Source organism: Ruegeria sp. AM9 (assembly GCF_056540565.1).
This window is the reverse complement of the sequence record NZ_JBQFWY010000004.1, coordinates 1-111,962: the sequence shown is the minus strand read 5'-3', so window position 1 is coordinate 111,962 and position 111,962 is coordinate 1. Positions and strand designations below refer to the sequence as shown.

The window sequence follows — 111,962 nt, the reverse complement described above, 5'->3', positions numbered from 1 at the left end:
GCCGGGTCTTCGGGTAGTTCGCCGGGATAAAAGGCCGCCTGCTTGCCGTCCAGCAAAGTGCCACGCACACAAGGCAGATCAGCCCCGTTATGAGTGCGAATTTCCTCGGTCGTCGCCCGCAGCGCCGCCAGCGACAGCGCTGCCGTTTCCGCCCCGGCAAAGCTTGCGCGATCGCGGGCGTCGCGGGTCAGGGCCTCCATGATATGGGTCAGGCGGGGGTGCTGCGAGTGGTGAAGGTGATCAGCCTTGGTGGCGGCGAACAGGATGCGTTCGACCCGTTTGCCCAAAAGCAACTGAGCAAGCCACGCGTTGCGCCCGGGGCGGAAGGCCGCAAGGATGTCGGCCATCGCGCGGCGCATATCCTCGACCGCCTGCGGGCCTTTGTGGATTGCGCCCAGCGCATCGACCAGAACCACCTGCCGGTCGATCCGGGCAAAATGATCGCGGAAGAAGGGTTTTACCACCTGCGCTTTATAGGCTTCATACCGGCGCGCCATTTCCCGATGCAGGCTGCGCCGGGGTGCGTGGCCCTCGACAGGCAGAGGCGCAAAGGTCAGCACCGGGGACCCCGCCAGATCGCCCGGCAACAGGAACCGCCCCGGCGTGCAGTCATAGAACCCGGCCTCCCGCGCGGCGCTCAGATACGCGGCGAAGGTTTTCGCCAGCGTCTGCGCCGTGGGTTCGTCATGTTTTTCCGCTGGTTCAGCCGCCTTGGCCTGCGCCAGATATGGCTCTGCTTCGCCGCGTCCGGCGATACGCTCCAAGGTTTCTGCCGACCAGACCTCATAGGATTTGTCCAGCAAGGCCAGATCCAGCAGCCACTCTCCCGGGTAATCCACGATATCCAGATGAACGGTGCGCGGCCCCTGCAGGCCGGAAAGCAAACCCGAGGGGCGGGCCTTGAACGACAGGCGCAGTTCTGACACGGCGCGGGTGCTGTCGGGCCAGTGCGGTTGTGGGCCGGTCAGCGCGGCCAGATGGTTTTCGAAGTCGAACCGGGGCACGGTATCGTCGGGTTGCGGCTGCAGATAAGCGGTGTTGATCCGACCCTCTTGCTGCGCCACCAGTCCGGGCATCCGCCCCCGATCCAGCAGGTTCGCGACCAGTGAGGTGATGAACACCGTCTTGCCCGACCGCGCCAGACCGGTGACGCCCAGACGTATGACCGGCTCGAACAATGTCTCGGACACGCGGTCGCCCACGGTTTCAACGCCGCGCACAAGACTGTCTGCCAGGGATGAGATGACCAAACTGTCGCCCCGCTTTTTTCGTTTCGCTCAAGATAGGTAGAGCACGCGGCACTTGCCAGAGCTTTCCCGCTCTTGCCCCTTTTCGCGCAGCACGTTACCAGCGGCCCATGCCCAGATACGCGCTGAAAGTCGAATACCAAGGGGAACCGTTTGCCGGGTGGCAGCGGCAGAAGGAATTGCCGTCCGTGCAGGGGGCAATCGAACAGGCACTGTCGCGCATTCAACCCGGAGAGCATACCATCGCCGCCGCAGGCCGCACCGACGCAGGCGTGCACGCGCTGGGTCAGGTGGCCCATTGCGATCTGGTCAAGGACTGGGACCCGTTCCGCCTGTCCGAGGCGCTGAATTACCACCTCAAGCCGCAGCCTGTGGCAATCGTAAAGGCCGCGCGGGTGGATGACGACTGGCACGCAAGGTTCTCGGCGCTGGAGCGTCAGTATCTGTTCCGTATCCTGATGCGCCGTGCACCTGCAACCCACGACGCCGGACAGGTCTGGCAAATCAACCATCGGCTTGATGTCGATGCGATGCAGGCCGGGGCGGATATGCTGATCGGGCGGCATGATTTCACCACCTTCCGGTCTTCGATCTGTCAGGCGGCAAGCCCGGTCAAAACGCTGGATGAGCTGCGGGTCGAACAGGTTCAGGGGTTTTCCGGTCCAGAAGTTCATTTCCACGTCCGCGCGCGGTCGTTCCTGCACAATCAGGTCCGCAGCTTTGTCGGAACGATGGAACGTGTCGGCGCAGGGGCATGGACGCCCGAAGATGTGCGCGACGCATTGGAAGCTGCGGATCGGGCCGCCTGCGGGCCGGTATGCCCGCCGCAGGGCCTGTACCTGGCGCGGGTCGGATATCCGGAACCGGTGTTCGACTAGATCGCGCGCATCAGCAACCCACTGGCGATCACAACGATGATCAGCCCCGCCACCAGTTCGATGGTCGGGGCCAGCACCGAGGCAAACCGCGTGGCCGAGGCAGAGGCCAGCAACCCTCCGCGCAGTCCGAACGAGGTCCAGCCGACCAGAGTCGTGACCGTCGCCGTGCCCAACGCCATCGCAAAGGCGCCCGCGATGCCGACCAATGCGATGCCCATCTGCCACGTCAGGATCAGCACGAACAGAGCACCCGTACAGGGCCGCGCCGCAATGCCCGCGATCAGCATCATGGCCTCGCGCAGGCTGCCGACCTGAGCGACTTCCTCGGCCGTTGGCCCGTGGCGGTGGCCGCAATCGGAACAGACGCCATCATCGTGGTCATGATGGTGGTGATGCTCATGCTGATGCGCGGTTTCGGTCCGATGACGACGTGCAAAACTGCGAACAGACCGGACCACCAGCCAAAGACCAATCGCCGCAATGGCCGCATAGCTGATCGGGGCCATGACCTGCTCGGTCGTACCCACTAGGCTTTCGCGTGACATCTGAAAGATCAGGACCCCGGCGTAAACCAGCACAACAGCCGTCACCGCCTGACCCAGACTGGACAGCACACTGATCGCAGACAGGCGCCAGAACGCGACGCGGCGCCCCAGCCCGTAGCCTCCGATCAGCACCTTGCCGTGGCCGGGACCGATAGCGTGAAAGAAGCCATAGGCGAAACAGACCGTCAGCAGGGTCGCGACCGCCTCGGGCTGTTCAGCGCGGGCGGCACGCAAGGCGCGGGCAATCTGGTTCTGAAACTCGCGCTGCTCACCTGCGGCCCAGGCGGCCAAGCTGTCAAAGCCGCCGCTGCCCCAGAACCACAGCAGCAAGGCAATGGAGATGGCAACCGGAACAATCAGGTATTTGGACATGAAACGAAAATCTCGGTCGCAAAGCTCTCCCCGACCAGCGGGATATCGTTTTCCTCAAGATCGTAATCCGCGTCGAGCGTCAACAAAAACGCCTGCATCTGCGCCAGCTGACCGTCGATGTCGGGATCAATCCGGCTGATCTGGCAAGACGCGGGACCTGTCACCGTCACCGGACGGGTCACCTCGTAGGCGGTATAATAGGATTCGTCATAGGCTTTTGCCGTCAGCGCCGAAGCCGGCACGGCACCGCCTTCGACCGCGCGCAGATGGGACGAGACGATGCGCCCGTCCTCGGTGGTGGCCTGCGGCTCCAACGGTCCGGACAGGGTCACCGGAGCACCGTCCGCGAACAGGACCAGATCGCCGTTATACCCCTCCATCCATTGCGCATCGAAACCGGCCAGAAAACCCTGTTCGCTGTCCGTCAGAACACCGTCCGCATCCTGATCCAGCTTCATGTCTTCAAGGACCAGCAACGAGTAGAACTCATCATAGGCCCAGGTCACGCGCACATGGGTCAGCTGGCCGGAGTCGTCCACGATGAATTCCAACCCGGTGTCGATGAAGACATGCGGATGCGCCATTGCCGAAAACGGCAGGCAGCAGGTCAAAAAGGGTACGATCCAGCGCATGGGCGAAAGATAGGGGTTCGGCCCACGCCCGGCAATGCGTTTCACGGAAGGCATGCAGAAACCAGCCAAGGGATCAGGTTGGTGGAAACAGAATAATCGTTTGCAGGGCGGTGCCCACCGGTCCTTCGGTGTCATACAGCACCGATTGCGACATTCCGATCCCCGAGGGCTGCCAATGGCTGATCGACTCCGAGGCCAGCCAGTCCGACACCGGCTCACGATGAATCTGGACAGTCAGATCAGTGTTCATGAATCCCATCTCGGTCGTAGGTGCATTCCACGAAATGCCATTGCCGCAATCGGCCAGCGGGCATAGCGCCTGGATCGGTGACGGCGCCTCGCCCTGCAACAGGGCCGGGACCCGCATCCATACCGTCTTGGGACCCGCACCCTGATTGCCGCCTTTCGGATACAACACATCCGAGTGATTGGCGAAGCCGGGTAGATCATGGCGCACCTCGCCGATCGGGAACGGGCCGGTCACCGCGTCTTCCAACCGGGGCGGAGTCACCGTCACATTCGGAACCGGACCCAAATCGCGTCGCGCCAGATGCATGGTCGTGGCGGTGGCGCAGAGCCTGTCGTCCAGATCGTGCACCGTAACCCGCGTGGTTGCCAGCGTCTTGGTGTGGCGCGTGGTTTCCGCTGCCACACGCAGTCCCGCCAACGGTTGCGGCCGCAGCAGGTCGACCGTCAGACGAGTCAGCATCTTCTCGGGGCCGACCTCGGTTTCCGCTGCCCGCACGATCAGGCCGCTGACCGGACCCGCATGGCAATGATCGGCAGACCAAGGCCCACGCGCCGGATCGTTGCCGACAAAGGCACCGTCGTCGCGCAAATGGAAATAGGCCGGACGGCTCTGCTCTGATGTCCCGCTCATGAACTGCCTCAACGTTTTCTGCTCACCCGGTGCCAAGACCGGGCTTTACCTTCGGCCCGAGAATGACTTAGCTGCGGGGAAAATGTCCAGTTCGCTAACCGGGCATAGCGAAAATTGAAGCAGTGGGAGGTGCATCATGGCGTTGCTGATCGAAACCGGGGTGTCTGACTGGATCAGCGATCGCGATATTGCCCGCGATATCCAGCGGCTTTACCCCGGCGCGGATGTAAGGACACCGGACACCTTGGGCGATCCTGCCGACATCACCGTGGTTGCGGTGGTCAGGTTAAGCGACGACCACCCCAAACGCCTGCCCAACCTGCAACTGGTGCAAAAGCTGGGCGCCGGGGTCGAGACCATCGTCAGCAACCCCAACCTGCCGGACCATGTGCGGGTGGCGCGTTTGAAACCGGACGCGCCCGCACAGGAAATCGCCGAATGGTTCGTGGCCTATGTCCTGCGCCGCCAACGCCATATGGTCTTTCACCAAGCCGCCCAGCGCCGCGCGGAATGGCTGCCCAAGGCCCCACTTTATGCACCCGAAACGGTGGTTGGAGTTCTTGGGCTGGGCCATATCGGTGCGCGCAGCGCCCGGATGCTGCGGGCAGTCGGGTTTCAGGTCATGGGCTGGAGCCGGTCCCCCAAGCAGATCGACGGCGTGACCTGCCTGCATGGCGATGCCTCTCTGCCGGAATTGCTGGGGCAATGCGATCATGTCTGCGCGATCCTGCCCTCGACCCCCCAGACCGTCGGGCTGTTCGATGCCCGGCAACTGGCCGCGATGAAACCCGGCAGCCAGCTACTGAACGCCGGCCGGGGCGATTTGATCGACGAAACCGCGCTGATCTCTGCGCTGGACAATGGCGCACCCGGCCATGCGGTACTGGATGTGACATCAACGGAACCCCTGCCCTCGGACAGCCCGCTCTGGGCGCATCCGGGTGTCACCATCACGCCACATGTGTCCGGCTGGCATCTGGGCGAGGCTCTGACGGATGTGGGCGAGAACTTTCAGCGGCTGACCACCGGGCAAGCCTTGCTGCACGAGGTCGATAGGGCGCGCGGCTACTGATCGCGGATCAGGGTGTCAGGATCCAGTTGCCGCCCGCATCGCGGCAGCGGCGGGTCCTGACCTCTCGGGTTTGCTCCGCGCCTTCGGGCTGAATAAAGTGTTGCAGGTGAACGCAGTTATCCCGCACATCACGGACAAGGATCGTGCCTTTCGACCCGGTTGCGTCGTTTACCCAGGTGCTTTCTTCGCCGACGCGGGGTGTCGATCCGGTCAACATCGCATCCGCGGTCGCACTCACCACTTCGAAATCCGCAGGCGTCAGCCCCATTTCCGAGATAATTCGGGAAATCGGCTTGGCTTGGACGACCGTCGCCGCGCCAAGAATAACAACCGCTGTCAGAGTAGAAGAAATCCAGGCTTTCATGATCGCCTCGCCTTGCTGAAAAAGATTTGCATTCAAGACTATACCGCCCGTGAACCGGGGCCAAGCCCTGTTGGGCGACCTTCAAATTATCCCGAACAAACCTATCGCAACTCTGCCGCTAGGACCGGCGGGGCAATCCCCCCATAGTGCCCCAATCACCAAGCAGAGGCACCCGATGGCACACCCCACCTACTACGCGCCCACAGGCGGCCACCCCGGTCAGGATCAGCTTTTGACCGACCGCGCCATGTTCACCGAGGCCTATGCGGTGATCCCCAAAGGCACGATGCGCGACATCGTCACCAGCGCGCTGCCGTTCTGGGAAAAGACCCGGCTCTGGGTGCTGTCCCGCCCCCTCAGCGGATTTGCCGAGACCTTCTCGCAGTACATCATGGAGGTGCAGCCCGACGGCGGCAGTAACCGCCCCGAGACCGACCCTCAGGCGCAGGGCGTGCTGTTCGTTGTCGAAGGTGCGGTGACGCTGACACTGGCCGGTGAGGTGCACCAGCTGGACACAGGCGGGTATGCTTATATTCCAGCCGGTTCCGAATGGACCTTGCACAACAGCACCGATGAAACCGCCCGCTTCCACTGGATCCGCAAGGCCTATGAGACGGTCCCCGGCCTGCCAGCCCCCGATCCGATCATCACCAATGAACGCGACGTCACCCCTGTTGAGATGCCGGGAACCGAGGGCCGCTGGTCCACCACCCGCTTCGCAGACCCGCAGGATCTGCGCCACGACATGCATGTGAACATCGTCAACTTCGAACCTGGCGGCGTGATCCCTTTTGCCGAAACGCATGTGATGGAGCATGGCCTCTATGTGCTTGAAGGCAAAGCCGTCTACCGGCTCAACCAGGATTGGGTCGAGGTCGAGGCCGGCGACTACATGTGGCTGCGCGCCTTCTGCCCGCAGGCCTGTTACGCGGGCGGTCCGGGGCGATTCCGTTATCTGCTCTACAAGGATGTGAACCGGCACATGCCGCTGTCATTGCCCAACCGCTGACGCCAAACCGGCTTTTTCCGGCGCGGGGGTTCACAGAAGCGCCTTAATCTGGTGAAATAACACCGGTTTTTAGCACTGGAGATTGTTCAATGGTACTGCGCGGATCGATGCTGGCACTAGCAGCTGTAGTTGGCCTGACGGCCTTGGAGGCAACCCCCGTTGCCGCCAAAGAAGAAACCAAATCGGTATTCGTCATGAGCCGTACATGGGCCGTTACACAGGTCTCGGACGCTCCGGTCATGTATCGCGCAACCCGAGACAACAACAATCTGAACCCGTTTGGCCCGCCGCCGCGCCTGCGCACTATTCAGGCCATGGCGGCCATCCAGGCGGCGACCGGCTGCAAGCCGCTCCGGGCCAGCATGTATCAGAACATCTCGGGTCAGTTCTTTTCGCAGGTCAACTGCAACTGACCTCGGGTCGAAACGGGCATTGAGGTCGACGCAACCCGCTGCCATAGCTTGCGCATGAAACTCGCGATCAACGGATTCGGCCGGATTGGCCGCACGATCCTGCGGCAGCTGCTGGCTTTGCCGCCGGATAGTGATGTCGAGCTTTTGCTGATCAACGACATCGCACCGCTCGAAACCTGTGCTTACCTGTTCAAATACGACAGCACTTTTGGACCCTACCCCGGATCGGTCGAGGCCGGTGACGAGGCCTTGCAGGTTGACGGCCGTACCATCCCGGTCACCCACAGTCCGGACCTGTCCCGTGTCGATCTGACCGGGGTCGACGTTCTGATGGATTGCACCGGCGTCGCGCGCACCTCGGACGTGGCCGGTCAGGGGCTGACCGCAGGGGCGGGCAAAGTGCTGATCTCCGGCCCCTCACCCGCCACCGAGGTGACCATCGTTCTGGGTGCCAACGAGGACCAGTTGGGCAACGCCCGGATCGTATCGAACTCGTCCTGCACCACAAACGGGCTGGCCCCTCTGGTCAAGGTGCTGGACGGGATCGGAGGCATCGCCTCAGCCCATATGACGACGATCCACTGCTACACCAACAGCCAGCCCATGGTGGATGCCCCGCGCGGCGATCTGGCCCGGTCGCGCGCCGGGGCACTGTCCATGGTCCCCACGACCACCAGTGCAACGGAACTGATTGACGAGGTCATGCCCCACCTCGCAGGCCGCTTTTCAGGCGCAGCGGTACGCGTCCCAACCGCAAGCGTGTCCGCGGTCGATCTGGTCGCAACCCTGAACCGCGGCATGTCCGCGTCTGCTTTTGAGGCCGAATTGCGAACTGCCGTTGCGCAATCCGCTGTTCTGGGCTGGACCGATCACCCGCTGGTATCGTCAGACCTGCGGACCAGACCTGAATCGCTGGTCATCGCAGGCCCCGAAACGCGCATGGTCGGCGAAAATCAGGTTCGCATCTTTGGCTGGTATGACAACGAATGGGGCTTTTCGGCACGGATGCTCGACGTCGCCCGGCTGATGGCACAACCCTGACATCTGCACTACCGCAGCGGGCGGGCTTGCCCGCACGCTGCCCGGCCCAACGGGTCCCAAGCATCTCTGATGCGCCAGGGACCGGGCGGGAGGACCCGCCTCTAACCCGCCACAACCTCATAAGGTTCGTCGAACCAGACCTCTTCCAGATTGGCCCCCTCTCCTACCCGATCGACAACGGCAAACAGGCCCGGAGCATGCAACGGCGTCAGAACGCCGTGCCACGTCCCCCGGTGATAATTCACTGCCTGCCCGGGTGCCGTGACAAATGCCAGGGGCTCACCCGGCCGCCCGTCCACATTCGGCGCGACGATGACCAGAAACGGGTGCTGCGTCATCGGAACGAAGGCCTGACTGCCGTCGGGGTGCCGCTCGACCATATCCAGCCGATATGGCAAACTTCGCGGATTGGCATTGAACAGGCTGATCCCTGCGCGACCATCGGAAAAATCCAGCCCAGCGCGGTCATGGTATCGGCCACACTGCCCCTGATTGATGATCCTGTCCGGCTCACCCGCAACTTCCAGCACATCGCCAAAGGGCGCAAAGGCTTCGGCGGTCAGCGGCGCAGCGACGATCCGGCGGCTCATAAGGGCAACACGTCCCGCAAACGGAACTCGGCGATGCGTTCGACCTGACGGCAGGCTTCGGCAAACTCCGTATCCCGGTCCTGTTCGATCCGCCGCTGAAACGCCTGCAGGATCGACGCCTTGTCGTGGTCACGTACGGCAATGATGAACGGGAACCCGAATTTATCAGTATAGCGCTGGTTCAGCTCGGTGAAAGCGGCGCGCTCCTCATCCGTCAAAGCATCCAACCCGGCCGAGGCCTGCTCGGATGTGCTTTCCTGCGTCAACCGCTTGGCCTGTGCCAGCTTGCCCGCCAGATCCGGGTGCGCCGTCAACACGCCCAGCCGCTCCTGCTCAGAGGCTGCGCGAAACATGCGGGACAGTGCGTTGTGCATGCCTCCCGCCGTGTCATGGGCCGGGCCAAGCTCCAGATCAAAGGCACGTTCCGCAATCCAGACAGAGTGTTCGAAGATGCCACCATAAGCTGCGACAAACTCATCCCGCTGCATCTGCGATGGTTTCGGATGCGCCATCGGGGGATGTTGCGCCGCCCAATGCTCGGCAATTTGCAACCGCGTTGCGAACCAGACATCCGAAAACCCGCGCGCATAGTCCAGGAACCGCTTCAATGCCATCACGCGTCCGGGCCGCCCGATCAGGCGGCAATGCAATCCAATCGACAGCATCTTGGGTGCGCCCGCCTCCCCCTCGGCATAAAGCGCATCGAAGCTGTCCTTGAGATACGTGTAGAACTGATCCCCCGAGTTGAACCCCTGCGCCGTGGCAAAACGCATGTCATTGCAATCCAGCGTATACGGCACGATCAACTGATCCCGCCCGCCCGTCCGCATCCAATAGGGCAGATCATCGGCATACGTGTCGGCCACATATGCAAAGCCGCCCTCTTCAGCCACCAGCCGGACGGTGTTTTCGGAACAACGGCCGGTATACCAACCGCGCGGGCGCTCACCCACGACCTCGGAATGCAGGCGGATGGCCTCGGCGATCTGCGCGCGCTCTTCATCCTCGGACATGTCCTTGTGTTCGATCCATTTCAGACCGTGGCTGGCAACCTCCCAACCCGCCGCCTTCATCGCGGCCACCTGATCCGGCGACCGAGCCAGCGCCGTCGCCACGCCATAGACCGTGATCGGCACGTCCCGCATCAACCGGTGCAAACGCCAGAACCCCGCCCGCGATCCGTATTCATAGATCGATTCCATATTCCAGTGGCGCTGCCCGGGCCAAGGGGCCACGCCGACAACCTCGGACAGAAACGCCTCGGACGCGGCATCACCATGCAGGATATTGTTCTCACCCCCCTCTTCGTAGTTCAACACGATCTGCACCGCCAGCTTGGCCCCGCCGGGCCACTTGGCGTCGGGCGGGGTGGCTCCGTAACCGATCATGTCACGAGGGTATCGAGGCGGCTGCATGGCATCTTCCGTTCTGGTGCGTTTCATCAGCCTTAGACCAGAAACGCGCGGTTGATTATCAAACTAATCCGAACGCTGTTTCCGGTTCTTTCGGCATTTCCACTATTTAGAACTTTGCGCCAGACTGCGACAAAGCTAAAGGCAAATCAAAGGAGACCCCCGTGGCAGGTTACCTGACAACCCACGTTCTGGACACCGCACGCGGCTGCCCGGCCCAAGGACTGCGGATCGCCCTGTATGAAATCACCGGGGAAACCCGCCGCAAACTGGCCGAAACCGAGACCAATTCCGACGGCCGCACCAACAGCCCGATTCTTCCGCAAGAAGACTTCAAAACAGGCTCTTATGAGCTGGTTTTCTTTGCCGGAGACTACCTGCGCGCCACAGGCCAGGTCGCCGAAGACCCTCTGTTTCTGGATCAGGTACCGATCCGGTTCGGCATGTCTGACGCGGATGCGCACTACCACGTGCCCTTGTTATTGTCGCCCTATGGCTACTCAACCTATCGAGGCAGCTGAAGAAAACCCGCAAGGCTCCCGCCCGTCGGCTGCCCCTGCCGTGGCGCCTCCCGTTGGGCCGGGCGCCACGCCTTTCAGGCGTGTCGCAGTCCCGAGTTCCATTTCCTTTTTCGCGTCCTCCAGCGCGACCGCACCGCGGCTTTGCCGCGGTGCCCGGCCCAACGCTGTGTAGCGCCAGCAGGGCGCAAACAGGGGCGGGAGCCTTTGCTACCCCGAAGTTTCAGAACTCCGCACGACCTTGCCAATACGCGCGATCATGAAATCCATGAAAAGACGCGCCTTGGGATCCTGATGGCGACGATGGGTATAAAGACAGGCCATCTGCACCGGAACCGGAGGTGTTTCCGCCGCCACAGGCACCAGTCGCCCGGCCCTTAGATGTTCGGACACTTCGAATACCGGCTTCATTGCGATCCCCTGCCCCGACAGCGCCCAATCGGTCAGTACGTCCCCATCATCGCATTCGAACCGGCCCGACACTGCAAAGCGTTTGGGGCCCTCGGGTGTCTCCAACTGCCATTGGAACTCTGTCGCGCCCGGAAAGCGCAGGTTCAGACATTCATGGTTCCCCGCGATCAGGTCTGCCCCCGTCTGTGGCATCCCCCTTCGCTGCACATAATCGGGCGCCGCGCAAAGCACCCTTTGGCAGTCGGCAATCTTGCGGATGCGCAGGGTGCTGTCTTCGGGCTGACCAATGAAAAACGCCAAATCCAGCCCCTCGGTCGTCAGGTCTACCGACCGGTCCGTCAGGCGCAAACGCACATCAATCTCGGGATATTCCTCTAGAAAATCAGGCACATGCGGCGCCAACAACCTGCGCCCCACACCCAATGGCGCTGCAACAAACAGAGACCCGCGCGGCGCTTCGGTCAGGTGGACCACCTGTGCCTCGGCCTCATCCACGGCGTCCAGCACCGCGACCGCACCGGGATAGAACGCCCGGCCTTGCTCGGTCGGGCTGAGGTTGCGCGTGGTGCGCTGGAACAGGCGCACGCCCAGATGATCTTCCAACTGAGAAATCCGTGCCGAAGTCACAGCAGGTGAAATCCGCAAATCGCGGCCAGCAGCGGACATGCTGCCCAGATCGTAGACACGAACAAAAGTACGGATATTGTCGAGATAGGACATCTTATCGTTTTTTTTGATACAGTTTGACAATATACGGGAATACCGAAGAAAAGCCCGTTTGCCTAGTGTGGCGGTAACTTACCGGAGAGACCTCTCATGTTCGAATTCGCCGTGTTCTGGGATTGGATGGGTTTTGCCGTGCGCTGGCTGCACGTCATCACCGCGATCGCCTGGATCGGATCGTCTTTCTACTTCATCGCGCTGGACCTTGGCCTGAACCGCAACATCCCCGGCCCGGCGGATGGCGAGGAATGGCAGGTCCATGGCGGCGGCTTCTATCACATCCAGAAATATCTGGTCGCCCCCGAACGGATGCCGGATCACCTGACCTGGTTCAAATGGGAAAGCTATGCCACCTGGCTGAGCGGTGCCGCGCTGCTGATGATCGTCTATTGGGTCGGTGGAGAGTTGTATCTGATTGACGCGGAAAAGGCCGATCTGGCGCTTTGGCAGGGGATTCTGATCTCGGCCGCCTCGCTGACCGTGGGCTGGCTGATCTATGACTTCCTGTGCAAATCCGGACTGGGGGAACGCCCGACCCTGCTGATGGTGCTGCTGTTCGGACTGCTGGTGGTGATGGGCTGGGGCTATAACCAGATCTTCACCGGCCGTGCGATGATGCTGCATCTGGGGGCTTTCACCGCCACGATCATGACCGCCAACGTGTTCTTCATCATCATGCCGAACCAGCGGATCGTGGTGGATGACCTAAAGAACGGCCGCACGCCGGACCCGAAATACGGCAAGATCGCCAAGCTGCGATCAACCCATAACAACTACCTGACGTTGCCGGTCGTATTCCTGATGCTGTCGAACCATTACCCGCTGGCCTTTGCGACGGAATATAACTGGATCATTGCGGCGCTGGTGTTCCTGATGGGCGTCACCATCCGGCATTACTTCAACACCCGCCACGCCCGCGCCGGGAACCCGACCTGGACCTGGGCCGTCACCGCCATCCTGTTCATCGCCATCATGTGGCTGTCCACTGCGCCAATGTACAAACCGTTGGAAGAGGCCGAGGCGCAACCACTGACGCCCTATGAACAAAAATTCGCCGCCGCGGACGGGTTTGAAGACGCGCATGACGTCGTGCTGGGCCGCTGTTCCATGTGCCATGCCCGCGAACCGGTGTGGGAGGGTATTCAGTGGCCCCCCAAAGGGGTCCTGCTGGAAACCGAAGGCGACATTGCCCGTAATGCCAGACAAATCTACCTGCAGGCGGGCGTCAGCCACGCCATGCCGCCCGCCAACGTGACTTATATGGAACCCGAAGACCGCGAAACGATCATTCGCTGGTTCCGCAACGCCGGGTCCTGACCACAACAGGGCCGGAAATTCGGCGTTGTTTTCGATAAGTTCTTTCCCTGCGTGGAAACTGATGCTCTAACATGAATGCAATGAGCCGTCGCATTGCATAAAACGGCGAAATTGATTTCGACTTGGGGCAGTTGGAGCCATTCGATGCAGGGAAGCAGGCCAAAGGGCTTTGTGAAATATTGCCTTCTTGGCGTGATCACCGCCCTGCCTTCGTCTCTGGCCGCGCTTGAAACGACGCTGTCCGCACCCGGTGCTCCGAAAGCGCTGGTCGAACGCATCGAGGAAACGTCCTCGGTCGCGACCGCCGAAGACAGGGGGCTGGACACACCGCTGGAAATCCTCTCTGCCGCGTTGTCCGATTACCGCACCATCGTTCAGATCCTGTATGACGAGGGCTATTTCAGCCCGGTCGTCAGCATCAAGCTGGACGGGCAGGAAGCAGCGGACATGAGCTCGCTCACCGTGCCCAATGCGATCAACCGCGCCGTCATCACGGTAAATACCGGCCCGACCTTCAAGTTCGGCACCGCCATCGTTGAACCGGTTGCGCCGGGCACTGTCCTGCCCGAAGAGTTCGCCCCCGGCAAGCTGGCCACGACCGGAGCCATTCAGCAGGCGGCCTCGGCCGGGGTACAGGGCTGGCGCGACACCGGACACGCCAAGGCCGAGGTCGAAGGCCAAAAGGTCATCGCCCGCCATGCGCAGAAACGGCTGGACGCCGAGATCGATCTTGAACCCGGCCCGCGTCTGGTCTTTGGCAAAATGATCATCAAGGGCGACACGGATGTGCGTTACCGGTCGATTGAAAAAATCGCCGGGTTCCCCTCGGGCGAAGTGTATTCACCGGCGAAAATCCAGAGGGTCGGCACGCGGTTGCGCCGAACCGGTACATTCAGCGTCGTGTCGATCGAAGAGCACAAAACCCCTAACCCCGACGGCACGCTGGATTTCGACGCCACGTTCGAAGACATGCCCAAGCGCCGCCTGACCTTTGGGGTCGAGTTGGCCTCGAACGCCGGGCTGGACGTAACCGCGACCTGGACCCACCGCAACGTATTCCGCCGCGCCGAACGGCTGCGGTTCGAAGCCGCGCTGCGCAACATCGGCGGGTCCGAGGACCTGGACGGCCGGATCGGCCTGCGTCTGGATCAGCCCGACCGGCTGGGCCCGGATGACAACACTTTCTGGAGCGCCCTGCTGGAGCGGCGCAACACCGAGAACTACAACGTCTCGGTCGCGTCGCTGGCTTATGGTGCCCGGCGCACCTTTTCCGACCGGCTCTATGCCGAAGCCTCGGCCGGTTTCCAATGGTCGGATGCGGATGATGCCTATGGCAGCGGCCGAAAGTTCCGATATTTTATCATCCCGCTCCGATCGGAATGGGATGAACGTGACAGCAAGGTCAGCGCGACCCGTGGATTCTATCTGGACGCGCAAGCCATGCCGTTCGTCGGGTTTTCGGGTACGGACACAGGCATTCGGCTTTTCGCCGACGCACGCGCCTATACCAGCCTGAGAACGGGTGGGCGTATCGTTCTGGCCGGTCGCGCTCAGATCGGCTCGGTGATCGGGCCTTCGCCCAGCAATGTGACACCGGATTTCCTGTTCTTCTCGGGCGGTGCGGGAACCGTGCGCGGGCAACCCTTTGAAAGCCTGGGTATCCCGGTCAACGGAGGCGTGGCCGGGGGCAAATCCTTCGTCGGGCTGTCCGGAGAAGTTCGCGGAAAGATCACCGACGCGATATCGCTTGTCGGGTTTTACGATTTCGGTACCGTGGACACGTCATCTTTTATCGGCAGCGGTGCCGAGTACCATTCGGGCGCCGGACTGGGCGTCCGGTATGATCTGGGCGGGTTCGGCCCACTGCGTCTGGATCTGGCCTTGCCCATGCAGGGCGATACCGGCAGCGGTCTGCAATTCTATATCGGGATCGGACAGGCATTTTGATACGGCGCTACGCATATCCTGTTGTCACCTCGGTTCTGATCGTGACTGCCCCGCCTGTGATCGCGCAGGAGGATGAAGGCGGCGGCAGTATGCTGGAACGGTTCCTGCAGGACACGCTGTCGGGCGACGATCAAAACGTCACCGTCAAGGGCCTGCAGGGCGCGCTGAGCGCGCGCGCGACGATTCAAGAGATCATCGTCTCGGACGATGAAGGTGTCTGGCTGACCATCAAGGATGCCGAGCTGGACTGGAACCGGCTGGCCCTGATCCGGGGGCGGTTTTCCGTCAATGCCCTGACGGCGCAAGAGATTGACATCGCCCGCGCACCCGGCACGACCACCAAGGACACCCCGCCCCCCTCGGCCGAGACCAAACCCTTTCAACTGCCTGAACTGCCGGTTTCCATTGAAATTGGCGAGATCCGGGTAGATGAGTTGTTGCTGGGCAAACCTCTGATCGGGGTCTCTGCCGCATTGTCCGTCACCGGCAACCTGTCCCTTGCCGATGGCGCGCTGGACACCAACCTGGACATCACCCGGCTGGACCGTGCCGGGGACAGGATCAAGCTGACCGCCGGGTTCCAGAACGCGTCACGCGAAATCAATCTGGATCTGGACGTGAACGAGGCCGAGGGTGGCCTGATCTCGACCGCCCTGAAGATCCCCGACAGCCCGCCGATCGGCTTTACCGCCAAAGGCGCGGGCCCCCTGACCGAATTCACCGCCGACATCGCCCTGAGCAGTGACAAGCAGCCGCAGGTGACAGGACAGGTCGAACTGCGCGCCGCGGAAACCGGCGCGGCAGACGGGATCGCCTTTACCGCCGATCTGGGCGGCGACCTGACCCCCTTCATGGCCGAGGATCTGGACCCCTTCTTTGGCCCCAGGACGCGGCTTTTCGTGGACGGCCAGACCAAACCCCAGGGCGCGCTGGATATCTCTGATCTGGAACTCACGACCCAGGCGCTGAACCTGAAGGGTGAGTTGCAACTGGCCGAAGGCGGCACCCTGCAGCTTGCGGCCTTGCAGGGCCGGATCACGCCGCCGGACGGCAATTCTGTGGTGCTGCCGGTTGCGGGTGGGGATACGTCGATCGAGGCGGCACAGATTTCCGCCCTGTTCGATCAGAAAAACGGTAATCTATGGGACCTGAGCCTGACCACAGACGCGTTTCAGTCACCGCAGACGAAACTGGACAACGCCCGGATCACCGCGCAAGGCGTTTTGGAACAGGGCGAAGCGTTTACCGTCACCGGTGATCTGCAGGCCATCGTCGACGGGATCGACCTGAACGATCAGGCGCTGAACACCGCTTTGGGCGAGCGCATCACGCTGGATGGTCAGTTCGACTATGGCTCTGATCAGTCCCTGAACCTTTCGGGGTTCGAACTGGTCGGAACCGACTATACGCTGGCGCTGGATGCGCTGATCGACGGGCTGACCAGCGGGTTGACGGTAGATGGATCAGCCACGCTCGACGCATCGGACCTGTCGCGGTTTTCGGGCCTCGCACAGCTTGATCTGGGCGGCGAGGCTTCGGTGCGCGTCGAAGGCAAGGGCTCGCCGCTGGAACGCAGCTTTGACGGCAAGGTGGTGGTCGAGGGCCGCGATCTGGTCACCGGACGCGACGATATCGACCCGGTCATCAAGGGCGAGACCACGATCACGCTGGATGCCAGCCGTGGCAGCGACGGCATCACCATCCGCGAATTCGACCTGAACAGCGAGGCCGCGCAGGCGCAGGCCAGCGGCGAGGTCACGACACCCGACGGCAACCTGACCATCGACGGAAAAGCCCGCGTGAATGCAACTGACCTGTCGGTCTTCTCCGGGCTGGCCAAGCGCGAATTGGGCGGAGCCTTACAGGCCGAATTCGATGGCAAGGGCACGGTGCAGACGCTGGAATTTGATGGCACGGCCAGCGTGATCGGACAGGATATCAAGACCGGCATGTCCGACCTTGACCCCTTGCTGACCGGCAAAACCGCTATCACCTGGGACGGAGCTCGGACAACAGACCGGATCGAAATCCGAGAGGCGACAGTGAATGGCGCCGCCCTGACCGCGCAGGTCGCCGCAACGGTCGACGACCCCACCGGCGATCTGTCGGTGAACGGCACGGCGCAGGTGAAGGCCCCGGATCTATCCCTGTTTTCCGGGCTGGCCCAACGCGATCTGGCCGGGTCGATCTCGGCCAATCTGGAGGGCAACGCTACCCTGGCCAGCAAGGTTTTCAATATTCAGGGCAATGTGAATGCGGACGACCTGCAAACCGGCATCGAACTGGTCGACAAGCTGATCCAGGGCCGCACGACCCTGAATGTCGATGCCGAAAAGGGCGAGGAAGGAGTCGATATCCGCACCTTCCGCCTGCAGGGTACCGCTTTGTCCGCCACCGCATCGGGCCAGCTGGACCGCGACGCCGGCGGGCTGAGCTTTACCGCACAGCTTGACGATCTGTCCCGTATCCTGACCACAATGTCCGGGCCGCTAACGCTGGACGGCAACGTCGCCCCGAACAGATCCGGGCTTGAAGGCACCATGCGGTTAAGCGGGCCGGACAGTTCTTACGCCGCACTGACCGGAACCGTGGACACGGATGGCACAGCCGATTTGGATTTCGACGCCAAGCTAAACAAGATCGAACGTTTCGCACCCGAGTTTCCCGGCACCGTCGCGGCAACCGGCAATGCGAAACGCAACAACGGCGTCTGGACCATCGATGGCTCGGCCAATGGTCCCGCCGAAATCAACAGCACGATCGCGGGCACTTTCGATGAAACCAGCGGCGAGGCTGATCTACAGGCACAGGGCGGCGTCAATCTGGGCGTTATCAACCTGTTTATCTCGCCCAACAAGATCGACGGAACCGCCCGGCACAATCTGCGCCTGAAAGGCAAACCCGCGCTCAGTTCGCTCAGCGGTACGATCACCACCTCGGGGACGTCGCTGGCGATCCCTGAAATCGGGCAGACGGTCACCGGCATCAACGGCTCGGTCGAACTGGCACAAAGCCGCGCCAATATCTCGTTGAATGGCGGGATGCGGGCCGGAGGCAACTTCACTATCTCGGGCCCGCTGGATCTGACGCCGCCGCTGAATGCCAACATTGTCGCCAGGCTCAACCAACTCGTGCTGACCGACAAGCTGCTTTATGAAACCACGCTGAACGGTGAGATCGCCATGACCGGAGCGTTGGCCGGCAACAGCGCCATTTCCGGGCAGATCACGTTTGAAGAGACCAACATCAACCTCGCCGCCGCAGCCGGGGCCGTAGGGGCCGCGCCGATCCCCGAGATCGAACATTTCAACGAAAGCCGGGCCAGTTACATCACCCGCGAACGGGCGCGGCTGATCGTCGAGGAAGGGGCCTCCAAAAGCGACTCCCGCATTGCGCTGGATGTCAGCCTGCGGGCACCCAAAGCGGTTTTCGTGCGCGGTCGTGGTGTCAATGCCGAACTGGGTGGAAACCTGTTCATCGGCGGCACGACGGCGTCGGTCATCCCCTCCGGCCAGATTGAGCTGATCCGGGGCAATTTCGACATTCTGGGCCGCAGGCTGGCCCTGACCAAAGGCATCGTGACCCTGCAGGGGGATCTGACGCCGTATATCGAGTTCGCCTCGTCCACCAGTACCTCGGAGGGTACAGCCACGATCGAAATCGCCGGTCCGCTGGATGCGCCCGAGGTTGACGTCTATTCCGATCCCGAACGCCCGGCGGAAGAGGCGCTGGCGATGCTGCTGTTCGGCAACCGTTTCTCAGAACTTTCACCCTTTATCATTGCCCAGATGGCCGCGTCTTTGGCGCAACTCAGTGGCGCGGGGGGCGATACGACCAAAGGGCTGCGCGACTCGACCGGCGTTGACACGGTGGATATCGGGGCAACCGAGGGCGGCGCCGGTCGTCTGGGGGCCGGAGCTTATCTGAGCGACAACCTCTACACCGATTTCACTGTCAACACCGAGGGCGACACCGAGGTGAACCTGAACCTGGACGTCACCGACAGTTTCACCGTACGCGGCACCGTCGACGGGCGCGGCGAAACCGGGCTGGGCCTGTTTTTCGAACGGGATTATTAAGGTCGCTATTTCCGCCGGATACCAATCGCCTGCCCGACCTGCGGTGCGGCCTCCAACCCGGCGTGATCGCGGACCATGCGGGCCAGCCGTGCGGCCGCCCAATCCGGATAGGGCTCAGACCGCCCGGTGGTATGGCTGACATTCATGAACAGCGCTTCCTGCGTGGCGCAGATGGCATTGTCTTTTTCTGACAGCATCTGCGCAAAGTAATGACCGCGTTTCCGGTCTGAATCCAACATCCGAAAGCGGAAATAGAACGGCTCATCCGGCTGGACCTCGCGCAGGAAGTTCATGTGGGATTGCAGGACATACGGCCCCTGCCCCAGCGCCTTGACCTGCACCTCACCCAGCCCAAGGTGATCCGCCATCAGCTTTTCCAGCGCCATGTCGAAGGCCACGCCGTAATAGCCCACGTTCATGTGGCCGTTGTAGTCGACCCATTCCGGCAGAACCGAGAATCCCCGGATTTCGACCGGTGCATCATAAGGGCCGTCATGACCACTGAGCGGTCTAGTCATCGCCGCTCTCCTCAAAGATCGCGACAGCCCGCACAAAGCCCGCCGACGCCCCTTTGATCTTGAACGGAAAGCACGAGATTTCGAATCCGGTCGGCGGCAGGTTTTCGAGGTTGGTCAGCTTTTCGATATGACAATAACCGATCTCCATCGAGGCGCGGTGGCCCTCCCAGATGATTGAGGCATCCTTGGTCTCGGCATATTCCTGTGCGGTCAGGGGAAAGGGCGCGTCCCAGCTCCAGGCGTCTGTGCCGGTTACCCGCACACCGCGCTTGGTCAGGTACAAGGTCGCCTCGCGTCCCATACCGCAGCCTTTCATCAGATAGTCCGGCTGGCCGTACTGCGTGCCTGCCGAGGTATTTACGATCACGATGTCCAGCGGCTGAAGATCGTGGCCGATGCGTTTCAACTCTGCCTCGACATCGGCCGCAGTGGCGACATAACCATCGTCGAAATGGCGGAAATCCAGTTTCACGCCGGGGTTCATGCACCATTCCAGCGGAACCTCGTCGATCGTGATTGCCCGTTCGCCGTTATTCATGGTCGAGTGGTGGTGATACGGCGCGTCCAGATGGGTGCCGTTATGGGTTGCGATCTGAAGCCGTTCGATGGCCCACCCCTCGCCGCCCGGCAGATCGTCTTTCTGAAGACCCGGAAAGAACGCCATCACCTGCTCTGCGGTCTGCTCATGCGTCAGATATTCGATCTCGGGCAGCATGATCGGCGGATCGGATACGATCCCGGTCTCCAGAGGAACGGACAGATCAACGAAACGGCGGGCCATATGCTCCTCCATCACCAAAGTGACGACAGGTTTGGCCGCAAGCAACACTCTGTCAAGGAAAGAAAAAAGGCGACCCAAAGGGCCGCCTTTCCTGGATGTGTGAGTGGAGGTCTTATTCCGCCGCGACGGCGTCTTCGATCTTTTCGACCCGGATCGCCGAGAACTTGAACTCGGGGATTTTGCCATAGGGGTCGATGGCCGAGTTGGTCAGGATGTTCGCCGCTGCCTCGACATAGGCGAATGGGATGAACACCATGTCTTCGGCAATCGCCCGGTCGGCCCGTGCCATGATCTCGATCGAGCCGCGACGGGTAGTCAGACGGATCACCTCGCCCGGTTCGATCCCCATCAGCTTGAGCGTACGGGGGTTCAGCGAACAGTTCGCCTCGGGCTCCACGGCGTCCAGAACATTGGACCGGCGGGTCATCGAACCGGTGTGCCAATGCTCCAGCTGACGGCCGGTGGTGGCGATCATCGGGTATTCCTCATCCGGGGCCTCATCCGGCGGGATGACGCTGGCCGGGGTGAACCGGGCGCGACCATCCGCACGCGGGAAGCCATCGCCGAACACGATCGCCTGCCCCGGGTCTGTCTCGGACAGCGACGGATAGGTGATGGTCTCGGTCTCCAGACGCTCCCACGTGATGTTGTTGAGCGAGTTCATCGTCAACTTCATCTCGGCAAAGACCTGGGACACATCGGAGTAATCCCAGTTCAGCCCAATGCGCTGCGCCAGTTCGACGGTGATTTTCCAATCCTCTCGCGCCTCACCCGGAGGGGTCACCGCCGGACGCACACGCTGGACCTGACGGTTGGTGTTCGACACGGTGCCGTTCTTCTCATAAAGCGCCGAGGCGGGCAGGATGATGTCGGCATAGTTCGCCGTTTCGGTCAGGAAAATGTCCTGCACGATCATCAGGTCCAGCTTGGCCAGCGCGTCGCGCGCGTGGTTCACATCAGGGTCGGACATGGCCGGGTTCTCACCCATGATGTACATGCCCTTGATGTTGCCCGCATAGGCCTGGTCGATGATCTCGGTGACGGTCAAACCTTTCTCGTTCGAAAAGTCGTCCGAATTCCAGACCTCGTTGAACTTGGCGCGGATGCCGTCGTCGGTCACAGTCTGATAGTCCGGCAGGAACATCGGGATCAGGCCCGCGTCCGATGCACCCTGCACGTTGTTCTGACCGCGCAGCGGGTGCAGACCCGCGCCGGGTTTGCCAACGTTGCCTGTCATCAGAGCCAGCGAGATCAGGCAACGCGAGTTATCCGTGCCGTGGATGTGCTGGCTGACGCCCATCCCCCAGAAGATCAGACCGGCCTTGGCCTGCGCGAAGGTGCGCGCGACACGGCGCAGCTGATCCGGTTCGATGCCGCAGATCGGCGCCATCGCCTCGGGCGTGAACTGGCGCAGATGCTCTTTCTCGGCTTCCCAGTTCTCGGTCCAGCGGTGGATGTACTGGCTGTCATAGAGCTCTTCCTCGACGATCACGTTCATGATCGCGTTGAGCATCGAGACATCCGCACCCGGACGGAACTGCAGCATCTCATCGGCAAACTTGCGCATCCCAACACCGCGCGGGTCCATCACGATCAGCTTGCCGCCACGCTTGGCGAACTGCTTGAAGTAGGTCGCCGCGACGGGGTGGTTCTCGATCGGGTTCGAGCCGATGATGATCGCCACATCCGCGTTTTCGATCTCGTTGAAGGTCGCGGTCACAGCGCCAGACCCGACGTTCTCGATCAGCGCCGCAACGGACGACGCGTGGCACAGACGGGTGCAATGGTCGACGTTGTTGTGCTTGAAGCCCTGACGGATGAACTTCTGGAACAGGTACGCTTCTTCGTTGGTGCACTTGGCCGAACCAAAGCCCGCAACGCTGCGCGGGTCTTCTTCGCGCAGGGTTTTCAGCTTGGTCGCGGCCAGATCCATCGCCTCTTCCCACGTTGCTTCGCGGAAATGAGTCGACAGGTTGCCCGGATCGACGTTCAGACCTTTGGCAGGTGCGTCTTCACGGCGGATCAGCGGCTTGGTCAGACGGTGTGGGTGGTGGATGTAGTCAAAGCCGAACCGACCTTTGACGCACAGGCGCCCTTCGTTTGCGGGGCCGTTGATACCCTCGACGTATTTGACCTTGCCGTCCTTGACCTTCAGCGAGACCTTGCAGCCCACGCCGCAGAACGGGCAGACGCTTTCGGTCTCAGAGTCATAATCCTTGCTGTCGCCCTTCTGCTGATCGTCCAGCACCGTCGCGGGCATCAGGGCGCCAGTCGGGCAGGCCTGAACGCATTCGCCACAGGCGACACAGGTTGAATCACCCATCGGGTCGTTCTGGTCGAACACCACCTGCGCGGTGTGCCCACGACCGGCCATGCCGATCACATCATTCACCTGCACTTCACGGCAGGCGCGGACGCAAAGGTTGCAGTTGATGCAGGCGTCCAGATTGACGCGCATCGCAACGTGGCTGTCATCCAGCAGCGGGATTTTCTCGGCCTCTTTCGCCGGGAAACGGCTGTCGCTGACATCGTTCAGCTTGGCCATGTCCCAGAAATGGCTGGAGGTGTCGTGTGCTTCCTCGGGCTGGTCGGCGACCAGTAGTTCCATGACCATTGCGCGCGATTTCTCGGCGCGGTCCGAGTCAGTTTTAACCACCATACCGTCCGCTGCGGGGCGGATGCACGAGGCGACCAGAGTACGCTCGCCTTCCACCTCAACCATACAGGCGCGGCAGTTGCCGTCGGGGCGATAGCCCGGCTGCGGCTTGTGGCAAAGGTGCGGAATGGTGAACCCCTGCCCCTTGGCGGCTTCCCAGATGGTCCAGCCCTCGGGCACGGTGACGTCTTCGCCGTTCAGGTTGAAGGTGACGGTTTTGTTCGGGCTTGCATCAAGCATGGCTCTGTCTCCCTTCAGATTTCGTCAGCGAAATGCTTCATGACAAGGCGGATCGGGTTCGGGGCCGCCTGCCCCAGACCACAAATCGATGCGTCGCCCATGACCTGGCACAGATCTTCCAGCAGATCGGTGTCCCACTTGTCGGCCTGCATCAGCTTGACCGCCTTTTCGCAGCCTGCCCGGCAGGGCGTACACTGGCCGCAGCTTTCGTCTTCGAAGAACCGCAGCATGTTCAGCGCCGCATCGCGCGCTGTGTCCTGATCGGACAGAACCACCACGGCGGCCGACCCGATGAAAGTGCCATGCGGTTGCAGCGTGTCGAAGTCCAGCGGGATGTCATCCATCGACGCAGGCAACAGACCCGAGGACGGACCGCCTGGCTGATACGCCTTGAAGGTCTGGCCTTCGGCCATACCGCCGGCAGCATCAATCACATCCAGAATGGTCGAACCCGCAGGCAGCAGGTAAACGCCCGGCTTCGCCACGCGGCCCGAGACCGAATAGCTGCGCAGGCCCTTACGGCCATTCTTTTCGGTGCTGTTGAGGCATTCCGGCCCCTCGCGGCAAACCTTCGAGACCCAATAGAGCGTCTCGACGTTGTGCACCAAGGTCGGGCGGTTAAAGACCCCAACCTGCGCCACGAACGGAGGACGGTGGCGCGGCAGGCCCTTTTTACCTTCGATCGACTCGATCATCGCGGATTCTTCTCCGCAGATATACGCACCGGCACCGCGGCGCAGGTCGATATAGCCGGATGCAACAATCCCCGCCTGTTCCAGCGCCGAAATCTCACGGCGCAAAATCTCCAGCACCGCTGGATATTCATCACGCATGTAGATAAAGCAGGTCTCGGCCTCGACCGCCCAGGCGGCAATCAACATGCCCTCAAGAAAGACATGCGGCGTGCGTTCCAGATAATAGCGATCCTTGAACGTACCCGGCTCGCCCTCATCGCCGTTTACGGCCAGATAACGGGTGCCTTCGTTCATGCGAACAAAGCCCCATTTCTTGCCCGATGGGAAGCCAGCGCCGCCCAGACCGCGCAGGCCCGAGGACAGGATGTCTTCCTGCACCTTCTCCCAATCGCCGCTGTCGCGCAGCTCTTTCAGCTTCGCGTAGCCGCCATTGGCCTCATAAGCGGCAAAGGCTTCGTAATCGGGCAGATGCGCGTGGGTGTCACCGGCAGCAATCGCAGCCTGCACCTTTTCGGGGGTCGCGTGGTCGATATGGTTGTGACCGATCTCAAGCACCGGAGCGGTGTCACAACGGCCCATGCATGGCGCGCGGACAACGCGAACCTCAGCCGGGTCCAGACCATCTTCCAGCGCCTTCTGCAGCTGCTCGGCACCAGCCATTTCGCAGGACAGGGAATCACAGACCCGGATGGTCAGCGCGGGCGGAGGCGTCTCGCCTTCTTTCACCACATCGAAATGGGCATAGAAGGTCGCTGTCTCATAAATCTCGGCCTGACCGATCCGCATCTCAACCGCCAGAGCAGCGATGTGGTCGGCGCTGATATGGCCGTGTTCGTCCTGAATCAAATGCAGAAATTCGATCAGCAGATCGCGGCGACGCGGACGGTCGCCCAGCAGGCGATGAATTTCGGCCTGTGCCTCGTCCGAGAATTGACGGCCTTTGGGCGTGTGCCGCCCCTTGCCTTTACCTGACTTCCAGACGCCCTTGGGTGCGCCTGATGGCTTGGTGTCTAATGGTGCCATGATGCCCTCCGATTGAGGCTCCGTGTCTCATCAGAATAACATATCGTCAAATCGCTTATCGCAATCGCACGATAACGACACCTTATCACCGCAAAGACGTCACCACTGCCCGCAACGCCTCGACCGTGGGCAGTTCGGGATCACGAGACAAAGTCGCCAGACAAATCGGTTTGCTGACAACGGGATCGACCAGGGGTAACACCTTCGTACCCTTCAGATCGCCCAACGCGCGGACCAGCACGCGCGGGACCACGGTGGCCGCCAACCCCTCGCGTGCCATGACCATCGAGGCGGTAAAGCCGCTGGTCTCTGCAACAACCTGCGGGTGCAGCCCCTGTTCGGCAAAAATGCGGTCCAAAATGCGCCGGTTTTGCATCTGTGGCTCCAACAGGCTGAGCGGGAAGTCGGCCACCCGCACCCAGGGGATCGGGCCGGTCTCGCTGGTCATGTGCGACGGGACCAGCAACACGTAGGTTTCTTCGTACAAAGGTTGCACCTGCCGCAGATCGGTGCCGATACTATCACCATAGGTGATGCCTGCATCCAGACTGCCTTCGTCCAACCTGTGCTGGATGGCCGTCGCGGACATGGTCTCGATCCGCGACAGGATGCGTGGGTGCGCCAGTTGCAAGCGTTTGATCAACCGCCCGGTGAAGGCGATCGCCGTAGGGATCACGCCAAGGATCAGGGTTCCGGTGATCTCGCCCTTCGAGGCCAGCACCTGCTGCTCCAGCGCTTTGGTGTCATCCAGAATGCGCCGCGCCCGCAGGACGATCATCTCGCCTTCTTCGGTCAAACCCTGAAACCGATTGGCGCGCCGCACGATTGAGACGCCCAGCCGTTCCTCAAGGTTACGGATGCGCATAGAAAACGCAGGCTGAGAAATCCCGCACTCTTCAGCCGCCTTGGCAAAATGCCGGTGCCGCGCCAGAGCGCTGAGCAGTTGCAGGTCGCGGATTTCGATCATTTGTCAGTTGTCTCAAATGGCGGATCAAACCCAAGACTAGATTGGTCTTCGACGCACAGGAACTCGCCTCAAGACTGGCAATCTGGTGAACAAAAACCTATCAATCCTTGTATTCGACGTGCGCATTGAAACAGCGAAAGGTTGCGTCTGCAATCTTGTGTGAAAAATGGACATGGGTCTCGTTGTTTCCAGAATCCACATATTGCATATCTCTGCTCGTCGTACGGTGATTAATTGTTATGCCCTCTGAGCCTTCCGCAAAGAGTGCAGCGAGACCTGGAGTTCTTGGCAAGCTCGTGTTTTCGTCGCCGCTACCTTGGTAGATACGGCAAGCAATCACCTGGCCCAGCGAAGTGTTTGGGATCACTATCTGGTACGGGTGTGCCATCATAAGGGGAAATTCTCTTACTTCGAAATCGTAAATTTCGTCATAGGTCACCACCGCCCGCGGATTATAGGGGCTTTTGCTTTTAGACTCGGCCGACGATGCGAAAGACAACGCTGCGAACAAGATTACAGGTAGAAGCCGGTGTGCCGTTAACTTTGATTGTGTCATTTTGAACGTGCTTAATTCGGGCCGTGGTCAAAGAATATCAGGGTCACAAATTGTGGAGATTAAGTGTTCCTTTCGATAGGCTTCGGCTCGTGCTTCGGATCCTAATCCCCAAACTAGCTCTAGAATCTGTTGCAACTCCGCTCGGTCTTTGGCTCGAAGTGACCGTTGGTCTCGAGACAATACTCACCGAACCGCTAGTCAGCGAGGCTGCGGGATCAGGTGTTGAACAAAAAGTGCATCACATCGCCGTCCTTGACGATGTAGCCCTTTCCCTCGGCCCGCATCTTGCCTGCTTCTTTGGCGCCCTGCTCGCCATTGGCCGAGACATAGTCGTCATAGGCGATGGTCTCAGCCCGGATGAAGCCTTTCTCAAAGTCACCGTGGATCACACCGGCAGCCTGAGGTGCGGCAGTGCCGGTGCGGATGGTCCACGCGCGGGCCTCTTTCGGGCCGACGGTGAAATAGGTTTCCAGTTTCAGCAGGTCATAGCCGGCGCAGATCAGACGGTCGAGGCCGGGCTCTTCCAGCCCCATCTCTTCCAGGAACATCTGGGCTTCTTCGTCTTCCAGCAGGCTGATCTCTTCTTCGATCTTGGCGCTGATGATGACATGCGCGTTTCCTTGCGCCGCTGCCATCTCGGCAACCTTGGCTGAATACTCGTTGCCCTCGGCGGCTTCTTCCTCGGACACGTTGCAGACATAGAGCACCGGCTTGGTTGTCAGCAGTTGCAGCATCTTCCACGCTTTGGCGTCCTCGCCCGACACCTCAACCAGACGCGCGGGTTTGCCGTTTTCCAGCACCGCTTGCGCTTCGGCCAACAGACGATCCTGCTGTTGCGCTTCCTTGTCGTTGCCCTTGAGCTTGCGCACCAGATTGGCGCGGCGCTTTTCGATGCTTTCCAGATCGGCCAGCATCAGCTCGGTCTCGATCGTGTCGGCATCGGCCACCGGATCAACGCGGCCATCCACATGGGTCACGTCACCGTCTTCGAAACAGCGCAGCACATGGGCGATGGCGTCGGTCTCGCGAATGTTGGCCAGAAATTGGTTGCCCAAGCCTTCGCCCTTCGAGGCCCCCTTCACCAGACCGGCAATATCCACGAAGGTCATCCGTGTTGGGATAATCTGTTTCGAGCTGGCAATCGCCGCCAGTTTATCCAGACGATCATCAGGCACGGCTACGTCACCCACGTTGGGCTCGATCGTGCAGAACGGGAAATTCGCCGCCTGTGCGGCCGCGGTTTTGGTCAGCGCGTTGAAGAGGGTCGACTTGCCCACATTCGGCAAACCCACGATTCCCATTTTAAAGCCCATGACGGTCTCCTGATGCCATTCGAGGGGTGCTTCTATGCAGGTCCGGGTCGATGCGCAAGCCGGACTGCAGGCAACCCGGCCAAGTCCAATCTGCAACATCACGAAAATGTTCACCCCTTACCGGCTTGCCCGGATCTGAATCTGCGCTCTAAGATCGACGTATAGAACCTTAAGAACAAACAAAAAGTGAATAGTAGGAATGAAGAAAACTGTCATAACCCTTGCGATGCTGCTGGCCGCCCAGACAGCGCAGGCCCAATCCCTTGTCTTTGGCGCCGGCTATTCCGATTTTTCCGATAGCGCGGCTGAGGACGAAGCCGTATTCGCGCTTGAATACCAGCACCGCCCGTTTCATGAGGCCACACGCTTTTCCGCCACCTGGGGCAGCGCGCTGACCGTAGATACGGCAAGCAATATCCATATCGGCATTGGGCTGATCGGCTTTTATACCTTCGCGGATCGATGGTTTGTCGAAGGCAGCGTCATGCCGGGGTACTTTTCCGAGGACGACGACCAGAATGATCTTGGCGGAGAGTTCCAGATCCGCAGCCTGTTGGGCCTTGGTTACACATTGGATAGCGGCAACAAGATCTCATTTGCCATCACCCATAAATCCAATGCCAGCACGAATAGTGATAACCCCGGCGTCAACTCGGCCCTGCTGCGATACCACTACCAGTTCTGAGGCAATCTGACCCGGCGGGATTGATTTCCGGGCAAAGTTTCTGCACATCAGGTTCAACTCTGAATGCAAGGACCGCAGATGACCCGTATTGACGCTAAGTTCGCCGCCCTGAAGGCCGAGGGGAAGAAGGCCTTTGTCGCATATATCATGGCAGGTGACCCCGATTTCGACACCTCGCTTGAGATTGTGAAGGGTCTTCCCGGTGCCGGAGTCGACGTGATCGAGCTGGGACTGCCCTTTACCGATCCCATGGCGGACGGCCCGACCATTCAGGCCGCAGGTCAGCGGGCGCTGGATGGGGGCATGACGCTGCAGCGCACTTTGGACCTTGCGCGCGCGTTCCGCGAAACAGACGACACGACGCCCATCGTTCTGATGGGCTACTACAACCCGATCTACAGCCGTGGCGTGGACAAGTTTCTGGCGGATGCCCAAGCCGCAGGCATCGACGGCCTGATTGTTGTAGATCTGCCGCCGGAAGAGGACGAAGAACTGTGCCTGCCCGCGCAGGCAGCCGGTCTGAACTTCATTCGTCTTGCGACCCCGACCACCGACGACAAGCGCCTGCCCCGCGTGCTGCAGAACACCTCGGGCTTTGTGTATTACGTCTCGATTACCGGCATCACCGGCGCGGCCGAAGCTCAGGCCACGAATGTCGGCCCCGAAGTCGCCCGGATCAAATCCGCGACCGACCTGCCCGTGATCGTGGGTTTTGGTATCAACACGCCCGAAAAATCCAGAGCCATCGCCACTGTCGCCGACGGTGCCGTCGTCGGTTCGGCCATTGTCAGCCAGATCGGCGCAGGCAAGCCGGTGGCCGAGGTTCTGGACTTTGTGAAATCTCTGGCCGACGGCGCGCATTCCGCCTGATCACCGGGCATCAGAGTGTTTTTTGAACCGCAGCACGGCAATGGCCTGCTGCGGTTTTTTGGTCTCTGGACGTGAGGTCCTGTCATGTTAGAAATTGGCGTGAAAATCTGACCAAAATATCGAAGGCGCTCAAACATGGCTGTTATCACGACAATCGAAGACCTCCGCCGCATCTACGAACGCCGCGTGCCCAGGATGTTTTACGATTACGCCGAAAGCGGCAGCTGGACCGAGCAGACCTTCCGCGACAACAGCTCGGATTTCTCGGATATCCGCCTGCGCCAGCGGGTTGCGGTGGACATGGCCGGACGCTCGACCGCCTCGCAGATGATCGGAGAGGACGTTGCGATGCCCGTCGCACTGGCCCCGGTCGGGCTGACAGGCATGCAGCACGCGGATGGTGAGATGAAGGCTGCCAAAGCTGCCGAAGAATTTGGCGTACCCTTCACCCTGTCCACCATGTCGATCAACTCGATCGAGGATGTGGCCGAGCACACGACGAAACCGTTCTGGTTTCAGCTTTATACGATGAAGGATCAGGACTATGTCAGCCGCCTGATCCAGCGCGCCAAGGATGCGAAATGTTCGGCTTTGGTGATTACGCTGGATCTACAAATCCTGGGTCAACGCCACAAGGACCTGAAGAACGGCTTGTCCGCCCCGCCTAAGCTGACCGCAAAAACCATCGCCAACCTGATGACTAAATGGTCATGGGGTATCGAAATGCTGAGCGCAAAACGACGCGAGTTCGGCAATATCGTTGGTCACGTCGAAGGCATCTCGGACGCCTCGTCTCTTGGGGCCTGGACCGCTGAACAATTCGACCCCAGCCTCGACTGGGGCAAGGTCGAAAAGCTGATGGAACAATGGGGCGGCAAGGTCATCCTAAAAGGCATTCTGGACGCCGAAGACGCCAGGATGGCCGCAAAGCTGGGGGCGGATGCCATCGTTGTTTCGAACCACGGCGGGCGGCAGTTGGACGGCGCGGTCAGCTCTATCCGTATGCTGCCGCAGATCATGGACGCGGTCGGCAATGATATCGAGGTCCATCTGGACAGCGGCATCCGCTCTGGTCAGGACGTACTGAAAGCCGTCGCTCTGGGCGCCAAAGGCACCTTTATCGGTCGCGCCTTTGTCTATGGGCTGGGCGCAATGGGGCAGAAAGGTGTGACAACGGCGCTGGACGTCATCCAAAAGGAACTGGACACCACAATGGCGCTGTGCGGAGAACGCAACGTGGGCGATCTGGGGCGGCATAACCTGCTGATCCCCGAAGACTTCGGTGGCCGCTGGCAGGACTGACTTGGCCTTAAAAACAAAAGGTCAAAAAGCCCTTTCCAAATCCAATGAATCAAGCTAAGGACGCGGCTTCACGCGGGCATACAGCCTTGGAGGATGCCCGCCCTAACATTTGGAGATATATCATGGCTGGTGAGATTCCTGATCTCGTAGCTCTGGAACGGACGGGGACAGGCAAGGGCGCCGCTCGTCAAGCACGCCGCGACGGCATGGTTCCGGGCATTGTTTTTGGTGGTGACAAAGAGCCGCTGCCGATCCAGATCCCGTTCAACGTCCTGTTCAAGCGCCTGAAAGCGGGCCGGTTCAAGTCGACCCTGTGGAACCTGAAGGTTGAAGGCCACGAAGACGTCCGCGTCATCTGCCGCGACGTTCAGCGTGACGTCGTCAAGGACCTGCCGACCCACCTGGACCTGATGCGCCTGCGTCGGACCACCAAGATCGCGCTGTACATCCCCGTTGAGTTCGTCAACGAAGAAGAAGCGCCCGGCATCAAGAAGGGCGGCGTTCTGACCGTTGTCCGTCCGGAAGTCGAACTGATGTGCACCGCGGGTGACATTCCCGAGAAGATCACCGTTGATCTGACCGGTCTGAATATCAACGACGTTGTGACCATCTCGTCCGTTGATCTGCCCGCAGGCACCAAGCCGACCATCGACCGTGACTTCGTGATCGCGAACATCTCGGCACCGACCGGCCTGTCGTCCAGCGACGATGAAGAAGAAGGTGAAGAAGTGGCCGCAGACGAAGTTGAAGTCGTCGGTCAGGAAGAAGCCGAAGAATAAAGCCGGACCCAACGATCCGGATTTTGAGACGGGGCCTTTCGCAGGCCCCGTTTTCTTTTGGCGCGTGGGCTGGAAAACGGATGGCATTCTGTGCCATCAACCGCGAGCATCGCACAAGGACGAGACTATGAAACTGTTTGTCGGATTGGGGAACCCGGGATCGAAATATGCCCGCAACCGGCATAATATCGGCTTTATGGCCTTGGACCGGATCGCCGAGGATCACGGTTTCGGGCCGTGGAAGTCCAAGTTTCAGGCCGAGATCGCCGAAGGGCGTCTGGGCCGGGAAAAGGTGCTGCTGATCAAGCCGCAAACCTTCATGAACCGCTCGGGCCAATCGGTGGGCGAGGCGATGCGGTTCTACAAGCTGGAGTCGACCGACGTGACCGTCTTTCACGACGAGTTGGACCTCGCCCCCGGCAAAGTGCGCGTCAAGGCGGGCGGCGGACATGCCGGGCACAACGGGTTGCGCTCGATCCATGAACATATCAGCCCCGCCTATGACCGCGTGCGGCTGGGGATCGGGCATCCGGGGCGCAAGGAGATGGTCTCGCCCTATGTCCTGAGCGATTTTGCCAAGGCCGATGCCGATTGGCTGGACGATGTGCTGCGCGGTGTGTCGGATGGTGCCGGATACCTGGCCGACGGCGACGGCGGCAAGTTCATGAACGCGGTCGCACTGCGCACCACACCGCCGCGGTCTTCGAAATCTCCGGCTAAAACGCTGAAGCCCGACACGATACCCACGCCGGAACCCGAGGTTGATGAACGCTCGGCCATGCAAAAGCTGCTGGACAAGTTCAAATAGGCCTGTTGACCTTGCCGTAACGTCCCAATTGCGGAACCGCATCGGGCGGGTACCAATGTGGCAGGGATACGGGAGGCGTTAGATGAAAGCTCTGTTCAAGTGGGTGCTGCGCATCCTGCTGATGCTGGTGCTGGCCGCAGTTGTTGTCGGATTCTGGAAACGCGAAGAGCTTCAGCGGTTGATGGCTGTGAACTCTTTGTTTTCCGAAGAAAAGATCGTCCACAATTTCTCGCATATGAATGAGGCTTTTCTGACGGTCGATCTGCCGCGCGGCGATGGCCCGACCTGGGACCTGCCCTACGGCCCCGGCTTTGATCTGCCCGACGGCACCGACCAATGGATCGAGGACCGGGCGGTGACCTCTCTGCTGGTGTTGCAGAACGGGCAAATCCGGTTCGAAGAATACTATCTGGGCACGACCCCCGAAGATCGGCGAATTTCATGGTCGGTTGCCAAGAGCTACCTTTCGGCTCTGTTCGGCGTTCTTCTGGCCGAAGGGGCCATCAACTCGTTGGACGACCCGGTGGTGAAATACGCGCCCAAGCTGACGGGCACCGCCTATGACGGTGCAACGATCCGCAATGTGCTGAACATGGCCAGCGGCGTCACGTTCAACGAGGATTATTTCGACCCCAACTCGGACATCAACCGGATGGGCCGCGTCGTGGCCTTGGGCGGAGAGTTGGACGACTTCGCGGCCTCGCTACAGGACACCTTCGCCACCCCGGGCGAGACCTGGCAATACGTCTCTATCGACACCCATGTCATCGGCATGGTGATCCGTGGGGCCACCGGGCGCAGCGTGACCGAGCTGCTGACCGAAAAAATCATTCAGCCGCTGGGGCTTGAACATGACGGCTACTATGTGACCGATGGCGCCGGGGTTGCCTTTGTGCTGGGTGGCTTGAATTTTACCACCCGCGATTTTGCCCGGTTTGGCCAGATGGTCCTGCAGAACGGAGAACATGACGGCCATCAATTGGTGCCCGCAGACTGGATTGCAGAATCCGTCCTGCCCAGCGCACCGACCAAGGCAGGCGAGATCGGGTACGGCTATCAGTGGTGGATTCCCGTCGGCGCGCATGAAGGTGAATTCCTCGCACGTGGCGTCTATGGTCAGTACATATATTTCGACCAGCCGCGCGGGGTGTTGATCGTGACAACCGGGGCGGATCGAAAATTCCGCGATGACGGCGTGAACGAAGAAAACATAGAAATGTTCCGCAGCATCGCCCAAAGCCTGTAAGGTGGGGTCATGCAAAAACAGGACAGTATCAACGTTTTGGGCGGTGTGCTTGCACCGTGTTCCCGTGATCCGCTGACCGGGTTCTTTCGCGATGGCGCCTGTAACACATGCCCAGAAGATCAGGGCAGTCATACGGTTTGCGCGGTGATGACAGCCGAGTTTCTGGCCTTTTCCAAGTATGTCGGAAACGACCTGAGCACCCCGCGCCCCGAGTTCAACTTTCCCGGCCTGAACCCCGGTGACCGCTGGTGCCTGTGCGCCGGGCGCTTTCTGCAGGCCCATGACGAGGGCTGCGCCCCCAAGGTGCATCTTGAAGCAACCCATCAGCGTGCGCTGGACGTGGTGCCACTGCGCCTGCTGACCGAACACGCGATTGTGGAATAGGCAGACCGGCCCGGAATACCCCGGACCGGCCCTTATTCGGGATCACTCCCGCAGTTTGACAAGGTCGGACATCAGCCCTTCGGTCCCGTTGTGGACCGTCAGCCGTTCGACCTTCCCGGCGATGGTTTCCAGCGCCTCCAGCTCTTTCAGCCGCAGCATCACCGGGTTTTCCGCCATCACCTTCGCGGTGTTCAGCAGAGACCGCGTGGCGTTGGTTTCTTCCCGCCGCCGGATGACGTTTGCCTCGGCCTGTTTCTCGGCTGCGACCACGGCGGTCAGGATTTCCCGCATCTCACCGGGCAGAATGACGTCTTTCAACGCGATCTCACCCACTTCGATACCGATCCCGGCCATCTGTGTCCGCACCCGATCTGCGGCCTCGGTGTCGACGGTCACCTTCTCGGCCAGCAGCCGGTCCAGCGTCATCGCCCCCAAGGTCTTCCGGAACGCCAGTTGCAGCGCCCGATGCAGGGCCTGGTCGAAGTCCTTGACCGCCCCCACCGCCGTGACCGGATCAACGACCCGGTAGTCGGCGCTGAGGTTGACCCGGATAGTCACCCGGTCTTTGGTCAGGATCTCCTGCCCTGTCACCTCATGGGTGCGTTGCCGCAGATCGATCTGCTTGACCTCAACGTTCCGCCCGACTTTCCAGAAGGCGTGCGCACCCGGCGCCAGCTGATCCACCAACACCCCGTCAACCGTCAGCAGCCCGGTATGCCCTTCGGCAACCTCGACCTGCGTCAGGTTCAACCGCAGCCCGGCCCGAACCAGCCGCTGCGCGACTGCTTTGGGAGTAGCCATGGTTTCGGTCAGCGCGTGGTGTTCGACCTTCCAGAGCCCCGCAGCTTTCCAGACCAGCGCCCGCGCTTCGGGGTTCAGAACCCGAACAGGCACCCCGTCCCGCAGCAGAACCAGAACTTCGTCAGGCTCGGCCCGGAACTCGGTCAGATGCTTGGCGGCCAGTTCGGGCCGGTTCTGCATCAGCGCCCGCTCATAGGGCGACACGAAAAAGAGCTTTTCCAGATCGTGCAGCTCGGTCAGCACATCCTTGCGCGGCAGCCGGTGTTTCCCGGCACCCAGGATTGCGTCAAATACCCCGTTGCGCAGGACCAGCATCCGCTGAGTCTCGGTCAGGGTCAGCCGCCGGTGGCCGGTCAGCCGGTCAATCAGATCTTGGAACAGTGTCATGTCATTTCTCCTTTTCGTCTCGCTCTATCGTCGTCGCAAACGCGGACTCCTTTTCATGTTTTCAGTGGGTTGCACCCCGAACGGGTGACAGGTGTGAAGCCTTCGGATGAAGGCGGGAAAGATCCGGACATCCCCCGCGCCATGCCCCTGCGCGGGAGGGGCAGAGAGAGGGGCGCGGGACCGATGCGCCGCCTGACCCAAGGGCCACGCGGGGCACCGATCCGACGGCACCGTCATCCACCCTCCGGCCCAAGGCCAGAGCAGCGAAAGCCCCTGCCCCGCCGGGCCAAAGCCTGACGTTGCGCGGTGCCGCCCCTGCTGGAGGACACCCGGACCCATATGTTTTGGACCGTTTTCACGGGCCGGCGTGGAAGGCCGGTGCTGACTGAACAGCTTTGTCAAATGACGGGAATCGAACCCGCTACACATCGGTTAACAGCCGATTGCTCTACCAGAATGAGCTACATTTGGTGCCTTGGAAGGGGTCGAACCTTCGCCTACAGATGGGAAACCTGCCGCTCTATCCAACTGAGCTACAAAGCATACCAATCCCCGGTTTCGGCCCTGGCATACGGTTTCGGCAGCGCCGTCCGCACCGGGAGAGTGATCACCTCTGCCCGCTAGGGTCCGGCCCGTTGTGACCGGTAACGGCGGGTTTAGGCGAAGGGTCTGGATTCGCTCAATAATTTTTTGCGGCCCTAAAATGCACCTGTGGCGGGCACGCAACAAAATTACCCAGCCGCGCAATATTCGAAAAGGCCGCGCGTCAAAAACAAAGCGGCGCACCCGTCACAGGCGCGCCGCTCTTGTCATAAATTTCATATTTTACCGCTTGGTCAATCGGCGGTGCGGCCTTCGGTATCCGACATGTCGAAGTTCAGATATTTGGCCACGGTCTGCACGTCCTTGTCGCCGCGTCCGCACATGTTCATGCAGATCAGGTGATCCTTGGGCAACTCAGGCGCGATCTTCATCACATGGGCCAGCGCATGGCAGGGCTCGAGCGCCGGGATGATGCCTTCGGTTGCGCAGCACAGCTGGAACGCCTCCAGCGCCTCTTTATCGGTGATCGAGACATAGTTCGCGCGGCCAATATCGTTCAGCCAAGAGTGTTCAGGCCCGATGCCCGGATAATCCAGGCCAGCCGAAATCGAATAGCCTTCGAGAATCTGACCGTCGTCATCCTGCAGCAGATACGTGCGATTGCCATGCAGCACACCCGGGCGACCACCGGTCAGCGAGGCGCAATGTTCCATCTTTTCGTTCACGCCCTTGCCACCGGCTTCAACGCCGATGATGTTGACGGATTTGTCGTCGAGGAAGGGGTAGAACAGGCCCATCGCGTTCGAACCACCACCGATGGCGGCAATGATGGTGTCGGGCAGACGGCCCTCGGCCTTCATCATCTGTTCCTTGGCTTCCTTGCCGATGATCGACTGGAAGTCGCGCACCATTGCCGGGTACGGGTGCGGACCAGCTACAGTACCGATGCAGTAGAAGGTGTCGCGCACGTTGGTGACCCAATCGCGAAGCGCATCGTTCATCGCGTCTTTCAGGGTACCACGGCCCGAGGTCACCGGGATCACTTCGGCCCCCAGCAGGCGCATACGGAACACGTTGGGCGCCTGGCGCTGCACGTCATGCGCGCCCATATAGACCACGCATTTCAAGCCGAACTTGGCACAGACGGTGGCAGTGGCCACGCCGTGCTGGCCCGCTCCGGTTTCGGCAATGATCCGGGTCTTGCCCATACGCCGCGCCAGAATGATCTGGCCCAGCACATTGTTGATCTTGTGCGCGCCGGTGTGGTTCAACTCATCGCGTTTCAGGTAGATTTTGGCACCGCCCAGATGCTCAGTCAGGCGCTCCGCGTAATACAGCGGCGAGGGGCGGCCCACGTAGTTCGCCCACAGATCGTCCATCTCGGCCCAGAAGGTGGGATCATCCTTGGCCTTCTCGTATTCCTCTTCCAGCGACAGGATCAGAGGCATCAGCGTTTCACTAACAAACCGCCCGCCGAAGATGCCGAAACGGCCCTGCTCGTCGGGGCCGGACATGAAGGAATTGAAAAGATCGTTGGCCATGGGTGTCTCCATCGTCGTACCCGTCGTTCATAGGAGGTGGCGCGCGGATTTGCCATGGCAAAACGCATCATTTCGCCGCCTGGACGCGCTGTGCCCATACCTGCAACGCCTGATCCCTGCTTGGCACGGCGATGCAAGTGAAGTGATGAAACTCATTCACCTCGGCCAGATACGCCGCCGCCCGCACCACGCGGCGGTGCGGACCGGAATGGGCGAAGGTCAGCATCGCCTCGGCGTCGTGCCAGACACTCAGCGAAAAATAGAGCCCTTGGTGCGGGAAGACGTCTACTTTCAGGCACAGCGGATCACCGCGCGCTTGCAGAATTGCCTGACGGGCGCGCCAGAAAAACTCTGGCCCGTAGTACCACCGTTTCAATGAAACTCCGCCAATTGCTGCCAGCATTCCCGCGCCCTCCTCTAACGGAGATACGCAGGCATCAGGCGATCAGATCACCGGCTGGCGTCGATAAAGGCGCGGATCAGGGCCGCATCCTTCACGCCGGGTGCGCTTTCCACACCCGAAGAGACATCGACCTGCCGCGCGCCGGTCATGCGCATGGCCTCGGCAACGTTTTCCGGCGTCAGCCCCCCGGCCAGCATCCACGGACGCCGCCAGTATTTGCGCCCCGCCAACAGGCGCCAGTCAAAGGCCAGCCCATTGCCGCCCGGCAGTTCGGCGTTGCGCGGTGGCTTGGCGTCGATCAGCAGCTGATCCGCCACTTCCGAATACAGGTCGATCGCCGCAAGATCCTCGGCTTCGGCTACACCAATGGCTTTCATCACCGGCAGGCCAAACCGCTGCCGGACCTCGGCCACGCGATCCGGGCTTTCCTTGCCGTGCAGCTGCAACATGTCCAGCGGCACGCTGGCCACGATCCGGTCCAGTTCCTCATCCGACGCGTTCACGGTCAGGGCGACCTTGGCGACGCCGGCAGGTACCAGATGGGCCAGTTCGGCGGCAGCCTCGATTTCCAGATGCCGCGGCGATTTGGGAAAGAACACGAAACCAACATAGCGCGCACCAGCCTCGGCAGCCGCGCGCACGTGATCAGGGGCGGTCAGACCGCAGATTTTGACACTTGCATCTTGGGGCATTGGATTGCCTCAGCTGGCTTCGTCCAGCAAGGCCAGCACTTCGTCCTGACCTTCGTTCTGCTTTTTCTTGAGCTTCTTGACCTCGCGCTCAAGCTTGCGCACTTCGTTTTTCTTCACCGACGCATCCCGGCGGTGCTTGTGTTCGCGCAGCCATTCCCACAGGAAACCGATGATCAGGCCCGCAACCACACCACCCAGCACCACCACGAACAGCGGCAGCGACGTGCTGAAGTTAAAGCCTACAAGCTCGGCAAAAGGTTCCGGCATCAGCGACAGTTGAACCGATTCCCGATTGGCCAGCGAAACGGAAATAAGCACGATCCCGAGGATCGCCAGGAAAGCATATCGAAGGTAACGCATCATGGTTTAGGCTTTACCGTTCAACCGGTCCCTAAGCAACTTGCCAGTTTTGAAAAACGGCACACATTTTTCTTCGACCTGAACGGTCTCGCCGGTGCGGGGGTTGCGACCGACCCGCGCGTCGCGCTGTTTGACCGAAAAAGCGCCGAAACCACGCAGTTCCACGCGGTCACCGCGCGCCATGGCATCCGTCACCTCTTCAAACACAGTATTCACGATCCGCTCGACGTCGCGTTGATACAGATGCGGGTTCTCGTCGGCTATTTTCTGAATCAGTTCTGAACGGATCATGAGCGCTACCCTCCCAGGCGACCGGTTAACCATCTCTATTGTTCTGAACAGTATAGGAAAAAAGTCGGTTCGGGGGAACGTAAACTCTGTGTGCAAAGCCTTCATTTTGCTGCTAAACCGCGCGATTTTTCGCTTGTTCGCGCAAATTCCACTTCTAAAGCGCGGACGACACCCGGAATAAGCCCGGAAATCGGAACATATTGATTCGCAACAAAAACGGCCCCGCGCGGATACGCGGGGCCGTAAATTCGGCTAAGGCTGAGGCCCGGGCTTAGTCGCCCGATTTCAGCGCTGCACCCAGGATATCGCCCAGCGATGCGCCCGAGTCGGAGGAACCGTACTGTTCCACGGCCTCTTTCTCTTCGGCGATTTCGCGTGCCTTGATCGACAGGCCCAGACGGCGAGTCTTGCTGTCGACATTGGTGACGCGGACGTCGACCTTGTCACCGACCGAGAAACGCTCGGGGCGCTGTTCGGCACGGTCACGCGACAGGTCGGAGCGGCGGATGAAGGACTTCATGCCTTCGTATTCCACTTCGATGCCGCCATCTTCGATCGCGGTCACTTCAACGGTGATGACCGAGCCACGCTTCACGCCGCCCACGGCTTCGGCGAACTTGTCACCGCCCAGGGCTTTGATCGACAGCGAGATACGCTCTTTCTCAACGTCAACTTCCGAAACGACGGCCGAAACCATATCGCCTTTGCGGTAGTTCTGGATGGCATCCTCGCCACGCTCGTCCCACGACAGGTCCGACAGGTGAACCATGCCGTCGATGTCGCCTTCGAGACCGATGAACAGACCGAATTCGGTGATGTTCTTGACTTCGCCTTCGACCTGCGTGCCCTCGGGGTGAGTTTCTGCAAACACTTCCCACGGGTTGCGCTGAGTCTGCTTCAGGCCCAGAGATACGCGACGCTTGGCGCCGTCGATTTCCAGAACCATGACGTCGACTTCCTGGCTGGTCGAAACGATCTTGCCGGGGTGGACGTTTTTCTTGGTCCAGGACATCTCGGACACGTGCACCAGACCTTCGACACCAGCTTCCAGTTCGACGAAGGCGCCGTAGTCGGTGATGTTGGTGACGCGACCCTGATGGACCGAGCCCAGCGGGTACTTGGCAGCAACCAGATCCCACGGATCTTCCTGCAGCTGCTTCATGCCCAGGCTGATGCGGTGGGTCTCTTTGTTGATCTTGATGACCTGAACCTTGATGGTTTCGCCGATCGTCAGGATCTCGGACGGGTGGTTCACACGGCGCCATGCCATGTCGGTGACGTGCAACAGGCCGTCAACGCCGCCCAGGTCAACGAATGCACCGTATTCGGTGATGTTCTTGACGACACCCTCGACGGTCTGACCTTCGGACAGGTTGCCGATAACTTCGGCACGCTGTTCGGCACGCGATTCTTCCAGGATTGCGCGGCGCGAAACAACGATGTTGCCACGGCGGCGGTCCATTTTTAGGATCTGGAACGGCTGCTTCAGACCCATCAGCGGGCCAGCGTCGCGCACGGGGCGCACATCAACCTGCGAGCCGGGCAGGAACGCAACTGCGCCACCCAGATCGACGGTGAAGCCACCTTTGACACGGCCAAAGATTGCACCTTCGACGCGCTGGTCGTCGGCATATGCTTTTTCCAGACGGTCCCATGCCTCTTCACGGCGGGCCATCTCGCGCGAGATGACAGCTTCGCCACGGGCGTTTTCTGCGGCGCGCAGGTAGACTTCGACCTCGTCACCAACAGTGATTTCGGGGGCTTCGCCGGGGTTTGCGAATTCTTTCAGATCAACGCGGCCTTCCATTTTGTAGCCGACGTCGATGATGGCCTGGCCGGCTTCGATCGCCAGAACCTTGCCTTTGACAACAGAACCCTCTTCGGGCGTGTCCATTTCGAAGCTTTCATTCAGGAGGGCTTCGAATTCCTCCATGGATGCGTTAGCCATGTGGCGTTGTTTTCCTTTACATACGTTTTGTCTGGCCGAGCGGTTGTCTCCGCCGGTCTTAGTGGATTGGTCAGACGACCTGACATATGCCGCAAAACAAAGAGGGCCGGTTGGTTCCGACCCTGCTCGTCTCGTTGTTTTATGGCTCAAATCGCCTTGTCGACCGGCGCTCTATAGCGGGTTCGCCAAGTCGCCGCAAGTCATACCGGGCAAATCACGAAATAACGTGCAAGTCGTCGCGGCCAACGACTTGGGATCAAATCTCCTCGCCCTTTTTCAGCAATTCATCGATCAGGTCTCGCTGAAGGTTGCGGCTGTCACCGCCGCCGAATTGCTGCGCCCCGCCGGAATAGAGCGAGCCGTAGGTCTTGGCGATGTTCACCGTCTGCGCCAGCCCCGAGATCAGCTGATCCTTTTCCAGCGGTGACAACGGGTGGATAAACGCCGCCCACAGCATCCCGTTGGCGATCGCATAGCGCGCATCCAGGGCGCTGTCGAAATTGGCCTGCATCATGCGATGCATATCCTCTGTGGTCAGGCCTTCGGCGCTGCGGATCGGAACCATCGCGCGCATCCGGTCGGCATTGCTGTCGGTGATGACCAGAACCGGAACGTCCGACACGGTCAGCTGGAACCCCGGCCCGCGCGGCTGTGCCTCGGGGTCGAGTGCAAAGATGATCTTGCCCAGACGTTCGTAGTCCATCGGTGGCTCGGCTTCCTGAGCCGCCAGACTTCCGGCCAGAAAAATCAGGGTTAGGGCTAGTCGGATCATCGCATCTCTCCTGCAGGCTATGCCCCAACCATAGGGACCGACTGACAGGCTGACCAAACAAAGCTTGGTGAAGTGGATTTTCCGTCCGGCCGCAGGTTTGAACGATCTGCAAGGTTTGACGGGCTTCCTGCGATAGCCCGTTCAGAACTGCCCCTCTACCTATGTTTCAGCGGTTGGCCACCCGGCTGATCCAAACCTGAACAGGAAAGGATATTCCAATGAAGTCTCTGGTTCTGACCACCCTCATCGCCGCTCTGCCCTTGGTCGCGGCACCCGCCTTTGCCGCGGATGAGATCAATGTCTCAAACGGTATCTCGGCCGCCGGCGCACCGCTGGCGGCGCATGGCGTCGATCTGGTTGCGCTGGTGAATGACGGCAACCCTGTCGATGGCTTCGCCACCCATTCCGCCACCTTTGACGGCGCGTCCTACTACTTCACCAGCGCCGCAAACCGCGAAGCGTTCGAGGCCAACCCCGCTGCCTATCTGCCGCAGCATGGCGGGTTCTGTTCGTTCGGCGTGTCGGTGGGCAAGAAGTTCGACGGCGACCCGGATCAGTATCTGGTCGCAGATGGCAAGCTGTATCTGTTCCTGAACGCCGAAACCCGTGCGGCCTTCCTGAAGGACGTGGCAGCCACGGCAAAAACCGCTGACGATCAGTGGGCGAATATCAAAAGCATCGCCGTTGGCGAGTTGTAATCCAGCAAGCCCGCGGCATCAGGGTGTCGCGGGTTTTTTCCGTTCGATGAAGGCCACGGCCTGGGTCAGCGCCGCGTCGATACTCAGATCGGAGGTATCCAGCAGAACGGCATCCCCGGCGGGTTTCATCGGCGCGGTACTGCGTTCGGCATCCCGCGCATCGCGTTCGCGCACATCGGCCAGCACCTGTTCGCGGGTAACGTCCGAGCCCTTGGCGCTCAGCTCCAGAAAACGCCGCTCGGCCCGGACCTCGGCGCTGGCAGTGACGAACAATTTCACTTCGGCCTCGGGGCAGATCACCGTCCCGATATCGCGCCCATCCAGCACAGCGCCCCCGGCACGGCGGGCAAAGGCACGCTGGAAATCCACCAAGGCCGCGCGGACCTCGGGGATCACGGCCACTTTCGACGCCGCCTGTGCGATTTCGGCCGTGCGCAGATCGCCCTGTTCCAGTTCCTCAGCGGTCAAAGCCTGCGCGGCCTCGACCGGGTCGGCGCCGTCCAGCGTCCGACGCCCAACCGCACGGTAGAGCAACCCGGTATCCAGATGCGCGAACCCGAAATGCGCGGCAACACCTTTCGAGATCGTGCCCTTGCCCGCCGCCGCAGGACCATCAATGGCGACCGTAAAGCTCACGTGCGTTCGACCTTTGCACCCAGGGACGCCATCAGTGGCTCGAAAATCGGGAACGAGGTCGCGATCGGGCCGCCGTCATCCACTGAAACCGGGGTCTTCGCGCCCATGCCCATCACCATGAAGGACATGGCGATGCGGTGGTCCAGAAAGCTCTCGCACGTGCCGCCGCCGGGGATGTTGCCGATGCCCAGCCCGTCGACCGACCACCATTCCTCACCCTCGTCCACGGTCACGCCGTTGGCGCGCAGACCCTTGGCCATCGCGTCAATCCGGTCGCTTTCCTTGACACGCAGCTCTTTCACGCCGCCCATCATCGTGGTGCCGGTGGCATTGGCCGCAACCACGGACAGAACCGGGTATTCGTCGATCATCGAGGCCGCGCGTTCCGGCGGCACGTTGATACCCTTCATGTTGGGCGAATACTTGGCACGCAGATCAGCGACAGGTTCGCCGCCCTCTTCGCGTTCGTTTTCATAGGTCAGATCGGCCCCCATCTCGCGCAGCGTGGTGAACAGCCCCGCGCGGGTCGGGTTCAAACCGATGCCCGGCACCAGAACGTCCGAACCGGGGGTGATCAGCGCCGCACAAACCGGGAAGGCCGCGCTGGACGGATCGCGCGGCACGGCGATGACCTGCGGTTTCAGCTCGGGGCGACCGGTCAGAGTGATCACCCGGCCCTCTTCAGTATCTTCAACGGTGATTTCGGCACCAAACCCGGCCAGCATCCGCTCCGAGTGGTCACGGGTGGCCTCTTTCTCGATCACGACGGTTTTGCCCGGCGCGTTCAGACCGGCCAGCAGTACGGCGGATTTCACCTGCGCCGACGGCACTGGAACCTCATAGCGCACCGGAACAGGTTCCGCCGCGCCGACGATGGTCATCGGCAACCGTCCACCCGAACGGCCAACCGATTGCGTACCAAACAGCGCCAGCGGATCGGTCACCCGCGCCATCGGGCGTTTGTTCAGGCTCGCGTCCCCCGTGAACGTCGCCGTAATCGGAGAGGTAGCCATCGCGCCCATGATCAGCCGCACCCCGGTACCCGAGTTGCCGCAATCAATCACTTGATCGGGCTCGGCAAAACCGCCAACGCCGACACCATGCACAGACCATTCACCGCCACCGTGGTCTGTCACCTCGGCCCCGAAAGCGCGCATCGCCTTGGCGGTATCCAGAACGTCTTCGCCCTCAAGCAGGCCCGAAATCTTTGTCTCACCCACCGCCATGGCGCCCAGGATCAGCGACCGGTGCGAGATCGACTTATCCCCGGGCACCTCTGCCGTGCCGGTCAGCGGGCCGCAGGGATGCGAGGTCATCGGGATGGGCGTGCCGTGTCCGGACATGGGGGCTCCTGTTTTCGCTATCAGTGCCCAAGCCGATTAGCGAATTGGAGACGGTTGGTCCAGCGGCAATGCGACCGCCAGCGCAAGCCAGGTTTGGGTGATCAGGGGTTTCCGGGCTACAATCGTCGAATTCAGGACGAGTTTGTTTTTTGTTTCTCATTAATCACTGTCCGAGGATTACCCCATGTCACAAATTCAATCCATGCTCTCAAGTGGCACGGAAAAGTACTTTCAGCCCAAGGACCCACTAAAGACTGACAGCGTTTTGCAGATGCGCCTGGCCTTTCTGGTCGGCCTTGTTGCCTTTGGCCTGCCGATCATTCTCGCCGCTGGTGCAGTGTTTGGCGGCAGCTGTTTCCGCGACAGCATCAGCCATTTTTATTATGCCCAGTTTCTCGGCGCCATTTTTGTCGGCCTATTGGTTTTTATCGGCGGTTTTCTGATCGCCTATACCGGAGATCATTGGCTTGAGGATCTTGGGTCCTTCATTGCCGGAATAGGTGCCTGTTTTGTTGCGGTTTTCCCAACAAGCGGGTCTGGCTGCGAAGAACCCGTCAGCTTCAAGTCACGAATCTTTGCCGATGTGAACCAATCGCCGCCACCGGTGCTGTCTGACCCGCAGCCGGACGCGTTCTTCACCCTGTTTTCGAGCGCTCCGCATTTACATGCCTGGGCTGCGGGCATCCTGTTTGCTTATCTGGGCCTTTATTGCCTGTTCGTTTTACGCCGCGTGGTTCCTGAACGTCACATAAGAGACGGCCAATTGATCCGGTCGAAAAGACAACGCAACACACTGTATTCGTTGTGCGGCGTTACAATCCTGCTGTGCGTTCTGGTTCTGGGTATCGTCGCCTTTTCCGGTGAAAGCGCTCAAGCGGGGTGGAAATCCCATAATCTGACGTTTTTTGTGGAAACAATCGCGCTTTGGGCATTCGGGCTGGCTTGGTTCGCCAAAGGCCGCGCCTTTCCCAGCCTGCGCGATTCCACGCCGTAGGGGTCAGGTTTTGCGGAACGTCAGGTAATGCGGTGTGCGGCCTTCGCGCAGGGCCTTCTGCTCATACCGGGTGGAAATCCAGTCCCCCCAAGGCTCACGCCAATCTGTTGGGCGCTCGGCCAGCCATTCGAACCCTGCGCGCGGAACTTCCTCAAGCGTCTGGCGGACATAGTCGGGAATGTCGGTGGCCACGCGAAAGATTGACCCCGGTTTCAGCACGCGCGCCAGCGGCTCCAGATGTTCCGGCGTCACGAAACGACGGCGATGGTGCCGCGTTTTCGGCCACGGGTCGGGGTACAGCAGGAAGGCGCGCGAAATGCTGGCCTCGGGCAGCACGTCGAACAGATCGCGCGCATCACCGGGGTGCACCGCAAGGTTTTCGACCCCAGCCTGACGGATTTTGCCCAACAGCATGGCGACGCCGTTGATATAGGGCTCGGCCCCGATGATGCCGATATCAGGGTTGCTGGCGGCCTGATGCACCAGATGCTCACCGCCGCCAAATCCGACCTCAAGCCAGACATCCTTGCCGCCGAACAGCGCCTTAAGGTCCAGCGGATCGCGGTTGGGGTTGCTCTCCCAATCCACCGCGCCGGGTGACAGAGCGTCAAGATCTTCGTTCAGATACGTCTTTTGACTGGGCTTCAGGGTCTTGCCCTTAAAGCGGCCATAGAAGTTTCTGCGGGGGCGTTGTGGTGTCTGGGTGCTCATGGCGGTGCCCATACTGCGCGGGCCGCACCGTTGCAACCCCGGTGCCGAATCGAAAAGCGCGCCGGGGTCGGCGCACTTTGTTTGGTTGTGGATCAGACCGCCGCTTTAAGCGCGTCGACCAGATCGGTGCGCTCCCAGCTGAAGCCGCCATCCGCGTCGGGCTCGCGCCCGAAGTGGCCATAAGCGGCCGTGCGCTGGTAGATGGGTTTGTTCATCTGCAGGTGCTCACGAATGCCGCGCGGGGTCAGGTCCATCACTTGACCGACGGCCGTTTCGATCAGAGCGTCCGCAATCTGACCGGTGCCGTGCGTGTCGGCATAGATCGACAGAGGCTTGGACACACCAATCGCATAACTCAGCTGGATGGTGCAGCGTTCCGCCATACCCGCAGCAACGACGTTCTTTGCCAGGTAGCGCGCGGCATAGGCTGCCGAACGGTCCACCTTGGTCGGGTCTTTACCCGAGAACGCACCGCCACCATGCGGCGCGGCACCGCCATAGGTGTCCACGATGATCTTACGCCCGGTCAGACCTGCGTCACCGTCCGGGCCGCCAATCACGAATTTGCCGGTTGGGTTCACGTGCCACTCGGTTTCCGCGGACAGCCAGCCCTCGGGCAGGGTCTCGGTGATATAGGGCTCGACGATGGCACGGATGTCATCCGAGCTCAGCGACTCGTCCAGATGCTGGGTCGACAACACGATCGAGCTGACGCCAACCGGCTTGCCGTCGCGGTACACAACCGACAGCTGCGATTTCGCGTCCGGGCCCAGCGCGGGCTCGGTGCCGTTCTTGCGCACTTCGGCCAGACGACGCAGAATCGCGTGCGAATACTGGATCGGAGCGGGCATCAGCGCGGGGGTTTCCGTGGTGGCGTAACCGAACATGATGCCCTGGTCGCCAGCGCCCTCGTCTTTGCCGTCGGACGCGTCCACACCCTGCGCGATATGGGCGGACTGTTCGTGCAGCAGGTTCGTCACCTCGACGGTTTCGTGGTGGAACTTATCCTGCTCATAGCCGATATCCTTGATACAGGCGCGCGCGATCTCGTCGATACGGCCCATATAGTCGTGCAGCTTTTCCTGATCAGACAGGCCTACTTCGCCACCAATTACCACACGGTCGGTCGTGGCAAAGGTTTCGCACGCCACGCGTGCTTCGGGTTCTTCGTTCAGAAATGCGTCAAGGACGGCATCGGAAATCCGGTCGCAAACCTTATCCGGGTGCCCTTCGGATACAGACTCCGAAGTAAAAGTGTAGTTCTGTCGGGACATGAAAGTGCTCCATTAAGATTTCCCCATCACGCCAGGAAGCCGTTGTGACGGGCAAGCGAGGGCATACGCCCACAACTTCACAGGGTCAATCGGTATTTAAGCGAGTTCCTGCCGGACGTTGCGCCAAAGCAGCGCGAACAAAACCGCCAGCAAGACAAAGACCGGAAAATCACCGATCCGGGCATAGATGGTCGGTGCCAGCGGCGCCGGTAATTTCGCGTCCACAAAGCCCGCCTGCCCCAATGCCAGCGCGTTCGTGATGCGCCCCAGTGGATCGATCACCGCCGATACTCCGGTATTGGCTGAACGCATCATCGGCAGGCCTTGCTCGATGGCACGCATCTGCGCCTGAGCCAGATGCTGATAGGGGCCGGACCGGGTACCGAACCAGGCATCATTGGTGATTTGCAACAGGAAATCCGCGCGACCGGGAGCGGACAGGACATCCTGCGTGAACACGGCCTCGTAACAAATCAGCGGCAGCGCCTTGCCCAGCTTTCCCGCGTCCATCAGCGCAGCACCGGGTCCCGAGCTGAAGCCATGACCGGCAGTGGTCGCCATCCCGTGAATGCCGAACCGTGCCATCAGGTTTCCAAACGGCACGTATTCCCCGAACGGAGCAAGGTGGTGCTTGTCATACAGGCCCTGCTGCTGACCCTGCTCGTCCAGATAGATCATCGAGTTATAGATTTGCGGGCCGTCACCCCGCTGAATGCCCAGAAACACCGGCACTGACTGCGCAGCATCTGTGACTGCATCCAAATACGGCTGCGCACTGCCCAGCCATGCGGGTATCGACGTTTCCGGCCAGACGATCAGGTCAGGCCGGGGCTGCGCTGCGGTAAACTCGATCTGCCGTGCAAAGAACAACGGCGCATAGTCCGGGTCCCATTTCTGATGCTGTGGGGCGTTGGGCTGGATCAGGCGCACGGTGTGGTCGGTCTCGGTGACAGTCGGACGGGTGGCCGCATAGACCAACACCAGACAAGCCGTGCCAACCGTCAAGCCCAGGGGCAGCACGAACCCGCCGCGCTGTGCCAGCGCCGCCCCCAAGGGCAAGGTTGCCAGCAGCGTCAGTGCACCCAGACCATAGGGTCCGAACAGCGACAGAAGCTGCGCCACGGGCGTATCAACCCAAACCTGCGCCAGCCCGGCCCAGGGGAAGCCCGTCAATACGTATCCCCGGGCGAACTCCGCCAAAGACACGGCCACGGCAAGGAAAACCGCCTGTTTGACAGCGCCTCCACCCGGTCGCCTTGCGGCCCAAAAGGCCAGCGCCCAGAACAAGGCCAACCCGCCCGCCATGAAGATCAGGGCAAAGGGCGCCATCCACGCGTGGCGCTCGGCGTCCACGAAAAACGGCTCGATGATCCAGCTGAGCCCGTGGGCGAAGTATCCGGTGGCAAAGGCCCAGCCCAACCACGCGGACCGACCCCGCGTTTCAGTCGACATATAAAGAGGGGCAAGCAGCAGCAACCCAACCAGCGTTGCCGCCCATATGCCAAAAGGTGCAAGACCAAAGGCCGCCAGCGCGCCCAGCAGGGCCGACAGCACGAACCTCAGCCAAAACGGCCAGCCCTGCGATGGGGTCATGCAGTAAGATCCGGCAACATGACACGCAGTCGCTTGATCCGGCGCGGATCTGCGTCGATCACCTCGAATTCCGGGCCTTCGGGATGCAGAACAACCTCACCCCGCGCAGGTACGCGGCCGGACAGCATGAAAACCAGACCGCCCAGAGTATCGATCTCTTCCTCGTCCACGTCCTCGTGACTGGTCAGCGAGCGTCCGATCTCGGCCTCGAACTCTTCCAGAGGGACACGCGCCTGAACGATGTAACATCCGGGCTTTTCCTGCACCCAAAGCTGATCTTCATCCGCGTCGTGTTCATCGGCGATTTCACCCACGACCTGTTCGATCAGGTCCTCGATGGTCAGCAAACCGTCAACGCCACCATATTCGTCGATCACCAGCGCCATGTGGCGGCGTTCCGTCTGCATCTTGGTCAGCAGCACACCGATTGGCATCGAGGGGGGCACGAACAGCAATGTCCGCAGCATCGAGACCAGATCGAACTCGTTGCCGCCACCGTTGAACCCATGGGTCAGGGCGAAATCCTTGAGGTGGACGAAGCCCAAAGGCGTGTCCAGCGTGCCCTCATAGACCGGTATTCGGGACAACCCGCTGTCGCGGAACACCTGCGCCAGTTCATCTTTGGTGATGGTGGACGGGACCGAGATGATCTCGGCCGTCGGAATGGCCACGTCCTCGACCCGCATCCGCCGCAGGTTAATCATGCCGCGCGGCTGCACCCTATCGGTCTCGTGCCCGTTGGCTACGTGAACCTCATCCTCGTCCTGTGGTGAGAACGCGTCCACTATTCGAGAAAAAAACCCGGCTTTCTCTTTGACATTGTCACCGCCGTTCTTCGGTTGCGCGCCCTGCGCCGCCATAGAACTGCCGTCTGTATCGCCCATGATCCCGTTCCAAATAATCGACCCTGAAGGCCCGTCTACGCATTATATGGGTCATCAAGACCCAGTTTGCCAAGTATATCGACCTCAACCGCTTCCATCAAATCCGCGTCAGCGTCGTGGATGTGATCGTATCCCAGCAAATGTAAAGTTCCGTGAATGATCAGATGTGTGACGTGATCATCCATGGGCTTTCCCGCCTCAGCCGCCTCACGCGCGCAGGTGTCGTAGGAGATCGCAATATCCCCCAGCGCGATTTCGCCGGTGAAGTCCGGCTCGGGCGGCAGCGGTGGATGACCCGGTTGGCCTGGCGCCAACTCCTCGGCGGGCCAACTGAGCACATTGGTCGGAGCGGGTTTTTCCCGAAACTCGGCATTCAGCTCTGCGATCCGGGGGTCGTCACACGCCAGCAGGCTGATCTCACATATATCGGCGTCCAGATCGCAATGGTCCAAAACCGCCTGTATGGCCCGCACGGCCAAAGGCTCCAGCCCCTGCCAGCGTGCGTCTTCAATCGTCAGTTCAAGGTTCATGCCATCACGTCCAAAGCCTGCAGCCCCGAACGATTAACCCGTCTCGCGGCCTGCGTCGGCCTCATACGCTTCGATAATGGCGGCGACAAGCGGGTGGCGCACCACGTCTTTCGAGGTGAAATAGTTGAAGCTGATATTCGGGATCGTCTTCAGCAAACGCTCGGCATCCGCCAGACCCGATTGAACCCCGCGCGGCAGGTCCACCTGTGACCGGTCTCCGGTGATCACCATGCGGCTGCCCTCACCCAGACGGGTCAGGAACATCTTCATCTGCATGGTCGTGGCGTTCTGCGCCTCATCCAGCACCACAAACGCATTGGCCAGCGTCCGCCCGCGCATGAAGGCCAGCGGAGCGATTTCGATTCGTTTCTCTTCGATCAGTTTGGCCAGTTGCTTGCCGGGCAGGAAGTCGTTCAGCGCGTCATAGAGCGGCTGCATGTAAGGATCGACCTTGTCCTTCATGTCACCCGGCAGATAGCCCAGCTTTTCACCAGCCTCGACGGCGGGGCGGCTGAGGATAATCCGGTCCACATGCCCGCCAATAAACATCGATACGCCGACGGCCACCGCCAGATAGGTCTTGCCGGTGCCCGCCGGGCCGATTCCAAAGGCCAGTTCGTTGTTGAACAGCGACTGGACATACGCCTTTTGCGCATCGGTGCGCGGCTCGACCAGTTTTTTGCGGGTTTTGATCTCAACCGTGCCGCCCTTGAACATCTCAAGCTGGTCACCGTCTCGGCTGCCGGTTCCTGTCTCGGAACCGCCCATCCGAAGCTCGCGATCCACATCGGCGGCCTCGACATCGCGGCCGCCTTCGAGACGGGTGTAGAGCGCCTGCAGCACCTCGATGGCCTGTTTCTGCGAATCCTCGTCGCCCATGACAACCAACTGGTTGCCGCGCCGGACAATCTGGACGGACAGTTTTTGTTCAATTTCGGTCAGATTGCGGTCATACTCGCCGCACAAATCAATCAACAACCGATTGTCAGGGAATTCAACAAACGCCTCGCGCTGGGGCATGTCATCTTGCGGTGGGGTAAGGGCACCGATGGCCAATCCGTTCTCCTGTCTTGGCGTTTCACCCTGAGCGTAGACAACAATTCTCGGTGGGCGCAAGCCACAGTTTCAAATTTTCCGAAACGGATGGCAAAACCGCCGAACAATGCCGCAAACGATACCACCCCCAACAGGGGTCAAAACGTATAGTTCAACCCAAATCTCAGACCGCGGTAGCGCGGTGTGGATTTCGTCGAGAACCCATTGCTGAACTCGACCCGGCGCGAGTCGAACTGCACATATTCGTACTCACCCGTGATCGACCAGTTTTCGCTCAGGCTGTGTTCGGCACCGATACTGGCCGAAAACCCACTCCGGGTATCGCTGTCTTCAAAAGATTGCGTCGTGGCCCCGGAAGTCAGGCTGCTGCCGGTCGTGACATCCCCCTGCACGTATCCGACCGTAACAAAGTACAAAACCGTGCCGCTTTTGTTGGTCAGACCGTTGCGAAAGCGAACCGACAAGATGTCCGAGACCTCGGAGGAACCGGTGATTGCGGTGCTGCCAACATTCGTCATGACGTCGTCGTCGAGCGTGCCAAAATCATACCCAAGTTCGAACCCGTAGACATAATCGCGCCCGCCGACGGCGGGCAGAACACCGCGCCAGCCGCCTCGGACACCACCGTAGCTGCCTTTCAGATCCAATTCTCCGATCCCGAAGGTGCCGCCCGGGGTCGTCAGGCCGAATCGGTCCGTGCCGCTTGTTGCGTAACCGCCGCTCAGGCCCAGATAAAAGGCGCTAACATCGCTGCCGAAACGTTTCGGGCTGGCAACCGGAGGGTCAGTCACACCCTGCTCCAAATTGCCCGCAACAGTTGCGCTGGAAAGAAGCGAAAGCACCAGCGCCGACGAAAAAACAACCCGACGACCTGGCCCAAAGAAACGTGTTCGAATTTCCACTCGTAACCTCCATCGTCCCAACCCGTTAGCCGGACCGGCACAGAACTGGATTCTCAGGAGCGCGGCGCGCTATACCCTGAAAAAATCTGGCCTTTCTCGGAACATAGTTCTTGGTCGTGAATCAAGGGTTAAATTTTGAAACAAGTGCCAACTATGGTTTTCTGACAGCACCAGCCGCACAGGTCAGATCAATGTCCCCGCCAGCGAGTTTGCCCCCGAACCGGTGATCCGAACGTCTCTTAGCTCACCGATGGCGACGTCGGCCTCGGACACGTGAACCGAATGCAGATACTCGGATTTTCCGACCATTTGTCCGGGCAGGCGACCGGATTTTTCGAACAGAACACTGACTTTGCGACCAACCATCGCGTCCTGGATTTCCCGCTGATGCTGAGTGATCAAGGCCTGCAGGCGTTGCAAACGATCATCCGCTGCCTGCGGATCGACCTGAGGCCGCTCGGCCGCAGGCGTTCCGGGGCGGGTCGAGTATTTGAAGGAATAGGCATAGCCGTATTTGACCTCTTCCACCAAATCCAGCGTGGCCTGGAAATCTTCGTCGGTTTCCTCGGGGAAGCCGACGATGAAGTCACCCGACATCATGATATCAGGCCGCGCGGCACGGATACGCTCGACCAGACGCAAATAGCTTTCCGCCGTATGGCTGCGGTTCATCCGCTTCAGAATCCGGTCCGAGCCCGACTGCACCGGCAGGTGCAGATACGGCATCAGCTTTTCGCAGGTTCCGTGCGCCTCGATCAGGTCATCCGCCATGTCATTGGGGTGCGAGGTGGTAAAGCGGATGCGCTCCAGCCCGTCGACCTTGTTCAACTCCCAGATCAGACCGGCCAATGTCATGTCTCCGTTCGCGCCTGCGCCATGATAAGCGTTGACGTTCTGCCCCAGCAGAGTGATCTCGCGCACGCCGCGTTCGACCAGATCATGGGCTTCGCGGATAATGCGATCCGCCGGACGGCTGACCTCGGCCCCGCGGGTATATGGAACCACGCAGAAGGCGCAGAATTTGTCGCAGCCCTCCTGCACGGTCAGAAATGCCGTTGGGCCGCGCTTGGCCTTGGGGCGGTTCTTGAGCTTTTCGAACTTGTCTTCCTCGGGGAAATCCGTGTCCAGCGCCTTTTGGCCCTCGCGGGTCTTGGCCTCCATCTCGGGCAGACGGTGATAGCTTTGCGGCCCCACCACCAGATCGACCAGAGGCTGACGGCGCATGATCTCTTCGCCCTCGGCCTGCGCCACACACCCCGCCACGCCGATCTTCAGATCCGGCTTTTCCGCCTTCAGCCCCTTGAACCGGCCCAGTTCGGAATAGACCTTTTCGGCGGCCTTTTCGCGGATGTGGCAGGTGTTCAGCAGAATCATATCCGCGTCGTCGGGGCTTTGGGTCTCGACATAGCCCTGCCCGCCCAGCGTCTCGGACATGCGTTCGCTGTCATAGACGTTCATCTGGCAACCATAGGTTTTGATGTACAGCTTTTTGGGTTCTGACATGGATATGGCCTTTGCGTTCGCAGGATCGGCGTCATCTATACCTTACGAACGCCGCTTGCAATGCCGGGGCGGATACCCGATTTTGACCGAAGATTCCAGCAAAGTGGAACCGAACAGGCAATGCAATACGACTCACTCGACGTTTTCCTGAACTCAGGCAAATCGGCGCTGGCCAAGGGCCCCGTCGCCCTGATCTTTGCCGAAGACATGGTCGAGATCGACAGCACCATCCGGCATCATCTGCATCTGGGTTTCAAATCCGTGATCGCCTTCATGCCGCAGGACTTTACGCTGGACCCCGAACTGTCAGAACGCATTCACCGCGTCACCCTGACCTGTGTGCCCAGCGCAATTGTCTTCGACACTATCAACAGAATCATACAGGCCGAGCCCGGCATCTGGATGTACTACTGCTATAACGCCGAATATCTGTTCTTTCCGTTTTGCGAGACCCGCACGGTGGGCGAGTTGCTGGCCTTCCACGCCGAAGAACGCCGCGACGCGATGCTGAGCCACGTGGTTGACCTCTATGCCGATGATCTGGACGCCTTTCCGAACGGAGTCGCTCCGGACCGTGCGATGCTGGACAGCACCGGCTATTACGCCCACACCCGCCATGACGCCGAAGACCACCCGGTCGAGCGTCAGTTGGACATGTCCGGCGGCCTGCGCTGGCGGTTCGAGGATCACATTCCATACGAACGCCGCCGTATCGACCGGATCGCTTTGTTCAAATCCCGCAAGGGTCTGGAGCTGCGTCCCGATCACACTTTCAACGAGCCGGAATACAACACCTATTCCTGCCCCTGGCACCACAATATGACCGCCGCTGTGTGCTCATTCCGCGCGGCCAAGGCTTTGAAAAGCAATGCCGGGTCCACCTTCGACATCCCAACCTTTTGCTGGCGCAACTCGGTGCCGTTTCAGTGGACATCCGGCCAATTGCTCGATCTGGGGCTGATCGAATCGGGCCAGTGGTTCTGAGCCTAGCGCCGCAGCAGCACCGGGAACCAATCTTCACGCAGGCGCTGGCCCGGGGTCATGTCGTGACCCGGAAACGGCGGTGAGGTCCGGCCCGGACGCTCCACATATCGTGCGTCATCGCCGACCAGACGCAGCGAAAACGCCCTGCGGCGGCTGTCAGAATGGTTACCGCGCGCGCCATGCAGCGTGCGGTAGTTGAAGGCCACCGCGTCGCCCGGCTCCATCTCGAATTCCACAACCTTCATGCCTTCGGCATCCGGGTCCGGAACGGGGATGTACTGACCTTCATCGGCAAAGAACCCTTCTTCCGAGACCCAGCGGGTCGGCAGAACCTCTTTCTCCCACCGGTGCGAGCCCGCCACGCAGCGCAGCGTTGCCTGTTTCACCGGGTCCAGCGGCGACCAGAAGCTGATCGTCTGCTGTCCCTCGACAAAGTAATACGGCCCGTCCTGATGCCACGGGGTCGCCATTGACGTACCGGGCTCTTTGACCAAAACGTGGTCGTGGAACATTTGAACGGTCTGCGATTGCATCAAATCCGCCGCGACCTCAGCCGCCGGAGAGCTCTCGATCACCTCGCGAAACTGATCAATCCGCGACCAGTTGCAATAGTCGTCAAAGAACAGGCCGGTTTCGCCCTGTTTCTTGTTGTCGGACGCATAAGGCCCCGGCTCAGCCATGTTCGCGGCAACGCCTGCGCGCAGGGCTTCGACGTGGTCGGCAAACAGCCCTTTGATCAGGACAACACCGTCCTGCTGATAGGTGTCGATCATCTCTTGCGTGACCAGAGGGTGCGTCATGTCTGTCTCCGTGCCGTGAGGTTGGGCGATCTGCACATGGGAACGCCCTCTGTTCAAGTCATATCTTTCAAAGATACACTTAACTTCATGTTATATATCTCGCTACGCCAATATGAATATGTCTGCGCCATCGGACGGCATGGCAGCCTGTCCGCCGCGGCGCAGCACCTGAATGTCTCGCAACCAGCGCTGTCCAACGCGCTGACCCGGGTCGAGGAACAACTGGGCTATCCCCTGTTCGCCCGTCGGCGCGGAGCGGCGATGGCTTTGACCCCGCAAGGGCGCAGCTTCATTGAAGAGGCCGAGGCGCTGCTGGCCAGAGCCGCCCGTCTGGAAAACGCTGCCGAAAGCAGCACGGGCAAGGCGCGGCTGCGGCTGGGGTGTTTCGTTGATCTGGCCCCGTTTCTGCTGGCCCGTGCCCTGCGGCAGTTGCGCGCCGAGATGCCGGATGTGGCGGTGTCTTACAGGGTCGACAGTTTCGAGGGCCTGATTTCCGGCCTGATCGACGGGCGGATCGACCTGGCGTTGACCTATGGGCTCAGCATGGACGCGACATTTACCCGGCATACTTTGTTCGCCAACTCTCCGCGTGCGCTTCTGTCCCCAGATCATCCGCTGGCCACAAACCGCCAGGTTTCCTTGCTGGACCTGGCCGCACATCCGCTGATCCTGTCCGAGGAAGGGCTGTCCGCGCAGCATGTATTGGGGCTGTTTCGACGGATCGGAAAAAGCCCGAAGGTGGCTCATCGCGCGGCCTCGCTGGAGATTCAGCGCAGCCTGGCAGCGCATGGTGAAGGGGTTGCGATCAGCTATGCCAATCCGCCAACCGAAATCAGCTATGACGGGATGGCCCTGCTCAGCCTGCCCGTATCGGACCCTTTCGCGGCAGAGCCCGTAGTGCTGGCACGGCATGGCACTGGCCCCACGGACGCGCAGATTGCAAACGCCGAGCGCGCCTTGTCCGATCTGAAACCGTAGATTTATTTTTTTCGCAGGCGGATCACGACATCGACCGAGGCGATTTCAACCCCCTCGGGCGCTTCGGGCAGACGCTGAATCACCAACTGATCCGAGGGCGCATCGCTCAGGCGGCTTTCATCTTCCCAGTAGAAATGCGGGTGATCATGGGTATTGGTGTCGAAATAGCTTTTCGACCCATCCACCGTGATCTCCTGCAGAACACCGGCCTCGCAAAAGGCGCGCAGCGTGTTGTAGACCGTTGCAAGCGAGACGGCATCGCCGTTTTTTTTCGCCGATTCAAACAGGCTTTCCGCCGTGACATGCCGGTGACGGCCATCGCCCACCAACAGTTCGGCCAACGCCAAACGCTGTCGCGTCGGGCGCAATCCTGCGTCGACCAACCAATTCGTGGCTCTGCTCTGGCTTTGAGGTGTCATGAATCCGAAACCCGTTTGTTGCTGCCCTATATATAAGTGCTCAGGTCAGGTTATTTCAAATGAAATTCATTCGCAAAGAATGTCCTGAACACAACATGATGTGGGCGACCGCTCTTGCAGGACCTTGCATACGGGTGCTAGGTGAGGCCAGATTAGTTAAACGGACCCCTGGCAGGAGAGGCGGCAGAATGGCCCAATTCCCGAGCAGCTTTGACAAGGACGATCTGCTGAAATGCGCCCGAGGCGAATTATTCGGCCCCGGTAATGCGCAGTTGCCTGCTCCGCCGATGCTGATGATGGATCGGATCACCGATATCTCGGCCGATGGCGGCGCGCATGGAAAAGGTCATATTCTGGCCGAGTTTGATATCACCCCGGACCTGTGGTTCTTTGACTGCCACTTCCCCGGCAACCCGATCATGCCCGGCTGTCTTGGACTGGACGGCTTGTGGCAGCTGACCGGCTTCAACCTGGGCTGGCGCGGCTGGCAGGGGCGCGGCATGGCCGTTGGCGTGGGTGAGGTCAAGCTGACCGGCATGGTGCGCCCGGACCGCAAGATGCTGACTTATAAAATCGATTTCAAAAAGGCGATTCAGACCCGCCGCCTGACCATGGGTGTGGCGGATGGTATCGTCGAAGCCGACGGCGAAATGATTTACGACGTCAAAGACATGAAAGTCGTTCTGTCCGAAGCCTAAGCCGGACCGGCCTGAAATAAGGAGCACGCACATGCGTCGAGTAGTTGTCACCGGTTTGGGGGTTGTGTCCTCCATCGGGAACAATGCCGAAGAGGTTCTGGCCTCACTGAAGGCCGGCAAGTCCGGCATCGTGGCCAATGAGCAGATGGTCGAACACGGCTTTCGCAGCCAGATCGCCGGATCGCTGAAGATTGACGTGGCCGAGCATGTGGACAAGCGCACCCTGCGCTTCATGGGGCCGGGTGCCGCCTATGCCCATATTGCCATGAGCCAGGCGATCGCCGATTCCGGTCTGACCGAAGATCAGGTTCAGAACCCGCGCACGGGCTTGGTCGCCGGTTCGGGCGGCCCGTCGACCAGCGCCATGCTGACGGCGCATCAGACGGTGCTGAAAACCGGAGCCACCAAGCGGATCGGACCGTTCGCAGTTCCGAAATGCATGTGCTCGACGATTTCCGCGAACCTTGCGACGGCGTTCAAGATCAAGGGCATCAACTACTCGATCACCTCGGCCTGTTCGACCTCGCTGCACTGCATCGGCAATGCGGCGGAACAGATCATGATGGGCAAGCAGGACATCATGTTCGCCGGCGGCGGCGAAGAACTGGACTGGACCCTGTCCTGCCTGTTCGACGCGATGGGCGCGATGTCTTCCAAGTACAACGACGCCCCCGAGAAAGCCTCGCGCGCGTTTGACGAAGACCGCGACGGATTCGTGATCTCGGGCGGTGGCGGCATCGTCGTGCTCGAGGATCTGGAGCACGCGCTGGCCCGCGGCGCCAAGATCTATGCCGAAGTCACCGGTTTCGCCGCCACCTCGGACGGCCATGACATGGTGGCCCCGTCAGGCGAAGGCGGCGAGCGCGCGATGCGTCTGGCGCTGGCGACCCTGCCCGAAGGCCGCAAGGTCGATTATATCAACGCCCACGGCACCTCGACCCCGGTCGGAGACGTGGGTGAGGTCGAAGCCGTCCGCCGCATCTTTGGCGAGGGCAAGGTGCCGCCGATTTCCTCGACCAAGTCGATGACCGGCCACGCGCAGGGCGCCGCCGGTGCGTTGGAGGCAATCTTCTGCCTTTTGATGCTGGACAATGACTTTATTACTCCGTCGATCAACGTCGACACACTTGCCGAAGGCATCCAGCCCGGTGAAATTGCAACTCAAGTGGTTGAAAACGCAGGTTTGGACTCTGTGATGACCAATAGCTTCGGCTTTGGCGGCACAAACGGGTCCATGGTTCTGTCAAAGTATAACGGGTGAACATGATGTCGGATCTTCTCAAGGGCAAACGCGGCCTGATCATGGGGGTGGCGAATGACCGCTCGATTGCTTGGGGCATTGCCAAGGCGATGCACGAGGCCGGTGCGGAACTGGCGTTCACCTATCAGGGTGAGGCGTTCGGCAAACGGCTGGAACCGCTGGCCCAAAGCCTGGGCAGCGATTTCATGGTCGATGCGGATGTCACCGATGATGAATCGCTGGACCGCGCGTTCAATGAGTTGGGCGAACGCTGGCCGACGATTGATTTCGTGGTTCACGCAATTGCCTATTCGGACAAGTCCGAACTGACCGGCCGTTTCCTGAACACCACGCGAGCGAACTTCAAGCACTCGATGGATGTCTCGGCCTATTCCTTTATCGAGGTTGCGCGTCGTGCCTATCCGCTGATGAAGGACAATGGCGGCTCGCTGCTGACGCTGACCTATCAGGGTTCGAACCGTGTTGTGCCGAACTACAACGTCATGGGCGTGGCAAAGGCCGCGCTGGAATCGGCGACGCGCTATCTGGCCAACGATCTTGGCCCCGAAGGCATCCGCGTCAACGCAGTCTCGCCCGGCCCGATGAAGACGCTGGCGGGCGCGGCCATCGGTGGCGCGCGCAAAACCTACAAGTTCTGTGATCAGAACGCACCGATGCGTTCAAACGCCACGCTCGAGGCCGTGGGCGGCACTGCCGTTTACCTGGCTTCTGATGCCGGTGCCTGCACCTCGGGCGAGATCATTCGCGTCGACGGCGGCTTCCACGTTTTGGGCATGCCGCAGCCCGATCACATGTGACCCGATCTTTCCCTGCCCGCGCCAAGATTTCACCATCTTTCGCGGGCACGGATAGCGGCATGAGCAAAGCAGAACAAATCCTCTCGAACACCTCTCGGGTGTCCCGGCGCAAACAGGGCTTTTTGGGACAACGCGGCCGGATCGCGTTGCTGGCCCTTACCATGCTGCTGATGCTGTTTGTGTTCTTTACACAGGCAGATGTGCGCGCGGCCTTTACATCCTGGACCAGCCTGATTTCAGGCTGATCCAAAGCGCTGGCCCGCTGTGGTCAGTTGATTGAGACGACCTCGATATCGAAAATCAGGTCCTGACCGGCCAGCGGGTGGTTTGCGTCCAGCGTGACGGTTGCCTCGTCCGAGTCTACCACCGTCACTGGCACCGCTTGCCCGTCCGGCGTCTGCATCTGTAACTGGGTGCCGGGATCCAACGGGATGTCATCCGGGATGCCCTCGCGCGGGATCTGCTGGCGCGCTGCGGGGTTGATCGGGCCATAGGCATCCACGCAGGCGATTTCGACCCGCTTTTTCTCACCCACAGTCAAACCGGGCATGGCGGTATCCAAACCGGGAATGATCTGGCCTGACCCGACCACGAATTCAAGCGGATCGCGTCCTTCGGAACTGTCGAACACGTTGCCGTCCAACAGCGTACCTTTGTAATGGATGCGAACGGTGTCGCCTTGTTTGATCTCGGTCATAGGTGGCCTCCGGCCGTTAAGGGTTTAAGCGATCAAACCTAGGGAGTGACACGGCATTGTAAACCCTCCCCCCTTTTGCGCCTGCGACTCTTGTGCCAACCTGCGCCGGATTGAGGGAGGGGTACCGATGCCAATCACCACCTGCGTTTTTGACGCCTATGGCACGCTGTTCGACGTTGCCGCCGCCGCGCGTCAGGCGGCCGCCGAACCCGGTTACGAGAAACTGCAGCAGAAGTGGCCTGAACTGGCCAATCACTGGCGACTGAAACAGCTGCAATACACCTGGCTGCGCGCGATCACCGACGCCCATGCCGATTTCTGGGATGTGACCCAGGACGGGCTGGACTGGGCGCTTGAGGCCACCGGGCTGGACGGCGACCCGACCCTGCGCCAGCGCCTGCTGGATCTGTATTGGGAGTTACAGGCTTACCCCGAGGTCCCCCAAATGCTGGCCGATCTGAAAGCCAAAGGGCTGAATACCGCGATCCTGTCCAACGGGTCGCTACCCATGCTGGATGGTGCGGTAAAATCGGCTGGAATTGGCGACGTTCTGGACGATGTTCTGTCGGTCGAAAGTGTTGGCATCTTCAAACCCCATTCCAGCGTCTATGATCTGGTGCAAAACCGCTTTGGCGGCACCCGTGATGAGGTGTTGTTTGTCAGCTCGAATGGCTGGGATGCCGCAGGGGCCAGCGGCTATGGCTTTGTGACCGTCTGGGTCAACCGCGCAAACGAGCCAATGGACCGCTTGCCATGGACACCAGCACATGTACTGTCCGACCTGACAACGATCCCTCAACTGGCTGGAATTTAATGGCTTTCTTCACCACTTCCGACGACAGGCGCCTCTATTACACCGATACCGGTTCAGGAACTCCGGTGCTGTGTCTGGCCGGGCTGACCCGCAACAGCCGGGATTTTTCATTCCTCGCGCCGCATATCACCGATCTGCGGATGATCGCGATGGACTACCGGGGGCGCGGGCAATCGGATTTTGACCCGGATTTCATGAACTACAACATTCTGCGCGAATCCCACGACGCGATTGAGCTGCTGGATCATCTGGGGCTGGATCGCGTGGCCGTTCTGGGCACCTCGCGCGGGGGCCTGATCGCGATGGCCTTGGCCGCCAGCCACCCCAAACGCCTGTCCGCCGTGGTGTTGACGGATGTGGGTCCGGTGATCGAAACCTCGGGCATGGCCAAGATCATGGATTATGTCGGCCGGCAGCCGGTGGCGAAGACCTATGACGAAGCCGCGCAAACCCTGCAGCAAGTGATGGAGCCGCAATTCCCCGGCGTCCCCCTCAGCCGGTGGCGGCAGCAGGCCGAGATTCAATATGAGCAGGCCGCAGACGGGCTGGCCCTGCGCTATGATCCCGCCTTGCGCAAGGCCTTGCTGGATCAGGCCGCCGCTGGCGCCATCCCGGATATGTGGATGTTCTTCGAGGCGTTGCGTGACATTCCGACCGGCGTCATTCGGGGCGCAAACTCGGACGTGCTGGGCAAGGATACGCTGATCGAAATGCACAAACGCCACCCCGGTCTTATGTCTGTAGAGGTTCCGGATCGCGGACATGTTCCGTTTCTGGATGAACCACAGTCACTGGACCTTATCCGCGAGGTATTGGACGCCGCATGAGCACGCTGGAAATGATCGAAGCCGCCGCCGCGCGGCTGAAGGGCCACGTTCGGGAAACACCCCTTCTGACCTCGCCGTTTCTGGACGAATTGGCGGGGCGCCGGGTGCTGGTAAAACCGGAATGCCTACAACATACCGGCAGCTTCAAGTTTCGAGGTGCGTGGTCGGCGATCTCGGCGCTGGATGAGGCGGATCGGAAACGCGGCGTGATCGCCTTTTCCTCGGGCAACCACGCGCAGGGCGTGGCCTATGCGGCCGCGCGGCACGGAATTTCGTCGGTGATCATCATGCCCTCGGATGCGCCGCAGTTGAAGATCAACAACACCCGCGCGCTGGGCGGCGAAGTGGTTCTGTACGACCGCGCCAACGAAAGCCGCGAAAAGATTGGCGAGGCGCTGGCTACCGAGCGCGGCCTGACCCTCATCCGCCCCTACGATGAACCGCAGGTGATTGCCGGTCAGGGCACCACCGGGCTGGAGCTTGCCCGGCAAGCCGCCGAGATGGGCGTTGAAAAGGCCGACGTACTGGTCTGCTGCGGTGGCGGCGGGCTGACTTCCGGCATTGCTTTGGCGCTGGAGGGCCACGCGCCCGGCCTGCGCGCACGCCCGTGCGAGCCTGAAGGGTTCGACGACGTTAAGCGGTCTCTGGCCACGGGGCAGATTCAGAGTAACGCCGCTGCTTCGGGGAATATCTGTGACGCAATCCTGACGCCACAGCCGGGGCAGATCACCTTTCCGATCCTGAACCGCCTGTGCGGGCCGGGCCTGTCGGTCGCCGAAGAAGAGGCAATGCGGGCCATGGCGCAGGCGTTCCTGCGACTGAAGCTGGTGTTGGAGCCGGGGGGTGCCGTGTCGCTGGCCGCGGCCCTGTTTCGCCGTGACGAAATCGAGGGCGATGCGGTGATCGTTGTGGCCTCGGGGGGCAATACGGACCCTGAAGTCTTTGGAAAAGCACTGGAATTCCTGACCTGACATGGATCAATGATTGGGTCACTGTGACGGCTTAACGTATGGCGACGGGGATTGTGTCATGCCGATCTTGGATCTTGGTGAAGTGCAGTTGCACTATCGGGTCGATGGTGATCCGAATGGTGCGCCGATTGTCTTTGCCAACTCGCTGGGCACTGATCTGCGTCTTTGGGATGCGATGCTGCCCCACCTGCCTGCGCGTCTGCGGATCATCCGCTATGACAAGCGCGGGCACGGGCTGTCGTCTCAGCCCCCTGCCCCCTATTCAATGGGCGCGCTGGTGCGCGATGCCGAGGCACTGCTGGACCATCTGGACGTGCGGGATTGCGTTTTTGTCGGCCTGTCCATCGGCGGGCTAATCGCGCAGGGTCTGGCGGTGAAGCGTATGGATCAGGTGCGCGCACTGGTGCTGTCGAACACCGCCGCCAAGATCGGCATCCCCTCAATCTGGCAGGACCGGATGGATGCGGTGCGTCAGGGCGGTATCGAAGCCTTGGCCGATGCCACGATGGAGCGGTGGTTTTCAAAGAAATTCCGTGCCTCGTCCGATCATCTGCTGTGGCGCAACATGATGGTGCGCCAGCCGGTGGACGGGTATCTGGGCTGCTGTGCCGCGATCTCGGGTACGGATTTCTACACCCCCACCAGCGGCCTGCGCCTGCCCACGCTGGGGATTGCGGGCAGCGAGGATGGCTCGACCCCACCGGATCTGGTGCGCGAAACCATCGACCTGATCCCCGGCTCGAAATTCGAACTGATGCGCCGGGCGGGTCATCTGCCCTGCGTCGAACAACCGGCGGAATACGCGGCCCTGCTGCGGGATTTCCTGACCGATATCGGACATATGTGAAGGAGCGTGACAATGGCAGATTTTCTGTTGGTCCATGGATCCTGTCATGGCGCCTGGTGCTGGCGCGATCTGATCCCCGCGCTGGAGGCTCTGGGCCATTCGGCGCGGGCCATTGATCTGCCCAGCCACGGCTCGGACCCGACGCCGATCGCCGATGTCACGCTGGAGAGTTGCCGGGATGCGGTGCTGTCGGCCTCGACCCCGCAGACCATTGTCGTCGGCCATTCCTGGGGCGGTTATCCGGTCAGCGCGGCCGCCGAGGCCAAACCCAAGGCCATGCGCGCGCTGATCTATCTGTGCGCCTATGTTCCGCAGAACGGCCTGTCCATGGTTGAAATGCGCAGACGGGCGCCGCGTCAATTGATCGTCGATGCGGTCGAGAAATCCACCGACGGCCTGTCCTACACGGTCAGGCCAGAAAAAGTGCACGACCTTTTCTATCACGATTGCCCGCCAGAGATCACACCCTTTGCCTTCGCACGCCTGTGCCCGCAGGCCATTGCTCCGCAAGAAACACCTTTGACGTTGTCCGACAATTTCGCGCGCGTCCCCAAGGCCTATATCCGCGCCACGGACGACCACACGATCCCAACGGAATACGAAGAAGAAATGAGCCACATCGCGCCCGAGGAATTGCGCAAGACGATCAACAGCTCTCATTCCCCGTTTTTCGCCCAGCCTCGCCATCTGGCCGAGATCCTGGATGATCTGGAACAAAAGCTGCCAGCTGCATAACCCCGCGTCACAGACACTTCACAGGTGAACCAAGCGTGGTAGGGTCCGGGCAAAACTCGCGATTGGGTGCCATGCGTCTGCCTTTTCTCTTCGTTCTCGGTACGGTCATGATCGACGCCATGGGCATCGGTCTGGTGCTGCCGATCATGCCTGACCTGATCGTCGAGGTTCAGGGCGGCACCCTGGCCGATGCGGCGATCTGGGGTGGCGTCCTCAGCACTGCATTCGCCGCGATGCAGTTCCTGTTCGGGCCGATCCTGGGGAACCTGTCCGACGCCTATGGTCGCCGCGCGGTTCTGTTGGTGTCGCTGTTCGTGATGTCGCTGGACTACGTGGTGATGGCCATTGCAGGCAGCATCTGGCTGCTGTTGGCGGGGCGCATCGTTGGAGGTATCACGGCGGCCACCCATGCCACCGCCGCCGCCTTCATGGCGGACGTATCGAAACCGCATGAGAAGGCCGCGAATTTCGGCCTGCTGGGCGCTGCGTTTGGCGTCGGTTTCGTTCTTGGCCCGGTGATCGGAGGGTTGCTGAGCGAATACGGCACCCGCGCGCCTTTCTGGGCCGCCGCGGCGCTGTCTGCCCTGACGTTTCTGGCCGGTCTGCTGGTGATGCCCGAAACAGTCACCGACAAAACCCGCCGGGCCTTCAGCCTGCGCCGCGCCAATCCGTTGAATTCGCTGCGCGCCATCGCCGCACTGCCCGGCATCCGCCCGATGCTGTGGGTCTATTTTCTGTATTCGGTGTCGATCTACGTCTATCCCGCGATCTGGGCCTATTTCACGACCGAACGTTTCGGCTGGTCTCCGCAGATGATCGGCCTGTCGCTGGGTGTCTACGGGATCGGCATGGCCGCCGTTCAGGGCGGCCTGATCCGACCGGCAACGCGATACCTGGGGGAGCGGGTCACGATCATCTACGGCATGGGGTTCGAGATCGCCAGCTTCCTGCTGTTGGCTTTCCTGACCAATGGCTTCATTGCCCTGCTGTTGATCCCGGTCACAGCGCTGGGGGCGGTTGTCACCCCTGCCCTTCAGGCCCTGACCTCGCGCGCCACGCCCGATTCTCAGCAGGGTGAGTTGCAGGGGGTGCTGACCTCCTTACACGCGCTGTCGATGGTGATCTCGCCGCTGGTGATGACCAGCGTGTTCGCACAGTTCGCTCAGGTCGATGCCGCACTGTATCTGCCCGGAGCACCGTTCCTGCTGGCGATGCTGTTGATGGCCTTCGGGTTTGCACTGTTTTTGCGGTCGCGCCCTGTCGCGGCGTAACAACGACCTCTGAATGACGGTTTCCGTCTTGCAGCCGCCATGTTCCCGCGCCACCGTGGACCAAAGGGAGTGAGGGACAAGAATGCAAACCATCAAAGCCGCCGTCTGCCGGGCGTTCAACGAACCTCTGATTATCGAAGACATCCAGATCTCGCCCCCCGGCACCGGAGAGGTCGAGGTGGCGCTGGACGCGGTGGCAATCTGCCACTCCGACATCACTTACGCCACCGGGGCATGGGGCGGGCATCTGCCAGCCGTCTACGGGCACGAGGCCGCAGGCGTGATTACCGCAACCGGTGATGCAGTCGGTGGCTTTCAGGTGGGCGACCCGGTGGTAGTCACCCTTATCCGTGCCTGCGGGTCCTGCCCGTCCTGCGCAGGCGGTCAGCCGACGATCTGCGAGACCCCCTATGACTCGGTCAATGGTCCGCTGCGCACGGCAGATGGCGAGCCACTGGATCAGGCCATGGCCTGCGGGGCCTTTGCCGAGAAGGTTGTGGTCAGCCACCGTCAGATCGTGAAGATTCCCGAAACCATGCCCAAAGATGTGGCAAGCCTGTTGTCTTGCGGCGTCATCACTGGGGTCGGCGCTGCGGTGAATGCTGCCAAGCTTCGCCCCGGTCAGGATGTGGTAGTCATCGGCGCGGGCGGCGTTGGGCTGAACGCCATCCAGGGCGCGCGCATCGCAGGGGCGCGAAGGATCGTTGCCGTCGACATGACCGAAGAGAAACTGGCGATCGCCAGGGAATTCGGCGCAACTCATGGCGTGTTGGCCAGCCTCAAGGAACCGTGGAAAGCGGCGTTCAAAGCGTTGGGCGGGCGCGGCGCGGATGCGGTTTTGATCACCGTCGGAGCCATCCCGGCCTATGATCAGGCCCCCCGCTATCTGGGCCCGGGCGGCAAGGCCATCATGATCGGTATGCCGCATTCCGGCGACATGTCCACCTATGAACCGGTTGTTCTTGCGGCGCTGGGTCAGGGGCTTGTCGGCTCGAAAATGGGTGATGTGGTCATTCAACGCGATATCCCGTGGATGATCGACCTTTATGAACAGGGGCGGCTGAAGCTGGACGAGCTGATCTCGGGCCGATGGTCTCTGGATCAGATCAACGAGGCGATCGAGGACACCAAGACCGGATCGGCCAAGCGCAACGTGATCCTGTTCGATAGGGGGTAACGGCTGATGAAACTGCAGGACCTCAACATTATCGTCACCGCCCCACCCGCGCCGGGCTGGGGTGGGCGGTATTGGATACTAGTGAAAGTCACCACGGATACCGGGATCACCGGCTGGGGCGAATGCTATGCCTCATCCGTCGGCCCCGAGGCGATGCGGCACGTGATCCACGACGTCTTTGAACGGCACATGCTGGGCGAAAACCCCGAGAATATCGAGCTGATGTTCCGCCGCGCCTATTCCAGCGGCTTCACCCAGCGCCCGGACCTGACCGTCATGGGCGCGTTTTCAGGGTTGGAGATCGCCTGTTGGGACATTTTGGGCAAGGACCGCGACCGCCCGGTCTATGCCCTGTTGGGCGGATTGATGAACGAGCGCATCCGGGCCTATACCTACCTCTACCCCTTGCCGCAGCATAACCTGACCGACTTCTGGACCTCGCCCGAACAGGCCGGGGACTGCGCGGCAGAGATGGTGCGGCGCGGGTTCACTGCGGTCAAGTTCGACCCCGCAGGCCCCTATACCATTCGCGGCGGGCATATGCCTGCGATGTCCGATATCTCAATGTCGGTCGCCTTCTGCAAAGCGATCCGTGAGGCTGTGGGCGATAAGGCTGATCTGCTGTTCGGCACCCATGGCCAGTTCAACACGGCAGGCGCGATCCGCTTGGGTCAAGCGCTGGAGCCGTATTCTCCGCTGTGGTTCGAAGAACCTACCCCGCCGGACATGATCGAAGACATGGCCCGCGTCGCACGCAACGTCCGCATCCCCGTCGCCACAGGGGAACGCATGACCACCAAGGCCGAATTCGGCGCCGTCCTGCGCGCAGGGGCCGCCGAGATTCTGCAACCCGCGCTGGGACGCGCCGGTGGCATCTGGGAGATGAAGAAGGTCGCGGCCATGGCCGAGGTGTTCAACGCGCAGATGGCCCCACATCTTTATGCCGGGCCAATCGAATGGGCGGCCAATATCCATCTGGCCGCGTCTATCCCGAACCTGCTGCTGCTGGAGACCATCGAAACCCCGTTCCACGACGCCCTGATCAAAGGCACCATTCGCGTGGACCAAGGCTTTGTGACCGCCCCAACCGCTCCCGGTTTGGGGATCGAGGTGGACGAAGACCTCGCCCGCGCGCACCCCTATTCCGGCGACGGGTTGCATCTGCAAATGCAGGAAGAAGCCTGCGACTATGTCAACGGCAACGCCTTTCAGGGCGGCGCACCTGCAACCGAGGGGTGACAATCAAACCCGGATTAGGGCATATTGATCTGACCCCATCACAAAACAGGCCGCGCGTGACCATCACAGCCCAAGACAGCACAAGCGCATCTCCTGAAACCCCTGCGGATATGCAGGAAAATGCCGCGCGGGCGGCGGCTTTTCTCAAGGTGCTGGCGCACGAGGGTCGGCTTATGATCCTGTGCCATCTGGGCGAAGGTGAAAAGTCGGTCAGTGAACTTGAAGACCTGTTGCAAATCCGTCAAGCCGCCGTCAGCCAGATGCTGGCGCGGTTGCGACAGGAACGGCTGGTCTCGACCCGCAGGGAAGGCAAGACAATTTACTACTCGCTGCGGGACGGCAACACCGCGCAGGTCATCGGATTGCTCTATGACCTGTTCTGCAAAACGGACAACTAGTTCGAGACATACCCCGCGATCACCTGCAACAGCTTGAACGCGGTCGCGGCGTCGTTTTCGACCACCGCCAGGAATTCTTCCTCACCGATCCGCAGACAGGACAGCTCGGTCTCGGCAATCATGCTGAGCGCGCGGGGCTCCTTGCGGATCAACCCCAGTTCGCCCACCAGCGCCCCCGGACCGACCTTGGTGATCAGCTGATCGGGGCCTTCCATCTGCGGCAGGTACAACCCGGCCTCGCCCTCAAGCACCACATAGGCACCGTCGGTGGGCTGGTCATCTTTCAGGAACACAACCTCACCTGCTTGGGCATCATACCAGCGCGCACCAAAGGCCAGCAGGCGCAGCTGTCTGCGGTCGAGACCGGAAAACAGCGGTGTCTGCTCCAACGCCCGCAGCTTGCGCGCCAGATCGGCCGAGGCGGCGCTGTCCTCTTCCACCGTGGCATCCCCTTCATCCGAGACCACCCGACCCTGCCGGATTTCGACAAAATTGTCGAATTTGTCCGGGTTCTCAAAATGGTCGTTCAGATAGATCACGGTCGTATCCGGCAGCAGTTCGCGCAGGTTTTTATAGACCGCGACCTGGGTCGCCATGTCATAGCTGGCCAGCGCGTTTTCCAAAATCAGGATATCCGGTTTCTTGATCGTCGCGCGGGTAAAGGCCAACGGTTCGGCGAAAACCGCAGGCAGGTTCTGGCCCCCGATGGCGACGGGGACGTCATAGATCAGCTCGACCACCAACGGGCGCGCACCGTTTTCGTCCAATACATCGACAATCAGTTTACGCGCCTCGTCCGAGCGACCGCCGCCGATTTGACTGACCTTGCCGAACAGCGCGTTTTCCATGACCGTCAGGCCGGGCGCAAACGCATCCTTGTGCAGCGGTAAAAAGACATCCTGCAGCCGCTCCAACAGCTTTTCAGAGTGACTGTGACGCAGTTCCAGAATGCGGCTCTTGAGCTCGCCCGTGAAGGCAGGCCCGATCTGCTCGGCCGAGATCACAAACGGCACCGCCAGAAGGTTCGCCAGCTTTTCGTCATCCAACCCCGACACGCCCTCGTTCCGGGTTTTCTCGACAAGCTCAAGCGCAGCCTCGTAGGTTTTGGCCTCCAGACCGAGCTTGCGGAACAACGGGTGATCGGTCCCGTCGTGGCCAAAGATCTGGCGCAGCATCTCGATCACGTCGCGGGTCAGGTTGACCAGCGTCTCGTCCAGTCCCAACTCGCGCAATTGGCCCAGAAACACGGTCTGACGGGCCAGCAGGTCCTGCGTCACGGGAACCCTTGGCGTCGCGAACAACAGGTTTTCCGCGACCGGCAACGCCGAATTATACGTGCACCAGTCAAAAACCAGCGCCTGTTGCCCCAGCCCGGCCTTTTGCACCGCCTGCTGCACCAGAGGGCGCAGCTCGACCAGTTTCTGCGCCAGTTCCGGATGCTCGGCGGCGTCGAAAACCTGATCCGACCCGCGCTGGAACAATGCGGCCCCCGATCCCATTCCATCGATCAGATGCAGCCACCAGTCCCGCAACGCCTCGGGGCTGTCCAATCCGGCCAGGGATGGGTCTAGCCAGTCTGCCTTGTAAGGATCGGAGCTGTTGCCCGCGCGCTGTGTTTCGGCAAAGTCTGGATCGTCGCTTTGGGCCGTCAGCGGCCGCTGTCGCATCGGCATCATGACGTTGTCGCCCAACGTGCCCTGAAACATGACCGGACGTGACGAGGCATAACCGATGCGCGCGGCCACGACGCTCTGATGCAGGGCCGATAAGTTTTCGCCGCCGACCTCAACCCGGCCCGAGCTGGGCAGGATTTCCCGCGTCAGCAGCTCGGCCACGGCGCGCCTGTCTTCCTCGCTGGGGGCGGCGATGCCGATGGTTTGGCCGCCCGCAAAGGTGAGGTTCAGGTCATCCAGCACCTGATTGCCATCCATATCCCGGACCGAGACCCGATCCAGAACGATATCGCCGTTCAAGCGAGGTTGGGCTTCGGGCTCGCCCTCGAACAGCTTTTCATCCGGCATCCCCGGCGGGGCAAAGCGCTCGATCACCACATCCCAGCGCAGCGACATGTCCTGCGTCTGGTTGTAGTAGGTCAGCAGTTCCTTCCACGGCGAGCTCAGATCTTTATATGCTGCCAGCGCCGCCACCAGCGCCCCCAGCGAAACCGAACCCTGCAGCACCAACAGACCCCCAACCAGATAGAACATGAACGGCGTCAGCTGCGAGATGAAGTTGTTGATGAACTTCATAAAGAACTTTTTCTGGTAGATCTCGAACCTGATACCAAACAGCCGCCCCAACTGCTCGGATATCATCGCCCGGCGATAGCGCCATCCGCCATTGGCCCGCAGGGTCGAGGCCCCGGCGGCGTTCTCACCGATCTGCGCCGCCAGAATGCGGACTTCCTGAATGCGTTTCTTGTTCAGCAGGTTGATCTGCCGCTGCAGCTTGGGGATCAGCCAAGCCTGCAACGGGATCAGCGCCACGGCGGCAAGGCCGAACCAGACGCTTTGCAGGAACAGAAAGGACAGGATCGTGATCATCTGACCGGCCTGCAGCACCGGCTGGCTGATCGCGTCACCCATCAATCCGCCCATCGGCTCGCTTTCGGCGGTGATCATCGACACCATCTCGCCCTGGCTGACCCGCTCGAAATAGGGCTGGGGGAAGCGCAGGGCGCGGTTGATCAGCTGATACCTGAACCGGCGCAGCATCCGCTCGCTGAGCACCCCTTTCATGGTGTTGATGCGCATTTTCATCAATCCATGAAACAGCACAGCCAGCAAAAACGCCCCGCACAGGATAATCAGGAATGTGGTCTGCGGCAGGTCATAGCCAAGGACATTCACCACCGGGCTGGCCGCACCGATCGCATCGTTGATGATGCGCTTGGGCAGTTCCAGAGTCAGGTACAACAACGGAAACAGCGTTGATGTCACGGCCAGCAGGATCAGCTGATCGCGTTTTGAATATTTCCAAATAAACCGGAAAATCGAACGTTCTATGGAAACCGCCCCTGTTAAGGATCACCTACCCGATCCTGAAGAAAGTGCCGCAAATCAAACACTCCGAATTTACAGCAATCGTGACCGGTGACGCAAACAGTTTCCAGTTTGATCATATATTCGCCCTGTGTGAACAAGTTCATTTGCGCGGCAACGGTTTAGCCCCTAAGATTCGCATCAGGACGATATCGGGAGGACAAATTTGACTGCCAGCATAGGCGCGGTGCTATTGATGATCTGCTTGTTGCAGATCAAACATATGTTTGCGGACTATTACCTCCAGACGCCGAAGATGTTGTCCGGCCGTGGTCAGTATTTCCACTGGGGCCGCGCACAACATGCTGGCGTGCATGTTCTGGGATCGGTTGCCGTCTTTCTGCTGTTCGGGGCACCGTGGTCCTTCATCCTGATCATTGCCGCATTGGAATGGGTCGTACATTTCAATATCGACTTTGCCAAAGCCAGCTATTCGGACAAGAAACAGCTGTCACCCGAGCAGGCCGCCTTTTGGCGTGCAACCGGGCTGGATCAGCTCATGCACAACCTGACCTATGTCGCGATGGTCTGGGCCTGGGTGAGTTTCGCCGCCTGACCGGCACTGTATCCGCGGCAATCTCCCGAACCGGTCAGCCCAAAACGGAAAAACTGCTTTCCTCGTTGATCGGACGTTTGCGGGAATAGAAGCCTACATCGATTATCCGCTTGATATAGGGCAGTTCGAATTGCAGAGGCTGTGCGTCGTGATCCGCTCCACCCTCGCAATAGCCAATCAGGGCCGCCATCATCTTGCCCGCGATAGGCGCGTTCTTGTACTGGTTCCCGCTGGTGCCGCAGGCCATGTAGAACCCCGGCAGACTGGATTTGTCATAGATCGGAATCCAGTCGGTCGAGGCGTCATACAGGTCCACCACCCCACGGGTTTTGGACGGAATGCCAAGGCTGGGCACCCGCTGCGCATAGCGCATGGCTTGCGTCGTCCATTGATCGGTGAAGTCGTGATTGTAATGCACGTCATCCTCACACCACTGATGCGGATCGCATTCCGGATCTTCCGAACCGACCAGAATGTGATTCCCGTGCTCGGGGCGGCAGTAACAGGCGATGTCACTGTCCGACACGATGGTGCCGTCATTTTCGAAATCGAACCCTTCGGGCGCGGGGACATGCACCACCTCCTGCCGCAGGGGGCGGGTTTCGATGGTCATATCCCCAAGCACGCCCGCCATCTTGTTGATGATCGCCGAGCCCGGCCCGGCCACATTCACCACGACCGTGGCGTGGATTTCCTCACCCGAGGCCAGTTTGACTCCGGCCACGCGCCCGCCTTCGGTCAGGATTTCGACCACCTCAGCGCCGGTGCGCAGCGCGGCCCCATGCTGTTTCGCCGCATCCATCAGGTTTTGCGCCGACAAGGCCGGATCGGTGACATAGCCCGCCTGAGGCCAATACACACCGCCCTGCATCTTGCGCCCGTTGGGCTGGCCAAACTCCGGGTCATCCATGCGGCGCGGCGGCGCGAAACTGTCCAGAGAATAGACCGGCAAGCGTTCGGTGATCTTTTCAGCCGACCATTCCTCGAACGGGCAGTCCAGATCGGCGCTGTTCTTAATGTGCTTTTCCAACATCCCGTTGGCGTCGGTTTTCATCACCAGGCATCCCGTCTCGCGGAACTGCGCCAGATTGGCATTGGCGGGCAGGCCCAGATATGCGCCCCAATCGCGCCAATAGTGATAGCCCTCCCACGCAAAAGCGGTACCGTCGAAGGTCGAATAATGCATCCGGATGATCGCGCAGGACCCGGCGGTCGAGCCATGGCCGACCTGAGAATTGCGGTCCAGCGACAGGGTGTTCCAACCGGCCTTGGCCATTTCGAACGCGATGGCGGCACCGATGACGCCGGTGCCGATGATAATTGCGTCTGGTTGGCTCATTCTTTTGCTCCTTCCCAATAGCGCTTTGAATAGGCGCTGAATTCTTCGACTTCCTCGGGGTGGGGTTCGACTCCGGTGAATACGTAAAGATAGTGCGGCACCATCTGCAGCCGCGTCTCCATCGGCTCGTTCAGCTGGGCCAGATCATAACCGATCTGCATGTAATACAGCACGCGGGCACGGGTTTCGGCCTCGACCTCGGAATATCCAAAGCGCGCGAACATGGCGTGCAGCGCCTCGAGCCGCCGCGCGTCCGACTGATCCAGCGCACGCCGCACCTTGCCCGACTTGCGCGCCCAGTCCCGCACGGCAAAGTCCAGCGCGGTATCGAACAGATCCGTATTCACCACACAGCGATGCACATTGCAGACCGCTGCCGTAATGGTGTCGGCCGGGGCCTCGGCCTGTGCAACCAATCCGGCCGTATTCGTGGCTTGCCAGCGGGACAGCAAAGCGTCCAGCAACTCTTGCCGAGACTTGAAGTACCAGTAGAACGAGGATCGCGAGACCGCCATCCGCTCGGCTAGGCTCAGCACCTTGATCTGGTCCACCCCGTCCGAGATCAGCACATCCATCGCCACGTTCAGCCAATCATCACGCGTGACCTTGATGTTGCCGACCAGAGGTTCAGCCTTGGGGTCGTCCCTGTGCAGGATCGGTTTGGTGTTCATTCAACTCTCCGGTGGCGCGCCGCCTTCGGCGGTACGGCGCGTGATGAAGTCCTGCAAGGCCCCCAGCCGGTCAGTGTCAACGGTGGGCGGCTTGAAGTCGTTCAGAATGCCCTTCCAGACACCGGTCGCGCGGTGATTGGCATCGACCGATCCGCGCTCGGCCCAAGTGCCGAAATTGGCATAGTCATGGACGTGCGGCTGGTAGAACTCGGTATTGTAGCGTTCCATCGTCTGGCTTGAGGCGAAGAAGTGCCCGCCAGGTTCGACTTCGCGCAGGGCGGTGTCAAAGCCGATCTCGGCAGTTCCGGCCTGCGCCCCGGCGCAAAGCTCGGCGACCATGTTCAGCACCTCGGCATCGCAGACCAGCTTTTCGAAAGATACGGTCAGCCCGCCTTCGAGCCAACCGGCCGAGTGGATGATCACCGTCGCCCCCGCCATCAGACAGCCCCAGAGACCGAACTGGTTTTCGTTGGCGGCCTGCACGTCGTTGATGTTCGAGGCCGACCCGGCTGCGGATCGCCAGGGCAGCCCCAGATGCCGCGCCAATTGCCCCGCCGCCAGCGACGCCTGAAAATGCGAGGGGGTCCCGAACGCTGGCGCGCCCGATTTCATGTCCACATTGCTGGTGAAAGTCCCATAGCACACAGGCGCGCCGGGGTTGGTCAGTTGGGTCAGAGTCAACGCCGCCAGCGCTTCGGCATGGGACAGGGTAATTGCGCCTGCCGCCGTGATCGGCGCCATCGCCCCCATCAGGGTAAAGGGCGTGATGATCGACATCTGACCGTGGTGCGCAAAGTCGATCAGGCCTTGCGCCATTGGGATATCCAGCGTCCGCGGGCTGTTGGTGTTGATGATCGTGTAACAATGCGCGTTGCCGCGGAATTCATCATCCGACAGCCCCCGCGCGGTGGACAGCATCTCAAAGCAATCCAACACCTGCGGCGTCCCGCGCGAGAAGAAGAACGGGAATTTGTCCGTCAGCTCCATCTGCGCCTGCGTCGTAAAGTAGTGACGCATATGGGTCGGCACGTCTTGCGGTTCGACCTGCGGCGAGATCATCTGGAACACGTCGAAATGATGCGTGAGCTTCAGGAAGTCCAGATAGTCCTGCCCGGTTGCGGGGCGGCGGCCCCGTTCCAGATCGGTCGCGTTTGGCGCCCCCGCCCCCGGCTGGAACACCAGACTGCCCAGTTCCAGCGTGAAGTCGCGATGACGGGCGCCCGCGCGGCAAGCGATCGACTTGGGGGCTGAAGCAACAGCCGCCTCGACCATATCGCGCCCGATGAAAACCATCTCAGTGCCTTCATCCACACGCGCTCCGCCCGCGGCAAAGATTCGGCGGGCTTCGGGCAACAGAACCTTCACCCCCAGTTCCTCAAGCGTGCGCAGGGACGTTTCGTGCATGTCCGCGATCTGATCGGCCGGGAACACGTCCATCTGCGGGAATGGGTTTTTCAACTGACGGTAATTCACATCGCGATCGGGCGGTGGCGCGGCCTCGGCCCCGCGCCCACGCCGCCGCCTGCCGCGTTCGGAGGTTTGCGAGATCACCATCAACCCCTCATCACCTTGCCCTGCGGATCGTATGGCGAGGGCGCAATCACCCGCGCGGGGCGTTCAACGCCGACAACATGCACGGTCAGTTCCGTACCCGGTTCCGCCTTATCCCGGTTGACCAGAGCCATTGCCAGCGATTTGCCGGTGTAGTGGCCGTAGCCGCCCGAGGTCACGAAACCCACACGGTCGTCGCCCGACCAGATCGGCTCATATCCGCTGGCATCGGCATCTAGCGCATCCACCTCGAGCGTCACCTGAACCTGCGCGGGGCCGTTGCCGTTACGCTCGGCCACAGCTGCGTCCTTGCCGACGAACTCCTTGTCCCAGTCAATCCAGCGATCCATCCCGGTCATTCCCGGCGTGTAAAGCTGCGTGAATTCCGCCGACCAGATGCCAAAGCTCTTTTCCAATCGGGTCGAGAGCATCGCATTGAAGCCACATTCGCGGATGCCCTCGTCAGCCCCCGCTTCCAACAGCATCCGGCGCAGTTTGATGTGGTCGCCATAGCGGCAATTGATCTCATAGCCCTTTTCACCAGTCACCGACATGCGCGCGACGCGGGCGCGGATCAAACCGATATCGAATTCGCCACACCCCATGAATTTTAGGCCCGAGATATCCTGTTCCGCCAGCTTCTCGACCACCGCCTGCGATTTCGGACCAACCACGGCAAAGCCGCAATATTCTTCACCCAAGTCACGGATATCGACACCGTCGATCATGTGGTCATCGAACCACCGCATATGCCAGGCGCGCAGATAGTAGCTGCCCATGATCCACCACGTGCCGTCACCCCAGTTGAGCACGGTCAGGTCACCCTTGAGCCGCCCGTTCTCACCCAGCATCGGTGCCAGCTTGGCACGGCCTGGCGCAGGCAGTTTCGAGGCCATGACCTTGTCCAACCAAACTTCGGCATTCGGGCCGCTGACCTCAAACCGCGAAAAGCCCGAGATATCCAACAGGCCCACACCTTCGCGGATCACCTTGCATTCCTCGGCCACGATGTCATGCGCGTTCGAACGTTTCAGCGTCGGCGTCTCCTCGAATCCCTCTGGCGCAAAGTACAGCGGCACCTCCAAATCCCAGCTGACGCCCCATTTGCATCCAGCCTCGGTCATCGCATCATGCGCCGGAGCCATTTTCAGCGGACGGCCCGCAGGCAGTTGCTCATTCGGATAGGTCATCACGAAACGGCGCGAATAGAACTGGCCCGTCGTCTCGCGGATATAACGTTTGTTCTGCGCGAAGTCGCCATAGCGCGCCACATCCATCGGCCACGCGTCGGCCTCGGGCTCGCCATGGATCATCCACTCGGCCAGCGTCTTGCCAACGCCACCGCCCTGCAGGAAACCCGCCATCACCGCGCAGGCCGACCAATAGCCGGGCTTGCCGGGTACCGGACCCACCAGAGGGTTGCCGTCGGGCGAGAACGTAAACGCGCCGTTCACCCAAGTCTTGATGCCCACATTCTGGATCGAGGGGTAACGTTCAAAGCCCAGCGTCAACTCGTTCTCGATCCGGTCGAGTTGTTCCTGAAACAGTTCCTCGCCATAGGTCCACGGCGCGCCATCCATGGCCCAGTGTTCGTGGTCGACCTCATAGATGCCAACCAGAACGCCCTTCTGGTCCTGCCGCATATAGGTGAACCCTTCGAGGTCCACGGTCATCGGCATTTCGAAATCGGCCTCGGCCACCTCGGGCACCGTATCAGTGATCAGATAATGGTGCTTCAGCGGCGAGACCGGCAGTTCGATGCCAGCCATCCGGCCCACCTGCTTGGCCCAAAGACCCGCCGCATTGACCACATGCTCACACGTAATGGTGCCCCGGTCGGTCACCACCTGCCAGCCATCTGCAGTCTGGATCAGTTCCTCGACCTTGGTTTCTTCGTAGTACTCCGCGCCGCGTTTCCTGGCTGCAGTCGCATAAGCCTGCACTGTGCCCGTTGTGTCGATATAGCCTTCGCGGTCGGCCCACATCGCGCCCAGCACACCGTCCGTGGACATGATCGGGCAGCGTTTCTGCGCCTCTTCCGGGGACAACAACTCGCAATCGTCGATGCCGATGGATTGGAAGATGCGATAATTCGCCTGCAACCACTCCCACCGTTCCGGTGTTCCCGCCAAAGTCAGGCCCCCGGTCATGTGCAGACCGATATTCTGACCGGATTCCTTTTCGATCTCGCTGAGCAGGTCGATTGTATAGGCCTGCAAGGACGCCATGTTGGGGTCAGCGTTCAGCGCGTGAATCCCCCCGGCCGCGTGCCACGAAGACCCCGAGGCCAGCCGCCGCCGTTCCAGCATGACCACATCCGACCAGCCGAACTTGGCCAGATGATACAGAACCGAGGCACCGACAACGCCGCCCCCTATGACCACAACGCGATACTGAGATTTCATCCTGCCCTCCGCCGCATGACACGCAGAGGACGCTAGACGCACTGTTCATATCTGTCTAGACATTTATGTACAGTTCAAACCAAGCACCGCCAGCATCCAGATTTCACCGTTTTAAAGCTGAGCACTGGCCCGTGCGGCAACCGTTTCGAACCACGCCAGCGTGGCCAAGTTTTCCTGTGGAATCCGCTGCTTGATCACTCGGGCGAAGTCTACAAAAACAAAGGCGGTGATATCGGCCAGCGTGAACTCCGGCCCCGCAAGATAGCGGCTGTCCGTCAACCGCGTTTCCAGCAGGTCAAAGAAATGCCCGACCCGCGCCGCGCCGCGTTGCGCCAGTTCGGGGATCTGAGCGTGATTCTCGGGGCCCGGAATCGCGCGGTTGGCAAAGGCGGGATGGGTGTTGCGCAGCGTCTCGGCAATCGGCAAACCGCCCTGTTGTTCAACAATGCTGTTCCACATCAGAACAAGCCCCTTCTCATCCGGGGTTCGTCCCATCAGCGGCGGCGCGGGGTAGCGCGCCTCGAGATAAGCCGCAATGCCAAGGTTCTCGGCCAACACCGTGCCTTCATCGGTGACCAGAACCGGAAGGGTCGCGTTTGGGTTTACCGCCTTGAACGCGTCGCCCAGCTGTTCCCCTTTGGCGATCGAGATATCGCGGGTTTCGATCTGCAGCCCTTTTTCCGCGATGAACATGCGGGCACGGCGCGGGTTCGGGGCGGTGGAGCAATCGTAAAACAGCATGGGACCTCCCCTTGGGTCAGCGGCGATAGATGAAACACCGCCCTTCAACGGCGTCAGGCGGCAAAGGCAGTTCGGTCAGCGTATCGAAATACATCCGGTCGCTGGACACCATCAGCCCGCCTTTGGCCAGCAAGGGCTCGATCAGGGGTGAGACAAAGCGGGCGAAGGCATCGTTCTTTTCCCGGTTATGTCCACCAAGATCAGCGTGGATCAAGCTTGCGGTCGCGCCGAAACGATCCAGCGCGGCTGGCAACGTCTCGCGCACGTCACCCAGAATCACACGATCTTCGGGGGGCGTCGAATCCGGATGCGAGGCCACCGCGCGTTCGAACACATAGACAGGGCGGTTCTGCACGTATTGCACCATGTGGTGATAGGTACGCCCATTGCCCAACCCCAGCTCGAACACCGGCCCCGATATGCCACGCGTTTCGGCAATGGCGAAATCCAGACAGGCGCGTTGCGAGACCATGCGGTCAATGAACAGATCCAATCGGCTTTGATCGTCGGACACGGGGAAATTTCTCCTTGATACCAGTCGACTTGTCAGATGGGGCCGACTGGACGTTTGATGACAAATCCTCAAGACTTTGTGTAGGCAAATTGGTGTAAGTTTCACAATTCCGCGACATTTCACCCCAAGAACGGGTTTGACTAGCCCACACCAACCGCGCGAAACTGCGACAAAAAACACGGGGAGTTGATCAAGCGCATGCCGAGCTACGGCCCACCGGGTGGAACACCCGCATGACGGCGTTGTTGTCCGTCCGCGATCTGAGCATTGGATTTGGCACGGGTGAGCCCGTTGTCAAAGGCGTCAATTTCGATGTCGAAGCCGGGCAGACGCTGGCCCTGGTCGGTGAATCCGGATCGGGCAAAACGATCTCATGCCGGGCGGCGCTGCGGATTTTGCCGCGCACAGCCCAGATACGCAGCGGTACAATTACGCTGAACGATTCCAAGGGCTCCGAAGAGCTGACCCGGATCAGCGAAAAGCAGATGCGCGGTATTCGCGGCAACCGGATTTCGATGATCTTTCAGGAGCCGATGCGATCCCTGTCGCCGCTGCACAAGATCGGCAATCAGGTCAGCGAGGTTCTGTGGCTGCACCGTGGCGCCTCCGAGGCGCAGGCCCGCAAAGAGGTGCTGACCCAGTTCGAGCGCGTGGGCTTTCCCGACCCCCAGCGCGCCTACGATTCCTACCCGTTCGAGTTGTCCGGCGGTATGCGGCAGCGCGCCATGATTGCGATGGCAATGGTGTCCAAGCCGGAATTGCTGATTGCGGATGAGCCGACCACCGCGCTTGACGTCACGACACAGGCGCAGGTGCTGGGCCTGATCAAAGAACTGCAGCGCGAGACTGGCATGGCGCTGATCTTGGTCACCCACGATCTGGGCGTGGTGGCCAATATGGCCGAGCAGGTCGTCGTCATGCACAAGGGCCGCGTGATGGAGGCCGGTGCCGCGGCCCCCATCCTGACTGCGCCCGCGCATCCCTATACGCAGCAGCTGTTCAATGCCGCGCCCGAGATTCCGGACGAGGATTCCGTTGGCATACCCATGCCCGACGAAGACCTGATCCTGCAGATGAAGGGCGTGTCGAAAACCTACACCATGCGCTCCAGCAAGGGCTGGCAGGGCGATAAGCTGATCCATGCCTGTCGCGGTGTCGACCTGAATCTGGCACGCGGCAAGACGCTGGCCATCGTCGGTGAAAGCGGGTCGGGCAAAACCACCGCAGCCCGCATCGCGCTGGGCGCCGAACCGCCCGATCGCGGCGGAGAGGTCTTATTCCGGACCTCACCGGACGCCGATCCGATCACCGTCCACCACATGACCCGCGCCCAGCGCACCGCCTTTCAACGCAAGGCGCAGATGGTGTTTCAAGACCCCTACAGCTCGCTTAGCCCACGGATGCGCATCCAGGACGCCATGACCGAGCCGCTGGAGATACACAACATTGGCACAACGTCGGAACAGCGCGACAAGGCGGCCGAGATGTTGCAGCGGGTCGGTTTGAACTCCGACATGCTGAAACGCTACCCTCATGCCTTTTCCGGCGGTCAGCGCCAGCGCCTGTCCATCGCACGCGCCATGATGCTGGACCCGCAACTCATCGTCTGTGACGAACCGACCTCGGCGCTGGATGTTTCGGTTCAGGAACAGATCCTGACACTGCTTGAGAATCTGCAGGACAGTCTGAACCTGTCCTATTTCTTCATCTCGCACGACCTTGCCGTCGTGGCGCGCATCGCCGACGAGGTTGCCGTGATGCGCCGGGGGCTGGTGGTCGAACAGGCCCCGCCCGAAACGCTTTTCTATAATCCCCGCCACCCCTATACCAAGGCGCTGATTGCCGCTCAGCCAGAACCTGACATCAACCGCCCCATTGACCTGAAACTGGTTGCTTTGGGCGCAGGTTCGCCAGACAGTTGGGATGACGCCTTCCGATTTACCGACTCCGTGATACCTTCACTGGTAGAGATGGAGCCCGGCCATAAGGTAAGATGCCATGTTTAAGACCACTCGCCCCCTGTTTCTGGCTGCCACGCTGGCCGCCGCATGGATGCTGCCCGCCACGGCAGACACCCCCACCCCTGTGGAAGGAGAATTCTGGGCCACCGAAGTAAAGGCCGGGCATCTGCCCCCCATTCAGGACCGCCTTCCGGACGAGCCTTTGGTGGTCGATCTGGCTGCCAAGGGACGTGAGTTCGGGACCCCGGGCGGCACGCTGCGCACCATGGTCACCCGGTCCAAGGACATCCGCCAGATGGTTGTCTATGGCTATGCCCGGTTGGTGGGATTCAACGAGAATTACGAACTGGTGCCGGACCTGCTGGAGTCATACGAAAGCGAAGACAATCGCAAGTTCACGCTGCATCTGCGCGAAGGACATAAATGGTCGGACGGGTCACCCTTCACCGCCGAGGATTTCCGCTATTGGTGGGAGGATGTGGCCAATAACGAGCTTCTCAGCCCCTCAGGCCCGCCGGATTTCCTGATCGTCGAGGGCAAGCTGCCCACCGTGTCCTTTCCCGACGAAACCACCGTTGTTTATGAATGGGAAGACCCTAACCCCGACTTCCTGCAATCGCTGGCGCAGGCACGCCCGCCCTTCATCTACCGGCCCGCCGCGTTTCTGAAAGCATACCACGAACAATATGCAGACACTGAAGAGCTTGCTTTTCTGGTCAGCGATGCCCGTGTCAAAAGCTGGGCGGCACTGCATAACAAGCTGGACAACCTTTACAAATACGACAACCACGAACTGCCGACGCTGCAGCCCTGGCTGAACGCCAGTTCGGGCAAGAAGATTCGGCATAATTTCGTCCGCAACCCCTATTACCACCGCATCGACAGCAACGGCGTTCAGCTGCCCTATATCGACGTGGTCGAGATGGAGATCGTTGCCCCCGGACTGGTTGCCGCCAAGGCCAATGCCGGTGAAGCCGACTTGCAGGGGCGCGGGCTGGCGTTCCGCGATGCCTCGATCCTGAAAAAGGGCGAAGAGGTCGGCAACTACAAGACCCGCCTGTGGAAGACCGGAGTTGCGTCGCAGATTGCGATCTATCCGAACCTGAACTTTGCCGATGACGGCTGGCGCGAGGTGCTGCGCGATGTACGCGTGCGCCGCGCCCTGTCGCTGGCCATCGACCGCAAGACGATCAACCAGGCGCTCTATTTCAAACTGGCGCATCCGGGGGCCATGTCGGTTTTGCCCGCGTCCCCGTTCTATAGCGAGGAAAACGCACAGGCCTGGGCCCAGTTTGATATTGAACAGGCCAACGCCCTGCTGGATGAGGTCGGTCTGACCCAGCGCAACAAGAACGGTATCCGCCTGCTGCCCGATGGCCGTCCGATGGAGCTGATCATCGAAACCGCCGGTGAGCGGCAAGAGGTCGAGAACGCGTTGCAGATCGTCACCGACACCTGGCGCGAGATCGGTATCGATCTGGTGATGCGCCCGCTGGACCGGGACATCCTGCGCAACCGTGTGTTTGCGGGCAACACCATGGCCTCGGTCTGGTTCGGCTGGGATGACGGTATCCCGCAGACCCATACCTCGCCTGCCTATCTGGCACCAACCGATCAGGTGTTTCTGGCCTGGCCCAAATGGGGTCAGTATTACCAGACCGGCGGCGATGTGGGCGAAGCGCCCGACATGCCCGAGGCCGAACGCCTGATGCAATTGGCCCATGATTGGGAGATTGCCACCAACGATGACGAACGTAAGGCGGTCTGGACCGAGATGCTGAACATCCATGCCGACCAGCTATACGCCATCGGCATCCTAAACGGCGCGCCGCAGCCAATCGTGGTTTCGAACCGTCTGCGCAATGTGCCCGAACAGGCCATGTGGGCGTGGGAGCCCGGCGCGCATTTCGGCATTCACCGGCCGGACGAATTCTTCTTCGCCGACTGAGCAGGAGCAGCTAAATGGTCATGCTGCGCTATGCAGTCTATCGCTTTTTCACGATGCTGCTGACGCTGCTGGTGGTGTCGGTTCTGATCTTCGTGATCATCAACCTGCCGCCCGGAGACTACCTCAGCAACCAGATCGCCGAATTGCAGGCATCGGGCCAGTCCGCTGGTGTGGCCAAGGCCGAGTTCCTGCGCACGGAATACGCTCTGGACCGCCCGATTTGGGAGCAATACCTGATCTGGATGGGTTTCTGGCCCGGCCCGCACGGCTTCGAGGGGTTGCTGCAAGGCAACTATGGCTGGTCCTTCGAATTTGACCGCCCCGTGGCCGAGATCGTGGGCGATACGCTGTGGCTGACCGTCGTGGTCAATCTGGCGGCGATCCTGTTTGTCTATGCGGTGGCGCTGCCTCTGGGTGTGATTGCTGCGGCGCGGTCGCGAACGTGGATCGACTACACCTCGGCCTTTGTGGGGTATCTGGGGCTGGCGACGCCGAACTTTCTGCTGGCGCTGATCCTGTTCTACTACGGCCACCGCTATTTCAATCTGCCCATCGGTGGCCTGATGGACCCGGTTTACGAAGGCCTGCCGATGAGCTGGGACAAATTCAAATCCATCCTTGTCCACCTGATCGTTCCGACCTTTGTGATCGGCACGTCGGGCGCCTCAGCGATGATGCAGCGTCTGCGAGCCAATATGCTGGATGAGCTGGGCAAACCTTACGTGGAAACCGCCATCGCCAAGGGCATGGCCCCGTCGCGGATGCTGACGAAATACCCACTGCGCGTGGCGTTCAACCCGTTCGTGGCCGATATCGGCAACCTTCTGCCCTCGATGGTGTCCGGCTCGGTTCTGGTCTCGGTGGTTCTGGGCCTGCAGACCATCGGCCCCACCCTGCTGACGGCGCTGAAAACGCAGGACCAGTTCCTGTCCGCCTTCATCCTGATGTTCGTGGCGCTGCTGACCCTGATCGGCACCATGATCTCTGACATTCTGCTGGTTATGCTTGACCCGCGCATCCGGTACGAGGGGCGTGAAGCATGACCCAACGCCCTGACGACCGATATGTTGACGATGCCCCTTATGACCCGGATGTCGCCCTGCAACAGCTTGAGCGCGCCGATCTGGACGCGCCCAACTGGGTGTTGGTCTGGCGCAAGTTCCGCACCCACAAGCTGGGCCTGATCTCGGGCATTTTCCTGCTGCTGTGCTACCTGATGCTGCCCTTCGCTGGCTTCATCGCGCCTTATGGGCCGAATGAACGCAACGGAGAGCACCTTTATGCCCCGCCGCAAAGCATCAGTTGGTTCTATGAGGGCGAATTCATCGGCCCCCACGTCTATCCGATTGTGGCCGAGGCCGATCTTGAGACATTCCAATGGAAATTTGTCCCCGACCTGGAGGACCCCCGCGCGATTAAGTTCTTCTGTGAAGGGGCTGAATACAAACTCGCCGGTCTGATCAAATCGGACACCCACCTGTTCTGCGCGCCCGAAGGCGCGACGCTGTTCCTGTGGGGTTCGGATCGTCTGGGCCGGGACGTATTCAGCCGCATCCTCTACGGCGCACAACTGTCGCTGACCGTGGGCCTGATCGGCATCACCGTGTCCTTTGTTCTGGGCATCTTCTTCGGCTCGATGGCCGGGTACTTCGGCGGCAGGATCGACTGGGTCATCAACCGCGTGATCGAGGTTCTGCGTTCACTGCCGGAACTGCCCCTGTGGCTGGCCTTGTCCGCAGCGGTGCCGTCGAACTGGAGCCCCGTGGCGGTCTTCTTCATCATCTCGATCATCCTCGGCATCCTCGACTGGCCCGGCCTCGCTCGCTCTGTGCGTGCCAAGTTCCTGTCGCTGCGCGAAGAGGAATACGTGCGCGCGGCCGAGATGATGGGTGCAAGCTCGGGCCGGGTGATCCGCAAGCATCTGTTGCCGAATTTCATGTCGCACCTGATCGCGTCGGCTACCTTGTCGATCCCGGCGATGATCCTTGGGGAAACCGCGCTCAGCTTCCTGGGTCTGGGCCTGCGGGCACCGGCGGTCAGTTGGGGTGTGATGCTGAACGACGCGCAGAACCTCGCTTCGATCGAGATCTACCCGTGGACGGCGATCCCGATGCTGCCAATCATCGTTGTTGTACTGGCCTTCAACTTCCTCGGTGATGGTCTGCGCGACAGTCTGGACCCCTATCAGCAATGAGCCTGTTCTCTGCCCTCCCCGCCGCTGACAGCTATAAGACGACAGGCAAAGGTGCGCGGCCCAGCGCGTTTGCGGTATCGGAACTGGCCACGGCCAGCTTTGCCGCCGTTGGTCAGGAACTGGCGCGCCTTGTGAGCGCATTGAACCTTGCACCCGACGCACCCAAGGTTTCGGTTGATCATCGGCTGGCCTCGCTGTGGTACGGGTTTTCGTTCAAGCCGGACGGGTGGGACATGCCCAGCCTCTGGGATGCCGTGGCGGGGGATTATCAGGCCTTGGACGGCTGGATCAGGCTGCACACCAACCTGCCGCGCCACAAGGCGGCAGCGCTAAAGGTTCTCGGGGTTCAGGGCAATCGAGACGCCGTGGCACAAGCCCTGAAAGAGTGGTCGACCTCTGATCTGGAAACCGCGATTGTGGCCGAGGGCGGCGTTGCCGCCGCCATGCGCAGCCGCGCCGAATGGCTGGACCATCCACAGGGGCGTTCTGTTTCCCGCGACCCGCTGGTCGGCTGGCAGAACCCCAGGCACATCACGCTGCGCGACCGCCCGCAGGCCACGGCCAGCCGCCCCTTGGCAGGCCTGCGTGTTCTGGACCTGACGCGGGTGCTGGCAGGGCCGGTCTCAACCCGAACACTTGCCGGATTTGGCGCCGATGTTCTGCGTATCGACCCGCCCGGATGGGACGAACCCGGCGTCATCCCGGATATTTCTCTGGGCAAGCACTGCGCCTATCTGAACCTGAAATCGCCCGACGGCGTGAAAAAACTGCAGGACCTGCTTGCGCAGGCGGATGTCTTCGTCCACGGCTACCGGCCCGGTGCGCTGGATGCGCTTGGCCTGACCAAGATCAAACGCGATGAGCTGGCGCCAAACCGGGTCGAGGTCACCCTGAACGCCTATGGCTGGCAGGGCCCGTGGTCCACCAGACGCGGCTTTGACAGCCTCGTACAGATGAGCGCAGGGATCGCAGATGCGGGTCGTGCCTGGGCCAAGGCCGACAAGCCGACACCGCTGCCGGTGCAGGCGCTGGATCACGCGACGGGCTACCTGATGGCCGCGGCCGTCTTGTCCGCACTGGCCGAGGCGGCCTCTGGCAATTCCATCATGCTGGCCCAACTGTCACTGGCCCGAACGGCAGAGTTGCTGGCCGCACTGGCCAAAACCGAAGCCGACAGCGACATTACGGGCGCATCGCCCGCCGACTATTCGCAAAAGCCCGAAGAGTCGGGTTGGGGAAAAGGCCACCGCCTGAAACCCGCTTTGACCGTTGGTGCCGCGCAGATGTCCTGCCCGTTGCCCGCCGCGAAACTGGGCACCTCCCAACCGGTCTGGCCATCGCTGCTCACCTGACGCCCCCGCCGCGCGGCACGCGCGGCTTGGCCCAACGCTTTGGGTGGCGTCTCGTCAGAGACGCAATCCAAAGGGGCGGGAGCCGCCCCTAGCGGTCATCGCCTCCGGGGCCGATATCGTCCAGATAGTCCTCGTCTATCGCAGCCTGCACCGCGCCGGTCACCGCTTCACGTTGTTTCGGCGAAAGATCTTCCTGCTCCTTGCCCTCGGCCAGACGCACGGTGACCTCGCGATGCGCAAACTTGATGCCTTCGCGCGCGAACAGTTCCCGGATGTCCTGATACACCTTCTTGCGCACCAACCATTGATCACCGGGCTTGGTCATGAATTTGACCCGGATGATCATCGCGGAATCCTGCATCTCGATCACACCCTGCGATTTCAACGGCTGGATAAAGTTCTCACCGATCACCGGATCGCTCAGCAATTCCTGCCCCAGTTTCTTGATCAGTTTGCGCACTTTCTCGACATCCGTGTCATAGGTCACGCGCAGCGGCAGCTTCATGATCACCCAGTCGCGGGAATAGTTGGTCAGCACCTTGATCTCGCCAAACGGGATCGTGTTAAGCGCGCCCAGATGGTGGCGCAGCTGGAACGACCGGACCGAGATCTTCTCGACCGTGCCCTTCACATCGCCAATATCGATATATTCCCCTTTTCGGAACGCGTCATCCAACAGGAAGAACGCACCCGAAAAGATGTCCCGCACCAGCGTCTGCGAGCCGAAGCCGACGGCCAGACCCACCACGCCGGCGCCCGCAAACAGCGGGCTGACATTGATACCCAGCTCCATCAGCACGATCAGAACGATGGTGACAACGACCACCGCCAGGATCGCGCCGCGAAACAGCGGCAGCAGCGTGGCCAGGCGGCTCTGCCCGCCTTCGCCGCCTTCATCGCCCAATTCCGCCTCTTCGCCGCCATCATCGATCTCCTCGGCGATTTTCGTGTCGATCCAGATGCGGAAAAAGTGGAACAGGATGTAGCCGATGAACAGGATGACCATCACGTCCAAAGCCCGCCCGACCGGCAGGTCCTCGCTCCAGCTGGCTTCGGGGTTCCAGATCACGACCAAAGCATAAAGGCCGACCACAAAGGCCAGAATGCCAGCCACACGACGGGCTAGGTCCTCATAGGTCAGCATGCTGTGCCTGCGGACCTCGGCCTCGATGGTTTCCACCGGTTCGCCGACCTCTTCCGGCGCCTCGTCTTCGGCGTTCATCTCCTCGATCTGGCGGTTGCGGTCGAAGTAACGCTCAAGCAGGTAATTCATCGCCCCATAGGCCACGACCACCGACATGAAGATCGCATAGCTGCTGGCCACGATCGGCAACGAGTTCTCGTTCTCCAGCACCAGATCGACCGCCAGTTTGAACCAGCTGAATACGATGTAAACGATCAGAACAGGCGCCCATGCGAAGGAGATGAAGCGCACGATCCACGACACCTCATCCGGTGCCCGGCCGCCGCGGATGGCGTTGGAAATGGCGCGGGCATTGAACAGGATCATCAGAACATTGCCCAGCGCGCCGAACATGGTCAGGCTGCCATAGACCATGGCATAGACGTTATAGTTGAGCCCGAAATCCGCCACCCAGGTCGCAAACAGCACCACCGAAATGTCATAGGTCGCAAGCGCCGAGGCCCAGAAATACAGCCGTTTCGCATCCCGGTCGGAAAAAGGCGGCAGGCGATATTGGCTCAGGTAAGGCGACAGCACCATGCGCCACAGGTCGGACACCGTGCGCGACAGGAAAAACGCCGTGAAAATCGCCGTGACCGTGAACTGGATCGAGATATCCTCGGCCTCACCAAAGAACAGGTACCCCACGATCAGGGCCATGAGCATCGCAAAGACGGTGGCTCCGATCCCCATGAAGAACCGGAACACCAGAAACGGCATCTTTTCGCGATAACCTTGCGGGTTTTCCTTGGACCGCGCCACAACCAGCTTTTTGGCCATGCGCTTGCCGTAAATCTCGGTGGACAGCCAGCGCCCCAGCAGCAAGAGCAGAATATTCAACAGCAGGACCTCGACATAGGTCTGAATGCGGCCGTCGGGGCTGGTCTGGCGCAGGATGTACTGCACTTCGAAGATCGAATAGGGTAACGCCTGCAGGCGCGATTCCATGGACTCGCGGAATTTCGAGAACCTCTCCTGCGCCTTCATCAACTGCGAGCCTTCGGCCATCGGATCATGGGGTTCATCCGCTGCGGCGCCGGCATCGCCTGAGGACACAACCTGCCCCGCGCTGTCGATTACGATCACGCTGGCGCCGGCCTCGGTCGCGGCGCGTATCGCAGCGGCCAGATCGCCCTCGGTGCTTGTGTCGGCCCCGGAACCCGAATTGTATCCCGGGATCAAAGACGTCTGCGCCGCCGCTCCGGTGACAAAGGCCGCTGCAAATGCCCAGATCAGCAGGACCATTCCAGCAAGAAGTTTGAGTTTCATCGAGTTATTCGCCCAATCCGAGTGATGCACCACAGGTTACCGAAGCTCCTGAGTGTATTCAAATATTCAGCCTTTCTCTTCCCAAGATCGTGTCATTTCGTGTTCCCGCTGCAATGCTGGCGACTTGGGTGTTTGCAACCTTGAAAAAACTGAATATGACCAAGCTGGTAAACCGGAAGGAATGGCGGCATCAGGGCTTGGATAGGTCCGCAAAGCCAAAAGCGCCGAATGTTGCCATTTCGCAATGCTTGTCGAATTTGCACAATCTCGTCACCCCCTTTGGCAAGCGGCCGCAAAGAATATACGGTAACGGGTGTAAACGCGCGGATTTGCACCGAGAAACACGACAGGCGAAGGCATGAGCCTAGGAATACAAAACGACACCACCGGCCGGGCGCCGCGCATCCTTTTCTACAGCCACGATACATTCGGATTGGGGCATCTGCGCAGGTCGCGCGCCTTGGCCGCGGCCATCACGCAGGCCAACCCTCAGGCGTCCGCTCTGATCCTGACCGGGTCCCCGGTGGCCGGTCGTTTCACCTTTCCACGCCGGGTCGACCATGTACGCTTGCCGGGCGTGACCAAACGCGCCGACGGGTCCTATGCGGCCCGGACAATCGGCATGGGGATCGAAGAAGTGACCGAGCTGCGTGCGGGCCTGATTCAAACTGCCGTACAGCAATTCGAGCCCGACATGCTGGTCGTTGATAAGGAACCCACCGGCTTTCGCGGCGAGCTTTTGCCAACGCTGGAAAGCCTGCTGCATTCACAGCGTACCAAGCTGGTTCTGGGTCTGCGCGACGTGCTGGACGAGCCCGAGGTTCTGGCCGCCGAATGGGAGCGCAAAGAGGCCTTGGCCGCGACCGAGCGTTTTTATGACGAAATCTGGGTCTATGGGCTGCGCTCGATCTATGACCCGACGCAGGGCCTGCCGCTCAGCCACGCGGCGCAGTCGCGCATTCACTGGACGGGCTACCTGCGCCGCGATCTCGGCCCCGTCGGAGAGCCGCCCGAACAACCCTATATCCTGATCACGCCGGGTGGCGGCGGTGACGGCAAGGCGATGGTGAACCTTGTCCTTTCGGCCTATGAAAAAGACCCGACCCTGTCGCCGCGCGCAGTGCTGGTCTATGGCCCCTTCCTGTCGGGCGAGCTGCGCGAAGACTTCGAGACCCGCGTTGCCGCGCTGAACGGGCGGGTGACCGCCGTTGGCTTTGAATCCCAGATCGAAACGCTGTTCGCCGGGGCTGCTGGGGTGGTCTGCATGGGCGGCTACAACACGTTCTGCGAAGTGCTCTCGTTCGACAAACGTGCCGTCATCGTGCCCCGTACGACACCGCGGCTGGAACAGTGGATACGTGCCTCGCGCGCCGAAGGTCTGGGCCTTGTCCGGATGTTGGACGAAACCCGCGACGGTCTGACACCCGATGCGATGATACAGGCGATCCGCAGCCTGCCCAACCTGCCCCTGCCATCGCAGGCGATCCAAAGCGGTCTGCTGGACGGGCTGGACTATGTCACCGACCGGGTCGACGCTCTGCTGAGCAGGGAACAGGAACGGGCCACCGGATGACAACGCCCCAGCCGAAACTGGCGGTGCTGGTCAAGGGATGGCCGCGCCTGTCCGAGACGTTCATCGCGCAGGAACTCGTCGCCCTGCAAGAGGCCGGGCACAGCTTTGACATCTGGTCGCTGCGCCACCCGACCGATGTAAAACGGCATCCGCTGCATGACCGGTTCCGGGGCCAGGTGCGGTATCTGCCCGAATACCTGTACGAAGAACCCCAGCGCGTCTGGGCCGCGCGTCGGGTGGCGCAGGCTCTGCCCGGATATGCCGAGGCTTACCAGGTCTGGCGCGCCGATCTGCGCCGTGATCCGACCCATAACCGCATCCGCCGCTTTGGTCAGGCCTGTGTTCTGGCCGCTGAGTTACCCGAGGCGACGCGGGTGATGTACGCCCATTTCATGCACACCCCCTCTTCGGTCGCGCGCTACGCCGCCATCATGCGCGGCCTGCCGTGGAGCTTTTCGGCCCATGCCAAGGACATCTGGACCTCACCCGATTGGGAAAAGGCCGAGAAATTGCAGGCACAGACCCATGGCGCGGCTTTTGGCGCGACTTGCACCGCCATCGGGGCAGACCACCTGCGCAGTCTGGCCGATGATCCGGCGCGGGTTGACCTGATCTATCACGGGCTGGACCTGGCCCGTTTTCCCGCGCCGCCGGACCGCGACCAGCGCAGCCCGGACGCGCCGTTTCACATGCTGTCTGTGGGTCGTTTGGTCGAGAAAAAAGGCTTTGACCGCCTGATCGACGCCTTCGCCATGCTGCCGGATAGGCTGGACTGGCACTGGACCCACATCGGCGGCGGCACACTCGGCGACACCCTGCGCGCTCAGGCCGAGGCTGCCGGCGTATCGCATCGGGTCACATGGAAAGGCGCCTGCGACCAGCCCGAGGTAATTGCGGCGATGCGCGCGTCCGACCTGTTCGTGTTGCCCAGCCGGATTGCCGCTGACGGGGATCGCGACGGGCTACCGAACGTACTGATGGAGGCCGCGTCGCAACTGTTGCCGATCCTGTCGACGCCAGTGTCGGCCATTCCCGAGTTTATCGAAACAGGCATCCACGGCGTCTTGTCCAACGACGATCCCGCTGCGCTGGCCTCGGCCATCGCCAACATGGCCTCGGCGCCCGAGCATACCGCGTCGATGGCCAATGCCGCCTATGACCGGCTGATCGCCGAGTTCCGCATGGACCCCGGCATCGCCCGTCTGTCCGAACGGCTGCGCGCCCTGGGTGCGGACACGGTCTGATGGCAAGGATCGCCTTTTACACGCCCATGAAAACGCCCGACAGCCCGGTGCCGTCGGGTGATCGTGAGATGGCGCGCAACCTGATGCAAGCGATCGGGGCACAAGGGGATATGGTCGAGCTGGCCTCGCGGCTGCGCATCCATGACAAATCCGGGGACGCGCAGCTACAAGCTGCCTTGCGCACCGACGCCGACTCCGAGGTTCAACGTTTGATCGACGACCTGCCATCGGACACGGCGCTGTGGGTGACCTATCACAACTACTACAAAGCACCGGACCTGCTGGGCCCACGCGTGTGCAAGGCGCGGAATATCCCTTACGTCCAGTTGGAAAGCACCCGCGCAACCAGCCGCCTGAATGGCCCCTGGGCCGGGTTTGCGAAGGCCGCGCATGACGCCTGCGACGCGGCGCAGGTGATCTTCTACCACACCGCCAACGATCTGATCACGCTGGAACGGGAACGGTACGGGGAACAGCACCTTGTGGAACTGCCCCCTTTCCTGCCCCTGTCGGACCTGCCACCCGCCTCAACCTGCGATGGCCCGATGCTGACGGTGGGCATGATGCGCCACGGCGACAAGCTGGCCTCCTATACCCTCCTTGCGCAGACGCTTGCGCTCCTGCCCGGTGACTGGGTCCTGAACATCGCGGGCGACGGACCCGCCCGATCCGAGGTTGAGGCGCTGATGGCCCCGTTCGGCCCAAAGGTCCGGTTTCTGGGGCAATGCGATCGCGACGCCCTGCAAGCGCTTTATGCGCAGGCTTCCGTCCTGGTCTGGCCCGGCGTCAACGAAGCCTATGGCATGATCTATCTTGAGGCGCAGGCCAGCGGCGTTCCGGTCGTCGCACAGAACCGGCCCGGTGTGCGGGATGTGCTGACCCCGTCCGAGTACCCTTCGGTTGAGGCAGGGCCAGAGGGGCTGGTCGCACGGCTGCGCAGTTTGCTGGATGACCGGAACCTCCGCCTGTCACTGGGGTCCGAGGCCCGCGCGCGGATGGTCGAACGCCACCTGATGCCGACAGCCACCAGCCGGTTTTGGCAGGCCGTTCGCCCGTTGCTGGAGGCCACCCGATGACCCGGCTGGCCTTATTGCGACACGGACATACACATTGGAACCGCGCTGGCCGCATTCAGGGTCGCAGTGACATCCCGCTGGATGATGAGGCCCGGGCCGAACTGGCATCCACGCGCCTGCCTGCAGAATGGGACGGCGCGGTGCTCTGGTCCAGCCCGTTGCGGCGGGCCAGTGAAACCGCCCGTCTGGTGGCCGGGCGCGAGCCACAAACCTCGGACGCGCTGACCGAGATGAACTGGGGCGAATGGGAGGGTCTGCGCGGGGTAGATCTGATTGCCGACCCCAACAGCGGCTATCGCCACATAGAGGACTGGGGATGGGAGTACCGCCCGCCGAAAGGCGAAACCCCGGCCCAAGTGTGGAAGCGACTGCAGCCCTGGCTGGACGGGTTGACGGGCGACACGGTTGCGGTCTGCCATATCGGCATCATGCGGGTTATCCTGGCCCGCGCCTGGGGTTGGGATTTTGACGGCCCCGCGCCCTTTAAGATCAAGCGCAACCGCCTGTATGTCGTTGACATGTCGAACATGACGCCCCTGCCCGATCCCATTCGCCTGATCAGACCCGAGGTTTCCTCATGAAGATCATGATCGTCGTCACGCACCTGTTGGGCACCGGGCATCTGAGCCGCGCTCTGACGCTGGGCCGGGCCTTTTTGCGCGCGGGGCATCAGACTTTTGTCGTCTCGGGCGGGATGCCTGCGCCGCAGCTGGACAGTTCCGGCATGACCCTACTGGGGCTGCCACCGCTTCGTTCGGATGGCACCGATTTCACCCGGTTGCTGACCCAAAGTGGTGACGTTGCGGACCCGGCCTATCTGGCAGCCCGCGAATCCGCACTGGTCGAAGCCGTTCGGAGTTTTGCGCCGGATATTCTGATCACCGAGCTGTTCCCCTTTGGCCGCCGATCATTGGCCGCCGAGTTCACCGCAGCGCTGAAGACAGCCCACGCCCTGCCGCGCCGCCCGGTAGTTCTGGGGTCGGTCAGGGACATTCTCGCGCCGCCTTCGAAACCGTCGAAAGCGGAACGTGCGGAAGAGATCGTGTACGAGCACTATGACGGCATCCTTGTCCATTCTGACCCCGGCGTTGTTCCGCTGGAGGTCAGCTGGCCAGTGACCGACCGGCTGCGCGAGCGGTTGTTCTATACCGGCTTTGTCGCCCCCGCGGCACCTGCGCCGCACCCCGATACCCTGGGCAAAGATGAGATTCTGGTCAGCGCTGGCGGTGGATCGGTGGGCCAGCCGATCTTTCGCGCGGCCATCGAGGCCGCCCGAAAGATGCCCAACAGGCGCTGGCGCCTGTTGGTGGGCGGGCAGGACGCACCCGCGCGCATTGAACAATTGCAACAGTTGGTTGGCGATGCTCGGGTGACCATAGAACCGGTGCGCCCCGATTTCCGGCAGATGCTGCCCCTAGCTGCGGCTTCGGTCAGCATGTGCGGCTACAACACCGCGCTGGATATCCTGCAATCGGGGACGCCTGCCGTGTTTGTGCCGTTCGACGATGGCAAGGAGGTTGAGCAGGGCCTGCGCGGTCAGAGCCTCTCGGACCTGCCCGCCATCGAGGTGTTGCCCAGCAAGAAGCTTGAGGGTGCAGCTTTGGCGCAGGCTGTTGCGGCGGTCATATCCGAGGGCCCCCGCCCGGTTTCCGCCGACGGCTTTGACGGGGCCGCCAGATCGGTTGAGATCGCATGTTCCTTGAGGGGGCAGGCATGACCATAGACTGGCGCCCTTTGGAAACCGAGTTGGACATCTGGCAGACGCAGGGTCTGACCCTGCCCTTGTGGTGGCGGGACGATGATGCGGTATCAGTGACGCCGCAGCTTGAGACACTGTCAGCGCTGTCCAAGTCGCTCGACCTGCCCGTTCACCTTGCGATCATCCCCCGCGATGCCGATGTCGGATTGGTCAAATATGTCGGGGACAACGCGACGCTGGTCCCGGTTGTGCACGGCTGGGCGCATAAAAACCACGCGCCGCCAGAGGAAAAGAAGTCCGAATTCCGGTTACACAGGCCGATGCCGGATATCGTTGCCGATGCGCGGGCGGGGTTCGAACGGTTGCACGCGCTGTTCGGAGACAGGCTGTGTCCGATCTTCGTCCCTCCGTGGAACCGGATCGCGCTCGAAGTTGTGCGCGAATTGCCGAGTCTGGGTTACCACGTTGTCTCGACTGCTACGCCGCGCAAGGCGAGATTGCCCGCGCCCGGGCTGGAGCAGATCAACACCCATCTGGACCCGATCGACTGGCGGGGGACGCGAGGGCTGGTTGCGCCGGACATGTTGATCGCCCAAACAACAGACCTTTTGCGAGACCGGCGCCAAGTGCGAGCCGACAACACCGAACCTTTTGGCGTTTTGACCCACCATCTGGTCCATGATCCCGACATCTGGACCTTTACCGAAGGCCTGCTGCGCAGGCTTCTGGACGGCCCCGGCTTTGCCTGGGCCTTGCCTGCCAACGCTTCAACCGGAGACCCCAAATGAGCCGACTGGATTCCATGCTGCGCCGCCTGACCGCGCAACGCGACGGGCTGAACTGGGCCGTCGCTCAGATCAGCGAGATGGAGGGCGACGTTCTGGACATGGGGCTGGGCAATGGCCGCACCTATGATCACCTGCGGGAGATTCTGCCAAAACGGCGCATCTGGGTGATGGACAGGGTGCTGCAGTGCCACCCCTCCAGCACCCCTCCGGCCGAGGATTTTTTGCAGGGTGAGGCAGAGCCCATGCTGGAGAAACTGGCCGCTGGCGGGGCCAGGATCGCGCTGGCGCATTACGATTTCGGTCGCGGCATCAAGGAAGAGGACGTTGCCGAAGCGGCACGCCTCAGCCCTCTGATCGCGCAGGTGATGCGGCCCGGCGGATTGCTGATTTCAGGACAACCTCTGGTGGGTTTCGAACAGATCAGCGGCCCGGACACCATCGCGCCGGACCGTTACCTTTTCTACCGCGCCTGATCAGGCCACACGCCGCCCGCGTGACCAGACACCGTTCAACGCGGGCGCGCCTTCACGCATGCGAAAGCGGATGATGTCGGCGCGCGCGCCTTGGCGTAGCTCGCCGCGATCTTCCAGCCCGACAACGCGCGCGGGGCTCTGGGTCACCGTCCGCAGACCGCGCGCCATGTCGCCCCATCTCTCACCCAGACGTGTCGCCGACAACAGCAGCGCGGCCGGAACATAGTCCGAGGACAGAATGTCGAGATGGCCCAGATCGGCCAGCTCATGCGCGGCCACGTTGCCGGAATGCGAGCCGCCCCGGATCACGTTGGGTGCCCCCATCATCACTTTGATGCCGCGGTCATGGCAGGCCCGGGCAGCCTCGACCGTGGTGGGGAATTCGGCCAGATGAATACCGTGACCGGCGGACACGGCCACCTGTTCCTGCGTGGTATCATCATGGCTGGCCAGCATCGCACCAAAGCGCCGGGCAGCCTTGACCGTTTCAACCTCATGCCGGTCACCATACCGATCCCGCAGCGCCTTGAGCTGCGCGACATGCTGCAGAAAGTCGTCGTCGGTCATGCCGTGCTTGCCCTTCATGTAGGCTTCAAGCTGTGACATATTCCGAAATTGCCGCTGTCCCGGCGTGTGGTCCATCAAAGACACCAGCCCGACGCGATCTTCGGGCCCGAACTCATCCAATTCGGCCACCAGCGTTTCCGAACACACCTCGGCCCGCAGGTGCAGAAAATGGCTGATCTTCAGCGCATCCTGTTCGCGCAACTGCCACAACTCTCGCGACAGTTCGCGGGCATATTTCTTGTAGCGGTTGCCGCTGGGGATCGAACCGATGCGCATCGCGTCGAAGACCGTCGTGATCCCGGTGCTGGCCAGTTCAGCATCATGGGCTAGGATCGCCGCCGCATGAGGCCAGTCGACCTTGGGGCGCGGCTGGATGTGACGCTCAAGATTGTCCGTATGCAGTTCGACCAATCCGGGGCTGACGTAATCACCACCACAATCCACTGCGCCTGTCGGAATCGCGGCACCCGTGGCGACCTCGGCTATGGTTTCGCCCATAATCCGCACACTGCCGGTTACGGTCTCATCCGGCAGGACCAGCGTGGCATTGGCAAGGATCATTTCTTCTGTCATCTGAACTTCACACGGTCTGAGCTATTGAGAAGGCCACGCATAGGAGGCCAATGTGACATTCACGCGATACGCGATCTATTTTGCACCACCGGCCGAGGCTGAATGGACGAAATTCGCCACCAGTTGGCTGGGCTGGGACATGGAAATGGGTGAAGGCGTCGCGCATCCGGTGGTCGATGGCGTGGATATTGCGGCCGTTAGCGAGGTGCCGCGCAAATACGGGCTGCACGCGACGATGAAACCGCCCTTCCGCCTGCGTGACGGGCAGTCGGTGAATGCGCTGGCCGAGGCCTGCGCGCGACTGGCGCAGACGCAGCCTCCGGTCACGTTGGGCGGGTTGGAAATTGCCCGCCTCGGACGGTTTCTGGCCCTGCGCCCGCTGGGGGATGAGGCCGCGCTGAACACGCTGGCCGCCGCCTGCGTGCGCGATCTGGACAGTTTCCGCGCGCCCGCGTCTGAGGCCGAACTGGAGCGCCGCCGCACCGCTGGCCTGTCGCCCGAGCAGGACGCCAACCTGGTTCAATGGGGCTACCCGTATGTGATGGAGGCCTTCCGCTTTCATATCACCCTCAGCGGCAAGCTGAACAAGCCGACGCTGACAACAGTTCACGACGTCCTGCATTCGCAGCTTGCGCCCCTGCTGCCCACCCCGTTCCGGATCACCGACCTGGCCCTTGTGGGCGAGGCCAAAGACGGACGTTTTCACCTGATCCATCGCTATGCCCTTTCCGGCTGAAGCTGGGACAAGATGGCGGAAACCGTCGCTTCCAGTGCCCCCGAATTGTCAATCTCGATGACCCGAGACAGCCCCTCTGGCAAAGGTTTCGTTGCACGAACCAGCCGCCGCGCTTGTTCACGGGCGCATTCACGGGCCCTCGCAGACAGACGGTGTGCCAGAACCTCGGGGTCGGCGGTCAGAGAGATCACGATCAGATCGCCGAAAACCTCTTGCGCCTGCAACAGGACCGAACGGGACAGGTTGACCAGAACCGCGTCCGGCTGGTGCCGCAGATCCTCAATCCCCTTGGGCACCCCGTAGAACAAGCCATGCGCGGGCCAGTGCAGGACAAAGGCACCCTCGGCCACCATCTGCTGAAAGACCTGCCCGGACACACGGTCGAAATCCTCGCCCTCTTCGCCTTCGGGGCGGGTGATCACCCGGCGCGTCCGAACAAAACCCGGAGCACGGGCCTCCAGCGCCGCCATCACGCTATCCTTGCCAACACCCGAGGGGCCAACAACAGCTATGACCGGCGCAAGGCTCATGCGACCGCTCCGGCGGTGAAATCCGAGACGTTGATCTCACGATCACAAACTCGATCGCGCGCACCGACATCGTGGAAAATGCCTACGATCGCCGCGCCGCGCGCCTTGGCTTCTTCGATCAGCGACAGAACCGTTTCCCGGTTCTGCACATCCAGCGAGGCCGTAGGTTCGTCCAGCAACATAGCAGGATAGTCATGCACAAATCCCCGGGCGATGTTGACCCGCTGCTGCTCGCCACCGGAAAAGGTTGTCGGGCTCAGCGACCACAGATTTTCAGGAATGTTCAGCCGCTCCAGCAACGTCGCCGCCTTGTCCCGCGCCACCTGACGGTCGCACCCGACGGCCAACAGCGGTTCGGCCACCACATCCAGCGTCGGCACACGCGGCACTACACGCAGGAACTGGCTGACATAACCCAACGTCTCACGGCGCAACCTCAGAATCTCGCGCGGCTCGGCCCGGGCCACATCCAGACCACCGACCAGAACCTGCCCCGAGGCTGCCAGATAATTCCCGTAGATCACCCGCATCAGGGTCGACTTGCCCGCCCCCGACGCACCCGTAAGCGCGACACATTCACCGGGCACAACCTTCAACGCGGCGCCTTCCATCACCGGGATCACTGCACCACCCTGATTATGCAGAGTAAAGCTCTTGCTGACGTCCTTAAGCTCAATCATCGCACTTCATCTTTTCCCAAATACTCAAGCCTGCAGAACGCTGGACACAAGCAACTGCGTATAGGCGTGTTGCGGATCGTCCAGCACCTGATCAGTCAAGCCAGCCTCGACCACGTGGCCGTCCTTCATCACCATCAGCCGGTCCGCCAGCAGGCGCACCACGGCCAGATCATGCGTGACGATGATGGCACTCAGCCCCATTTCACGCACCAACCCGCGCAGCAGGTCCAGCAGCCGCGCCTGGACCGAAACATCCAACCCGCCGGTCGGCTCATCCATGAACACCAGCCGAGGCCCCGTCACCAGATTGCGCGCGATCTGCAGGCGTTGCTGCATCCCGCCCGAAAACGCGGTCGGGCGTTCGTCCACGCGGGCACCATCAATTTCGACCCGACCCAGCCAGTCAATCGCCCGGTCGCGAATCTGGCCATAGTGACGGTCGCCAACGGCCATCAACCGCTCACCGATATTGCCGCCCGCACTTACCGACATGCGCAGCCCATCGCGGGCGTGCTGATGGACAAAGGCCCAATCGGTACGGCCCAGCATGCGGCGTTCGGGTTCCGACATCGTCACCGTATCCACCAGACCATCGGTGCGCGTATCAAAGACCACCTGCCCCGCGTCGGGTTCAAGATGCCCCGCAAGGCAGTTCAACAAGGTCGATTTGCCCGAACCGCTTTCACCGACGATGCCCATCACCTCACCGGGATAGAGATCGAAACTGACATTCGAACAACCGATCCGCGCGCCGTACCGCTTTTCGACACCTTTGACCTGCAACAACGGGATCATACTGCGCCCTCCTCGCCCAAGCGTCCTTCGTGGCCCTGCGCGCGGCGGGACCGGCAGTAATCGGTGTCGGAACAGACGAACATCCGGTTGCCCGCGTCATCCATGATCACCTCGTCCAGATAGCTGTCTTCGGCCCCGCACAGGTCACAGGGATGGTCGGCCTTGGTGGCTTCGAACGGGTAATCCTCGAAATCGAGGCTGACGACCTTGGTGTGGGGCGGCACCGCATAGATGCGCTGCTCCCGTCCGGCTCCGAACAGTTGGATCGCGTCCATTTCCAGCTTGGGATTGTCGAATTTCGGGATCGGAGACGGGTCCATCACATACCGCCCCGACACTTTCACCGGATAGGCGTAGGCGGTCGAAATCGCGCCATGCTGGCTGATATCTTCGTACAGCTTCACGTGCATCAACCCGTATTCCTCAAGGCTGTGCATCTTGCGCGTCTCGGTCTCGCGCGGCTCCAGAAACCGCAGCGGTTCCGGGATCGGCACCTGATAGACAAGAATCTGATCCTCGGTCAGATTCGCCTCGGGAATGCGGTGACGGGTCTGAATGATCGTCGCCTTTTCGGTTTCCTCGGTAGTCTCGACGCCTGCGGTGTTCTCAAAGAACTTGCGGATCGAGACGGCGTTGGTGGTGTCATCCGCCCCTTGGTCGATCACCTTGAAGGTATCATCCGGCGTCAGCGTCGCGGCCGAGACCTGAACTCCTCCGGTGCCCCAGCCATAGGGCATCGGCATCTCGCGGCTGGCAAAGGGAACCTGATATCCGGGGACGGCCAGCCCTTTCAGAATGGCACGGCGTATCATCCGCTTGGTTTGTTCGTCCAAATATGCGAAATTATATTCATTCATTTTTTGTACTTCGCTTTTTATTGGTGTTTTTATGGACGTAATTGTTGTTACCGCGTTCTTTTTGGTCATTTTGGCCTATATCTTCAGACATAACCGGCACGCCAAACATCGCCGTCGCGCGCAGCAGAGAGACCGGAAAGGGGTCTGGCGCTCGGTTGGGGCGTCGCATCTGTGTTCCAGCCGCAACAGCGCCCGTTTCCGAAAAACAGAACCAAGGGCAAGTGCCCAAAGCACCGGTATTGAACAGTCTGGTCCCTGACATCATTCCGCGGCCTCCTTCGGTGTGATCCGTTCTTCGGCCTCGCGGCGCAGCTTGCGGACCAGTTCCAGTTCGGACTGGAAATCGACGTAATGCGGCAGCTTGATGTGTTCGAGGAACCCGGTGGCCTGAATGTTGTCGGCGTGGCTCAGGACAAACTCTTCATCCTGCGCGGGGGCACCCAGATTGTCCTCGCCGAGTTCTTCCCAGCGCAGGGCGCGGTCGACCAGAGCCATGGCGATGGACTTGCGTTCCGACTGGCCGAAGACCAGCCCATAGCCACGGGTGAATTGGGGGGGCTCTGTCTTTGATCCCTTGAACTGGTTGACGGTCTCACATTCGGTCAGCTCGACCTCACCGATCTCGATGGCGAAACCCAGTTCGGGGATGTCCATCTCGACCGCGACTTTGCCGATGCGCAGCTCACCTACAAACGCATGGTTGCGGGCATAGCCGCGCTGGGTCGAATAGGCCATGCCCAGCACGAACCCTTCATCCCCTCGCGTCAGCGATTGCAGGCGCAGGGGGCGACCGGCCGGGAACTCCATCGGCTCGCGGGTCAGGTCGCCGGGGATGGCGTCGCTGACGGGTTCGTCCTGAATGATGTCCTCGCCCTTGAGGAACCCGGTGATATGCGGCGTTGGCTCCACACGCGGCGGGGCTTCAGGGGCTGCGGGAACCTCGCCCTCGGCGGCCAGTTTGAAATCCAACAGGCGGTGAGTGTAATCGAAGGTCGGCCCCAAAACCTGACCGCCCGGCGCATCCTTGAACGTCGCCGAAATCCGGCGGTCACAAGCCATCTCACCGGTTTCAACCGGGTTCGAATATCCAAACCGGGGTAGTGTCGTGCGGTAGGCGCGGATCAGAAAGATCGCCTCGATCAGATCACCACGCGCCTGTTTGATTGCCAGGGCCGCCAAGTCCGGGTCGTACAAGGACCCTTCAGCCATCACCCGGTTCACCGCAAGCGACAGCTGTTCGCGGATTTGCGCGATGCTCAGTTCGGCAATATTGGTCGATCCGCGACGCTCTTCCGCCAACCAGGCATGAGCGTTTTCGATGGCCTTTTCGCCCCCTTTGACAGCAACATACATGATCTAACCCTCTGCCCTGATCTGCGTGCTGCGTGGCAGGGCCGCAATCCTGTCACCGCAGGTGAAGAAGAAGTCACAGCCCAAGGGGTAAAGCGCCGCATTGGCCCGAAGCGCGGGTACGTCCGGCAGCGACAGATGCGCGGTGCCCTTGATCCCCGGGCCAGACAGCACCGCACCCGCGTGTTGCAGATCGTCACATTCGACAATCAGCGTGGCCGAGCGATCCGGGTACTCGGGCGTTCCGATGCGGTATTTCGACATCGGCGCAAGGGCCGACCATGTCCCGACGGCAAAATCCGCCTCGGACGCTTGTGCAATCGGCGCACCGGTATGGAAGGTCAGCCATTGACGTACAGCATCCGTGTCCAGTGCGCCCGCCAGATGCACGCGCGTATCCGGATCACATAGGGTCAGCAGCAACGTCCCCGCAGCCACGGACAAGGGCGATGGCGGTTGAGCCCCCGAGATCAACCGGATCTCACCGGGCCGCGCCATTACCGTCATCGCGGCGCGGAAAGCGTGGGCTGCATCGATCGGCGCGTTTTCGAATCCGCCCGAGAACTGGGTTTGCGCGTTCATCAATCCTCTCCCCGTACCAGCGTGAAGAACTCGACCTTCGTTGCCGCCGCCTTCGCAGCGCGGGCCGTCCGGGCTGCCCTCATCTGCTGGCTGAGCGGCGTGATCACACGGGCACGAATGTCCCTGGCAGCGTCGGTCTGCATCAGTGCGTCGATCAGTGCCGCGGCCTCAGCCTTGCGCTTCGACCGACCCTGCACATAGCCATGCCCGACCGTTCCATCCGTCAGCACCAGAGAACAGCGCGTGACAGTCATTTCCCCCAGGTTGAACGGCGCACCTGTACCGCCCGTCCGACCACGCGCCATCACGCCCCCAACCTCGGGGCTGCGGAGCCAGTCAAAGCTTGGGGGCACGCCAACCTTGCCCCACAATTCCATCAACGCCTCTTCCGGAGCGCGGGCCAGCAGACCCATCCACTCCTTGCGTGCAGCGATTGCCATGTTCTGTTGATCCGCCATCGAAACCTCTTGGCTGGGTTGTCTATGTGAACTATACAACTAGACAAATATTACACCCCGAAAGTGAGTCCCGCAATCCGCGACACTGTGAAAGTTTGGTGACATGAGCAAAACACCGGTCTGGAAAAGCATCGCGCTGAGCCTGACCTCGGACATCGCCGAGGGGCGTTACAACACCGGAGATCGCCTGCCGACCGAGGCGCAACTGGCGGCACAGCATGGGGTTAACCGGCACACGGTGCGGCGCGCATTGGCAGATATGGCCGAACAGGGGTTGGTGCATGCCCGGCGCGGCGCGGGTGTATTTGTGGCCGCGCGCCCGACAGATTATCCGATTGGCAAGCGGGTCAGGTACCACAAGAGCATATCGGCCAGCGGCAAGATACCCGGCAAAACCATCCTCTCGCTGACGACGCGTGTGGCGGATGACACCGAAGCCGAGGCGCTTGGGCTGACTGCGGGCGATAAGGTGCATGTATATGACGGGTTGTCACTGGCCGACGGCCAACCCATCGGCCTGTTTCAGAGCGTCTTTCCGGCAGACCGCCTGCCCGACATCCTGACAGCTCTGCAAGAGGCGCAATCCGTGACCAAAGCGCTGCAGCGCTGCGGTGTCGCGGATTACACCCGCGTTTCAACCCGCCTGACCGCGCGGGGCGCGACAGCGACACAAGCTCTGCATCTGCAATTGCCTGAAGGCGCACCGGTGCTGTTTTCGACCGGGGTGAACGCTGATCTGTCGGGTGTGCCGGTCGAGTACGGGCGCACTGTTTTCGCCGGGGAACGGGTCACACTAACCCTGAACGACGACTAGGCGACGAAGGTCTCCCGCCCGTCTTCTGCCTCCTTGCGGAGGCCTCATCCCATTGGGCGTAGCGCCGCGCTTTGCGCGGCGCCCGGCCCAAAGCCGCCAGGGGGGGGATCGGCGCAGCCGATACTCCTGCGGGTGCGGGAGCATTTCCTGTTTCTGACACCACCGGCTTATTCGTATTTTTCAAGAAATACTTCGGCGCCAAGTGATCGGAAGTCCGACAATGCCGCGCGCAGGCGCGGGTTGTCCCAGTTCCACCACGCCAAGGTCAGCATCCGCTCGACAATGTCCTCAGAAAACCGGCGGCGGATCGGTTTGGCCGTCACACCGCCAACGATGGTGTACGGGTCGACATCCTTGGTCACCACAGCGCCTGAAGCAACCACCGCGCCATGGCCAATCGTCACTTCGGGCTTGATGATCGCCGCGTGGCCAATCCATGTATCATGCCCGATCACCGCCTTGCGGCTGGCACGATAGGCGAACCAATCCAGATCATCGTCGGCATCGTCCCAGTAATCTGCGGACCGGTACAGGAAATGGTGCTGAGATGCCTTTTCCATCGGGTGGTCTGTTGCCCCGATCCGCGTGAAACTGGCGATATTGGCGAACTTGCCGATCTCGGCATTGGCGATATCGCAGGTTCGGTCGCAATAGGAGTAGTCCCCCCAGACCGAGTGCGCGACCCGGCTGCCCGCACCGATCTCGACATACGCACCAAAGTCACTGTTCGCAATCTGGCAGCCGGGGTGAATGAACGGCTGATCCGGGCGCAGGCGTGGCATTGTCTTTCGTCCTTGGTCCTTGCTCAACCCGGCGGCTGCGATTTTTCTATCGCTCAACGCGGCTTGCGCTTTTTACCCATTTCACCCCGGATCAGGCGCCGACGCAGCCAGCCCGAGAACCAGTCCATCAGCATCACCATCAGAATGATCAGGACGATGTAATAGGCCACTTCTTCCCAATCCTTCTGGGTGATGATCGTCTGTGTCAACAACAGGCCGATCCCACCGCCGGTGATCGCGCCGATCACGGTGGCACTGCGGATGTTTGATTCGAAGAAATAGAGCAGTTGGCTCAGCAACACTGGCGTCACCTGCGGGATCACACCAAAGCGATAGCGTTGCGGCGCGTTGGCGCCGGTGGACTGGACACCCTCGATCTGTTTGTTGTCCACGTTCTCAAGCGCCTCCGAAAAGATCTTGCCGAAGGTGCCCGTGTCCGTCACCAGAATGGCCAATGCCCCAGTCAGCGGGCCGGGGCCAAAGGCACGAGCCAGCACCACGGTCCAGATCAAGGCATCGACACCACGGACAAAGTCGAACACCCGTCTGGTCGCAAAGCGTGCGACTTTCACCGGGTTGAAGTTTCGCGTCGCCAGAAAGGCCAGCGGCAGGGCGGCCATGGCCGCGCCGAGGGTGCCCAGAAACGCCATCAGGATGGTTTCAAAAATCGCCCACGCCACGTCCTGATGCCGCCACATCTTGTTGGTCCAGAAATCGTTCAGGATCGCACCGGCCTCACCGTTCATGGCCCGCCCGGCCAGTTCGGGGAAGGACTTGCCGTAAAACGGGCTGTCGAGCGTGAACCAGAACAGCTCCCACCCGGTGAAATAGCGGAACACCTCGGACCGGTTGCGGGTTACGGTAAGGCGGCCCGCATCCGTGGTGACCGCCAGGCGGTTCTTGGACACGCTGATCCAGTCTGGCACGTCACCTGCGGGCAACTCTGCCTGCACGCCTGCCGAACGGGTCGGCGTTGCCCGAATAGTGCCATAGCCAGGAATGTCGTATTCAACTGTCTCGGGACCGAAACGTACAACATGACCGTCTTCCAGCTCGATCACCGTGGTCGCGCCTAGTGTCACCCAATCGGGCGCTTGGCCTTCGGGGTAAGCGCCTTTGCGCTCGCCTTCGATGGCGGCAGTCACCTCGCCCGAGCGATTGTCCCGCTCGATATGCGTTTTATAGCTGTAGCTGTCCGCCACCAGCGTCTTGCCGTTGTCCCAATTCGCCCGCGCTGCCAGACCCGGCACATCGAAAGCAAAGAACACGTAGACCAGATAGGCCAGAACCAGCGCGGGCAGGCCAAAGTTTACCAGCCGTTTCCGATTGAAAATACGATCCGCCTCGGCCTTAAGTTCATCAATGGTCAGGTTGGTTGCGAAAGTACTCATGCCGAGGCTCCTTTTTCCGACCCGTGAGCCAGACGGTCGCGCAGATAGCCCGAGATCTGGTCGACGACGACGATTGTGACAAACAACAGGATGAAAATGGCAGCGGCTTCGTCATAACGCCCCTGCCCCCACGACATCGCGTTGCGCAGCTCATAGCCCAGACCACCTGCGCCGACGAAACCAAGGATCGCCGAAGCACGGATGTTGATCTCGAACCGCAGCAGGGCATAGCTGACGTAATTCGGGCCGACCTGCGGGATCACGCCCAGATACATGCGTTGCGACCAGTTGGCGCCAACCGATTGCAGCCCCTCGACCGGTTTGAGCGAGGCGTTTTCGTTCACCTCAGAGAACAATTTGCCCAGCGCCCCTGCCGTGTGAATGGCGATGGCGATCATCGCGGGCACCGGGCCACCGCCCAGGATGAAGATCAGAACCAGCGCGATGACGATCTCGGGGATGGCCCGGAAAATATCCGAGATGCGCCGAAACAACGGGATCAGCGCGGGCCAATAGGCCATGCCCCGCGTTGACATCAGCGACAGGAACGTCCCCACAATCGTACCGATCAAGGTCGAGGCGGCAGCGATATTCAGCGTCTCGACCAGCGCCGGAAAAAACTTGACCAGATTTTCCGGCACGACCCCGATCTTTTCCCACGCCTCTGACAGGACCTCGGCCGGATAGTCCAGAATGCGGTGCCAGCCGTCGATGAAACTGCCCGCGTTGCGGTCGTCCGCCGTGCGGAAACCCGCAGCCATCAAGGCCACGAACACGATCAGAAGGATACCACCATAGACCCGCTTTCGCCGGGTCATCTCGGCATAGTCGGCCCGAATCTGGTCAACGTTGGGGGGCCCAGCAGTCAGGTCTGTCATGGAATGCTCCTGAGTGGAAAAACGGGGTCCGGTTTTGACACCAGACCCCGATCATTGGATATGCAGGCTTAGTTAGACTTCAGCTTGCGGGCTTCGATGATGACTTCGTAGGCGCCATGCGTGATCGGGTCGAAGCTTTTGGCCTCGCCTGCCGCAACACCGTAGAAGCAATCCTGGTCTTTCTCGCTCAGCGTGTCCCACAGTTCGGTCACTTTGGCTTTGACATCGTCAGGCAGAGCCTTGCGGACCACAACCGGACCTTCCGGGATCGGCTTGGATTTCCAGATTTCGACCATGTCGTTCATATCGACCAGACCGGCATCCACGGCGCGGCGCAGGGCACCCGACCGGTAGCCGTCTTCCCATTCGCCCAGACCATCGGCCCAGGTCACGCCGCCATCAACGTCGCCGTTGTTGACCGCAACGATGGTCTGCTCGTGGCCGCCGGTGAATTTCACTTCACCGAAGTAATCACCAGATTCCATGGTCGCGCCGGTGGCGGCAGGGATTTCGATCGACGGGATCAGGTAGCCCGAGGTCGAGTTCGGGTCACCGAAACCAAATGCCTTACCCTTCATGTCTTCCAGCGAGGTGATGCCGCTGTCCTTGCGGGCAAAACCAACCGAGTAATAGCCATAGCCGCCATCGGTGTTAACCTTGACCAGAACCGGCTCAACGGCTTCGGGGTCAGACAGATAGGTTTTCGCGTAACCCGATGCGCCCAGCCAGGCCACGTCGATGGTGCCCCCCAGCAGGCCCTGGATCACGCCGTTATAGTCGGCAGGTGCAAACAGTTTCGCAGGAACACCCAACGCTTCTTCGGTGTAAACGCGCAGACATTCGTTGTTGTTCAGGCGATCCTGAGCGTTCTCACCGCCCAGAATGCCGATGCGGAATTCGCTGATTTCCTGAGCCATTGCAGGTGCGGCCATGGCAGTGGTCGCAACAAGGGCAGCAATGAGTTTTTTCATCTTTCTCTCTCCGGTTTGATGTGCCGGCCTTTCATCGGGCCGGTCGATGAAAGGGGGGGGCGGGCTTAGATGGTGGCTTCGGCATCCATCAAAGCCTTCTTGGCGGTGTCCAGCGTTTCGATCTCGGTCGAGGTCGCCTGTTCCGAGAAGCTGGCATCGGCGCCATAAATCTCGCGGGCAACGCCGGTGGTCAGCTGTTCGGGCAGACCGTCGAAAACAATGCGTCCGTCGCGCATACCGACGACGCGGTCGCAGTACCGGCGCGCGGTGTCCAGCGTGTGTAGGTTGGCGATGACGGTGCGACCGTCCTCTTCGTGTATGCGGCGCAGCGCCTGCATCACCACCTGCGCGTTCATCGGATCCAGCGAGGCGATGGGTTCGTCCGCCAGAATGATCCTGGGGTCCTGCATCAGGGCACGCGCAATGGCGACGCGTTGCTGCTGGCCGCCCGACAGCGCCTCGGCCCGTTTCGGCGCGTGTTCAGCAATGCCCAAACGGTCCAGAATGTCGATGGCGCGGTGAATCTCGTCCATCGGAAACAAGTTGAACATGGTCGCCAGTGTCGAGTGGCGGTTCAGCGTACCGTGCAGCACGTTCGAGACCACATCCAGGCGCGGCACCAGATTGAACTGCTGGAAGATCATCGCGCATTCGGCCTGCCAGACGCGTTTATCGCGACCCTTCAGTTGCGTCACGTCGCGGCCTTCGAACAGAATCTGACCGTCGCTGGAATCCGTCAGGCGGTTGATCATCCGCAACAGGGTAGACTTGCCCGCGCCCGATCGCCCGATGATGCCGATCATGCACGGCTTGTCCACATCCAGCGTCGCCGCGTCCACAGCAACATTGTCGCCAAAGCGTTTGGTCAGTTTCTCGATACGCAGCACGTGCCACCCCCAGTTCGTGTTGAAGGTCAGCTACAGAGGCCATTCAACGGCCATGTGTCAGTGTGGTGATAGTTTTGTAACGGCGCGCGAGTCGCGGGGGCTACCCTTTGCAGCACGGCGCAGGTATATGCGGGTCGACTCTTCAGCTGACACGAGGCCGCCATGAGCTTTGACCGCACCATCAAGATCGCCCCGTCGATCCTGTCCGCCGATTTCGCCAATTTCGGACAAGAGATTCAGGCCATCGAGGCCCAGGGCGCCGATTGGGTTCATGTCGACGTGATGGACGGCCATTTCGTCCCGAACCTGACCTTTGGCCCGCCCGCCGTCAAAGCGTTCCGTCCGCATGTAAAGACCGTGATGGACGTCCACCTTATGATCACGCCCGTCGATCCCTACATTCAGGCCTATGCGGACGCAGGCGCCGATATCCTGACCGCCCATGTCGAGGCCGGACCGCACACCCACCGCACCCTGCAGGCCATCCGCGCCGCTGGCATGAAGGCCGGTGTCGCGCTGAACCCCGGCACCCCGGCCGAGGCGGTCGAGCATCTGCTGGACCTGACCGATCTGGTCTGCGTCATGACCGTGAACCCCGGTTTCGGCGGTCAGAAGTTCATTGATATGACGAACAAGGTCCGCAAGCTGCGCCAGATGATCGGCGACCGCCCCGTGCATATTGAGATCGACGGCGGCGTTGATCCGCGGACCGCGCCCTTGGTAGCGGCCGCAGGTGCCGATGTACTGGTCGCAGGCTCCGCCGTTTTCAAAGGCGGTTCGGTGTCCAACCCCGAAGTTTATGGGCAGAACATCCGCGCAGTACGGAACGCGGCGGAAACCGCGCTCTAAGCCATCTGCACGCGCGCCGTTTGCAAAAAACGCGAGATTTCAAGCCCGAGGCTGGCTTCTATCGAAATCGCCAGATCTGGTTGTTTCCGAAGCTCAGCGTTCAGTTCGGGCATGTCCCAGCTTATGACACGTGACGGCTCAAGCGCCGTCACGGTCACCGGCGCCGCAAAATCCTGATCCCTGCTCAGAAACGCCGTGCCGCCGAGGAAACGCCCCTCGCCCAGCGTGTCGACACGATTGCCGTTCATTTCGACGCTGAATTCACCCTCCACGATTAGCGATAGGCGTGGAACGGGGTCGCCCTGCGTCAACAGCCTTGTCCCGGCGGGAACGGATTTCCAGACGCCCGACTTAAGCAGGTTATACGCGTCACGTTCGCTGAAAGTGCGCAGCGCAGTTTCGTACAGATGCCGCTCCGTATCGGTAAATGGCACCGGGCGGCGTTCAAGCAACAGCCGTATGATCCAAAAGATGTTGATACCTGTGAAAAACAGGTTCCACCCAATCGGCGCCCAAAGCGGCGTATTTTGCAGATAGTAATAGGGCAACAGGATCAGCGCCCCGATTACCGTCAGCACCCGTAGCCAGAAAATGTCTCGGACCGAATACGAAATAAGGTAAAAGACATTCGCCGCATTCACCAACAGGTCCAAACCCACCATATCGTGCCTCGTCAAGTATGCGCGCCACATAGTGCAGCGCTTTTATAGGAGCATGATGAGTTTAGCCCTGCCGTTATCCGGCATGGAAGATTTCTGTGCAGTTTCCCAACCTGGCGTCAAAAACCGGAAAAGGCGAAGATCTATTTTGACGATAGACGCTGCCGGGGTACGTGCGTGTTGGGGTGGCCCGAATAGCAGGCCGTCAGCTTGACCTGTTTTCTGGGGTGGTATCCACCCGCACCGCCTTCGAACCCCTCTTCACCAAGGATCGCCGTCTGCATGTCATCCAGGTCTTTGCTGTGCAAGATGCGTGTGCCGTATTGTACGAACTGAAGTCCAAACATGGTGTTCCCCATCTTCTGCCCCCTTGGCGTATCAACCCGCGCACAATGCGAGCTTTTGATGCGTTCAAGCGGATATGATTGCGACATGAGAACAAATGGCGTGGCTCAGGCCCTTCGCTTTTTGCCTCAAGGCTTAAATGAGGTCGCTTCTTTAGCGAAAGGTGAAGACAGGATTAATCCGTCAGAGCGCGCACGAAAAAGGGCGCCCCGAGGGGCGCCCTTCTTTAGTCTTCACCGAGTTGCTCCCGGCGGATTTTCCGTCGGAAAACCGCCTGCCGCAACCAAGCGCGGCTAGCGCGCCTTACTCGATGATTTTCGACACAACGCCGGCGCCGACGGTGCGGCCGCCTTCGCGGATGGCGAAACGCAGACCGTTTTCCATCGCGATCGGCGCGATCAGCTCAACGCCGAACGACACGTTGTCGCCGGGCATGACCATCTCGGTGCCTTCGGCCAGAGTCACGGTGCCGGTCACGTCAGTCGTACGGAAGTAGAACTGCGGACGGTAGTTCGCGAAGAACGGAGTGTGACGGCCGCCCTCTTCCTTGGTCAGGATGTAGGCTTCGGCTTCGAACTTGGTGTGCGGTGTAACCGAACCCGGCTTACACAGAACCTGGCCACGCTCAACGC

110 protein-coding genes, 2 tRNA genes and 1 riboswitch (1 of these 113 running past the window's edge) are annotated in these 111,962 nt (G+C 61.0%); of the genes, 49 read left to right on the top strand and 63 right to left on the bottom strand.

Annotated elements, in window-relative coordinates; translation table 11 throughout:
- A protein-coding gene (locus ACR0DO_RS09880) for a YcjX family GTP-binding protein (RefSeq protein ID WP_480558345.1) crosses the window boundary here: on the bottom strand, positions 1–1,250 show its 5' portion. It extends 163 nt beyond the left edge of the window; only the first 1,250 of its 1,413 coding nucleotides appear in the window; its start codon is at positions 1,248–1,250; its stop codon lies beyond the left edge, outside the window.
- A gap of 107 nt (positions 1,251–1,357) precedes the next feature.
- On the opposite strand from ACR0DO_RS09880, the gene truA reads away from it, so the two are divergent.
- A complete protein-coding gene (gene truA, locus ACR0DO_RS09875; protein WP_480558343.1) occupies positions 1,358–2,125 on the top strand; it encodes a tRNA pseudouridine(38-40) synthase TruA in 768 nt (255 codons plus the stop codon).
- Here the strand turns inward: truA and ACR0DO_RS09870 are convergent.
- From ACR0DO_RS09870 to ACR0DO_RS09860, 3 genes are all read right to left on the bottom strand, one after another.
- Complete coding sequence (locus ACR0DO_RS09870) at positions 2,122–3,042, bottom strand: nickel/cobalt transporter (protein WP_480558341.1); 921 nt, start codon at positions 3,040–3,042, stop codon at positions 2,122–2,124. The two genes, truA and ACR0DO_RS09870, sit on opposite strands and share 4 nt — an antisense overlap.
- Positions 3,027–3,674 (bottom strand): DUF1007 family protein, encoded by a 648-nt coding sequence (locus ACR0DO_RS09865; RefSeq protein WP_480558339.1) that lies wholly within the window; start codon positions 3,672–3,674, stop codon positions 3,027–3,029. Before ACR0DO_RS09865 ends, ACR0DO_RS09870 begins: the two co-directional genes overlap by 16 nt.
- A 73-nt stretch (positions 3,675–3,747) precedes the next feature.
- Positions 3,748–4,554, bottom strand: a complete 807-nt coding sequence (locus tag ACR0DO_RS09860; protein WP_480558337.1) for a thioesterase family protein — start codon at positions 4,552–4,554, stop codon at positions 3,748–3,750.
- A gap of 136 nt (positions 4,555–4,690) precedes the next feature.
- Between ACR0DO_RS09860 and ACR0DO_RS09855 the strand changes: the two genes are divergently transcribed.
- Positions 4,691–5,626, top strand: a complete 936-nt coding sequence (locus tag ACR0DO_RS09855) for a 2-hydroxyacid dehydrogenase (protein ID WP_480558335.1) — start codon at positions 4,691–4,693, stop codon at positions 5,624–5,626.
- A gap of 7 nt (positions 5,627–5,633) precedes the next feature.
- Here ACR0DO_RS09855 and ACR0DO_RS09850 read toward each other — a convergent pair whose 3' ends face one another.
- Entirely contained in the window at positions 5,634–5,990 is a 357-nt protein-coding gene (locus tag ACR0DO_RS09850) for a hypothetical protein (protein ID WP_480558333.1), read from the bottom strand.
- A gap of 175 nt (positions 5,991–6,165) precedes the next feature.
- Here ACR0DO_RS09850 and ACR0DO_RS09845 point away from each other — a divergent pair, with 175 nt between their 5' ends.
- The 3 genes from ACR0DO_RS09845 to ACR0DO_RS09835 all read left to right on the top strand — a co-directional run bounded on the left by ACR0DO_RS09845 (position 6,166) and on the right by ACR0DO_RS09835 (position 8,453).
- Positions 6,166–6,999 carry a bifunctional allantoicase/(S)-ureidoglycine aminohydrolase gene (locus tag ACR0DO_RS09845; RefSeq protein WP_480558331.1) on the top strand — a complete coding sequence of 278 codons (834 nt, stop codon included), beginning with the start codon at positions 6,166–6,168 and terminating at the stop codon, positions 6,997–6,999.
- An 89-nt stretch (positions 7,000–7,088) separates the two neighbouring features.
- A complete protein-coding gene (locus tag ACR0DO_RS09840; RefSeq protein WP_480558329.1) occupies positions 7,089–7,412 on the top strand; it encodes a hypothetical protein in 324 nt (107 codons plus the stop codon).
- A 54-nt stretch (positions 7,413–7,466) separates the two neighbouring features.
- On the top strand, positions 7,467–8,453 hold the full coding sequence (locus tag ACR0DO_RS09835) for a type I glyceraldehyde-3-phosphate dehydrogenase (RefSeq protein ID WP_480558327.1): 987 nt from the start codon (positions 7,467–7,469) through the stop codon (positions 8,451–8,453).
- 101 nt (positions 8,454–8,554) lie between these two features.
- Here the strand turns inward: ACR0DO_RS09835 and ACR0DO_RS09830 are convergent, their stop codons facing one another.
- Together ACR0DO_RS09830 and puuE are read right to left on the bottom strand one after the other, a co-directional pair.
- Positions 8,555–9,043 (bottom strand): ureidoglycolate lyase, encoded by a 489-nt coding sequence (locus ACR0DO_RS09830; protein WP_480558325.1) that lies wholly within the window; start codon positions 9,041–9,043, stop codon positions 8,555–8,557.
- Positions 9,040–10,458 (bottom strand): allantoinase PuuE, encoded by a 1,419-nt coding sequence (gene puuE, locus ACR0DO_RS09825; RefSeq protein ID WP_480558574.1) that lies wholly within the window; start codon positions 10,456–10,458, stop codon positions 9,040–9,042. Before puuE ends, ACR0DO_RS09830 begins: the two co-directional genes overlap by 4 nt.
- A 161-nt stretch (positions 10,459–10,619) precedes the next feature.
- Here puuE and uraH point away from each other — a divergent pair, with 161 nt between their 5' ends.
- Positions 10,620–10,976 (top strand): hydroxyisourate hydrolase, encoded by a 357-nt coding sequence (uraH, locus tag ACR0DO_RS09820; RefSeq protein WP_480558323.1) that lies wholly within the window; start codon positions 10,620–10,622, stop codon positions 10,974–10,976.
- A gap of 207 nt (positions 10,977–11,183) precedes the next feature.
- Here the strand turns inward: uraH and ACR0DO_RS09815 are convergent, their stop codons facing one another.
- Positions 11,184–12,104, bottom strand: coding sequence for a LysR family transcriptional regulator (locus ACR0DO_RS09815; protein WP_480558321.1), 921 nt, complete (start codon positions 12,102–12,104; stop codon positions 11,184–11,186).
- Between the two features lie 96 nt (positions 12,105–12,200).
- On the opposite strand from ACR0DO_RS09815, the gene ACR0DO_RS09810 reads away from it, so the two are divergent.
- The 3 genes from ACR0DO_RS09810 (at position 12,201) to ACR0DO_RS09800 (ending at position 19,450) form a co-directional block, all read left to right on the top strand.
- A complete protein-coding gene (locus tag ACR0DO_RS09810) occupies positions 12,201–13,424 on the top strand; it encodes a urate hydroxylase PuuD (RefSeq protein ID WP_480558319.1) in 1,224 nt (407 codons plus the stop codon).
- A 144-nt stretch (positions 13,425–13,568) separates the two neighbouring features.
- The gene (locus ACR0DO_RS09805) at positions 13,569–15,371 is read left to right on the top strand and encodes an autotransporter assembly complex protein TamA (RefSeq protein ID WP_480558317.1); all 1,803 of its coding nucleotides are present in this window, start codon (positions 13,569–13,571) and stop codon (positions 15,369–15,371) included.
- A 41-nt stretch (positions 15,372–15,412) separates the two neighbouring features.
- Positions 15,413–19,450, top strand: a complete 4,038-nt coding sequence (locus ACR0DO_RS09800; RefSeq protein ID WP_480558315.1) for a translocation/assembly module TamB domain-containing protein — start codon at positions 15,413–15,415, stop codon at positions 19,448–19,450.
- A gap of 5 nt (positions 19,451–19,455) precedes the next feature.
- Here the strand turns inward: ACR0DO_RS09800 and ACR0DO_RS09795 are convergent, their stop codons facing one another.
- From ACR0DO_RS09795 to ychF, 7 genes are all read right to left on the bottom strand, one after another.
- Positions 19,456–19,968: a thioesterase family protein gene (locus ACR0DO_RS09795; protein WP_480558313.1), complete on the bottom strand. Its 513-nt coding sequence runs from the start codon at positions 19,966–19,968 to the stop codon at positions 19,456–19,458.
- Entirely contained in the window at positions 19,961–20,749 is a 789-nt protein-coding gene (locus tag ACR0DO_RS09790) for a cyclase family protein (RefSeq protein WP_480558311.1), read from the bottom strand. Before ACR0DO_RS09790 ends, ACR0DO_RS09795 begins: the two co-directional genes overlap by 8 nt.
- A gap of 112 nt (positions 20,750–20,861) precedes the next feature.
- Positions 20,862–23,645: a formate dehydrogenase subunit alpha gene (gene fdhF / locus ACR0DO_RS09785; protein WP_480558309.1), complete on the bottom strand. Its 2,784-nt coding sequence runs from the start codon at positions 23,643–23,645 to the stop codon at positions 20,862–20,864.
- Positions 23,646–23,659: 14 nt separating this feature from the next.
- Positions 23,660–25,363 carry an NAD(P)H-dependent oxidoreductase subunit E gene (locus tag ACR0DO_RS09780; RefSeq protein ID WP_480558307.1) on the bottom strand — a complete coding sequence of 568 codons (1,704 nt, stop codon included), beginning with the start codon at positions 25,361–25,363 and terminating at the stop codon, positions 23,660–23,662.
- A gap of 85 nt (positions 25,364–25,448) precedes the next feature.
- Positions 25,449–26,330, bottom strand: coding sequence for a LysR family transcriptional regulator (locus tag ACR0DO_RS09775; RefSeq protein WP_480558305.1), 882 nt, complete (start codon positions 26,328–26,330; stop codon positions 25,449–25,451).
- Positions 26,331–26,430: 100 nt separating this feature from the next.
- The gene (locus tag ACR0DO_RS09770; RefSeq protein WP_480558303.1) at positions 26,431–26,886 is read right to left on the bottom strand and encodes a hypothetical protein; all 456 of its coding nucleotides are present in this window, start codon (positions 26,884–26,886) and stop codon (positions 26,431–26,433) included.
- 215 nt (positions 26,887–27,101) lie between these two features.
- Complete coding sequence (gene ychF, locus ACR0DO_RS09765; RefSeq protein ID WP_480558301.1) at positions 27,102–28,199, bottom strand: redox-regulated ATPase YchF; 1,098 nt, start codon at positions 28,197–28,199, stop codon at positions 27,102–27,104.
- Positions 28,200–28,398: 199 nt separating this feature from the next.
- Here ychF and ACR0DO_RS09760 point away from each other — a divergent pair, with 199 nt between their 5' ends.
- From ACR0DO_RS09760 to ACR0DO_RS09730, 7 genes are all read left to right on the top strand, one after another.
- On the top strand, positions 28,399–28,884 hold the full coding sequence (locus tag ACR0DO_RS09760; RefSeq protein ID WP_480558299.1) for an acyloxyacyl hydrolase: 486 nt from the start codon (positions 28,399–28,401) through the stop codon (positions 28,882–28,884).
- Between the two features lie 78 nt (positions 28,885–28,962).
- Positions 28,963–29,754, top strand: a complete 792-nt coding sequence (gene trpA, locus ACR0DO_RS09755; RefSeq protein ID WP_170445551.1) for a tryptophan synthase subunit alpha — start codon at positions 28,963–28,965, stop codon at positions 29,752–29,754.
- A 135-nt stretch (positions 29,755–29,889) separates the two neighbouring features.
- Complete coding sequence (locus ACR0DO_RS09750; protein ID WP_480558297.1) at positions 29,890–31,056, top strand: alpha-hydroxy acid oxidase; 1,167 nt, start codon at positions 29,890–29,892, stop codon at positions 31,054–31,056.
- Positions 31,057–31,178: 122 nt separating this feature from the next.
- Positions 31,179–31,835: a 50S ribosomal protein L25/general stress protein Ctc gene (locus tag ACR0DO_RS09745; protein ID WP_480558295.1), complete on the top strand. Its 657-nt coding sequence runs from the start codon at positions 31,179–31,181 to the stop codon at positions 31,833–31,835.
- A gap of 127 nt (positions 31,836–31,962) precedes the next feature.
- Positions 31,963–32,643 (top strand): aminoacyl-tRNA hydrolase, encoded by a 681-nt coding sequence (gene pth / locus ACR0DO_RS09740; RefSeq protein ID WP_480558293.1) that lies wholly within the window; start codon positions 31,963–31,965, stop codon positions 32,641–32,643.
- Positions 32,644–32,725: 82 nt separating this feature from the next.
- Complete coding sequence (locus tag ACR0DO_RS09735) at positions 32,726–33,889, top strand: serine hydrolase domain-containing protein (protein WP_480558291.1); 1,164 nt, start codon at positions 32,726–32,728, stop codon at positions 33,887–33,889.
- Positions 33,890–33,898: 9 nt separating this feature from the next.
- The gene (locus ACR0DO_RS09730; protein ID WP_170445566.1) at positions 33,899–34,273 is read left to right on the top strand and encodes a DUF2237 domain-containing protein; all 375 of its coding nucleotides are present in this window, start codon (positions 33,899–33,901) and stop codon (positions 34,271–34,273) included.
- A 42-nt stretch (positions 34,274–34,315) separates the two neighbouring features.
- Here ACR0DO_RS09730 and ACR0DO_RS09725 read toward each other — a convergent pair whose 3' ends face one another.
- The 10 genes from ACR0DO_RS09725 to ACR0DO_RS09680 all read right to left on the bottom strand — a co-directional run bounded on the left by ACR0DO_RS09725 (position 34,316) and on the right by ACR0DO_RS09680 (position 42,011).
- Positions 34,316–35,461 carry a slipin family protein gene (locus ACR0DO_RS09725; protein WP_480558289.1) on the bottom strand — a complete coding sequence of 382 codons (1,146 nt, stop codon included), beginning with the start codon at positions 35,459–35,461 and terminating at the stop codon, positions 34,316–34,318.
- Positions 35,462–35,858: 397 nt separating this feature from the next.
- Positions 35,859–35,932, bottom strand: a tRNA-Asn gene (locus ACR0DO_RS09720).
- Positions 35,932–36,004, bottom strand: a tRNA-Gly gene (locus ACR0DO_RS09715). The genes ACR0DO_RS09720 and ACR0DO_RS09715 overlap by 1 nt, the downstream gene beginning before the upstream one ends.
- 293 nt (positions 36,005–36,297) lie before the next feature.
- On the bottom strand, positions 36,298–37,545 hold the full coding sequence (gene trpB / locus ACR0DO_RS09710; protein ID WP_170445570.1) for a tryptophan synthase subunit beta: 1,248 nt from the start codon (positions 37,543–37,545) through the stop codon (positions 36,298–36,300).
- A gap of 67 nt (positions 37,546–37,612) precedes the next feature.
- On the bottom strand, positions 37,613–37,948 hold the full coding sequence (locus ACR0DO_RS09705) for a hypothetical protein (protein WP_170445574.1): 336 nt from the start codon (positions 37,946–37,948) through the stop codon (positions 37,613–37,615).
- 47 nt (positions 37,949–37,995) lie between these two features.
- Positions 37,996–38,640 carry a phosphoribosylanthranilate isomerase gene (locus tag ACR0DO_RS09700; protein WP_480558287.1) on the bottom strand — a complete coding sequence of 215 codons (645 nt, stop codon included), beginning with the start codon at positions 38,638–38,640 and terminating at the stop codon, positions 37,996–37,998.
- Between the two features lie 9 nt (positions 38,641–38,649).
- The gene (locus ACR0DO_RS09695) at positions 38,650–39,000 is read right to left on the bottom strand and encodes a lipopolysaccharide assembly protein LapA domain-containing protein (protein ID WP_170327045.1); all 351 of its coding nucleotides are present in this window, start codon (positions 38,998–39,000) and stop codon (positions 38,650–38,652) included.
- Positions 39,001–39,006: 6 nt separating this feature from the next.
- Complete coding sequence (ihfB, locus tag ACR0DO_RS09690; protein WP_037310872.1) at positions 39,007–39,291, bottom strand: integration host factor subunit beta; 285 nt, start codon at positions 39,289–39,291, stop codon at positions 39,007–39,009.
- A gap of 271 nt (positions 39,292–39,562) precedes the next feature.
- Positions 39,563–41,239: a 30S ribosomal protein S1 gene (gene rpsA, locus ACR0DO_RS09685; protein ID WP_170445578.1), complete on the bottom strand. Its 1,677-nt coding sequence runs from the start codon at positions 41,237–41,239 to the stop codon at positions 39,563–39,565.
- Positions 41,240–41,495: 256 nt separating this feature from the next.
- Positions 41,496–42,011 (bottom strand): hypothetical protein, encoded by a 516-nt coding sequence (locus ACR0DO_RS09680; protein ID WP_170445581.1) that lies wholly within the window; start codon positions 42,009–42,011, stop codon positions 41,496–41,498.
- 218 nt (positions 42,012–42,229) lie between these two features.
- On the opposite strand from ACR0DO_RS09680, the gene ACR0DO_RS09675 reads away from it, so the two are divergent.
- On the top strand, positions 42,230–42,709 hold the full coding sequence (locus tag ACR0DO_RS09675) for a YHS domain-containing (seleno)protein (protein ID WP_170672359.1): 480 nt from the start codon (positions 42,230–42,232) through the stop codon (positions 42,707–42,709).
- Positions 42,710–42,727: 18 nt separating this feature from the next.
- On the opposite strand, the gene cmk is transcribed toward ACR0DO_RS09675, so the two are convergent.
- On the bottom strand, positions 42,728–43,345 hold the full coding sequence (gene cmk, locus ACR0DO_RS09670; RefSeq protein ID WP_170445587.1) for a (d)CMP kinase: 618 nt from the start codon (positions 43,343–43,345) through the stop codon (positions 42,728–42,730).
- Entirely contained in the window at positions 43,342–44,688 is a 1,347-nt protein-coding gene (gene aroA / locus ACR0DO_RS09665; protein WP_480558284.1) for a 3-phosphoshikimate 1-carboxyvinyltransferase, read from the bottom strand. Before aroA ends, cmk begins: the two co-directional genes overlap by 4 nt.
- Before the next feature lie 184 nt (positions 44,689–44,872).
- Here aroA and ACR0DO_RS09660 point away from each other — a divergent pair, with 184 nt between their 5' ends.
- Entirely contained in the window at positions 44,873–45,682 is an 810-nt protein-coding gene (locus ACR0DO_RS09660) for a hypothetical protein (RefSeq protein ID WP_480558282.1), read from the top strand.
- 3 nt (positions 45,683–45,685) lie between these two features.
- Here ACR0DO_RS09660 and trmB read toward each other — a convergent pair whose 3' ends face one another.
- From trmB to miaB, 8 genes are all read right to left on the bottom strand, one after another.
- The gene (gene trmB, locus ACR0DO_RS09655) at positions 45,686–46,393 is read right to left on the bottom strand and encodes a tRNA (guanine(46)-N(7))-methyltransferase TrmB (protein WP_480558280.1); all 708 of its coding nucleotides are present in this window, start codon (positions 46,391–46,393) and stop codon (positions 45,686–45,688) included.
- Positions 46,394–46,485: 92 nt separating this feature from the next.
- The gene (gene metK, locus ACR0DO_RS09650) at positions 46,486–47,667 is read right to left on the bottom strand and encodes a methionine adenosyltransferase (protein ID WP_170672367.1); all 1,182 of its coding nucleotides are present in this window, start codon (positions 47,665–47,667) and stop codon (positions 46,486–46,488) included.
- 5 nt (positions 47,668–47,672) lie between these two features.
- A riboswitch (SAM-SAH riboswitch) is annotated at positions 47,673–47,721 on the bottom strand.
- A 42-nt stretch (positions 47,722–47,763) separates the two neighbouring features.
- Positions 47,764–49,260, bottom strand: a complete 1,497-nt coding sequence (gene lnt, locus ACR0DO_RS09645; protein WP_480558278.1) for an apolipoprotein N-acyltransferase — start codon at positions 49,258–49,260, stop codon at positions 47,764–47,766.
- Positions 49,257–50,144, bottom strand: coding sequence for a hemolysin family protein (locus ACR0DO_RS09640; protein ID WP_170445606.1), 888 nt, complete (start codon positions 50,142–50,144; stop codon positions 49,257–49,259). The genes lnt and ACR0DO_RS09640 overlap by 4 nt, the downstream gene beginning before the upstream one ends.
- Before the next feature lie 35 nt (positions 50,145–50,179).
- Entirely contained in the window at positions 50,180–50,674 is a 495-nt protein-coding gene (ybeY, locus tag ACR0DO_RS09635; protein WP_480558276.1) for an rRNA maturation RNase YbeY, read from the bottom strand.
- A gap of 33 nt (positions 50,675–50,707) precedes the next feature.
- Complete coding sequence (locus tag ACR0DO_RS09630) at positions 50,708–51,730, bottom strand: PhoH family protein (RefSeq protein ID WP_480558274.1); 1,023 nt, start codon at positions 51,728–51,730, stop codon at positions 50,708–50,710.
- Between the two features lie 137 nt (positions 51,731–51,867).
- The gene (locus tag ACR0DO_RS09625; RefSeq protein ID WP_480558272.1) at positions 51,868–52,521 is read right to left on the bottom strand and encodes an outer membrane protein; all 654 of its coding nucleotides are present in this window, start codon (positions 52,519–52,521) and stop codon (positions 51,868–51,870) included.
- A gap of 294 nt (positions 52,522–52,815) precedes the next feature.
- Positions 52,816–54,135 carry a tRNA (N6-isopentenyl adenosine(37)-C2)-methylthiotransferase MiaB gene (gene miaB, locus ACR0DO_RS09620; RefSeq protein WP_170445613.1) on the bottom strand — a complete coding sequence of 440 codons (1,320 nt, stop codon included), beginning with the start codon at positions 54,133–54,135 and terminating at the stop codon, positions 52,816–52,818.
- Positions 54,136–54,255: 120 nt separating this feature from the next.
- Here miaB and ACR0DO_RS09615 point away from each other — a divergent pair, with 120 nt between their 5' ends.
- Positions 54,256–55,119, top strand: coding sequence for a hypothetical protein (locus tag ACR0DO_RS09615; protein WP_480558270.1), 864 nt, complete (start codon positions 54,256–54,258; stop codon positions 55,117–55,119).
- 2 nt (positions 55,120–55,121) lie between these two features.
- Here the strand turns inward: ACR0DO_RS09615 and ACR0DO_RS09610 are convergent, their stop codons facing one another.
- A complete protein-coding gene (locus tag ACR0DO_RS09610) occupies positions 55,122–55,919 on the bottom strand; it encodes a phytanoyl-CoA dioxygenase family protein (RefSeq protein WP_480558268.1) in 798 nt (265 codons plus the stop codon).
- 87 nt (positions 55,920–56,006) lie between these two features.
- On the opposite strand from ACR0DO_RS09610, the gene ACR0DO_RS09605 reads away from it, so the two are divergent.
- A complete protein-coding gene (locus ACR0DO_RS09605; protein ID WP_480558266.1) occupies positions 56,007–56,897 on the top strand; it encodes a LysR family transcriptional regulator in 891 nt (296 codons plus the stop codon).
- A 2-nt stretch (positions 56,898–56,899) separates the two neighbouring features.
- On the opposite strand, the gene irrA is transcribed toward ACR0DO_RS09605, so the two are convergent.
- Positions 56,900–57,316, bottom strand: a complete 417-nt coding sequence (gene irrA, locus ACR0DO_RS09600; RefSeq protein ID WP_170672380.1) for an iron response transcriptional regulator IrrA — start codon at positions 57,314–57,316, stop codon at positions 56,900–56,902.
- Between the two features lie 188 nt (positions 57,317–57,504).
- Here irrA and fabA point away from each other — a divergent pair, with 188 nt between their 5' ends.
- Genes fabA through ACR0DO_RS09580 form a run of 4 tightly spaced genes read left to right on the top strand, consistent with a single transcriptional unit; the run spans position 57,505 to position 60,317 of the window.
- Positions 57,505–58,014: a bifunctional 3-hydroxydecanoyl-ACP dehydratase/trans-2-decenoyl-ACP isomerase gene (fabA, locus tag ACR0DO_RS09595; protein WP_058279458.1), complete on the top strand. Its 510-nt coding sequence runs from the start codon at positions 57,505–57,507 to the stop codon at positions 58,012–58,014.
- A 31-nt stretch (positions 58,015–58,045) separates the two neighbouring features.
- On the top strand, positions 58,046–59,275 hold the full coding sequence (gene fabB / locus ACR0DO_RS09590; protein ID WP_170445638.1) for a beta-ketoacyl-ACP synthase I: 1,230 nt from the start codon (positions 58,046–58,048) through the stop codon (positions 59,273–59,275).
- 5 nt (positions 59,276–59,280) lie between these two features.
- The gene (locus tag ACR0DO_RS09585) at positions 59,281–60,072 is read left to right on the top strand and encodes an enoyl-ACP reductase FabI (RefSeq protein ID WP_170445641.1); all 792 of its coding nucleotides are present in this window, start codon (positions 59,281–59,283) and stop codon (positions 60,070–60,072) included.
- Between the two features lie 59 nt (positions 60,073–60,131).
- Complete coding sequence (locus ACR0DO_RS09580; RefSeq protein ID WP_170445644.1) at positions 60,132–60,317, top strand: hypothetical protein; 186 nt, start codon at positions 60,132–60,134, stop codon at positions 60,315–60,317.
- A gap of 23 nt (positions 60,318–60,340) precedes the next feature.
- On the opposite strand, the gene ACR0DO_RS09575 is transcribed toward ACR0DO_RS09580, so the two are convergent.
- Entirely contained in the window at positions 60,341–60,769 is a 429-nt protein-coding gene (locus ACR0DO_RS09575; protein ID WP_170445647.1) for an FKBP-type peptidyl-prolyl cis-trans isomerase, read from the bottom strand.
- Positions 60,770–60,896: 127 nt separating this feature from the next.
- Between ACR0DO_RS09575 and ACR0DO_RS09570 the strand changes: the two genes are divergently transcribed.
- The 9 genes from ACR0DO_RS09570 to ACR0DO_RS09530 all read left to right on the top strand — a co-directional run bounded on the left by ACR0DO_RS09570 (position 60,897) and on the right by ACR0DO_RS09530 (position 69,048).
- Positions 60,897–61,583, top strand: coding sequence for a haloacid dehalogenase type II (locus ACR0DO_RS09570; RefSeq protein WP_480558263.1), 687 nt, complete (start codon positions 60,897–60,899; stop codon positions 61,581–61,583).
- Positions 61,583–62,410 carry an alpha/beta fold hydrolase gene (locus tag ACR0DO_RS09565; protein WP_480558261.1) on the top strand — a complete coding sequence of 276 codons (828 nt, stop codon included), beginning with the start codon at positions 61,583–61,585 and terminating at the stop codon, positions 62,408–62,410. Before ACR0DO_RS09570 ends, ACR0DO_RS09565 begins: the two co-directional genes overlap by 1 nt.
- Complete coding sequence (locus tag ACR0DO_RS09560; RefSeq protein WP_480558259.1) at positions 62,407–63,381, top strand: threonine ammonia-lyase; 975 nt, start codon at positions 62,407–62,409, stop codon at positions 63,379–63,381. Before ACR0DO_RS09565 ends, ACR0DO_RS09560 begins: the two co-directional genes overlap by 4 nt.
- A gap of 58 nt (positions 63,382–63,439) precedes the next feature.
- Positions 63,440–64,228, top strand: coding sequence for a 3-oxoadipate enol-lactonase (pcaD, locus tag ACR0DO_RS09555; RefSeq protein ID WP_480558257.1), 789 nt, complete (start codon positions 63,440–63,442; stop codon positions 64,226–64,228).
- A gap of 12 nt (positions 64,229–64,240) precedes the next feature.
- A complete protein-coding gene (locus ACR0DO_RS09550; protein ID WP_480558255.1) occupies positions 64,241–64,963 on the top strand; it encodes an alpha/beta fold hydrolase in 723 nt (240 codons plus the stop codon).
- Between the two features lie 71 nt (positions 64,964–65,034).
- The gene (locus tag ACR0DO_RS09545; protein WP_480558253.1) at positions 65,035–66,234 is read left to right on the top strand and encodes a TCR/Tet family MFS transporter; all 1,200 of its coding nucleotides are present in this window, start codon (positions 65,035–65,037) and stop codon (positions 66,232–66,234) included.
- 82 nt (positions 66,235–66,316) lie between these two features.
- Positions 66,317–67,411, top strand: coding sequence for a Zn-dependent alcohol dehydrogenase (locus tag ACR0DO_RS09540; RefSeq protein ID WP_480558251.1), 1,095 nt, complete (start codon positions 66,317–66,319; stop codon positions 67,409–67,411).
- A 6-nt stretch (positions 67,412–67,417) separates the two neighbouring features.
- Positions 67,418–68,650 (top strand): mandelate racemase/muconate lactonizing enzyme family protein, encoded by a 1,233-nt coding sequence (locus tag ACR0DO_RS09535; protein WP_480558249.1) that lies wholly within the window; start codon positions 67,418–67,420, stop codon positions 68,648–68,650.
- Positions 68,651–68,760: 110 nt separating this feature from the next.
- Positions 68,761–69,048, top strand: a complete 288-nt coding sequence (locus ACR0DO_RS09530; protein WP_480558572.1) for an ArsR/SmtB family transcription factor — start codon at positions 68,761–68,763, stop codon at positions 69,046–69,048.
- On the opposite strand, the gene ACR0DO_RS09525 is transcribed toward ACR0DO_RS09530, so the two are convergent.
- A complete protein-coding gene (locus tag ACR0DO_RS09525; protein WP_480558570.1) occupies positions 69,045–72,041 on the bottom strand; it encodes an ABC transporter transmembrane domain-containing protein in 2,997 nt (998 codons plus the stop codon). The two genes, ACR0DO_RS09530 and ACR0DO_RS09525, sit on opposite strands and share 4 nt — an antisense overlap.
- Before the next feature lie 244 nt (positions 72,042–72,285).
- Here ACR0DO_RS09525 and ACR0DO_RS09520 point away from each other — a divergent pair, with 244 nt between their 5' ends.
- Complete coding sequence (locus ACR0DO_RS09520; protein WP_421596557.1) at positions 72,286–72,645, top strand: DUF3307 domain-containing protein; 360 nt, start codon at positions 72,286–72,288, stop codon at positions 72,643–72,645.
- A 34-nt stretch (positions 72,646–72,679) separates the two neighbouring features.
- On the opposite strand, the gene ACR0DO_RS09515 is transcribed toward ACR0DO_RS09520, so the two are convergent.
- The 6 genes from ACR0DO_RS09515 to ACR0DO_RS09490 form a co-directional block, all read right to left on the bottom strand.
- The gene (locus ACR0DO_RS09515) at positions 72,680–73,984 is read right to left on the bottom strand and encodes an NAD(P)/FAD-dependent oxidoreductase (RefSeq protein WP_480558247.1); all 1,305 of its coding nucleotides are present in this window, start codon (positions 73,982–73,984) and stop codon (positions 72,680–72,682) included.
- Entirely contained in the window at positions 73,981–74,655 is a 675-nt protein-coding gene (locus ACR0DO_RS09510) for a TetR/AcrR family transcriptional regulator (RefSeq protein WP_480558245.1), read from the bottom strand. Before ACR0DO_RS09510 ends, ACR0DO_RS09515 begins: the two co-directional genes overlap by 4 nt.
- The gene (locus tag ACR0DO_RS09505; RefSeq protein WP_480558243.1) at positions 74,656–76,209 is read right to left on the bottom strand and encodes a trimethylamine methyltransferase family protein; all 1,554 of its coding nucleotides are present in this window, start codon (positions 76,207–76,209) and stop codon (positions 74,656–74,658) included. It lies immediately after the preceding gene.
- On the bottom strand, positions 76,209–78,611 hold the full coding sequence (locus ACR0DO_RS09500; protein ID WP_480558241.1) for a GcvT family protein: 2,403 nt from the start codon (positions 78,609–78,611) through the stop codon (positions 76,209–76,211). Before ACR0DO_RS09500 ends, ACR0DO_RS09505 begins: the two co-directional genes overlap by 1 nt.
- A 111-nt stretch (positions 78,612–78,722) precedes the next feature.
- Entirely contained in the window at positions 78,723–79,352 is a 630-nt protein-coding gene (locus tag ACR0DO_RS09495; protein WP_480558239.1) for a glutathione S-transferase family protein, read from the bottom strand.
- A gap of 16 nt (positions 79,353–79,368) precedes the next feature.
- Positions 79,369–79,866, bottom strand: a complete 498-nt coding sequence (locus ACR0DO_RS09490; protein WP_170672402.1) for a class I SAM-dependent methyltransferase — start codon at positions 79,864–79,866, stop codon at positions 79,369–79,371.
- A 233-nt stretch (positions 79,867–80,099) separates the two neighbouring features.
- Here ACR0DO_RS09490 and ACR0DO_RS09485 point away from each other — a divergent pair, with 233 nt between their 5' ends.
- The 5 genes from ACR0DO_RS09485 to ACR0DO_RS09465 are packed head-to-tail and all read left to right on the top strand — an operon-like array spanning position 80,100 to position 87,321.
- Positions 80,100–81,872, top strand: a complete 1,773-nt coding sequence (locus tag ACR0DO_RS09485) for an ABC transporter ATP-binding protein (RefSeq protein WP_480558237.1) — start codon at positions 80,100–80,102, stop codon at positions 81,870–81,872.
- Positions 81,865–83,775, top strand: coding sequence for an ABC transporter substrate-binding protein (locus ACR0DO_RS09480; RefSeq protein WP_480558235.1), 1,911 nt, complete (start codon positions 81,865–81,867; stop codon positions 83,773–83,775). Before ACR0DO_RS09485 ends, ACR0DO_RS09480 begins: the two co-directional genes overlap by 8 nt.
- A gap of 14 nt (positions 83,776–83,789) precedes the next feature.
- A complete protein-coding gene (locus tag ACR0DO_RS09475; protein WP_170332988.1) occupies positions 83,790–84,818 on the top strand; it encodes an ABC transporter permease in 1,029 nt (342 codons plus the stop codon).
- Positions 84,815–85,969: an ABC transporter permease gene (locus ACR0DO_RS09470; RefSeq protein ID WP_480558233.1), complete on the top strand. Its 1,155-nt coding sequence runs from the start codon at positions 84,815–84,817 to the stop codon at positions 85,967–85,969. The genes ACR0DO_RS09475 and ACR0DO_RS09470 overlap by 4 nt, the downstream gene beginning before the upstream one ends.
- The gene (locus ACR0DO_RS09465; protein ID WP_480558231.1) at positions 85,966–87,321 is read left to right on the top strand and encodes a CoA transferase; all 1,356 of its coding nucleotides are present in this window, start codon (positions 85,966–85,968) and stop codon (positions 87,319–87,321) included. The genes ACR0DO_RS09470 and ACR0DO_RS09465 overlap by 4 nt, the downstream gene beginning before the upstream one ends.
- A gap of 88 nt (positions 87,322–87,409) precedes the next feature.
- On the opposite strand, the gene ACR0DO_RS09460 is transcribed toward ACR0DO_RS09465, so the two are convergent.
- Positions 87,410–89,773, bottom strand: a complete 2,364-nt coding sequence (locus ACR0DO_RS09460) for a mechanosensitive ion channel domain-containing protein (protein WP_480558229.1) — start codon at positions 89,771–89,773, stop codon at positions 87,410–87,412.
- Positions 89,774–90,131: 358 nt separating this feature from the next.
- Here ACR0DO_RS09460 and ACR0DO_RS09455 point away from each other — a divergent pair, with 358 nt between their 5' ends.
- The 7 genes from ACR0DO_RS09455 to ACR0DO_RS09425 are packed head-to-tail and all read left to right on the top strand — an operon-like array spanning position 90,132 to position 96,626.
- Positions 90,132–91,346 carry a glycosyltransferase family protein gene (locus tag ACR0DO_RS09455; RefSeq protein WP_480558227.1) on the top strand — a complete coding sequence of 405 codons (1,215 nt, stop codon included), beginning with the start codon at positions 90,132–90,134 and terminating at the stop codon, positions 91,344–91,346.
- Positions 91,343–92,590, top strand: a complete 1,248-nt coding sequence (locus ACR0DO_RS09450; RefSeq protein WP_480558225.1) for a glycosyltransferase family 4 protein — start codon at positions 91,343–91,345, stop codon at positions 92,588–92,590. Before ACR0DO_RS09455 ends, ACR0DO_RS09450 begins: the two co-directional genes overlap by 4 nt.
- Positions 92,590–93,666, top strand: a complete 1,077-nt coding sequence (locus ACR0DO_RS09445) for a glycosyltransferase family 4 protein (RefSeq protein WP_480558223.1) — start codon at positions 92,590–92,592, stop codon at positions 93,664–93,666. The genes ACR0DO_RS09450 and ACR0DO_RS09445 overlap by 1 nt, the downstream gene beginning before the upstream one ends.
- Positions 93,663–94,247, top strand: coding sequence for a histidine phosphatase family protein (locus ACR0DO_RS09440; protein ID WP_480558221.1), 585 nt, complete (start codon positions 93,663–93,665; stop codon positions 94,245–94,247). The genes ACR0DO_RS09445 and ACR0DO_RS09440 overlap by 4 nt, the downstream gene beginning before the upstream one ends.
- Positions 94,244–95,383: a glycosyltransferase family protein gene (locus tag ACR0DO_RS09435; protein ID WP_480558219.1), complete on the top strand. Its 1,140-nt coding sequence runs from the start codon at positions 94,244–94,246 to the stop codon at positions 95,381–95,383. The genes ACR0DO_RS09440 and ACR0DO_RS09435 overlap by 4 nt, the downstream gene beginning before the upstream one ends.
- A complete protein-coding gene (locus tag ACR0DO_RS09430; RefSeq protein ID WP_480558217.1) occupies positions 95,380–96,153 on the top strand; it encodes a polysaccharide deacetylase family protein in 774 nt (257 codons plus the stop codon). The genes ACR0DO_RS09435 and ACR0DO_RS09430 overlap by 4 nt, the downstream gene beginning before the upstream one ends.
- On the top strand, positions 96,150–96,626 hold the full coding sequence (locus ACR0DO_RS09425) for a class I SAM-dependent methyltransferase (protein ID WP_170445726.1): 477 nt from the start codon (positions 96,150–96,152) through the stop codon (positions 96,624–96,626). Before ACR0DO_RS09430 ends, ACR0DO_RS09425 begins: the two co-directional genes overlap by 4 nt.
- Here the strand turns inward: ACR0DO_RS09425 and ACR0DO_RS09420 are convergent, their stop codons facing one another.
- Positions 96,627–97,766, bottom strand: coding sequence for an alpha-D-ribose 1-methylphosphonate 5-triphosphate diphosphatase (locus ACR0DO_RS09420; protein WP_480558215.1), 1,140 nt, complete (start codon positions 97,764–97,766; stop codon positions 96,627–96,629).
- Positions 97,767–97,818: 52 nt separating this feature from the next.
- Between ACR0DO_RS09420 and ACR0DO_RS09415 the strand changes: the two genes are divergently transcribed.
- Entirely contained in the window at positions 97,819–98,502 is a 684-nt protein-coding gene (locus ACR0DO_RS09415) for a DUF1045 domain-containing protein (protein WP_480558213.1), read from the top strand.
- Here the strand turns inward: ACR0DO_RS09415 and ACR0DO_RS09410 are convergent.
- From ACR0DO_RS09410 to phnG, 8 genes are read right to left on the bottom strand one after another with little or no spacing between them, the layout of a single operon-like run.
- Complete coding sequence (locus ACR0DO_RS09410) at positions 98,484–99,032, bottom strand: phosphonate metabolism protein/1,5-bisphosphokinase (PRPP-forming) PhnN (protein ID WP_480558211.1); 549 nt, start codon at positions 99,030–99,032, stop codon at positions 98,484–98,486. The genes ACR0DO_RS09415 and ACR0DO_RS09410 overlap by 19 nt on opposite strands.
- Entirely contained in the window at positions 99,029–99,712 is a 684-nt protein-coding gene (gene phnL, locus ACR0DO_RS09405; RefSeq protein WP_480558209.1) for a phosphonate C-P lyase system protein PhnL, read from the bottom strand. The genes ACR0DO_RS09410 and phnL overlap by 4 nt, the downstream gene beginning before the upstream one ends.
- A gap of 24 nt (positions 99,713–99,736) precedes the next feature.
- Complete coding sequence (gene phnK, locus ACR0DO_RS09400; RefSeq protein ID WP_480558207.1) at positions 99,737–100,507, bottom strand: phosphonate C-P lyase system protein PhnK; 771 nt, start codon at positions 100,505–100,507, stop codon at positions 99,737–99,739.
- Entirely contained in the window at positions 100,504–101,364 is an 861-nt protein-coding gene (locus tag ACR0DO_RS09395) for an alpha-D-ribose 1-methylphosphonate 5-phosphate C-P-lyase PhnJ (RefSeq protein WP_480558205.1), read from the bottom strand. The genes phnK and ACR0DO_RS09395 overlap by 4 nt, the downstream gene beginning before the upstream one ends.
- Positions 101,357–101,629 carry a hypothetical protein gene (locus ACR0DO_RS09390; protein ID WP_480558203.1) on the bottom strand — a complete coding sequence of 91 codons (273 nt, stop codon included), beginning with the start codon at positions 101,627–101,629 and terminating at the stop codon, positions 101,357–101,359. The genes ACR0DO_RS09395 and ACR0DO_RS09390 overlap by 8 nt, the downstream gene beginning before the upstream one ends.
- The gene (locus ACR0DO_RS09385) at positions 101,626–102,717 is read right to left on the bottom strand and encodes a carbon-phosphorus lyase complex subunit (RefSeq protein ID WP_480558201.1); all 1,092 of its coding nucleotides are present in this window, start codon (positions 102,715–102,717) and stop codon (positions 101,626–101,628) included. Before ACR0DO_RS09385 ends, ACR0DO_RS09390 begins: the two co-directional genes overlap by 4 nt.
- 3 nt (positions 102,718–102,720) lie before the next feature.
- On the bottom strand, positions 102,721–103,296 hold the full coding sequence (gene phnH / locus ACR0DO_RS09380; RefSeq protein WP_480558199.1) for a phosphonate C-P lyase system protein PhnH: 576 nt from the start codon (positions 103,294–103,296) through the stop codon (positions 102,721–102,723).
- The gene (gene phnG, locus ACR0DO_RS09375; RefSeq protein WP_480558197.1) at positions 103,296–103,754 is read right to left on the bottom strand and encodes a phosphonate C-P lyase system protein PhnG; all 459 of its coding nucleotides are present in this window, start codon (positions 103,752–103,754) and stop codon (positions 103,296–103,298) included. The genes phnH and phnG overlap by 1 nt, the downstream gene beginning before the upstream one ends.
- 103 nt (positions 103,755–103,857) lie before the next feature.
- Here phnG and phnF point away from each other — a divergent pair, with 103 nt between their 5' ends.
- Positions 103,858–104,568, top strand: a complete 711-nt coding sequence (gene phnF, locus ACR0DO_RS09370) for a phosphonate metabolism transcriptional regulator PhnF (protein WP_480558195.1) — start codon at positions 103,858–103,860, stop codon at positions 104,566–104,568.
- 167 nt (positions 104,569–104,735) lie between these two features.
- On the opposite strand, the gene ACR0DO_RS09365 is transcribed toward phnF, so the two are convergent.
- The 5 genes from ACR0DO_RS09365 to phnC all read right to left on the bottom strand — a co-directional run bounded on the left by ACR0DO_RS09365 (position 104,736) and on the right by phnC (position 109,477).
- Positions 104,736–105,350: an LbetaH domain-containing protein gene (locus tag ACR0DO_RS09365; RefSeq protein WP_480558193.1), complete on the bottom strand. Its 615-nt coding sequence runs from the start codon at positions 105,348–105,350 to the stop codon at positions 104,736–104,738.
- Between the two features lie 53 nt (positions 105,351–105,403).
- Positions 105,404–106,741, bottom strand: a complete 1,338-nt coding sequence (gene phnE, locus ACR0DO_RS09360; RefSeq protein WP_480558192.1) for a phosphonate ABC transporter, permease protein PhnE — start codon at positions 106,739–106,741, stop codon at positions 105,404–105,406.
- Positions 106,738–107,619: a phosphonate ABC transporter, permease protein PhnE gene (gene phnE, locus ACR0DO_RS09355; RefSeq protein WP_480558190.1), complete on the bottom strand. Its 882-nt coding sequence runs from the start codon at positions 107,617–107,619 to the stop codon at positions 106,738–106,740. The genes phnE (ACR0DO_RS09360) and phnE (ACR0DO_RS09355) overlap by 4 nt, the downstream gene beginning before the upstream one ends.
- A 68-nt stretch (positions 107,620–107,687) precedes the next feature.
- A complete protein-coding gene (gene phnD / locus ACR0DO_RS09350) occupies positions 107,688–108,590 on the bottom strand; it encodes a phosphonate ABC transporter substrate-binding protein (RefSeq protein WP_480558188.1) in 903 nt (300 codons plus the stop codon).
- 65 nt (positions 108,591–108,655) lie between these two features.
- Positions 108,656–109,477 carry a phosphonate ABC transporter ATP-binding protein gene (gene phnC, locus ACR0DO_RS09345; RefSeq protein ID WP_480558186.1) on the bottom strand — a complete coding sequence of 274 codons (822 nt, stop codon included), beginning with the start codon at positions 109,475–109,477 and terminating at the stop codon, positions 108,656–108,658.
- Positions 109,478–109,639: 162 nt separating this feature from the next.
- Here phnC and rpe point away from each other — a divergent pair, with 162 nt between their 5' ends.
- On the top strand, positions 109,640–110,326 hold the full coding sequence (gene rpe / locus ACR0DO_RS09340) for a ribulose-phosphate 3-epimerase (RefSeq protein ID WP_170672427.1): 687 nt from the start codon (positions 109,640–109,642) through the stop codon (positions 110,324–110,326).
- Here the strand turns inward: rpe and ACR0DO_RS09335 are convergent.
- The 3 genes from ACR0DO_RS09335 to ACR0DO_RS09325 form a co-directional block, all read right to left on the bottom strand.
- A complete protein-coding gene (locus ACR0DO_RS09335) occupies positions 110,323–110,988 on the bottom strand; it encodes a Crp/Fnr family transcriptional regulator (RefSeq protein ID WP_480558184.1) in 666 nt (221 codons plus the stop codon). The two genes, rpe and ACR0DO_RS09335, sit on opposite strands and share 4 nt — an antisense overlap.
- Before the next feature lie 140 nt (positions 110,989–111,128).
- Complete coding sequence (locus ACR0DO_RS09330; protein WP_480558182.1) at positions 111,129–111,344, bottom strand: hypothetical protein; 216 nt, start codon at positions 111,342–111,344, stop codon at positions 111,129–111,131.
- Positions 111,345–111,633: 289 nt separating this feature from the next.
- A partial coding sequence (locus ACR0DO_RS09325; RefSeq protein ID WP_480558180.1) for an EF-Tu C-terminal domain-related protein occupies positions 111,634–111,962 on the bottom strand: 329 nt, incomplete at its 5' end.

What these genes read in the sequence shown, in the direction of transcription:
- ACR0DO_RS09395 (WP_480558205.1), bottom strand. Translation starts at nt 101,364, where the DNA reads ATGAATGAATATAATTTCGCATATTTGGACGAACAAACCAAGCGGATG.
- ACR0DO_RS09705 (WP_170445574.1), bottom strand. Translation starts at nt 37,948, where the DNA reads ATGCTGGCAGCAATTGGCGGAGTTTCATTGAAACGGTGGTACTACGGG.
- ACR0DO_RS09465 (WP_480558231.1), top strand. Translation starts at nt 85,966, where the DNA reads ATGAGCCTGTTCTCTGCCCTCCCCGCCGCTGACAGCTATAAGACGACA.
- rpsA (WP_170445578.1), bottom strand. Translation starts at nt 41,239, where the DNA reads ATGGCTAACGCATCCATGGAGGAATTCGAAGCCCTCCTGAATGAAAGC.
- ACR0DO_RS09410 (WP_480558211.1), bottom strand. Translation starts at nt 99,032, where the DNA reads ATGAGCCTTGCGCCGGTCATAGCTGTTGTTGGCCCCTCGGGTGTTGGC.
- ACR0DO_RS09835 (WP_480558327.1), top strand. Translation starts at nt 7,467, where the DNA reads ATGAAACTCGCGATCAACGGATTCGGCCGGATTGGCCGCACGATCCTG.
- aroA (WP_480558284.1), bottom strand. Translation starts at nt 44,688, where the DNA reads ATGTCCGGACACGGCACGCCCATCCCGATGACCTCGCATCCCTGCGGC.
- ACR0DO_RS09865 (WP_480558339.1), bottom strand. Translation starts at nt 3,674, where the DNA reads ATGCGCTGGATCGTACCCTTTTTGACCTGCTGCCTGCCGTTTTCGGCA.
- pcaD (WP_480558257.1), top strand. Translation starts at nt 63,440, where the DNA reads ATGCCGATCTTGGATCTTGGTGAAGTGCAGTTGCACTATCGGGTCGAT.
- ACR0DO_RS09750 (WP_480558297.1), top strand. Translation starts at nt 29,890, where the DNA reads ATGGCTGTTATCACGACAATCGAAGACCTCCGCCGCATCTACGAACGC.
- trmB (WP_480558280.1), bottom strand. Translation starts at nt 46,393, where the DNA reads ATGAGCACCCAGACACCACAACGCCCCCGCAGAAACTTCTATGGCCGC.
- ACR0DO_RS09460 (WP_480558229.1), bottom strand. Translation starts at nt 89,773, where the DNA reads ATGAAACTCAAACTTCTTGCTGGAATGGTCCTGCTGATCTGGGCATTT.
- pth (WP_480558293.1), top strand. Translation starts at nt 31,963, where the DNA reads ATGAAACTGTTTGTCGGATTGGGGAACCCGGGATCGAAATATGCCCGC.
- phnG (WP_480558197.1), bottom strand. Translation starts at nt 103,754, where the DNA reads ATGGCGGATCAACAGAACATGGCAATCGCTGCACGCAAGGAGTGGATG.
- ACR0DO_RS09330 (WP_480558182.1), bottom strand. Translation starts at nt 111,344, where the DNA reads ATGGGGAACACCATGTTTGGACTTCAGTTCGTACAATACGGCACACGC.
- ACR0DO_RS09540 (WP_480558251.1), top strand. Translation starts at nt 66,317, where the DNA reads ATGCAAACCATCAAAGCCGCCGTCTGCCGGGCGTTCAACGAACCTCTG.
- ACR0DO_RS09735 (WP_480558291.1), top strand. Translation starts at nt 32,726, where the DNA reads ATGAAAGCTCTGTTCAAGTGGGTGCTGCGCATCCTGCTGATGCTGGTG.
- ACR0DO_RS09745 (WP_480558295.1), top strand. Translation starts at nt 31,179, where the DNA reads ATGGCTGGTGAGATTCCTGATCTCGTAGCTCTGGAACGGACGGGGACA.
- ACR0DO_RS09495 (WP_480558239.1), bottom strand. Translation starts at nt 79,352, where the DNA reads ATGCTGTTTTACGATTGCTCCACCGCCCCGAACCCGCGCCGTGCCCGC.
- irrA (WP_170672380.1), bottom strand. Translation starts at nt 57,316, where the DNA reads ATGACACCTCAAAGCCAGAGCAGAGCCACGAATTGGTTGGTCGACGCA.
- lnt (WP_480558278.1), bottom strand. Translation starts at nt 49,260, where the DNA reads ATGACCCCATCGCAGGGCTGGCCGTTTTGGCTGAGGTTCGTGCTGTCG.
- ACR0DO_RS09420 (WP_480558215.1), bottom strand. Translation starts at nt 97,766, where the DNA reads ATGACAGAAGAAATGATCCTTGCCAATGCCACGCTGGTCCTGCCGGAT.
- ACR0DO_RS09815 (WP_480558321.1), bottom strand. Translation starts at nt 12,104, where the DNA reads ATGTCCTATCTCGACAATATCCGTACTTTTGTTCGTGTCTACGATCTG.
- ACR0DO_RS09550 (WP_480558255.1), top strand. Translation starts at nt 64,241, where the DNA reads ATGGCAGATTTTCTGTTGGTCCATGGATCCTGTCATGGCGCCTGGTGC.
- ACR0DO_RS09425 (WP_170445726.1), top strand. Translation starts at nt 96,150, where the DNA reads ATGAGCCGACTGGATTCCATGCTGCGCCGCCTGACCGCGCAACGCGAC.
- ACR0DO_RS09725 (WP_480558289.1), bottom strand. Translation starts at nt 35,461, where the DNA reads ATGACACTGTTCCAAGATCTGATTGACCGGCTGACCGGCCACCGGCGG.
- ACR0DO_RS09790 (WP_480558311.1), bottom strand. Translation starts at nt 20,749, where the DNA reads ATGGCCCGCCGTTTCGTTGATCTGTCCGTTCCTCTGGAGACCGGGATC.
- ACR0DO_RS09700 (WP_480558287.1), bottom strand. Translation starts at nt 38,640, where the DNA reads ATGCCCCAAGATGCAAGTGTCAAAATCTGCGGTCTGACCGCCCCTGAT.
- ACR0DO_RS09575 (WP_170445647.1), bottom strand. Translation starts at nt 60,769, where the DNA reads ATGACCGAGATCAAACAAGGCGACACCGTTCGCATCCATTACAAAGGT.
- ACR0DO_RS09570 (WP_480558263.1), top strand. Translation starts at nt 60,897, where the DNA reads ATGCCAATCACCACCTGCGTTTTTGACGCCTATGGCACGCTGTTCGAC.
- puuE (WP_480558574.1), bottom strand. Translation starts at nt 10,458, where the DNA reads ATGCAGCCGCCTCGATACCCTCGTGACATGATCGGTTACGGAGCCACC.
- ACR0DO_RS09515 (WP_480558247.1), bottom strand. Translation starts at nt 73,984, where the DNA reads ATGAGCCAACCAGACGCAATTATCATCGGCACCGGCGTCATCGGTGCC.
- ACR0DO_RS09390 (WP_480558203.1), bottom strand. Translation starts at nt 101,629, where the DNA reads ATGATGTCAGGGACCAGACTGTTCAATACCGGTGCTTTGGGCACTTGC.
- ACR0DO_RS09775 (WP_480558305.1), bottom strand. Translation starts at nt 26,330, where the DNA reads ATGATCGAAATCCGCGACCTGCAACTGCTCAGCGCTCTGGCGCGGCAC.
- ACR0DO_RS09520 (WP_421596557.1), top strand. Translation starts at nt 72,286, where the DNA reads ATGATCTGCTTGTTGCAGATCAAACATATGTTTGCGGACTATTACCTC.
- ACR0DO_RS09810 (WP_480558319.1), top strand. Translation starts at nt 12,201, where the DNA reads ATGTTCGAATTCGCCGTGTTCTGGGATTGGATGGGTTTTGCCGTGCGC.
- ACR0DO_RS09640 (WP_170445606.1), bottom strand. Translation starts at nt 50,144, where the DNA reads ATGGGCGATACAGACGGCAGTTCTATGGCGGCGCAGGGCGCGCAACCG.
- ACR0DO_RS09440 (WP_480558221.1), top strand. Translation starts at nt 93,663, where the DNA reads ATGACCCGGCTGGCCTTATTGCGACACGGACATACACATTGGAACCGC.
- ACR0DO_RS09430 (WP_480558217.1), top strand. Translation starts at nt 95,380, where the DNA reads ATGACCATAGACTGGCGCCCTTTGGAAACCGAGTTGGACATCTGGCAG.
- ACR0DO_RS09585 (WP_170445641.1), top strand. Translation starts at nt 59,281, where the DNA reads ATGTCGGATCTTCTCAAGGGCAAACGCGGCCTGATCATGGGGGTGGCG.
- ACR0DO_RS09840 (WP_480558329.1), top strand. Translation starts at nt 7,089, where the DNA reads ATGGTACTGCGCGGATCGATGCTGGCACTAGCAGCTGTAGTTGGCCTG.
- ACR0DO_RS09610 (WP_480558268.1), bottom strand. Translation starts at nt 55,919, where the DNA reads ATGACGCACCCTCTGGTCACGCAAGAGATGATCGACACCTATCAGCAG.
- ACR0DO_RS09545 (WP_480558253.1), top strand. Translation starts at nt 65,035, where the DNA reads ATGCGTCTGCCTTTTCTCTTCGTTCTCGGTACGGTCATGATCGACGCC.
- truA (WP_480558343.1), top strand. Translation starts at nt 1,358, where the DNA reads ATGCCCAGATACGCGCTGAAAGTCGAATACCAAGGGGAACCGTTTGCC.
- ACR0DO_RS09505 (WP_480558243.1), bottom strand. Translation starts at nt 76,209, where the DNA reads ATGGTGATCTCGCAAACCTCCGAACGCGGCAGGCGGCGGCGTGGGCGC.
- ACR0DO_RS09475 (WP_170332988.1), top strand. Translation starts at nt 83,790, where the DNA reads ATGGTCATGCTGCGCTATGCAGTCTATCGCTTTTTCACGATGCTGCTG.
- phnD (WP_480558188.1), bottom strand. Translation starts at nt 108,590, where the DNA reads ATGAAAAAACTCATTGCTGCCCTTGTTGCGACCACTGCCATGGCCGCA.
- ACR0DO_RS09805 (WP_480558317.1), top strand. Translation starts at nt 13,569, where the DNA reads ATGCAGGGAAGCAGGCCAAAGGGCTTTGTGAAATATTGCCTTCTTGGC.
- ACR0DO_RS09615 (WP_480558270.1), top strand. Translation starts at nt 54,256, where the DNA reads ATGCAATACGACTCACTCGACGTTTTCCTGAACTCAGGCAAATCGGCG.
- ACR0DO_RS09680 (WP_170445581.1), bottom strand. Translation starts at nt 42,011, where the DNA reads ATGATCCGACTAGCCCTAACCCTGATTTTTCTGGCCGGAAGTCTGGCG.
- ACR0DO_RS09335 (WP_480558184.1), bottom strand. Translation starts at nt 110,988, where the DNA reads ATGGTGGGTTTGGACCTGTTGGTGAATGCGGCGAATGTCTTTTACCTT.
- ACR0DO_RS09455 (WP_480558227.1), top strand. Translation starts at nt 90,132, where the DNA reads ATGAGCCTAGGAATACAAAACGACACCACCGGCCGGGCGCCGCGCATC.
- ACR0DO_RS09365 (WP_480558193.1), bottom strand. Translation starts at nt 105,350, where the DNA reads ATGCCACGCCTGCGCCCGGATCAGCCGTTCATTCACCCCGGCTGCCAG.
- ACR0DO_RS09860 (WP_480558337.1), bottom strand. Translation starts at nt 4,554, where the DNA reads ATGAGCGGGACATCAGAGCAGAGCCGTCCGGCCTATTTCCATTTGCGC.
- ACR0DO_RS09470 (WP_480558233.1), top strand. Translation starts at nt 84,815, where the DNA reads ATGACCCAACGCCCTGACGACCGATATGTTGACGATGCCCCTTATGAC.
- ychF (WP_480558301.1), bottom strand. Translation starts at nt 28,199, where the DNA reads ATGGGCTTTAAAATGGGAATCGTGGGTTTGCCGAATGTGGGCAAGTCG.
- miaB (WP_170445613.1), bottom strand. Translation starts at nt 54,135, where the DNA reads ATGTCAGAACCCAAAAAGCTGTACATCAAAACCTATGGTTGCCAGATG.
- ACR0DO_RS09695 (WP_170327045.1), bottom strand. Translation starts at nt 39,000, where the DNA reads ATGCGTTACCTTCGATATGCTTTCCTGGCGATCCTCGGGATCGTGCTT.
- ACR0DO_RS09535 (WP_480558249.1), top strand. Translation starts at nt 67,418, where the DNA reads ATGAAACTGCAGGACCTCAACATTATCGTCACCGCCCCACCCGCGCCG.
- ACR0DO_RS09500 (WP_480558241.1), bottom strand. Translation starts at nt 78,611, where the DNA reads ATGAAATCTCAGTATCGCGTTGTGGTCATAGGGGGCGGCGTTGTCGGT.
- phnE (WP_480558192.1), bottom strand. Translation starts at nt 106,741, where the DNA reads ATGAGTACTTTCGCAACCAACCTGACCATTGATGAACTTAAGGCCGAG.
- ACR0DO_RS09760 (WP_480558299.1), top strand. Translation starts at nt 28,399, where the DNA reads ATGAAGAAAACTGTCATAACCCTTGCGATGCTGCTGGCCGCCCAGACA.
- ACR0DO_RS09850 (WP_480558333.1), bottom strand. Translation starts at nt 5,990, where the DNA reads ATGAAAGCCTGGATTTCTTCTACTCTGACAGCGGTTGTTATTCTTGGC.
- fabA (WP_058279458.1), top strand. Translation starts at nt 57,505, where the DNA reads ATGGCCCAATTCCCGAGCAGCTTTGACAAGGACGATCTGCTGAAATGC.
- phnL (WP_480558209.1), bottom strand. Translation starts at nt 99,712, where the DNA reads ATGATTGAGCTTAAGGACGTCAGCAAGAGCTTTACTCTGCATAATCAG.
- ACR0DO_RS09605 (WP_480558266.1), top strand. Translation starts at nt 56,007, where the DNA reads ATGTTATATATCTCGCTACGCCAATATGAATATGTCTGCGCCATCGGA.
- ACR0DO_RS09385 (WP_480558201.1), bottom strand. Translation starts at nt 102,717, where the DNA reads ATGTATGTTGCTGTCAAAGGGGGCGAAAAGGCCATCGAAAACGCTCAT.
- ACR0DO_RS09675 (WP_170672359.1), top strand. Translation starts at nt 42,230, where the DNA reads ATGAAGTCTCTGGTTCTGACCACCCTCATCGCCGCTCTGCCCTTGGTC.
- ACR0DO_RS09445 (WP_480558223.1), top strand. Translation starts at nt 92,590, where the DNA reads ATGGCAAGGATCGCCTTTTACACGCCCATGAAAACGCCCGACAGCCCG.
- ACR0DO_RS09565 (WP_480558261.1), top strand. Translation starts at nt 61,583, where the DNA reads ATGGCTTTCTTCACCACTTCCGACGACAGGCGCCTCTATTACACCGAT.
- trpB (WP_170445570.1), bottom strand. Translation starts at nt 37,545, where the DNA reads ATGGCCAACGATCTTTTCAATTCCTTCATGTCCGGCCCCGACGAGCAG.
- ACR0DO_RS09795 (WP_480558313.1), bottom strand. Translation starts at nt 19,968, where the DNA reads ATGACTAGACCGCTCAGTGGTCATGACGGCCCTTATGATGCACCGGTC.
- fdhF (WP_480558309.1), bottom strand. Translation starts at nt 23,645, where the DNA reads ATGCTTGATGCAAGCCCGAACAAAACCGTCACCTTCAACCTGAACGGC.
- ACR0DO_RS09510 (WP_480558245.1), bottom strand. Translation starts at nt 74,655, where the DNA reads ATGAACACCAAACCGATCCTGCACAGGGACGACCCCAAGGCTGAACCT.
- ACR0DO_RS09770 (WP_480558303.1), bottom strand. Translation starts at nt 26,886, where the DNA reads ATGACACAATCAAAGTTAACGGCACACCGGCTTCTACCTGTAATCTTG.
- ACR0DO_RS09485 (WP_480558237.1), top strand. Translation starts at nt 80,100, where the DNA reads ATGACGGCGTTGTTGTCCGTCCGCGATCTGAGCATTGGATTTGGCACG.
- ACR0DO_RS09780 (WP_480558307.1), bottom strand. Translation starts at nt 25,363, where the DNA reads ATGGCACCATTAGACACCAAGCCATCAGGCGCACCCAAGGGCGTCTGG.
- ACR0DO_RS09450 (WP_480558225.1), top strand. Translation starts at nt 91,343, where the DNA reads ATGACAACGCCCCAGCCGAAACTGGCGGTGCTGGTCAAGGGATGGCCG.
- ACR0DO_RS09855 (WP_480558335.1), top strand. Translation starts at nt 4,691, where the DNA reads ATGGCGTTGCTGATCGAAACCGGGGTGTCTGACTGGATCAGCGATCGC.
- ACR0DO_RS09870 (WP_480558341.1), bottom strand. Translation starts at nt 3,042, where the DNA reads ATGTCCAAATACCTGATTGTTCCGGTTGCCATCTCCATTGCCTTGCTG.
- ybeY (WP_480558276.1), bottom strand. Translation starts at nt 50,674, where the DNA reads ATGAACCTTGAACTGACGATTGAAGACGCACGCTGGCAGGGGCTGGAG.
- ACR0DO_RS09480 (WP_480558235.1), top strand. Translation starts at nt 81,865, where the DNA reads ATGTTTAAGACCACTCGCCCCCTGTTTCTGGCTGCCACGCTGGCCGCC.
- ACR0DO_RS09435 (WP_480558219.1), top strand. Translation starts at nt 94,244, where the DNA reads ATGAAGATCATGATCGTCGTCACGCACCTGTTGGGCACCGGGCATCTG.
- metK (WP_170672367.1), bottom strand. Translation starts at nt 47,667, where the DNA reads ATGTCCCGACAGAACTACACTTTTACTTCGGAGTCTGTATCCGAAGGG.
- rpe (WP_170672427.1), top strand. Translation starts at nt 109,640, where the DNA reads ATGAGCTTTGACCGCACCATCAAGATCGCCCCGTCGATCCTGTCCGCC.
- ACR0DO_RS09530 (WP_480558572.1), top strand. Translation starts at nt 68,761, where the DNA reads ATGCAGGAAAATGCCGCGCGGGCGGCGGCTTTTCTCAAGGTGCTGGCG.
- phnE (WP_480558190.1), bottom strand. Translation starts at nt 107,619, where the DNA reads ATGACAGACCTGACTGCTGGGCCCCCCAACGTTGACCAGATTCGGGCC.
- ACR0DO_RS09830 (WP_480558325.1), bottom strand. Translation starts at nt 9,043, where the DNA reads ATGAGCCGCCGGATCGTCGCTGCGCCGCTGACCGCCGAAGCCTTTGCG.
- ACR0DO_RS09580 (WP_170445644.1), top strand. Translation starts at nt 60,132, where the DNA reads ATGAGCAAAGCAGAACAAATCCTCTCGAACACCTCTCGGGTGTCCCGG.
- ACR0DO_RS09660 (WP_480558282.1), top strand. Translation starts at nt 44,873, where the DNA reads ATGTCACAAATTCAATCCATGCTCTCAAGTGGCACGGAAAAGTACTTT.
- ihfB (WP_037310872.1), bottom strand. Translation starts at nt 39,291, where the DNA reads ATGATCCGTTCAGAACTGATTCAGAAAATAGCCGACGAGAACCCGCAT.
- ACR0DO_RS09560 (WP_480558259.1), top strand. Translation starts at nt 62,407, where the DNA reads ATGAGCACGCTGGAAATGATCGAAGCCGCCGCCGCGCGGCTGAAGGGC.
- phnK (WP_480558207.1), bottom strand. Translation starts at nt 100,507, where the DNA reads ATGATCCCGTTGTTGCAGGTCAAAGGTGTCGAAAAGCGGTACGGCGCG.
- trpA (WP_170445551.1), top strand. Translation starts at nt 28,963, where the DNA reads ATGACCCGTATTGACGCTAAGTTCGCCGCCCTGAAGGCCGAGGGGAAG.
- phnF (WP_480558195.1), top strand. Translation starts at nt 103,858, where the DNA reads ATGAGCAAAACACCGGTCTGGAAAAGCATCGCGCTGAGCCTGACCTCG.
- phnH (WP_480558199.1), bottom strand. Translation starts at nt 103,296, where the DNA reads ATGAACGCGCAAACCCAGTTCTCGGGCGGATTCGAAAACGCGCCGATC.
- fabB (WP_170445638.1), top strand. Translation starts at nt 58,046, where the DNA reads ATGCGTCGAGTAGTTGTCACCGGTTTGGGGGTTGTGTCCTCCATCGGG.
- ACR0DO_RS09845 (WP_480558331.1), top strand. Translation starts at nt 6,166, where the DNA reads ATGGCACACCCCACCTACTACGCGCCCACAGGCGGCCACCCCGGTCAG.
- ACR0DO_RS09730 (WP_170445566.1), top strand. Translation starts at nt 33,899, where the DNA reads ATGCAAAAACAGGACAGTATCAACGTTTTGGGCGGTGTGCTTGCACCG.